General features: G+C 66.9%; 104 protein-coding genes, 1 tRNA gene and 1 pseudogene (1 of these 106 running past the window's edge). 53 read left to right on the top strand and 53 right to left on the bottom strand.

All coding sequences use genetic code 11. The features are described from left to right. From OKA11_RS08135 to OKA11_RS08145, 3 genes are all read right to left on the bottom strand, one after another. Positions 1 to 808, bottom strand: an 808-nt coding sequence (locus tag OKA11_RS08135; RefSeq protein WP_267219737.1) for an MCP four helix bundle domain-containing protein, incomplete at its 3' end; no start/stop codon positions are given. Positions 809 to 1,001: 193 nt separating this feature from the next. Beyond that, positions 1,002 to 1,838 carry a flagellin gene (locus OKA11_RS08140; RefSeq protein WP_267219738.1) on the bottom strand — a complete coding sequence of 279 codons (837 nt, stop codon included), beginning with the start codon at positions 1,836 to 1,838 and terminating at the stop codon, positions 1,002 to 1,004. 372 nt (positions 1,839 to 2,210) lie between these two features. Beyond that, positions 2,211 to 3,161: a zinc-ribbon domain-containing protein gene (locus OKA11_RS08145; protein WP_267219739.1), complete on the bottom strand. Its 951-nt coding sequence runs from the start codon at positions 3,159 to 3,161 to the stop codon at positions 2,211 to 2,213. A gap of 161 nt (positions 3,162 to 3,322) precedes the next feature. Between OKA11_RS08145 and ftsE the strand changes: the two genes are divergently transcribed. The 4 genes from ftsE to OKA11_RS08165 all read left to right on the top strand — a co-directional run bounded on the left by ftsE (position 3,323) and on the right by OKA11_RS08165 (position 6,322). After that, on the top strand, positions 3,323 to 4,036 hold the full coding sequence (gene ftsE, locus OKA11_RS08150; RefSeq protein ID WP_267219740.1) for a cell division ATP-binding protein FtsE: 714 nt from the start codon (positions 3,323 to 3,325) through the stop codon (positions 4,034 to 4,036). Next, positions 4,033 to 4,980 (top strand): cell division FtsX domain-containing protein, encoded by a 948-nt coding sequence (locus tag OKA11_RS08155; RefSeq protein ID WP_379489428.1) that lies wholly within the window; start codon positions 4,033 to 4,035, stop codon positions 4,978 to 4,980. The genes ftsE and OKA11_RS08155 overlap by 4 nt, the downstream gene beginning before the upstream one ends. 29 nt (positions 4,981 to 5,009) lie before the next feature. Continuing rightward, positions 5,010 to 5,561: a YdcF family protein gene (locus OKA11_RS08160; RefSeq protein ID WP_267219741.1), complete on the top strand. Its 552-nt coding sequence runs from the start codon at positions 5,010 to 5,012 to the stop codon at positions 5,559 to 5,561. A 95-nt stretch (positions 5,562 to 5,656) separates the two neighbouring features. After that, positions 5,657 to 6,322: a lysophospholipid acyltransferase family protein gene (locus OKA11_RS08165; protein WP_267219986.1), complete on the top strand. Its 666-nt coding sequence runs from the start codon at positions 5,657 to 5,659 to the stop codon at positions 6,320 to 6,322. Between the two features lie 54 nt (positions 6,323 to 6,376). On the opposite strand, the gene OKA11_RS08170 is transcribed toward OKA11_RS08165, so the two are convergent. Together OKA11_RS08170 and hisC are read right to left on the bottom strand one after the other, a co-directional pair. Continuing rightward, positions 6,377 to 7,294: a prephenate/arogenate dehydrogenase family protein gene (locus OKA11_RS08170; RefSeq protein ID WP_267219742.1), complete on the bottom strand. Its 918-nt coding sequence runs from the start codon at positions 7,292 to 7,294 to the stop codon at positions 6,377 to 6,379. After that, on the bottom strand, positions 7,291 to 8,409 hold the full coding sequence (gene hisC, locus OKA11_RS08175) for a histidinol-phosphate transaminase (protein WP_267219743.1): 1,119 nt from the start codon (positions 8,407 to 8,409) through the stop codon (positions 7,291 to 7,293). The genes OKA11_RS08170 and hisC overlap by 4 nt, the downstream gene beginning before the upstream one ends. 169 nt (positions 8,410 to 8,578) lie before the next feature. Between hisC and metX the strand changes: the two genes are divergently transcribed. From metX to OKA11_RS08200, 5 genes are all read left to right on the top strand, one after another. Then, positions 8,579 to 9,718, top strand: coding sequence for a homoserine O-acetyltransferase MetX (gene metX, locus OKA11_RS08180; protein WP_267219987.1), 1,140 nt, complete (start codon positions 8,579 to 8,581; stop codon positions 9,716 to 9,718). After that, positions 9,711 to 10,148, top strand: a complete 438-nt coding sequence (locus OKA11_RS08185; RefSeq protein ID WP_267219744.1) for a GNAT family N-acetyltransferase — start codon at positions 9,711 to 9,713, stop codon at positions 10,146 to 10,148. Before metX ends, OKA11_RS08185 begins: the two co-directional genes overlap by 8 nt. After that, on the top strand, positions 10,148 to 10,738 hold the full coding sequence (metW, locus tag OKA11_RS08190) for a methionine biosynthesis protein MetW (protein ID WP_267219745.1): 591 nt from the start codon (positions 10,148 to 10,150) through the stop codon (positions 10,736 to 10,738). Before OKA11_RS08185 ends, metW begins: the two co-directional genes overlap by 1 nt. A 448-nt stretch (positions 10,739 to 11,186) precedes the next feature. Further along, positions 11,187 to 12,173, top strand: coding sequence for a sterol desaturase family protein (locus OKA11_RS08195; protein WP_267219746.1), 987 nt, complete (start codon positions 11,187 to 11,189; stop codon positions 12,171 to 12,173). A 120-nt stretch (positions 12,174 to 12,293) separates the two neighbouring features. Then, positions 12,294 to 12,908, top strand: coding sequence for a hypothetical protein (locus OKA11_RS08200; RefSeq protein ID WP_267219747.1), 615 nt, complete (start codon positions 12,294 to 12,296; stop codon positions 12,906 to 12,908). Positions 12,909 to 13,072: 164 nt separating this feature from the next. On the opposite strand, the gene OKA11_RS08205 is transcribed toward OKA11_RS08200, so the two are convergent. Together OKA11_RS08205 and OKA11_RS08210 are read right to left on the bottom strand one after the other, a co-directional pair. Next, positions 13,073 to 13,462 (bottom strand): VOC family protein, encoded by a 390-nt coding sequence (locus tag OKA11_RS08205; RefSeq protein ID WP_267219748.1) that lies wholly within the window; start codon positions 13,460 to 13,462, stop codon positions 13,073 to 13,075. A gap of 56 nt (positions 13,463 to 13,518) precedes the next feature. Beyond that, complete coding sequence (locus OKA11_RS08210; protein WP_267219749.1) at positions 13,519 to 13,902, bottom strand: VOC family protein; 384 nt, start codon at positions 13,900 to 13,902, stop codon at positions 13,519 to 13,521. 294 nt (positions 13,903 to 14,196) lie between these two features. On the opposite strand from OKA11_RS08210, the gene OKA11_RS08215 reads away from it, so the two are divergent. Continuing rightward, on the top strand, positions 14,197 to 14,982 hold the full coding sequence (locus OKA11_RS08215; RefSeq protein ID WP_267219750.1) for a ParA family protein: 786 nt from the start codon (positions 14,197 to 14,199) through the stop codon (positions 14,980 to 14,982). Between the two features lie 141 nt (positions 14,983 to 15,123). After that, positions 15,124 to 15,795, top strand: coding sequence for a glutathione S-transferase family protein (locus OKA11_RS08220; RefSeq protein ID WP_142635589.1), 672 nt, complete (start codon positions 15,124 to 15,126; stop codon positions 15,793 to 15,795). A 76-nt stretch (positions 15,796 to 15,871) separates the two neighbouring features. On the opposite strand, the gene OKA11_RS08225 is transcribed toward OKA11_RS08220, so the two are convergent. Continuing rightward, complete coding sequence (locus OKA11_RS08225) at positions 15,872 to 16,861, bottom strand: complex I NDUFA9 subunit family protein (protein ID WP_267219751.1); 990 nt, start codon at positions 16,859 to 16,861, stop codon at positions 15,872 to 15,874. Positions 16,862 to 17,119: 258 nt separating this feature from the next. Here OKA11_RS08225 and OKA11_RS08230 point away from each other — a divergent pair. Beyond that, positions 17,120 to 17,206 (top strand) — tRNA-Leu (locus tag OKA11_RS08230). 338 nt (positions 17,207 to 17,544) lie between these two features. Here the strand turns inward: OKA11_RS08230 and OKA11_RS08235 are convergent. From OKA11_RS08235 to OKA11_RS08250, 4 genes and pseudogenes are all read right to left on the bottom strand, one after another. Then, a pseudogene (locus OKA11_RS08235) lies at positions 17,545 to 18,909 on the bottom strand (IS3 family transposase). A gap of 790 nt (positions 18,910 to 19,699) precedes the next feature. Continuing rightward, positions 19,700 to 21,631 (bottom strand): ATP-dependent zinc metalloprotease FtsH, encoded by a 1,932-nt coding sequence (ftsH, locus tag OKA11_RS08240; RefSeq protein ID WP_267219752.1) that lies wholly within the window; start codon positions 21,629 to 21,631, stop codon positions 19,700 to 19,702. Between the two features lie 124 nt (positions 21,632 to 21,755). Further along, positions 21,756 to 23,846, bottom strand: a complete 2,091-nt coding sequence (locus OKA11_RS08245; protein ID WP_267219753.1) for a hydantoinase/oxoprolinase family protein — start codon at positions 23,844 to 23,846, stop codon at positions 21,756 to 21,758. A 166-nt stretch (positions 23,847 to 24,012) separates the two neighbouring features. Continuing rightward, positions 24,013 to 25,833: a hydantoinase B/oxoprolinase family protein gene (locus OKA11_RS08250; protein ID WP_267219754.1), complete on the bottom strand. Its 1,821-nt coding sequence runs from the start codon at positions 25,831 to 25,833 to the stop codon at positions 24,013 to 24,015. Between the two features lie 139 nt (positions 25,834 to 25,972). On the opposite strand from OKA11_RS08250, the gene OKA11_RS08255 reads away from it, so the two are divergent. Both OKA11_RS08255 and OKA11_RS08260 read left to right on the top strand, forming a co-directional pair. Beyond that, complete coding sequence (locus OKA11_RS08255; protein WP_267219755.1) at positions 25,973 to 27,163, top strand: aminotransferase; 1,191 nt, start codon at positions 25,973 to 25,975, stop codon at positions 27,161 to 27,163. A gap of 65 nt (positions 27,164 to 27,228) precedes the next feature. After that, complete coding sequence (locus OKA11_RS08260; protein ID WP_267219756.1) at positions 27,229 to 28,698, top strand: NCS1 family nucleobase:cation symporter-1; 1,470 nt, start codon at positions 27,229 to 27,231, stop codon at positions 28,696 to 28,698. Positions 28,699 to 28,929: 231 nt separating this feature from the next. Here OKA11_RS08260 and OKA11_RS08265 read toward each other — a convergent pair whose 3' ends face one another. Then, positions 28,930 to 30,441 (bottom strand): replicative DNA helicase, encoded by a 1,512-nt coding sequence (locus OKA11_RS08265; protein WP_267219757.1) that lies wholly within the window; start codon positions 30,439 to 30,441, stop codon positions 28,930 to 28,932. Positions 30,442 to 30,695: 254 nt separating this feature from the next. On the opposite strand from OKA11_RS08265, the gene OKA11_RS08270 reads away from it, so the two are divergent. From OKA11_RS08270 to OKA11_RS08295, 6 genes are all read left to right on the top strand, one after another. Further along, the gene (locus OKA11_RS08270) at positions 30,696 to 31,178 is read left to right on the top strand and encodes a UPF0262 family protein (RefSeq protein WP_142635571.1); all 483 of its coding nucleotides are present in this window, start codon (positions 30,696 to 30,698) and stop codon (positions 31,176 to 31,178) included. A 13-nt stretch (positions 31,179 to 31,191) separates the two neighbouring features. Beyond that, entirely contained in the window at positions 31,192 to 31,905 is a 714-nt protein-coding gene (locus OKA11_RS08275; RefSeq protein ID WP_267219758.1) for a glycoside hydrolase family 25 protein, read from the top strand. Next, positions 31,902 to 32,357, top strand: a complete 456-nt coding sequence (locus OKA11_RS08280; RefSeq protein WP_267219759.1) for a cytidine deaminase — start codon at positions 31,902 to 31,904, stop codon at positions 32,355 to 32,357. The genes OKA11_RS08275 and OKA11_RS08280 overlap by 4 nt, the downstream gene beginning before the upstream one ends. A 155-nt stretch (positions 32,358 to 32,512) precedes the next feature. Beyond that, complete coding sequence (locus tag OKA11_RS08285) at positions 32,513 to 34,321, top strand: methyl-accepting chemotaxis protein (RefSeq protein WP_267219760.1); 1,809 nt, start codon at positions 32,513 to 32,515, stop codon at positions 34,319 to 34,321. 59 nt (positions 34,322 to 34,380) lie between these two features. Then, positions 34,381 to 35,544 carry a carbohydrate porin gene (locus OKA11_RS08290; protein ID WP_267219761.1) on the top strand — a complete coding sequence of 388 codons (1,164 nt, stop codon included), beginning with the start codon at positions 34,381 to 34,383 and terminating at the stop codon, positions 35,542 to 35,544. Between the two features lie 154 nt (positions 35,545 to 35,698). Then, entirely contained in the window at positions 35,699 to 36,331 is a 633-nt protein-coding gene (locus OKA11_RS08295; protein ID WP_267219762.1) for an RBBP9/YdeN family alpha/beta hydrolase, read from the top strand. 58 nt (positions 36,332 to 36,389) lie between these two features. Here the strand turns inward: OKA11_RS08295 and OKA11_RS08300 are convergent, their stop codons facing one another. The 3 genes from OKA11_RS08300 to OKA11_RS08310 all read right to left on the bottom strand — a co-directional run bounded on the left by OKA11_RS08300 (position 36,390) and on the right by OKA11_RS08310 (position 39,004). Further along, positions 36,390 to 37,538, bottom strand: a complete 1,149-nt coding sequence (locus OKA11_RS08300; RefSeq protein WP_267219763.1) for a M14 family metallopeptidase — start codon at positions 37,536 to 37,538, stop codon at positions 36,390 to 36,392. Beyond that, positions 37,535 to 38,194, bottom strand: a complete 660-nt coding sequence (locus OKA11_RS08305) for a DUF4136 domain-containing protein (protein ID WP_267219764.1) — start codon at positions 38,192 to 38,194, stop codon at positions 37,535 to 37,537. Before OKA11_RS08305 ends, OKA11_RS08300 begins: the two co-directional genes overlap by 4 nt. 69 nt (positions 38,195 to 38,263) lie before the next feature. After that, entirely contained in the window at positions 38,264 to 39,004 is a 741-nt protein-coding gene (locus OKA11_RS08310) for a DUF4136 domain-containing protein (protein WP_267219765.1), read from the bottom strand. A gap of 262 nt (positions 39,005 to 39,266) precedes the next feature. Here OKA11_RS08310 and ykgO point away from each other — a divergent pair, with 262 nt between their 5' ends. The 6 genes from ykgO to OKA11_RS08340 all read left to right on the top strand — a co-directional run bounded on the left by ykgO (position 39,267) and on the right by OKA11_RS08340 (position 44,354). Continuing rightward, a complete protein-coding gene (gene ykgO / locus OKA11_RS08315; protein ID WP_029724010.1) occupies positions 39,267 to 39,392 on the top strand; it encodes a type B 50S ribosomal protein L36 in 126 nt (41 codons plus the stop codon). Between the two features lie 109 nt (positions 39,393 to 39,501). Further along, positions 39,502 to 40,122 carry an HAD family hydrolase gene (locus OKA11_RS08320; RefSeq protein ID WP_267219766.1) on the top strand — a complete coding sequence of 207 codons (621 nt, stop codon included), beginning with the start codon at positions 39,502 to 39,504 and terminating at the stop codon, positions 40,120 to 40,122. 140 nt (positions 40,123 to 40,262) lie between these two features. Next, positions 40,263 to 41,699: a circularly permuted type 2 ATP-grasp protein gene (locus OKA11_RS08325; protein ID WP_142635553.1), complete on the top strand. Its 1,437-nt coding sequence runs from the start codon at positions 40,263 to 40,265 to the stop codon at positions 41,697 to 41,699. After that, complete coding sequence (locus OKA11_RS08330; RefSeq protein WP_267219767.1) at positions 41,699 to 42,646, top strand: alpha-E domain-containing protein; 948 nt, start codon at positions 41,699 to 41,701, stop codon at positions 42,644 to 42,646. Before OKA11_RS08325 ends, OKA11_RS08330 begins: the two co-directional genes overlap by 1 nt. A 12-nt stretch (positions 42,647 to 42,658) precedes the next feature. Beyond that, a complete protein-coding gene (locus OKA11_RS08335; protein ID WP_267219768.1) occupies positions 42,659 to 43,522 on the top strand; it encodes a transglutaminase family protein in 864 nt (287 codons plus the stop codon). Positions 43,523 to 43,580: 58 nt separating this feature from the next. Then, entirely contained in the window at positions 43,581 to 44,354 is a 774-nt protein-coding gene (locus OKA11_RS08340) for a proteasome-type protease (protein WP_267219769.1), read from the top strand. Positions 44,355 to 44,452: 98 nt separating this feature from the next. On the opposite strand, the gene OKA11_RS08345 is transcribed toward OKA11_RS08340, so the two are convergent. From OKA11_RS08345 to OKA11_RS08370, 6 genes are read right to left on the bottom strand one after another with little or no spacing between them, the layout of a single operon-like run. Continuing rightward, entirely contained in the window at positions 44,453 to 44,857 is a 405-nt protein-coding gene (locus OKA11_RS08345) for a reverse transcriptase-like protein (RefSeq protein WP_267219770.1), read from the bottom strand. 14 nt (positions 44,858 to 44,871) lie between these two features. Then, positions 44,872 to 46,266: a mannitol dehydrogenase family protein gene (locus OKA11_RS08350; RefSeq protein ID WP_267219771.1), complete on the bottom strand. Its 1,395-nt coding sequence runs from the start codon at positions 46,264 to 46,266 to the stop codon at positions 44,872 to 44,874. After that, entirely contained in the window at positions 46,263 to 47,693 is a 1,431-nt protein-coding gene (gene uxaC, locus OKA11_RS08355; RefSeq protein WP_267219772.1) for a glucuronate isomerase, read from the bottom strand. The genes OKA11_RS08350 and uxaC overlap by 4 nt, the downstream gene beginning before the upstream one ends. Beyond that, positions 47,693 to 49,345, bottom strand: a complete 1,653-nt coding sequence (locus tag OKA11_RS08360) for a family 43 glycosylhydrolase (protein WP_267219988.1) — start codon at positions 49,343 to 49,345, stop codon at positions 47,693 to 47,695. The genes uxaC and OKA11_RS08360 overlap by 1 nt, the downstream gene beginning before the upstream one ends. Before the next feature lie 18 nt (positions 49,346 to 49,363). Continuing rightward, positions 49,364 to 50,365, bottom strand: a complete 1,002-nt coding sequence (locus OKA11_RS08365; protein WP_267219773.1) for an alpha/beta hydrolase — start codon at positions 50,363 to 50,365, stop codon at positions 49,364 to 49,366. 59 nt (positions 50,366 to 50,424) lie between these two features. Further along, the gene (locus tag OKA11_RS08370; RefSeq protein WP_267219774.1) at positions 50,425 to 53,301 is read right to left on the bottom strand and encodes a TonB-dependent receptor; all 2,877 of its coding nucleotides are present in this window, start codon (positions 53,299 to 53,301) and stop codon (positions 50,425 to 50,427) included. 321 nt (positions 53,302 to 53,622) lie between these two features. Here OKA11_RS08370 and OKA11_RS08375 point away from each other — a divergent pair, with 321 nt between their 5' ends. Together OKA11_RS08375 and OKA11_RS08380 are read left to right on the top strand one after the other, a co-directional pair. Beyond that, entirely contained in the window at positions 53,623 to 54,930 is a 1,308-nt protein-coding gene (locus tag OKA11_RS08375; protein WP_267219989.1) for a pectate lyase family protein, read from the top strand. After that, a complete protein-coding gene (locus OKA11_RS08380; protein WP_267219775.1) occupies positions 54,927 to 55,331 on the top strand; it encodes a cupin domain-containing protein in 405 nt (134 codons plus the stop codon). The genes OKA11_RS08375 and OKA11_RS08380 overlap by 4 nt, the downstream gene beginning before the upstream one ends. A gap of 95 nt (positions 55,332 to 55,426) precedes the next feature. Here the strand turns inward: OKA11_RS08380 and OKA11_RS08385 are convergent, their stop codons facing one another. The 5 genes from OKA11_RS08385 to OKA11_RS08405 form a co-directional block, all read right to left on the bottom strand. Continuing rightward, a complete protein-coding gene (locus OKA11_RS08385; protein WP_267219776.1) occupies positions 55,427 to 57,019 on the bottom strand; it encodes a carboxylesterase/lipase family protein in 1,593 nt (530 codons plus the stop codon). After that, positions 56,982 to 57,992 (bottom strand): sugar kinase, encoded by a 1,011-nt coding sequence (locus tag OKA11_RS08390; RefSeq protein ID WP_267219777.1) that lies wholly within the window; start codon positions 57,990 to 57,992, stop codon positions 56,982 to 56,984. Before OKA11_RS08390 ends, OKA11_RS08385 begins: the two co-directional genes overlap by 38 nt. Positions 57,993 to 58,003: 11 nt before the next feature. After that, positions 58,004 to 58,759, bottom strand: a complete 756-nt coding sequence (gene kduD, locus OKA11_RS08395; protein WP_267219778.1) for a 2-dehydro-3-deoxy-D-gluconate 5-dehydrogenase KduD — start codon at positions 58,757 to 58,759, stop codon at positions 58,004 to 58,006. Positions 58,760 to 58,770: 11 nt separating this feature from the next. Next, positions 58,771 to 59,607 carry a 5-dehydro-4-deoxy-D-glucuronate isomerase gene (kduI, locus tag OKA11_RS08400; RefSeq protein WP_267219779.1) on the bottom strand — a complete coding sequence of 279 codons (837 nt, stop codon included), beginning with the start codon at positions 59,605 to 59,607 and terminating at the stop codon, positions 58,771 to 58,773. A 190-nt stretch (positions 59,608 to 59,797) separates the two neighbouring features. Further along, on the bottom strand, positions 59,798 to 60,850 hold the full coding sequence (locus OKA11_RS08405) for a LacI family DNA-binding transcriptional regulator (protein ID WP_267219780.1): 1,053 nt from the start codon (positions 60,848 to 60,850) through the stop codon (positions 59,798 to 59,800). 130 nt (positions 60,851 to 60,980) lie between these two features. Between OKA11_RS08405 and OKA11_RS08410 the strand changes: the two genes are divergently transcribed. The 3 genes from OKA11_RS08410 to OKA11_RS08420 all read left to right on the top strand — a co-directional run bounded on the left by OKA11_RS08410 (position 60,981) and on the right by OKA11_RS08420 (position 64,743). Then, on the top strand, positions 60,981 to 62,483 hold the full coding sequence (locus OKA11_RS08410) for a UxaA family hydrolase (RefSeq protein WP_267219781.1): 1,503 nt from the start codon (positions 60,981 to 60,983) through the stop codon (positions 62,481 to 62,483). A gap of 84 nt (positions 62,484 to 62,567) precedes the next feature. Continuing rightward, positions 62,568 to 63,371 carry a 2-keto-4-pentenoate hydratase gene (locus OKA11_RS08415; protein WP_379489430.1) on the top strand — a complete coding sequence of 268 codons (804 nt, stop codon included), beginning with the start codon at positions 62,568 to 62,570 and terminating at the stop codon, positions 63,369 to 63,371. A gap of 55 nt (positions 63,372 to 63,426) precedes the next feature. Then, positions 63,427 to 64,743, top strand: a complete 1,317-nt coding sequence (locus OKA11_RS08420) for an MFS transporter (RefSeq protein WP_267219782.1) — start codon at positions 63,427 to 63,429, stop codon at positions 64,741 to 64,743. A gap of 236 nt (positions 64,744 to 64,979) precedes the next feature. Here OKA11_RS08420 and OKA11_RS08425 read toward each other — a convergent pair whose 3' ends face one another. Beyond that, on the bottom strand, positions 64,980 to 66,257 hold the full coding sequence (locus OKA11_RS08425; RefSeq protein WP_267219783.1) for a cytochrome P450: 1,278 nt from the start codon (positions 66,255 to 66,257) through the stop codon (positions 64,980 to 64,982). Between the two features lie 181 nt (positions 66,258 to 66,438). Here OKA11_RS08425 and OKA11_RS08430 point away from each other — a divergent pair, with 181 nt between their 5' ends. After that, positions 66,439 to 67,707, top strand: coding sequence for an amidohydrolase family protein (locus tag OKA11_RS08430; RefSeq protein WP_142635518.1), 1,269 nt, complete (start codon positions 66,439 to 66,441; stop codon positions 67,705 to 67,707). A gap of 68 nt (positions 67,708 to 67,775) precedes the next feature. Here OKA11_RS08430 and OKA11_RS08435 read toward each other — a convergent pair whose 3' ends face one another. Together OKA11_RS08435 and mgtE are read right to left on the bottom strand one after the other, a co-directional pair. Beyond that, complete coding sequence (locus tag OKA11_RS08435) at positions 67,776 to 68,177, bottom strand: DUF1489 family protein (RefSeq protein WP_267219784.1); 402 nt, start codon at positions 68,175 to 68,177, stop codon at positions 67,776 to 67,778. 27 nt (positions 68,178 to 68,204) lie between these two features. After that, positions 68,205 to 69,671, bottom strand: a complete 1,467-nt coding sequence (gene mgtE / locus OKA11_RS08440) for a magnesium transporter (protein ID WP_267219785.1) — start codon at positions 69,669 to 69,671, stop codon at positions 68,205 to 68,207. A 183-nt stretch (positions 69,672 to 69,854) separates the two neighbouring features. Here mgtE and OKA11_RS08445 point away from each other — a divergent pair, with 183 nt between their 5' ends. Next, complete coding sequence (locus OKA11_RS08445) at positions 69,855 to 70,310, top strand: peptidylprolyl isomerase (protein WP_142635512.1); 456 nt, start codon at positions 69,855 to 69,857, stop codon at positions 70,308 to 70,310. A 64-nt stretch (positions 70,311 to 70,374) separates the two neighbouring features. Here the strand turns inward: OKA11_RS08445 and OKA11_RS08450 are convergent, their stop codons facing one another. The 5 genes from OKA11_RS08450 to OKA11_RS08470 all read right to left on the bottom strand — a co-directional run bounded on the left by OKA11_RS08450 (position 70,375) and on the right by OKA11_RS08470 (position 74,437). Further along, positions 70,375 to 70,893 carry a hypothetical protein gene (locus tag OKA11_RS08450; protein WP_267219786.1) on the bottom strand — a complete coding sequence of 173 codons (519 nt, stop codon included), beginning with the start codon at positions 70,891 to 70,893 and terminating at the stop codon, positions 70,375 to 70,377. Between the two features lie 16 nt (positions 70,894 to 70,909). Next, positions 70,910 to 71,794, bottom strand: coding sequence for a LysR substrate-binding domain-containing protein (locus OKA11_RS08455; protein WP_142635507.1), 885 nt, complete (start codon positions 71,792 to 71,794; stop codon positions 70,910 to 70,912). Between the two features lie 56 nt (positions 71,795 to 71,850). Continuing rightward, the gene (locus OKA11_RS08460) at positions 71,851 to 72,774 is read right to left on the bottom strand and encodes a hemolysin family protein (RefSeq protein WP_267219787.1); all 924 of its coding nucleotides are present in this window, start codon (positions 72,772 to 72,774) and stop codon (positions 71,851 to 71,853) included. Between the two features lie 22 nt (positions 72,775 to 72,796). Then, the gene (gene ybeY / locus OKA11_RS08465; protein ID WP_267219788.1) at positions 72,797 to 73,288 is read right to left on the bottom strand and encodes an rRNA maturation RNase YbeY; all 492 of its coding nucleotides are present in this window, start codon (positions 73,286 to 73,288) and stop codon (positions 72,797 to 72,799) included. 120 nt (positions 73,289 to 73,408) lie between these two features. Beyond that, positions 73,409 to 74,437 (bottom strand): PhoH family protein, encoded by a 1,029-nt coding sequence (locus tag OKA11_RS08470; RefSeq protein ID WP_142635501.1) that lies wholly within the window; start codon positions 74,435 to 74,437, stop codon positions 73,409 to 73,411. 306 nt (positions 74,438 to 74,743) lie between these two features. Here OKA11_RS08470 and OKA11_RS08475 point away from each other — a divergent pair, with 306 nt between their 5' ends. Both OKA11_RS08475 and OKA11_RS08480 read left to right on the top strand, forming a co-directional pair. Beyond that, positions 74,744 to 75,220, top strand: a complete 477-nt coding sequence (locus tag OKA11_RS08475; protein WP_267219789.1) for an RcnB family protein — start codon at positions 74,744 to 74,746, stop codon at positions 75,218 to 75,220. A gap of 296 nt (positions 75,221 to 75,516) precedes the next feature. Beyond that, positions 75,517 to 76,107, top strand: coding sequence for a hypothetical protein (locus OKA11_RS08480; protein ID WP_267219790.1), 591 nt, complete (start codon positions 75,517 to 75,519; stop codon positions 76,105 to 76,107). A 39-nt stretch (positions 76,108 to 76,146) separates the two neighbouring features. On the opposite strand, the gene OKA11_RS08485 is transcribed toward OKA11_RS08480, so the two are convergent. Then, positions 76,147 to 76,842 (bottom strand): alpha/beta fold hydrolase, encoded by a 696-nt coding sequence (locus OKA11_RS08485; protein ID WP_267219791.1) that lies wholly within the window; start codon positions 76,840 to 76,842, stop codon positions 76,147 to 76,149. Then, entirely contained in the window at positions 76,839 to 78,185 is a 1,347-nt protein-coding gene (gene miaB / locus OKA11_RS08490) for a tRNA (N6-isopentenyl adenosine(37)-C2)-methylthiotransferase MiaB (RefSeq protein ID WP_267219792.1), read from the bottom strand. Before miaB ends, OKA11_RS08485 begins: the two co-directional genes overlap by 4 nt. A gap of 354 nt (positions 78,186 to 78,539) precedes the next feature. Between miaB and argS the strand changes: the two genes are divergently transcribed. The 8 genes from argS (at position 78,540) to tatC (ending at position 85,381) form a co-directional block, all read left to right on the top strand. Continuing rightward, on the top strand, positions 78,540 to 80,300 hold the full coding sequence (gene argS / locus OKA11_RS08495; protein ID WP_267219793.1) for an arginine--tRNA ligase: 1,761 nt from the start codon (positions 78,540 to 78,542) through the stop codon (positions 80,298 to 80,300). Positions 80,301 to 80,303: 3 nt separating this feature from the next. Further along, a complete protein-coding gene (locus OKA11_RS08500) occupies positions 80,304 to 81,137 on the top strand; it encodes an SPOR domain-containing protein (RefSeq protein WP_267219794.1) in 834 nt (277 codons plus the stop codon). Positions 81,138 to 81,231: 94 nt separating this feature from the next. Continuing rightward, on the top strand, positions 81,232 to 82,242 hold the full coding sequence (gene nagZ, locus OKA11_RS08505) for a beta-N-acetylhexosaminidase (protein ID WP_267219795.1): 1,011 nt from the start codon (positions 81,232 to 81,234) through the stop codon (positions 82,240 to 82,242). Between the two features lie 6 nt (positions 82,243 to 82,248). Further along, positions 82,249 to 83,061 (top strand): segregation and condensation protein A, encoded by an 813-nt coding sequence (locus OKA11_RS08510; RefSeq protein WP_267219796.1) that lies wholly within the window; start codon positions 82,249 to 82,251, stop codon positions 83,059 to 83,061. Then, positions 83,058 to 83,681 (top strand): SMC-Scp complex subunit ScpB, encoded by a 624-nt coding sequence (scpB, locus tag OKA11_RS08515; protein WP_267219797.1) that lies wholly within the window; start codon positions 83,058 to 83,060, stop codon positions 83,679 to 83,681. Before OKA11_RS08510 ends, scpB begins: the two co-directional genes overlap by 4 nt. Before the next feature lie 149 nt (positions 83,682 to 83,830). Beyond that, complete coding sequence (locus OKA11_RS08520; RefSeq protein WP_267219798.1) at positions 83,831 to 84,079, top strand: twin-arginine translocase TatA/TatE family subunit; 249 nt, start codon at positions 83,831 to 83,833, stop codon at positions 84,077 to 84,079. Between the two features lie 23 nt (positions 84,080 to 84,102). Continuing rightward, positions 84,103 to 84,549, top strand: coding sequence for a Sec-independent protein translocase protein TatB (gene tatB, locus OKA11_RS08525; RefSeq protein ID WP_267219799.1), 447 nt, complete (start codon positions 84,103 to 84,105; stop codon positions 84,547 to 84,549). A 19-nt stretch (positions 84,550 to 84,568) separates the two neighbouring features. Then, a complete protein-coding gene (gene tatC / locus OKA11_RS08530) occupies positions 84,569 to 85,381 on the top strand; it encodes a twin-arginine translocase subunit TatC (RefSeq protein ID WP_267219800.1) in 813 nt (270 codons plus the stop codon). Positions 85,382 to 85,689: 308 nt separating this feature from the next. Here tatC and OKA11_RS08535 read toward each other — a convergent pair whose 3' ends face one another. After that, the gene (locus tag OKA11_RS08535; protein WP_379489431.1) at positions 85,690 to 87,405 is read right to left on the bottom strand and encodes an amidohydrolase; all 1,716 of its coding nucleotides are present in this window, start codon (positions 87,403 to 87,405) and stop codon (positions 85,690 to 85,692) included. Beyond that, a complete protein-coding gene (locus OKA11_RS08540; protein ID WP_142635465.1) occupies positions 87,402 to 88,298 on the bottom strand; it encodes an NAD(P)-dependent oxidoreductase in 897 nt (298 codons plus the stop codon). The genes OKA11_RS08535 and OKA11_RS08540 overlap by 4 nt, the downstream gene beginning before the upstream one ends. Before the next feature lie 212 nt (positions 88,299 to 88,510). Here OKA11_RS08540 and OKA11_RS08545 point away from each other — a divergent pair, with 212 nt between their 5' ends. From OKA11_RS08545 to OKA11_RS08555, 3 genes are all read left to right on the top strand, one after another. Continuing rightward, positions 88,511 to 89,764: a threonine ammonia-lyase gene (locus OKA11_RS08545; RefSeq protein ID WP_379489432.1), complete on the top strand. Its 1,254-nt coding sequence runs from the start codon at positions 88,511 to 88,513 to the stop codon at positions 89,762 to 89,764. 278 nt (positions 89,765 to 90,042) lie between these two features. Continuing rightward, positions 90,043 to 90,879: an arginyltransferase gene (locus OKA11_RS08550; protein WP_267219802.1), complete on the top strand. Its 837-nt coding sequence runs from the start codon at positions 90,043 to 90,045 to the stop codon at positions 90,877 to 90,879. Positions 90,880 to 90,955: 76 nt separating this feature from the next. Then, a complete protein-coding gene (locus tag OKA11_RS08555) occupies positions 90,956 to 91,312 on the top strand; it encodes a VOC family protein (RefSeq protein ID WP_267219803.1) in 357 nt (118 codons plus the stop codon). 353 nt (positions 91,313 to 91,665) lie between these two features. On the opposite strand, the gene OKA11_RS08560 is transcribed toward OKA11_RS08555, so the two are convergent. Continuing rightward, positions 91,666 to 92,667, bottom strand: a complete 1,002-nt coding sequence (locus OKA11_RS08560) for a DMT family transporter (protein ID WP_267219804.1) — start codon at positions 92,665 to 92,667, stop codon at positions 91,666 to 91,668. 99 nt (positions 92,668 to 92,766) lie between these two features. Here OKA11_RS08560 and OKA11_RS08565 point away from each other — a divergent pair, with 99 nt between their 5' ends. Together OKA11_RS08565 and OKA11_RS08570 are read left to right on the top strand one after the other, a co-directional pair. After that, positions 92,767 to 93,264, top strand: a complete 498-nt coding sequence (locus OKA11_RS08565; RefSeq protein ID WP_267219805.1) for an Lrp/AsnC family transcriptional regulator — start codon at positions 92,767 to 92,769, stop codon at positions 93,262 to 93,264. A gap of 91 nt (positions 93,265 to 93,355) precedes the next feature. Further along, positions 93,356 to 94,432, top strand: coding sequence for an acyltransferase family protein (locus tag OKA11_RS08570; protein WP_267219806.1), 1,077 nt, complete (start codon positions 93,356 to 93,358; stop codon positions 94,430 to 94,432). Here the strand turns inward: OKA11_RS08570 and OKA11_RS08575 are convergent, their stop codons facing one another. From OKA11_RS08575 to OKA11_RS08605, 7 genes are all read right to left on the bottom strand, one after another. After that, positions 94,433 to 95,038, bottom strand: coding sequence for a lysozyme (locus OKA11_RS08575; protein WP_267219807.1), 606 nt, complete (start codon positions 95,036 to 95,038; stop codon positions 94,433 to 94,435). 78 nt (positions 95,039 to 95,116) lie between these two features. After that, the gene (locus OKA11_RS08580; protein ID WP_267219808.1) at positions 95,117 to 95,722 is read right to left on the bottom strand and encodes a fasciclin domain-containing protein; all 606 of its coding nucleotides are present in this window, start codon (positions 95,720 to 95,722) and stop codon (positions 95,117 to 95,119) included. A gap of 227 nt (positions 95,723 to 95,949) precedes the next feature. Next, positions 95,950 to 97,359: a type I glutamate--ammonia ligase gene (gene glnA / locus OKA11_RS08585; protein ID WP_267219809.1), complete on the bottom strand. Its 1,410-nt coding sequence runs from the start codon at positions 97,357 to 97,359 to the stop codon at positions 95,950 to 95,952. 211 nt (positions 97,360 to 97,570) lie between these two features. After that, positions 97,571 to 97,909, bottom strand: a complete 339-nt coding sequence (locus tag OKA11_RS08590) for a P-II family nitrogen regulator (RefSeq protein ID WP_142635445.1) — start codon at positions 97,907 to 97,909, stop codon at positions 97,571 to 97,573. Positions 97,910 to 98,303: 394 nt separating this feature from the next. Continuing rightward, a complete protein-coding gene (argC, locus tag OKA11_RS08595; protein WP_267219810.1) occupies positions 98,304 to 99,236 on the bottom strand; it encodes an N-acetyl-gamma-glutamyl-phosphate reductase in 933 nt (310 codons plus the stop codon). Next, positions 99,236 to 99,535 (bottom strand): SH3 domain-containing protein, encoded by a 300-nt coding sequence (locus OKA11_RS08600; RefSeq protein ID WP_267219992.1) that lies wholly within the window; start codon positions 99,533 to 99,535, stop codon positions 99,236 to 99,238. Before OKA11_RS08600 ends, argC begins: the two co-directional genes overlap by 1 nt. A gap of 129 nt (positions 99,536 to 99,664) precedes the next feature. Then, a complete protein-coding gene (locus OKA11_RS08605) occupies positions 99,665 to 101,059 on the bottom strand; it encodes a leucyl aminopeptidase family protein (RefSeq protein WP_267219811.1) in 1,395 nt (464 codons plus the stop codon). A gap of 83 nt (positions 101,060 to 101,142) precedes the next feature. On the opposite strand from OKA11_RS08605, the gene OKA11_RS08610 reads away from it, so the two are divergent. The 3 genes from OKA11_RS08610 to OKA11_RS08620 all read left to right on the top strand — a co-directional run bounded on the left by OKA11_RS08610 (position 101,143) and on the right by OKA11_RS08620 (position 104,007). Continuing rightward, positions 101,143 to 101,952, top strand: a complete 810-nt coding sequence (locus OKA11_RS08610; protein WP_267219812.1) for a DUF4163 domain-containing protein — start codon at positions 101,143 to 101,145, stop codon at positions 101,950 to 101,952. Between the two features lie 75 nt (positions 101,953 to 102,027). Continuing rightward, positions 102,028 to 102,858 (top strand): type I methionyl aminopeptidase, encoded by an 831-nt coding sequence (map, locus tag OKA11_RS08615; RefSeq protein ID WP_267219993.1) that lies wholly within the window; start codon positions 102,028 to 102,030, stop codon positions 102,856 to 102,858. A 99-nt stretch (positions 102,859 to 102,957) separates the two neighbouring features. Next, on the top strand, positions 102,958 to 104,007 hold the full coding sequence (locus tag OKA11_RS08620) for a hypothetical protein (RefSeq protein WP_267219813.1): 1,050 nt from the start codon (positions 102,958 to 102,960) through the stop codon (positions 104,005 to 104,007). An 84-nt stretch (positions 104,008 to 104,091) separates the two neighbouring features. On the opposite strand, the gene OKA11_RS08625 is transcribed toward OKA11_RS08620, so the two are convergent. After that, a complete protein-coding gene (locus OKA11_RS08625) occupies positions 104,092 to 104,910 on the bottom strand; it encodes an MmyB family transcriptional regulator (RefSeq protein ID WP_267219814.1) in 819 nt (272 codons plus the stop codon). An 81-nt stretch (positions 104,911 to 104,991) separates the two neighbouring features. Here OKA11_RS08625 and OKA11_RS08630 point away from each other — a divergent pair, with 81 nt between their 5' ends. Beyond that, positions 104,992 to 105,753, top strand: coding sequence for a class I SAM-dependent methyltransferase (locus OKA11_RS08630; RefSeq protein ID WP_267219815.1), 762 nt, complete (start codon positions 104,992 to 104,994; stop codon positions 105,751 to 105,753). Positions 105,754 to 105,820: 67 nt separating this feature from the next. Here OKA11_RS08630 and OKA11_RS08635 read toward each other — a convergent pair whose 3' ends face one another. The 5 genes from OKA11_RS08635 to OKA11_RS08655 are packed head-to-tail and all read right to left on the bottom strand — an operon-like array spanning position 105,821 to position 110,345. Then, positions 105,821 to 107,089 (bottom strand): adenosylmethionine--8-amino-7-oxononanoate transaminase, encoded by a 1,269-nt coding sequence (locus OKA11_RS08635; RefSeq protein ID WP_267219816.1) that lies wholly within the window; start codon positions 107,087 to 107,089, stop codon positions 105,821 to 105,823. Then, complete coding sequence (gene bioD, locus OKA11_RS08640) at positions 107,086 to 107,745, bottom strand: dethiobiotin synthase (protein ID WP_267219817.1); 660 nt, start codon at positions 107,743 to 107,745, stop codon at positions 107,086 to 107,088. Before bioD ends, OKA11_RS08635 begins: the two co-directional genes overlap by 4 nt. 7 nt (positions 107,746 to 107,752) lie before the next feature. Next, the gene (locus OKA11_RS08645) at positions 107,753 to 108,511 is read right to left on the bottom strand and encodes a methyltransferase domain-containing protein (protein ID WP_267219818.1); all 759 of its coding nucleotides are present in this window, start codon (positions 108,509 to 108,511) and stop codon (positions 107,753 to 107,755) included. Continuing rightward, positions 108,508 to 109,185, bottom strand: coding sequence for an alpha/beta fold hydrolase (locus OKA11_RS08650; RefSeq protein WP_267219819.1), 678 nt, complete (start codon positions 109,183 to 109,185; stop codon positions 108,508 to 108,510). Before OKA11_RS08650 ends, OKA11_RS08645 begins: the two co-directional genes overlap by 4 nt. After that, positions 109,182 to 110,345: an aminotransferase class I/II-fold pyridoxal phosphate-dependent enzyme gene (locus tag OKA11_RS08655; protein ID WP_267219820.1), complete on the bottom strand. Its 1,164-nt coding sequence runs from the start codon at positions 110,343 to 110,345 to the stop codon at positions 109,182 to 109,184. Before OKA11_RS08655 ends, OKA11_RS08650 begins: the two co-directional genes overlap by 4 nt. Positions 110,346 to 110,595: 250 nt before the next feature. On the opposite strand from OKA11_RS08655, the gene OKA11_RS08660 reads away from it, so the two are divergent. Beyond that, positions 110,596 to 111,341, top strand: partial view of a helix-turn-helix domain-containing protein gene (locus OKA11_RS08660; protein ID WP_267219821.1) — the 5' portion only. The gene runs 211 nt beyond the window's last position; 746 of the gene's 957 nt are visible here — the first part of the coding sequence; its start codon is at positions 110,596 to 110,598; its stop codon lies off the right edge, out of view.

The raw sequence follows: 111,341 nt of genomic DNA on the forward strand, positions 1-111,341 counted from the left end.
TGCGCGCGTCGATCTCGGCGCGGGCCTGGGCGGCAACGCGGAACTGCTCGACCGCCTCGGCGATCTCGCCGATCTCGTCGCCGCGTTCGCGGTAGGGCACGTCGACATGGCCGCCTTCGGCGAGCGAGGTGGTGACATGGGCGATGCGCGTCATCGGCGCTGCGACCGAGCGGTTGATCAGGAGCCAGATGAAGACGATGCCGGTCATGCTGATGCCGGCGAGAGCGATGGCGAGGAAGGTTGCCTGCTCGGCCGCGGCGTCGCCGTCCTTGGCCTTGGCCGCGGTGCTGTCGCGCAGGGTGCTGATCAGCTTCTCGGTCTGCTCGATGGTGTCGTGCGAGGCGTCCTTGCCTTCCTTCTTGATCATCGCCATGGCGCCGGGGAAGTCGCCGCGGGTGCGCAAGTCGAAGGTGCGCTTGTTGACCTCCTTCAGCGTCTGGGCGTTGCGGCGCAGCAGGGCGATGTCGGAATCGAAGGCGGGATCGGCAACGCCGGCAAAGACCTCGATCGACTTGTCGAGCGCGGCTTCGCCCTTGGCGAGACGCTCGTTCAGCTTGGCGGCGTCCTCGGCGCTGGCGGCGTTGTAGTAGCTATAGACGACGATCCGCAGTTCCTTGACGTCGCTGATGACGTCGACCAGCGCGGACATCCCCCCGATGCCCTTCTCGACGTGGGTCTGCGCGATCGCATTGAGCTCGCGGGTGGCCAGGTAGCCGTTGATGCCGACAGCGGCGATCATGAGATTGATGATGGAGAAGGCAGCCCACAACTTTTTGGGCAAGCTCCAGTTGTCTAGGAAATCAAGCATCTTGGTCCATTTCCGGCTTGAAAACGGCCGCTCCCCCATTGGTGGGCCATGATTATTATAGAAGGGCGCGGCGGGGCAGCCTCGGCGCGGGGGCCGGGAAACGCCCAAAAAAAGAGGCCGGGGCGGCGAACCACCCCGGCCTCCATGACGTTCCGGCCTTTCGCCTGGGGGCTGAAAAGGCCGTCGGTCTTCCTTAACGGAAGAGCGACAGGATCGTCTGCGGCGCCTGGTTGGCGATCGACAGAGCCTGGACGCCCAGCTGCTGCTGGACCTGCAGGGCCTGCAGCTTCGCCGATTCCTTGGCGAGGTCCGCGTCGACGAGGTTACCGATGCCGGTTTCGATCACGTCGCTCAGGTTGCTGGTGAATTCCAGCTGGCCGTCGATCTGACGCGACTTGGCACCCAGCGTCGAGAGCTGCGTGTTGAGAGCGTCCGACAGCGCGTCGAGGTTGTCCACGGTCGACGCTGCGGCGGTGGCCGAAGCGAGGTCCGAGCTGCCCGACAGGCTGCTGAGGGTGGCCGAACCACCCGACAGGCCGCCGATGTTGACGCTGGAGACAGTCAGCAGGTTGCCGGTGTCGAGCGTCTGCAGCGAGCTCACCGAGCCGCCGCTGCTGTCGAGCAGGTTGACGCCGTTGAAGTCCGACGACGAGATGATCGAGTCGATCTGCGACTTGAGACCGTCGTAGTCCTTCTGGAGGGCTTCGAGGGTGCCCGAGTCGGTGGCCGAAGCTGCTTCGTAGGCCTTGGACTTCATGTCGTTGATGAGGTCCGAGATCTGCTCAGCGCCCGAAACCGCGACGTCGACAACCGACTTGGCGTTGTTGAGCGACGAGGTCACCGCGGTGAGACCACCCTGGTCGCCACGCAGGGTCTGGGCGACAGTGTACTTGGCCGAATCGTCCTTGGTCGAAGCAACGTTCAGACCAGTGTTGATGCGGCTCTGGGTGGTTTCCATGGAGCGGTTGGTAGCATTCAGCGACTGCAGAGCAGCCATTGCACCGGCATTGGTGTTGACGGAAAACGCCATTGGTTCATTCCTTCTTGAATGGTGAGGCCGAGTTCTGCGGCCTGAACCGGAGTACGCCGGTCCGCGTGCGATCCTGTTTCTTCAGGTCCGCATGACTCTTCTAGGAAGGGGGCGCGATGGTCGGTGCAGGGCGCGCGAATTATTTGACAGGGGTGTCGCAACATGCGGCAAGATTTGCCGGTCCGGGGGCGGGCTGTGCCGAAATGGGCAGCATTACGCGGGCGTGCGGCAGGGTTCGCAGGGCGCAGGGAAAAACCTGCCGCTATCGAGCGATAGAGTGCCGGGGGCGGCAGGTCAGCGGCGGGAACGGAGGGGCTCGGTGGAGGCTCTGCCCGCCGGGCTACCGCGAGGCCGCCTCCGGCCCGTGTGGGGTCAGTCGGGCTTCCAGCCGATCTCGGCGGCGGCAGCGGACTTGGGAATGTCGGTCAGCGCTTCGTTGACGGTGATCGCCTCGCCCGGCTTCAGCTTGCGCTTGGAGGGGACGAGTTCCTTTTCGTAGACGATGCGGTCGCGCTTGTCGCGCAGCGCCACCAGCAGCGAGGGCACGTAGCGGGTCTCGCTGCCGGTATTGCTGATCGTGCCGGAGACCGAGAAGAACTCGCTGCCATCGGGCAGGGGCTTGCGGTCCTGGCGCTTGCGCGGGAAGTCCAGCTGGAGGTCGGCGGGGGCCTTCGAGAAGGTCTGCGTCGGGATCGGCAGCCAGTCGGGCAGGCCGCCGAAAGCGACCGCGCCGGTCAGTGCCAGCGTCGCCCCGGCAAACACCACCGAGGCGATCGTCGCCAGCTTGGCCCAGTTGCGGCGCGGGCGGAACGGCGGCGCGAAATCGAAGCTCGACGGCCCCTCGTCGGCATAGTGCGGCGCGGTGGTGTCGTCGTAGTAGCCGGCAGCCTTGCGCGCGGCGGATGCGGTGCCGACCGGCGCGGCGACCGGATCGCTTTCCGGTTCCGGCGCGGCTTCCGGTGAGGGCGCTGCCGGTGAGGGCACCCGCACGGCGGGCATTCGCGGCGGGATCGAGAAGCCCGGCGCGGGCTCGGCCGCGTGGGCATAGGCAGGCTGTGCGGAGCCATGCTGCGGGGCGGCAGGCTGAACGGCGGCAGGAGCGGCCTGCGCGGGCGCGGGTTCGGGCCGCGCGGCGACCGGCTGCTGCGATGTTGCCGGGACTGCTGGCGCGGCGCCGGCCGTCTCCATCGCGCTGTCGATGGCGGGGCCTTCCTGGAACCAGCTGTGGCGACACTTGGCGCAGCGCACGGTGCGGCCATCGATACCGACCGCGCTGTCCGGCACGGCATAACGCGTAGAGCAAGCGGGGCAGGCGATAATCATGGTCTCGAAACTATAAGCACGACTGACTCGCCCCCGACAAGCGCCAGACCTGTGGGCACAGGCCGGAGCGCTCTTTTTTCCACACTGAATGCGGGTTAGGTGTGGATAGTCGCCCGTTCGGATCGACTTGTCCCCTGATTAGGCTTTTAGACCAGACGAGCATGACCGCGGACGGCGAAATCATCCATTTTGACAATGTCGGCCTGCGCTATGGCACCGATCGCGAGGTGCTGAGCGACCTGACCTTCACGCTGTTCGCCGGACGTTTCTATTTCCTCACCGGGGCAAGCGGCGCCGGCAAGACCTCGTTGCTGCGCTTGCTCTATCTCTCCCAGCGCCCCTCGCGCGGGGCGATCCGCATGTTCGGCACCGATGCCATTACATTGCCGCGTGCGCGCCTGCCGGTGCTGCGGCGGCGGATCGGCGTGGTGTTCCAGGACTTCCGCCTGATCCCGCACTTGTCCGCCTTCGACAACGTGGCGCTGCCCTTGCGTGTCGCCGGGCATCAGGAGCGCGACATCTTCGGGCCGGTGCGCGACATCCTCGAATGGGTGGGCCTGGCCGATCGGCTGGATGCGCGGCCCGCCACGCTTTCGGGCGGCGAACAGCAGCGCGTCGCCATCGCCCGCGCGGTGATCGCCCGGCCCGCGATGCTGGTGGCCGACGAGCCGACCGGCAACGTCGATCCCGAGATGGCGCAAAAGCTCATGCGTCTGTTCGAGATGCTCAACCGGCAGGGGACGACGGTGGTGGTCGCCACCCACGATCTCGACCTGCTGCGCAAGGTGTCGGACAGCCTGATCATGCGGCTCGATCGCGGGCGGCTCTCCGATCCCACCGGGGCGCTGCGCTATCCGCCGAGGAAACCGGCATGATCTTCGCCAAGGCTCCGGCGGACGGCGCCCCGCGGCTCGGCTGGCGGCGGCTCGGCGTGCGCAGCGCCGAACTGGTGCCGCAGGCGCGCATGGCAGGGCCGATGCCCTGGGTGATCGCGATCATGGTGGCGCTGACCGCCATCGCGCTTGCCGCCGGGCTTGCCATCGGTAATGCGGTAACCTCCGCCCGCGCCGAGATCGAGGGCGGGGTGACCGTCCAGCTGCTCGAACCGCGCGCGGACGTGCGGGCGCGCGAGACCCGCGCGGCGATCGATGCCCTCAAGCGCCAGCCGCGCATCGCCGGGCTCAGGCAGGTTCCTCAGGCCGAGCTCGATGCGCTGATCGAACCCTGGCTGGGTACCGAGATCGCGGCGCCCGGCAGCACCGGCTCGGCCATCCCGGTGCCCGCGCTGATCGACGTGCGGCTGAACGGAGCCGCCACGCCCGAGCGGCTGAAGGCGCTGGAAACGGTGCTGGCCCCGGTCGCCCCCTCGGCCCGCATCGATGCCCAGGCCAGCTGGCTGAAGCCGGTGTTCGACGCGATGGTCTCGCTGCAGGTCCTGGCGATCGCCCTGGTGGCGCTCCTGGCCTTTGCACTGGCGGCGGCGGTCCTGCTGGCGGCGCGCTCGGCGCTGGGCGCCAACCGCGAGGTGATCGAGATCGTCCACTTGCTCGGCGGCACCGATGCCCAGGTCGCGCGGGTATTCCAGCGCTCGATCGGGCTCGACGCGGCGGGCGGCGGCGCGGTCGGGCTGGCACTGGCGATGGTGGTGATCCTCTCGATCGGGCGGCGTTTCGGCGGCCTCGGCGCCGGCATGGTGGACAGCGGCGCGCTGGTCTGGACCGACTGGTTGCTGCTGGCGCTGGTGCCGCTGCTCTCCACTGTGCTGGCGATGCTGACGGCGCGTTTCACAGTGCTGCATGCCTTGCGCAAGATGCTATAGTGCCCACGGATTTGTAACGTAGCTCGCTCATGTTCCGTCGTACCGCTGCCTTCCTGCTGCTGTTCTGGCTGTTCGGCTTCATCTGGTTTGCCGTTGCGCTGCCGGATCCCCTGCCGCTGTCCGAACGTACCGATGCCGTGATCGTGCTCACCGGCAGCCGCGGGCGGATCGAGCGCTCGCTGGCGGTGCTGGCCCACAAGGGCGCGCCGCGCCTGCTGATCTCGGGTGTCGACCGCGAGGTGCGCCCCGGCGAACTGGCGGCCCAGTACCGTATTCCCGATGCGCTGATGAAGTGCTGCATCACGCTGGGGTACGAGGCCTACGACACCCGCTCCAACGCGCTGGAAGCGGAAGACTGGATCATCCGCCACAAGGTCCGCTCGGTCCGGCTGGTCACCGCCGACTGGCACATGCGGCGCGCCGCCTACGAACTGGCGCGCGAACTGCCCAAGGGCGTGGTCATCCGCGCGGATGCGGTGCCCTCGCACCCCAGCCTCGGCATCCTCTTTCTCGAATTCCACAAGTACATCGGGCGCATGGCGCTCGATACCTGGAACAGTCCTCCCTGGAAGAAATCTTGACCCGCAATTCGCCCGAAATCACGCCGGATACGCCTGCCACCCCGCTCGACGTGATCCGCAGCCTGGTGTTCTACCTGGTGTTCTATCCCGGCACGATGGTCTGCGTGATGCTGGTCTGGCTGGCCTCGCTGATCGGCGACGGGCCGATGCGCGCGCGCGTGCGCGGCTGGGCGCATTTCCACCGCCTGTGCTGCCGCTGGATCCTGGGCATCGGGCTGCGGATCGAGGGCGAGGTGCCGGAAGGCGGCGTGCTGGTGGCGCTGCGCCACGAGAGTTTCTTCGAAGCGATCGACCTGCCGATGCTGCTGCGCCTGCCGGTGCCGTTCCCCAAGGCCGAACTGATGGACATTCCCGGCTGGGGCTGGGCGGCAAGCCACTACGGCGCCGTCACCGTCTCGCGCGAGGAAGGGGCCAAGGCGCTCAGGGCGATGGTTTCCTCGGCGCGCGGTTTCGCGGCGCAGGGCCGTCCGCTGGCGATCTTCCCCGAAGGCACCCGCGTGCGCAGCGGTGTCGTGGCGCCGTTGCAATCCGGCTTTGCCGGGATCTACAAGCTGGTGAACCTGCCGGTGGTGCCGGTGGCGGTCGATTCCGGGCGGTTCTACCATCGGCGCTGGAAGAAACCCGGCACCGTGGTGATGCGCTTCGGCGCGCGTATCGAGACCGGACTCCCGCGCGAGGAGATCGAGACGCGCGTGCAAGCGGCGATCAATGCATTGAACCCGCACTACTCGGCGGCCGAGGGGGCTGCGGCGGGAGGCTGAGCGTTTCAGGCGGCGGCACCCGGACGAGTGCCGCGCAGGCCTGCGATTTGCCCGTTACTTCTCGTTTTCGTGATCGTTGCGCCCGAAGTCGGGGCGGGAATCGTCCTGCCCTTCCTCGATGATCGAGCGGCGAATCGCGCGGGTGCGCTTGAACTGGTCGAACAGCATGTCGCCGTCGCCCACGCGGATCGCGCGTTGCAGCGCGGTTAGGTCCTCGGTGAAGCGCTGGAGCATCGTCAGCACCGCATCCTTGTTGGACAGGAACACGTCGCGCCACATCGTCGGGTCGGAAGCGGCGATGCGCGTGAAGTCGCGGAAGCCGCCTGCCGAATACTTGATGACCTCGCTCTGCGTCACGTCCTCGAGGTCGGAGGCGGTGCCGACAATGGTATAGGCGATGAGGTGCGGCAGGTGACTGGTGACGGCGAGTACGAGGTCGTGATGCTCGGGCGTCATGATCTCGACATTGGCGCCGAGGGCCTCCCAGAAGCCGACGAGATCGCTCAGCTTGAGCATGTCGGTGGTGGCAGGCGGGGTGACGATGCACCAGCGGTTGCGGAACAGGTGCGCGAATCCGGCGTCGGGACCGGAGTTCTCGGTGCCGGCAACGGGGTGCGCGGGGATCACCATGTGATCGGGCAGCGCCGCGCCAAGGTCGCGGGCGATCGCCTGCTTGCTGGAACCGACATCGCTGACGAGGCAATGCGCGGGCAGTGCCTCGCGGACTTGCTCGGCGGCCATGCCCATGGCGCCGGGCGGTACGCAGAAGATCACCAGATCGGCATTGCGCACGGCGTCCGCAGGCGTCTCGCAGACTTCGTCCACCAGTCCGCGCTCGGCGGCGCGGGCGCGGTGGGCGGGGCTGACATCGTAGCCGGTGGTGCGGGCGCGGGGCAGGTAGGCCTTGACCGCAAGGCCGATGGAGCCGCCCTGAAGGCCAAGCCCGATGATCGCGATAGTGCTGAAGCTCACTTGGTTGCTTCCGCCATCTCGCGCAAGGCCGCGGCGATCGCGTCCATGTCTTCCGGCTTGCCGATGGTGATGCGCAGCGCTTGCGGCAGGCCCTGACCCGGCAGCCAGCGCACGATGTAGCCGCGGTCCGCCAGGCCGTCGAACGCGGCCTCGGCACTCAGCGCGCCTTCGAACAGCACCAGCACGAAGTTCGCCTGGCTGGGCAGCGGACGCAGCCCGTGGTTGCCGAGCGCGGTCAGCTTGCTGACGAAGCGGGCGCGCTCGTCGCGGTTGTGGACGCGGCTGGCCTCGACGAAGCTATCGTCCCCGAGCGCGGCCAGCGCCATCGCCTGCCCGGTGGCCGAGACGTTGAACGGCCCGCGAATGCGGTTGAGCGTGGCGACCAGTCCCGGCGCGCCGGTGGCCCAGCCGATGCGTTCTCCTGCAAGGCCGAAGATCTTCGAGAAGGTGCGCGTGACCAGCACGTTGTCGTGCGCGGCGGCCAGCGCCAGCGAACCGTCGTCATCCTCGGGCGCGACATATTCGCCGTAAGCCTGGTCGAGCACCAGCAGCACGTCGGCCGGAAGCCCGGCGTGGAGGCGCGCGATCTCGCCCCCCGGCAGGTAGGAGCCGGTCGGGTTGTTGGGATTGGCGACAAAGACCACGCGGGTCTTGTCGGTGACCAGGGCCAGCAGCGCGTCGACATCGGTGCCGTAGTCGGCATCGGGGGCGACAATCGGCGTGGCGCCGCAGCGGCGCGCGGCGATGTCGTAGACCGAGAAGCCATAGCGCACGTAGATCACTTCGTCGCCGAGCCCCGCATAGCCTTGTGCTGCAAGGTTGAGCAGTTCGTCGGAGCCGGTGCCCATCACCACGCGGGCGGCATCGAGCCCGTGCTTCGCCGCGATGGCGGCGCGCAATGCGGTGCTGTCCGGATCGGGATAGAGCGCCGGGGCCTGTGCCCGCGCCTCAAGGGCGCGGGCGCTGGTGCCGAGCGGGTTCTCGTTGGCCGAGAGCTTGATCAGCGGCTTGCCGTCCTTGCCTTTCGACTTGCCGGGCACATAGGCATGGATCGCGTCGATCCACGGCTTGGGCTGCGGGGCTTGGCGAGTGACGATGGTCTGGCTGTCGGTCATGATGGGCGGGCTATTAGCCCAGCAGGCGCGCGATGGACAGAGGGCGAATGGCCCCCGAAACGCGGATTGAGAACTTCGCGCGGTAACGAAAATGCGCACTCACGCACTTTTCAAACCGGCCAGAACAATTGACAGCGGGCAGGCGGTCCCCCACTTGGCTCAGTTCATCATGGCAAGCACGCAGATCACCGACTCCAGTCAGGTTCTTGAACTGACCCAGCCGCTCCCGCTCGATGGCGGGCAGAGCCTTCCCGATGCGCGCATCGCCTACGAGACGCACGGCACGCTGAATGCGGCTAAAGACAACGCGATCCTGATCTGCCACGCGCTGACCGGGGACCACCACGTCGTCTCCAACCACCCCAAGACCGGCAAGCCCGGCTGGTGGGTGCGCATGGTCGGCCCCGGCAAGCCGATCGACACCGACCGTTTCTTCGTGATCTGCGCCAATGTCATCGGCTCCTGCATGGGCTCCACCGGCCCGGCCAGCCTTGCCGAAGACGGCAAGCCCTGGGGCATGCGTTTCCCGGTCATCACCGTGCGCGACATGGTGCGCGGCCACGTCGCCCTGCTGGACGCGCTGGGGATCGAGAGCCTCTATGCCGTCGTCGGCGGATCGATGGGCGGGATGCAGGCGCTGAGCCTTGCCGCCAACTTTGCCGACCGCACCCGCGCGGCGCTGGTAATCGCCTCCACCGCGCGCCACTCGGCCCAGAACATCGCCTTCCACGAAGTGGGCCGCCAGTCGATCATGGCCGATCCCGAATGGCGCGACGGCGCATACTACGATCACGGCAAAGGGCCGGAGAAGGGCCTCTCCGTCGCGCGCATGGCCGCGCATATCACCTACCTGTCGGAAGCGGGCCTCACCGAGAAGTTCGGCCGCCGCCTGCAGGACCGCGAGGAAAAGACTTTCGGCTTCGACGCCGATTTCCAGATCGAGTCCTACCTGCGCTATCAGGGGCTGGCCTTTACCGACCGCTTCGATGCGAACTCGTACCTCTACATCACCCGCGCGATGGACTACTTCGACCTTGCCGAGGAGCATGGGGGCCTGCTCGCCAACGCTTTCGCCAAGTCGAAGGCGCGGTTCTGCCTCGTCAGCTTCGATACCGACTGGCTCTACCCGACGGCGGATTCGCGCAATGTCGTCCACGCGCTCAATGCCGCCGGGCTGCCGGTGAGCTTCGTCGAACTGTCCGCCCCTTACGGGCACGACTCGTTCCTGCTCGACGTGCCGGCGCTGGACCGCGTGGTCGAAGGATTCCTGAGTGAGACCTGCCGGGGAGAAGGCCGCCCAAATGCCTGATATCGAACTCAGCGACGACACCTCGCGGCTGGATATCGCGCGCATCCACGCCTGGCTGGCGTCGAGCTACTGGACGCCGGACATCGCGCGCGCGCAAGTCGAGCGCCAGATTGCCGGTTCGCACTGCCTTGGCGCCTACCTGCCGGATGGTACGATCGTCGCGTTTGCCCGCGTCATTTCCGACCGCGCCAGCTTCGCCTGGCTGGCCGACGTCTGGGTGGACGAGAGCGTGCGCGGGCAGGGCCTCGGCACCAAACTTGCCCGCTGGTTCGTCGAGCATCCCGACTATGCCGGCGTGCGCCGCTTCGGCCTTGCCACGAAGGACGCGCACGGCGTCTACGCAAAGCTCGGCTTCACCCCGCTGGCACGGCCCGACCGGCTGATGGAAAAGCTCTCCGGTCCCTTCGCCGCCATTCTGGAACAGGATTGATGAGCCTGCTGCGCCCCGACCTTGCGGTGATCGCCGCCAATGTTGCGCCGGGATCGCGTGTGCTCGACGTCGGCTGCGGCGACGGCACCTTGATGCAGGCCCTGCGCGACGACAAGCGCTGCGACGCGCGCGGCATGGAACTCGATTCCGCCGACGTCGGCCTCTGTGTCGGCAAGGGCCTGTCGGTGATCCAGGGCGATGCCGACAAGGACCTGGCCTTCTATCCCGACCAGTCGGTCGATTACGCGATCCTCTCGCAGACCTTGCAGACGACCATGCGTCCCGACGTGGTGCTGGAAGAACTGCTGCGCATCGGCCGCCGCGCCTTTGTCAGCTTCCCCAATTTCGCGCACTGGCGCGTGCGGCTCTCGTTGCTGTGGGGCGGGCGGATGCCGGTGACGCGCCTGCTGCCGATCCCCTGGTATGCGACGCCGAACATCCACCACCTCACTGTCGAGGATTTCCGCGAACTGGTGAAGGAGCGCGGGATCAAGGTGGAAGGCGCCTGGTTCCTCTCGGGCGACAAGCAGTGCAGCGCGGCGGCGGCCAACTTCCGCGCCGAACACGCGGTGTTTCTGCTCTCGCGTTAGGGCGTTTCCTAGGCGGCGTGGACTGCTCCAGACGCGGACGGGCCGGGCGGCCCTTCGCGGCCGAATGGCGCAAAATTCCCCCGCATTCCCAAGCTGGTTATGGTGCGTTGTCCCGGTGAAAGCCGGGCGCGCCGCGGGCCGCATTCGGTCCCTGCGGAGCGATTCGTTTCGCATTCGCACATGTGCGATTTTGCGTGCCGGAAACGCCCCCGCGCCAGCACCATGACCTTACAAAACGCCCGGATCATATGGTCAGACTTGCCAAAGGGCGCTCAGAATCTTGCGGAAATCCGCCAGTCTCGAGCGGTGACATGTCGTATCTGGATGTTGCGCGGCAACATCGTCATAATCCAGTAGACCTTGCGGCGAGTCCGTATTACCATACTCTCAATTAGTATTACTGAAGTGGGTAGCCGATTAATACGAAATTGATGCGAAGGGCAGGCGTATGGACGGAGTTCTCGTTGGCAAGAGGCTGATCGGCACGCAATCACCGGTGACGGTGGGATGGGAGAACATCCCGCGCGTCGAAGGCGGGCCCTTCAAGCAGCTGTTTTTCACCTGGTTTCAGCCCACCGTGCTCTTCGGACTGCTTGCCTTCTGGTACTACGCGCCCAATTCCATCGCCAAGGCATCGACCGCGATCGGCATCGGCATCGGCTTCAAGGTGCTGTTGCTGACGATGGAGTACTTCTTTCCCCGCTACGAAAGCTGGCGGCTGACCTGGAAGGAATTCACCACCGACCTGTTCTATGTCGGACTTGGCTATACCGCGCTGCGGCTGGTCGACAACTACATCGGCGACGGCGTGATGATCGAGGCGATCCAGCATGCCTTCAACTGGGAGAAGTTCAGCTGGTTCACCGGCCTGCCGCTGCTGCTCCAGGCGTTCCTGATCGCCTTCATCTTCGATTTCGGGCAGTACTGGATGCACCGGGGCATGCACAACTGGTACCCGCTGTGGTTGACCCATTCGGTGCACCACTACATCACCCAGCTCAACATCAACAAGGGCGCGGTGGGCAACCCCACCGAGTTGTTCCTGATTGGCCTGGGCATTGGCGGCTTCTTTGATTTCCTTCCGCGCGCCGCGATGCTGGCCGGGACCTTCGGCATGGCGATCAGCACCTACCAGCATATCAACGTGCGTTTCAACACGCCGCGCTGGTGGCGCTTCCTGTTCAACACCACCGAGCATCACAGCGTCCATCACTCGCGCGATTACGAGGCGAGCCGCAGCAACTATTCCAATACCTTCGTCTTCATCGACCGCATCTTCGGGACTTGCGTCGATGGTGAGGCCGAACTGCTCGGCATGGAAGGCGGCCGCCGCATGTCGATCCGCGAGCAGATGACTTACACTTTCACGGAAGGCTGGAAGACGCTGAAGGAAAAGGTCCGCCACCAGGAACCTGCCGCCGTTCCTGCCGAATGATCCGCGTGGGCGCGCTCCCGGCGCGCCCGCTTTCCTTTTGTCCATCCCCTGCATCCGCCGGCCCCCACCGGGCCGGCGGACCTCGAACCGGCGCGCCGCAAGGGCGCCAACGGAGATCGCATGCGCGCGCGTTTCATCGACTGGATCTGGCATGTCCGGGGCACTCTTGCCCTTGCCCCGCAGCAATCGGGCGAGGAGGCCTTTGACCGGCTGGAGCCCTTGTTCGGCGAAAGCGGCACCAGTCACCAGCGCAGCGGCGATACCCTGACCTTCAGCAAGAAGGACCAGGCCGCGCAGGACAAGATGTCGGTCTTTGACGGCGGCGTGCTCCGGATCGAGCAGGACGGGACGGGATCGGTGCTGCGCTACAATCTCACCAGCCGGGCGCTGCTGTTCTGCTTCCTCGCCCCGCTGCTGTTCCTCGCCTTCGGGCAGTTGACGGTGGCGCTGGGCAAGCTGGAAAGCCCCGCGGCAGAGGCGGGCAAGGAAGCGGGTGACAAGAAGGACGACAAGAAGCCGCCGGCGGCGATGAACCCGATCGACAAGTTCCTCGGCGCTCCGGAGCCCGAAAAGCCTGATGCTAAAAAGGACAAGGAAAAGGGCGCCGACAAGAAGCATTCGCCGACCTCGGCCTACGTCTTTGCGGCATTCTTCGCGGCGCTTTACATCATTGGCCGCATTCTCGAGGACCGGCTGGTCAGGAAGCTGTTCTGCAGGAAGTTGCGGGGGGTGTAGCGGGGGCTGCTGGCGACAATGACGCGCTTTCCCGGACAACGAGGGCAATTTCGCTGGTTGTCGATATTATGCCGGCATGCGGTGACGGGGAATTGTCACCGTTGCGGATGGACCCTCTCGGCCGGAGGGGGACATGCCTGCCAAGCGCCCTCCAGCCCCCCTTGTCAGCCGACCTTGAGCCCGCAGTAGATTCCCAGCTTGTTGCCGTCGGGATCGCGCATGTAGGCCCCGAAAGCGCCGCGAGCCTGCGGTTTGGCTTCGGGCGCGCCCTCGCAGGTGCCGCCATGGGCAAGGCCAGCCGCATGCCAGGCGCGCACGGTGGCTTCGTCGGGGGCTTCGAACAGCACAGTTCCGCCGTTGGCATGGGGCGCCGGATTGCCGTCGCGGGCCGGGCCGAGCATGAACTTGAAGCCTTCGACATCCCACAGCACGATCGGCCATTCGGGCGTCGACTGGCATGGCCCCACGCCGAGCGCGGCGAACGTCGCGTCGTAGAATTCGCGTGCCTTCTCAAGGTCATTGGTGCCGAGGCGCAGGCTCTTGAGGATCATCATGTCGCTCCCATGAGGCCCGGCCCGCGTCGCTTGCGCGGGCCGGTGCACAAGGCCGGTCAGCCCATGCGGTACATCGCGCAGAGCTTGTTGTTGTCGGGATCGCGCAAGTAGGCGAGGTAGAGCGTGCCGAACGGGAATTCGCGCGGTCCCGGCGCATCCTCGCAGCTCAGTCCGCCCGCCGCGCAGCCCGCAGCGTGCCAGGCGTCGACCGCTTCGGGGCTGTCCATCGAAAAGCCCACGGTGCCGCCATTGGCGAACGTCGCCGCCTTGCCGTCGAGCGGGCTGACGACCATGAAATTGGACCCGTTGTGGCCGTAAGCAAGCCGCCCGCCGGCTGGGTCGGTCATCAGCGGCGTCGCGCCCATGGTGGCGAACACGGCGTCGTAGAAGGTCTTGGCGGCGGCGAGGTCGTTGCTGCCGACGCAGATGTGGCTGAACATGTAAGCTTCCCTTGCGGTTGTCCGGTAAACGGGGGGGGCTGGATTTGCGTGCAGAGATGTCGGCCCGGCGCGCGGCAGGGTCAATCGCGGGCAGGACATTCAGCGGTGAATATCGCACCGGTGCTGGGGCGCCGCGCGGGTGCCGGGCAAGAGATTGATCCGGAATGGATTGCATACCGCCAAGGGCAATTGCATCCCGGCGGGAACGGCGCATGATCCTTTCCCAGTCCATGCGGCGGGTCCGCGTGGATTCCCGGGGATGTCCTTCACGGCATCGTTACCATGGAGACGCGCATGGCAGTCATTGCGGTCTACAGCATCAAGGGCGGCGTCGGCAAAACCACGCTCGCGGTCGATCTCGCCTGGCGCTTTGCCGTGCATGGCGCGCGCGAGACGCTGCTCTGGGATCTCGACATGCAGGGGGGCGCGGGCTGGGTGCTCGGTCATGAACCGGCCAAGGTTGCGCACCTGCCGGCGGGCGCGGCCGCGGTGTTCCAGCGGGATGGCAAGCCGCAGCACCTCGTGCGCCCCACCCATGTCGACCGCCTTTCGCTGATCTGCGCGGATGACAGCTTGCGCAGCCTGCCGCTGCAACTGGCCCGGCTCGGCCAGCGGCGGCGTCTCGCCGCCATGACCACGCGGCTGCGCTGCGAATACGAACGCATCGTGCTCGATTGCCCCGCCGGCATGAACGAGGTGACCGAACAGGTGATCGCCGCCGCCGATCTTGTCATCGTGCCGCTGCCGCCATCGCCGTTGGCCCGCCGCGCGCTCGACATGGTGCGGCGCGAATTGCTGCGGCACCACACACGCCATGCGCCGATCCTGCCGGTCCTCTCGATGACCGACATGCGCCGCCGCCTGCACCGCGACCTTGCCTGCGGAGAGGCGCTGGGCTGGCCGCAAGTGCCGATGGCGAGCGCGATCGAGCGATGCTCCGTTCACCGCCGCCCGCTTGCCGAGTTTGCCGGGGGCACCCCGGCCGATCTTGCCCTGGGGCGGCTCTGGCGCGGGATCGAAGCCAAGCTGGCGGCGATGGCGCCCGTGCTTGGCGGGCAGCCACTGTCGCGCGCGGGATGATCGCGCTGCCCGCCCTCATCCCGCCGCAGCGGCAAGGCGGGCAGTTATCCACGCGATTTCGCGCTCGCAGGCACTCTGCCGAAGGCTTCGTTCGGGCGGCGGGGTGGACGCTGGCGGGCGGGTTTGGCATTCAAAATCGCCATGTGGCACATCTTCCAGTTCCCGCTCTGCCCCTTTAGCCGCAAGGTCCGGCTGCTGATGGCCGAGAAGGGCATCGCCTACGAACTCCAGACCGCACGTCCGTGGGAGGGGGAGGACAGGCTTTTCGCGATGAACCCGGCGGGCCGCACGCCGGTCGTGCGCGAGGCGGAGCGCAATATCGTCCTGTCGGACAGCCGAGCGATCTGCGAATACTTCGAGGAGACCGTGGACCGGAACCCGCAGATCAGCGGAACCGCGCAGCAGCGGGCGGAAATCCGCCGTCTGGTCGCCATGTTCGACGAAAACTTCTTCAACGACGTCTCGGGTCCGCTGCTGCACGAACGCATGAAGAAGCGGCTGGTCCTGCGCCAGTCGCCCGATGCCAAGATCCTGCGCGAATCCATGAAGCTCGCGCACGATTACCTCGATTACATCGACTATTTGATCGACAATCGCCCCTGGCTCGCGGGGTCGACGATGACCCTGGCGGATCTCACCGCGGCGGCGCAGATTTCCGTGGCGGATTATCTCGGCGGCCTCGACTGGTCGAGCCACGAGCAGGCGCGCGGCTGGTACCTGGTGATGAAGTCGCGCCCCTCGTTCCGTCCGCTGCTCAGCGAACGTATGGAAGTGATCCAGCCGCCGAGCCACTACGCCGAAGTCGACGCCTGAGGGGCTCGCTTCCGGTTCATGAGAAAAGGGCCGTCCGTTCGGGCGGCCCTTTCTCGTCTGTGACCCGAGGAGGGGATCAGGTGCGGGCGGGCTTGGCCCCGAAACGGCCGTGCTCGCGGAACTGGGTCATCCAGCGATCGAGGAACAGGCCCAGGGGCCGCGCGGCCACGCCCAGTTCGGCAAGCCCCGGCAGCAAGCCGCTGGCGATGCTGCCAGCCTTGAGCAGCTTCAACTGATCGGTGCTGATCGGCGTGCCGGGCAGGGCGGCGATCAGGCCTGCCAGGGCGTCCGGCATGGGCATCAGCGTGCGTTCGCGGTTCTCGGCAACCATGATTCGCGTGTTGAGATCGAGCATCGAGATCACTTCGGGCCCGGCCAGTTCGAAAGTCTTGCTGCCATGCACCTCGGGGGAGGTCAGGGCGACGGCAATCGCATCGGCGACATCGTCGACAAATACCGGCTGAAGTTTCGCCTCGGGGGCGAACACGGGCAGAACCCGGGCGCGGGCGATGAGACTGCCGAACATCATCACGAAATTGTCGTCAGGCCCGAACAGGATCGAGGGGCGGATTACCGTGGCGTCAGGAAATTCGGAAAGGACGGCCTGTTCGCCTTCGGCCTTGGTGCGGGCATAGGCCACATCCGACCCGGCATCGGCGCCAATTGCCGAGACATGCACGAGGGCCTGCGCTCCGGCTGCCTTGGCGGCTGCCGCGATCCGTCCGGCACCGCGGCCCTGGACTGCATCGAGATCGCCGGTGAAGGCACCCACGAGGTTCACGACGGCATCCGACCCGGCCAGCACCCGCGCCAGCGAATCCAGCTTGGTCACGTCCACCCGGGCGAACTGGATCTGGCCGAGGTTGCCGAGCGGCTTGATTGCCCAGGCCTTGTCCGGGTTGCGGCTGGCGATGCGGACGCGGGCTCCGCGTTCGAACAGTTCCTGCACCAGATGCCTGCCGAGAAATCCAGTGCCGCCCAGCACGGTGACGACTTTACCGGAAAGGGGTTCCGGGCCGGAAAGGGGTTTTGCGCCGGAAACGGATTCGGGGTTGCCTTGGCTCATGGTCTGAACGGCTCCTTCAGCGAGGCGCAGGCGCGGCGAAGAGCGAAAAAATCCGCCTGAGCCGATCATGCGCACGTTGAAAAGGATTGGCACAAGGCAGGGGTGGGGGCAACCGAACGCTCGCTATGACGCGGAATTCCGGCGTTTTTGAAAAGATTTGAAAAAACTTGGCGCTGGGGCGTTGACAGGAATCGGGAAGCCCCTTAGAGGCGCCCTCCTACCCGGCGAGGACGGCAGCAACGGCCCCCTCGCTTCCGTGCCCAGATGGCGGAATTGGTAGACGCACCGTCTTCAGGTGGCGGCGCTCGTAAGGGCGTGGAGGTTCGAGTCCTCTTCTGGGCACCATTCACCTTTTCGAAGGTGGTCGCATGTAGTCAAAAGCCCCGGGAAACCGGGGCTTTTTGCTTATCAGGCGTCCGCATTTGTCCGCCAGTGAAGGCCCCCAGCCGCGATGACGTGGGGGCCTTTTGGGGGCCTCGCCCGAGGCCTCGGATCAGACCTTCCCAGCCTTGAGATCGTCGAGCCAGTCACTCCACCACTGCATCATCTCGACGCGCTCCTTCCAGTAGAACGTCCGGTTGTAGGTGGCGCTGACGGTGTTGCCGACCTTGTCCGTCGTCAGAACATTTGGCGCAGATCGGGGCGTGGATTAGCGGAGAACGAGCCTCGTCTGGGGTTTGATGTTAGGCGGCGAGCTTGCGGTGAAGCAAGCGGCGATGTTCGATGGTCTTTCGCTTAATGGTTTTGCGGCGCTTGATGATGGCGGGAGCCCTGCCGAAGTAGGCGTCTGCTGGCGTCACGTTGTTCAGGCTCTCGTGGTAGCGCTGGTGATTGTAGTGCTCCACGAACGCCTCGATCTGGGCCTCGAGGTCGCCGGGCAGGAAGTAGTTTTCCAGCAGGATGCGGTTCTTCAAGGTCTGGTGCCAGCGCTCGATCTTGCCTTGCGTCTGCGGATGCAACGGGGCGCCACGGACGTGACTCATCTGCTGGGCCTCGATGTACTCGGCGAGTTCGCCCGCGATGTAACTGGGGGCCGTTGTCGGATAGTAGCCGGGGCTTGTGCAGGACCGTGGCGCTGTCGCAGCCCGATGCCTTGAGGGCCAAGTCCAGCGTGTCAGTGACGTCCTCTGCGCGCATGTTGGTGCACAGTTTCCAGGCAATGATGTAGCGCGAGTAGTCGTCGAGCACGGTCGACAGGTACATCCAGCCCCACCCGATGATCTTGAAGTAGGTGAAGTCGGTTTGCCACATCTCGTTCGGCCGGGTGGTCTTCGTGTGGAACTGGTCGGCGGCCTTGATCACGGTGTAGGCCAGACTGGTGATCAGGTCATGGGCCTTCAAGAGGCGGTAAACCGTGGCTTCCGACACGAAGTAGCGCTTCTCGTCGGTGAAGCGCACCGCCAGTTCGCGAGGGGAAAGCTCGGTCGCCTCGAGCGCCATCTCGACGATCTGCGCGCGGATATCCTCGGTGATGCGGTTCCACACCCGGCTCGGCGCCGAGGGGCGATCCTCAAGGGCTTCAGGACCGCCCTCGAGGAAGCGGTCATACCAGCGGTAGAACGTCCGGCGAGGAATACCCAGCTTGTCCAGAGTGTGCTTGGCTGGCAGGTGCGACTGCTCGACGATCCTGATAATCTCCAGCTTTTCTGCGGCGGGCTACCTCATTCGTCGTCGCCCCCATCCGCGGTCATGCTTTTTTTCAGAAGACGGTTCTCGAGCGTCAGGTCGGCCACGCATTCCTTGAGGGCACGGGCTTCGCGGCGCAGATCCTGCACCTCGCTCGTTGTCGCACTGCGGGCGGTGTCACCGGCAAGACGGCGCTTGCCGGCTTCCATGAACTCCTTCGACCAGGTGTAGTAGAGGCTCTGGGCGATGCCTTCACGCCGGCACAGTTCGGCGATGCTGTCCTCGCCGCGCAATCCGTCGAGCACGATACGGATCTTGTCCTCGGCCGAGAAATGCCGCCGCGTCTGTCGGCGAATGTCTTTCACCACGGCTTCGGCAGAGGCCTTCGCTGGCGATTTTCGCAAGGAGGGTTTGGGCTTCATCTTCGTTCCTTCGTCACTACGACGAAGCCCAAACCCTCCTTAATTCTCAACCCCTAATCTGTGCCATGGGTGCTGACGCCGGACAATAGCCGTTCTGATGCCCGTGATTGCTACGGGAAATTGTTACGAGAATTGCCCAAGGGCCTGCGTCGTCGAGGGCGCAATTTCTGTTATCGGCATATGGTTCCGGTCGATGCCGAGCAGTTATCTGCTCCGGTTCCGGTCCTGACTCCGGCAGCGCCGCAAGTTCAAGAGACCGCACCGTCCCTGACACTGGCAGAGGCGTATGAAACGAGCCGGAAACTCGCCATCGGCGTCATTGGCGGAGGCTAGCCGTTGGCGTCGATCTCTCGGACCCATTGCCGCGACTGCCTTGAGGTCCTTCGGTTCTTGCCCGCCAATGCCGCAAAGCTCTTCCCGAAGTTGACGCCTTGCCAAGCGGCAGATCACGCTCGGCCTCGTGAAGGTATCAAGGTTATCGGCGCGGCGAACGCCAACACCCTGATCTCGAACTTGAGCAGTTTCCTGAATTGGACGGTGAATGAGGAAATGCTCACCCGCAATCCCGCGCGAGGTCTCCGCTTGCCCGATCCGGTCAACAAGCGTGACAAGCGCCTGCCGTTTGCACCCGAGCAGCTACATGCAATCTTCAGCGGCCGCGTCGATGGCGAGCGCAGCTACAATAAGGTGGGTGACTGCCGACCGCGCAAGGCTCAAAAAAAAGGGCGAGGACTCCGCCGTCCTCGCCCCTTCCTGCATTCTTCCCGCGAGGGGAAGTCCGATAGCCCCGTCAGACGCCTTGCGGCGTCACGTTGCCCGAGAAGCGGCGGCCGGCCTTGGGGATCGACGAGCCGGTGAGCGGGCGGGGCGTTCCGCTTCCGCGCGGTTCGCTCGGCCGGTCGAGCTTGCCGTCCTTGAGAAGCTGGTTGATCTCTTCGCCAGAGAGCGTCTCGTATTCAAGCAGCGCCTGCGCGAGGGCTTCAAGCTGCTCCGCATTGTCCTTGAGCAGTGTGGTCGCGCGGGCATGGGCGGTGTCGACCAGACCGCGGATTTCACTGTCGATCACCTTGTTGGTCTCGTCCGAGGCCATGGTGCGGTGCGAACCGCCCATGCCGAGGTAGCCTTCCTGGCTTTCCTCGTACTGGAGCGGACCCAGCTTGTCCGACATACCCCATTTGGTGACCATGTTGCGGGCCAGGCTGGTGGCGTACTGGATGTCCGACGAGGCGCCCGAGGAAACCTTGTCGTAGCCGAAGATCAGTTCCTCGGCGACGCGGCCACCCATCGCGACCGAGAGGTTCGCGAGCATCTTGTCGCGGTGGTAGGAATAGCTGTCCCGTTCCGGCAGGCGCATCACCATGCCGAGCGCCCGCCCGCGCGGGATGATGGTGGCCTTGTGGATGGGGTCTGACGCAATTTCGTGCAGCGAGACGATGGCATGACCGGCCTCGTGATAGGCGGTCATCTTTTTCTCGTCGTCGGTCATGACCATCGAGCGGCGTTCCGCGCCCATCATGACCTTGTCCTTGGCGTCCTCGAACTCCTGCATGGCCACGAGGCGCTTGTTGCGGCGCGCGGCCAGCAGGGCGGCCTCGTTGACGAGGTTGGCAAGATCGGCGCCGGAGAAGCCCGGGGTGCCGCGGGCGATCACGCGCGGGTTCACGTCGGGGGCCAGCGGCACCTTCTTCATGTGGACGCTGAGGATCTTCTCGCGGCCCTCGATGTCCGGCACCGGCACCACGACCTGACGGTCGAAGCGGCCGGGGCGCAGCAGCGCGGGGTCCAGCACGTCGGGGCGGTTGGTGGCGGCGATGATGATGATGCCTTCGTTGGCCTCGAAACCGTCCATCTCGACCAGCAGCTGGTTCAGCGTCTGCTCGCGCTCGTCGTTCGAATTGCCCAGGCCGTGGCCGCGATGGCGGCCGACCGCGTCGATTTCGTCGATGAAGACGATGCAGGGGGCGTTCTTCTTGGCCTGTTCGAACATGTCGCGCACGCGGCTGGCGCCGACGCCGACAAACATCTCGACGAAGTCCGAGCCCGAGATCGTGAAGAACGGCACGCCCGCCTCACCGGCGATGGCGCGGGCGAGCAGGGTCTTGCCGGTACCCGGCGAGCCGACCAGCAGCGCGCCCTTGGGGATCTGGCCGCCAAGCTTGGAGAAGCGGGTGGGATCACGCAGGAACTCGACGATTTCCTCCAGTTCCTCGCGCGCTTCGTCGATGCCGGCGACGTCGTCGAAGGTGACGCGGCCCGCCCGTTCGGTCAGCAGCTTGGCCTTGGACTTGCCGAAGCCCATCGCGCCCGAGCCGCCGCCCTTCTGGACCTGGCGCAGCGCAAAGAAGGCAATGCCGACGATCAGCAGGAACGGCAGGGTCTGGGCGAGGATGTAGACCAGCATCGAGCCTTCTTCGGCGTTCTTGCCGGCATAGCGCACGCCATGGTCCTGCAGGAGCTGGGGCAGCGTGGTGTCGTTCGGCACCGGGACGGTTGTGAACGAATCGCCGTTCTTCAGCTTGCCGTCGATGCGCTGCTCGCCGATTTCCACCGAGGCGACGCTGTTTTCGGCCACTTTGCCGCGAAAATCGGAATAGGCGATGCTCGGCCCGCTTTCGGTGCGGGTATTGAACATCTGCACAACCACAAGGAGTGCGAGGAAAATACCGCCCCACACGAGCAGGCTCTTGACCCAGGGATTGCCGCTAGGCTGGTCGTCGTTCATCGTTGGTGAAACCGTCCTTTCGCCCGCCAATGTAGGTGCGGGCGGCTGAATCGCAAGTTAGCAGAGGCATTCACTGTAGTCGCAAAGCGGCCAAGAAGCGACAGCGCATGCGCCGCCGCCCCTTTCAGGCGGATCGAACCAGCTGGTAATCGCCCGCGCTGTCCACTTGCGCGGTCCAGCCGGGGTAGACGACGATCGTGGTGAAGCTCTCCTCGATGATCGCGGGGGAGGGTATTTCCATGCCTGGGGCGAGGTCGGTGCCGCGATGGACCGGCACCGGCGCAAAGCCCTGTCCGAGATTGGCGCGGCGGTGGCGGATGGGCTCGGGAGCCGGGCCGCCGGGCACGAAGGCGCCGCCGGCGGCCGGCGAGGGGGTCTCGACATGGGCGGCGAGGCGCAGGCCCGAGATTTCCGGCACTTCATGCTCGCGAACATGGCCATATTCGGCCATGTGGCGGGCGTTGAACAGTTCGCAGGCGCGGGCCGCAAAGGTTTCGTCGATGAAGCCGAGGTCGCCCAGTGGGGCATCCGCGGCAAAGTCGAACGAGAGCGAGAAGTTCTGCCCCGGATAGCGCATGTTGAGCCGGTAATCGGCGCGGATGTCGCCTGTGCGGAACCGGGCGGCGGTGAAGAACCGGGCGGCACGATCCGATAGGTCGGTCCAGAGCTTGCGGATGCGCGCCAGGTCGAGCGCGGCGGCCGAGGCGATGTAGGAGCGTTCCTCGTCGATGGTTGGGTTCGCCACCAGCGTGCCGAGCGCCGAAAAGGTCGGCGAGGCCTTGGGCACCAGCACGCGGGTGATGCCGAGGTCCTCGGCCTGGATCGCGGCGAAAGCCGGGCCGTTGCCGCCATAGGCCAGCATGACGAGGTCCTTGGGGTCGATGCCCTTGCCCGCCGTGGTGCGGCGCACGCCCTGGCTCATGTGGGCATTGACCACGCGCCAGCAGTCGAAGGCGGCACGTTCCGCCCCGGAGTCGCCGGATTCGTGGCCGAGTCCCTCGGCGATCCTGCCGAAGGCTTCCGCTACGCCCTTGCGGGTGAGGCGGAAGCTGCCGCCGGCAAAACCCTCCTCGGTGGAGAGAATGCCCAGCATGACGAGCGCATCGGTGACGGTCGGCTCGGCGCCGCCGCGTCCGTAGCAGATCGGGCCGGGCTCCGACCCCGCCGAGCGCGGGCCGACCTGCAGCGCGCCCTTGTTGACGTGGCAGATCGAGCCGCCGCCGGCGCCCAGTGTCTCCACTTTCACCATCGGCACGCCGACGAGGTAGCGGTGGTGCATGTTCCAGCCTGCCTCGGCCGGGGCCTCTCCGTTCAGCACCAGCGCCATGTCGTAGCTGGTGCCGCCCATGTCGACGCAGAGCAGGTCCGGGCAGCCCTTGGCGCGGCCCGCATGGGCGGAACCGACGACCCCGCCGGCCGGGCCGGAGGCCAGCACGCGGATCGGGGCACCTTCGATGTAGTCCCGGGTCATGACGCCGCCGGAGGCCTGCATGACCATCAGCTGGCCTGGATACCCGCCTTCGCCGAGGCGCTGCACCAGCTTTTCGAGATAGCCGTTGACGCGCGGGGCGACATAGGCGTTGACCACCGTGGTCGAGGTGCGGTCGTACTCCGGCGCGCGGGGCAGGACTTCGTGGCTGACCGAGACGTGCGCGTTCTGGATTTCCTGCTGGACGATCTCCTTGGCGCGGCGTTCGTGTTCGGGATTGGCGAAGGAGAACAGGAACGAGATCGCCACGGATTCCACGTTCTGCAGCCTGAGCTTGCGGCAGGCCTCGCGCAGTGCAGCCTCGTCGAGCGGCTTGTGGACCGCGCCGTCGTGGAGCACCCGTTCGGGCACGGTCAGGCGGCGGCGGCGCGGGGTGATCTGCTGCGGGGCCTCCAGACGGACGTCCCAGATATCCTCCTTGTAGCCGCGGCGATATTCGATCTCGTCGCGGAAGCCCTCGGTGGTGATAAGGCCGGTGAGGGCGCCGTTCATCTCGATCAGGGTGTTGTCGGCGACGGTGGTGCCGTGGACGATCGCCTCGCAGCGGCTCAGGAACTCGCCCAGCGGCAGGCCCTCCTTCGCGGCGAGCTTGCCCAGCCCCTCCATCACGCCCAGCGAGCGGTCCTGTGGCGTGGAAAGGTTCTTGTGCAGCACCACCTCGTCCCCCTTCAGGAGTGCGAAGTCGGTGAAGGTGCCGCCGATGTCGATGCCTACTCGGTACGTCATTCAGGTCTCCTGTCCTCCCCGGTTAGGGGAGGTGGCAGCCCGCAGGGCTGACGGAGGGGAGTCGCGTCCTCCCGAAACCTCGCGGCAGGCCGCGAATCCCCTCCACCACCCTTCGGGCGGTCCCATTTCCAGACTTTGGCCCCGTTTCGGGGACGACTTGTTTTCGTTATTCCGCCGCCTCGGCCATGCTCGCCATCTCGGCCCGCAGCGCCTCGGTCGCGGCGTGGTCCACCGCCAGCGAATAGTCGCCAAGGCTGCCGGTCAGCACCACGCCGTACTTGGCGCGCGCTGCGGCAAGGCTGACGTACTCATCGAGCACGTCCTCCTTCACCGCTTCGGGATCACGCCGCAGCGGCGGGCCGAAGCCGGCGCCGCCGCCGTGCTGGTAGGCGATCACCGCGCCCTCCGGCAGCAAGTCCTGCGCGGTATGGAGAATGGCGCGCTCGTTCTCGGCTCCCACCTCGAAGCGGTTGGTATAGGGGATCGCATCGTCCCCGCCGCGAAGCCCTCGCAGCGGGTGCTCGGCCGAGACCATCCACGCCATCGCCGAAGTCGGCCGCAGTACCTGCTTGACGTTGAGTGAGCCCGGACAGCCGCGCCACTGGCCGGCGCCGCCGCCATCGGTGGTCATCTCGCGGCTGAGGTTGAGGATCGGGAAGCGGCTTTCCGCATCTTCCGCTTCGGAGAGGATCAGGCTGCCGAGCGCCGACGGGCACGAGCCCCAGCCATCGAGGCCTTGCACCGCCGAGACGTCCATCGAGCGGCAGTCGACCCCCTGGTCCATCCACATCATGCCGTTCTCGTCGAAGCCCATGACCATGTTGGGCATGCCGATCTTGTAGAGCTGCGGCTGCGATCGTTCGGGCGCCACGTTGGAGAGCGCGATGCAGACCGCCTCGGTGATCTCGCAGGCCGGGTGGAACGAGCCCAGCGCCGCGGGCTTGTTGGGCGGCGGCTGGGCGATACAGCCTTCGGGGATCCGGATCTCGACCGCGTCGAAGAAGCCCTCGTTCTTGACGATCGTCGGGTCCATCGCCGCGACCACCTGGCACATCACGTAGCTGCGCGAATTGGCGAAGGTGTTCCACACGCCGACGAGGTTCTGCCGGTCGTCGGTGCCCTCAAGGTCCACGGTCAGCTGCTCGCCGGCGATGGTGCAGGCGACGTGGACCTTGATGTCCCTGGTCCCTGCCGTGTCGTGGTCGATCCACACCGTCGCCTCGTGGCGGCCATCGGGCCACTTCGCCACTTCCTCGCGCACGCGGCGCGTCGTGTGCTCGATCGAGTGGTTGATCGCCGCCTTGATCGTCTCCCCGCCCCATTTGCCGAGCAGCTGCTCCAGCATGCGCACGGCATGCTGGACGCCGCCGATCATCGCCGCGATGTCGCCGGCGAATGTCGCGAAGCGGTTGTTGCGCACCACCATGTCGAAGACGTCGCGGCGCAGCTCGCCCCGATGGACCAGCTTGAGGCAGGGGTAGATCACGCCTTCGGTAAAGACATCGGTGGCATCGAGCGAAAAGCCGCCCGGGTCCTTGCCGCCGGTATCGCCCTGATGCGCCTGCAGCGTCTGGATGCAGATCAGTTCGCCCTTGCCGTCATAGACCGGGCCGTAGATGCAGTAGTCCGGCAGGTGGCCGCCGCCGTGATCGGGATCGTTGCCCAGGAAGACGTCGCCCGGCCCCCAGTCGTAGCGCTCCTGGTTCATCAGCCCCCAGCGCGTTTCCATCTGGTTGACGAAGGTCAGGTGCGGGGTGCCCACCGCGCCCATGGCAAGGCGGCCGTGGGCATCGACGATGGCGGCGTTGCGCTCGTTCGACTGGTTGATGATCGGGCTGGAGGCGGCGCGGCCAAGATAAGTCGCAGCCTCGAAGCAGACCGTCTCGAACGCGCCGCGGATGATGTCCGCCGTTACCGGATCGATCTCCGCCGTGGTCGGCAGGGGGGCGCGCCGCTCGGCGAGCCTGCGGTTCAGCGCGTAGGACACGTCTCTTGCTCTCCCTTGTGGTTTGTCCGAGGTAGGAGGCGAGCGGGCCCGCTTCTCGACAGCGAGCGCATCGGCCCATGCAGATCACGAAACTGTCGCGCCGGGCTTGTCCGTGGGCGCAAAGGGAGCCGTACCGGGAATGAAGACAGCTGGCCGCATCCACCCGGTCTATGCGCAAATGGAACGCACGGTGTTCGATCGCATGTCGGCGCTGGCGCGCGAACATGGGGCGATCAACCTCGGGCAGGGCTTTCCCGATGGCCCGCCGCAGCCCGCGTTGATCGAAGCGGCAAGCCGCGCCTTGCACGAAAAGTCGAACCAGTATCCGCCCGGCGCGGGCCTGATCGAACTGCGCGAGGCGATCTGCGGCTATTACGCGCGGCGGCAGGGGCTTGCGCTTGCGCCTGGGCAGGTGACGGTCACTTCCGGCGCGACGGAGGCGCTGGCCGCTGCCGTCTTCGCTTTCGTGAAGCCGGGCGACGAAGTGATCCTGTTCCAGCCGGCCTATGACGCCTATGCCCCGCTGGTGCGGCGGGCGGGCGGTATTCCCGTCTCGATCCCGCTTTCGCCGCCGGACTTCTGCTATCCGGCAAAGGCGCTGGAGGCGGCCATCACGCCGCAGACGCGCGTGGTGATGCTGAACGATCCGCTCAACCCGGCAGGCACGGTCGCCCGTCACGAGGAACTGGCCGCGATCGCGCAGGCCTGCACGGCGCATGACCTGATCGCGATCTGCGACGAAGTCTGGGAGGATGTCCGCTTCGATGGCGTGCCTCACCACTCGCTGATGCGCTTTCCCGGCATGGCCGAACGCACCGTGAAGATCGGTTCGGCAGGCAAGATCTTCGGACTGACCGGCTGGAAAGTCGGCTGGATGATCGCGGCGGGTGATCTGGCGACGGCGATCTCGCGCGCGCATCAGTTCCTCACCTATGCCACCGCCGTGCCGCTGCAATGGGCGGTGGCGGAGGGATTGTCGCTGCCCGACGCAGTGCTGGACGGCCAGCGCGCCGCATGGGCCGCCGCGCGTGAGCGGTTGAAGGCGGGGCTGACCGAGGGCGGTTTCGTCGTGCTGCCCAATGCGGCGACGTGGTTCCTCAATGTCGATCTCGCCGCTTCGGGCATTTCCTTGTGCGACCGCGAATTCAGCGAGCGCGCGGTGACTGAGGCCGGGGTGGCGAGCGTACCCGTCTCGGCGCTGTATCAGGGCGAGGACGCGCCCGGGCATCTGGTGCGCTTCTGCTTCACCAAGCCCTTGGATGTGCTGGACGAGGCTGTTTCGCGCCTCGCCCGCTTCCGCCAGATGCTGGTCGGCCAAGCCGTTTTATAACCGTCGCTTGACACTTTGCTGCACTGCGGCATCGTGGTTCCCTTAAGCAGCGGGGGACGCGGTAGATGGTTGAAGCTGAAGGCGCGCTCTGGAACGCGGACCTTGCGCCGACGGGCGAGGCGCAGCGCAACTGGCGCTGGTGGCACTTCGCGGCGCTGTGGGTGGGCATGGTCGTTGCCGTGCCAAGCTGGATGCTCTGCGCCGGCCTGATCGACCAGGGCATGTCTGCCTTGCAGGCGATCGCCACGGTGCTGCTGGGCAACCTGATCATCCTCGTGCCGATGCTGCTGATCGGCCATTCGGGCGCGCGCTATGGCGTGCCTTTCGCGGTGCTCGCACGCGCCTCGTTCGGCACGGTGGGCGCGCGCCTGCCCGCCATGGCGCGCGCGCTGGTCGCCTGCGGCTGGTACGGTATCCAGACCTGGATCGGCGGCGAGGCCTTGCTGACGCTGCTCGGCATCTTCCTCGGCGCGGACCTGCGCGGCGCGCCGCTGCCGTTCTTCGGGATCGGCCTCGGCCAGTTGCTGGCTTTCCTGGTATTCTGGGGCGTGCAGCTGTTTTTCGTGCGCAAGGGGCTGACGACGATCCGCAAGCTGGAGACCTGGACCGCGCCGGCCAAGCTCATCGCCTGCCTCGGCCTCGTCTGGTGGGCGGTGGACGCGGCGGGCGGTGTTGGCCCGATCTTCTCGGCGCCTTCGGCCTTTGGGCCCGGTGGGGCGAGGGAAGGGGAGTTCTGGGCGGTCTGGCTGCCGGCGATCACCGCGATGGTCGGCTTCTGGGGCACGCTGGCACTCAACATTGCCGACTTCACCCGCTTCGCGCATAGCCAGCGCGACCAGATGCTGGGCCAGGCGCTGGGCCTGCCGCCGACGATGGGGCTGATCGCCCTGCTGAGCGTGATCACCACTTCGGCCACCGTCGTTATCCACGGCCGGGCGATCTGGGACCCGGTGGAACTGGCCGGAACGCTGTCGGGGCCCTTTGTGCTGCTGGGGCTGATCGTGATCGCGGTGGACACGGTATCGTGCAACATCGCCGCGAACCTCGTCTGTTCGGCCTTCGACTTCGCCTCGCTGAAACCGTCGAGGATCAGCTACCGCACCGGCGCGCTGATCACCGCGACCATCGGCCTTGTCATGATGCCGTGGAAGATCATGGCGAGCACGCAGGGCTACATCTTCACCTGGCTGACAGGCTATGGCGCGCTGCTGGGGCCGATCACCGGTATCCTGATCGCCGACTACTGGCTGCTGCGTGGTGCACGGCTGGATGTGGGCGGGCTCTACCTTGAACAGGGGCCCTACACCTATCGCAGGGGCTGGAATCCGCGCGCGCTGATCGCGCTGGCGCTCGGCATCGTGCCCAACGTGCCGGGCTTCCTCTCGGTTGCCGCACCCGAGGTGTTCGGGGAAGCGGGGGCACTGTTCTCGGGAATCTACACTTACGCGTGGTTCGTCGGTGTCGCGGTAGCGCTGGTCAGCTACACGCTGATGATGCGGGGCAGGGCGGCGGTGCCGGTTGTTGCCGTGGCTTGAAGCAGGGAAGGATAAAAGCAGGGGAGCCCCTCGGTGAAGCTCGGGATAAACTTCGCCCCCCTGTACCCCCAATATCGTCTAGGTCACGCGGGCCAAAAGCCTCGTGCACTCATGGCTGCGTCGGGAGACTAATTGGCTACGCTGCAAGGAGTGCGCGGCGGATAGGCTGAGCACGACGAAGACGTTTTGAGGGTCTGGGGGATCATCCCCCAGGACTTCCCCTTAATTCGCTTAATCGCTCTCGAAAGCCCCACGCATATCGTCGTCCGCCAGATCCGAGAACTTCGTGATCCGCGCTTCGAAGCGCATGCGGACCTTGCCGGTGGCGCCGTGGCGCTGCTTGGCGATGATGAGCTCCGACAGGCCGGTCACTTCTTCCATCTTCGCGCGCCACGATTCCCACTTGTCGCGCACGTCCGGGGTGTCGGTGTCGCTGGGGAACTTCGGCTCCGTGGCCTTCACGTAGTAGTCTTCGCGGAACACGAACCAGACCATGTCCGCGTCCTGCTCGATCGAGCCCGATTCGCGAAGGTCGGAGAGCATCGGGCGCTTGTCTTCGCGCGATTCCACCGCACGGGAGAGCTGCGAGAGCGCGATCACCGGAACGTGGAGTTCCTTGGCCAGCGTCTTCAAACCACGCGAAATCTCGGAAATTTCGTTCACGCGGTTGTCGGTGGCGCGGCCCGAGCCTTGCAGCAGCTGCAGGTAGTCGATGATGACAAGGCCGATGTTGTGGCGGCGCTTCAGGCGGCGCGCGCGGGTGCGCAGGCCGGCGATGGTGAGGCCGGGGGTATCGTCGATGAACAGCGGCAGTTCGGCGAGACGCTGGCTGGCGAAGGACAGCTGCTGGAAGTCCTCGCGGCTGATCTTGCCCATGCGCAGCGCTTCGGAACTGATGCCCGACTGTTCGGCCAGGATACGCGTGGCCAGCTGGTCGGCGCTCATTTCGAGGCTGAAGAACGCGGTCGCCGCGCCGACCGACTTCTCGACCGGGATGCCGTCCGCCAGGTCGCGCTGCAGCCGGTCGGAGGCGTTGAAGGCGATGTTGGTGACGAGCGAGGTCTTGCCCATGCCCGGACGGCCGGCAAGGATGATCAAGTCGGAATCGTGAAGACCACCGATCTTGTTGTTCACCGAGTTGAGGCCGGTGGTCTTGCCCGAGATGTGGCCGCCGGAATTGAACGCCTTTTCGATGGCGCCGATGGCGGTGCGGGTGGCCGCGGCGAAGCTCTTGGCCTCGTTCGCGGTGGAGGCGCCTTCGGCCACCTTGTAGAGCGCGGCTTCGGCGCGTTCCACCTGCTCCATCGGCTCCACCGATTCGGAGGTGTCCATGGCTTCGGCCACGAGATTGCGGCCCACCGAGATCAGTTCGCGCAGCAGGGCGAGGTCGTAGATCTGGTCTGCGAGTTCGCGCGGGGCGAGCAGGCCCTGGCCATCGGCGGTCAGGCGGGCGAGGTAGGAGACGCCGCCCAGCGCCTTCAGCTGTTCGTCGGCCTCGAAATAGGGGCGCAGGGTAACCGGGGTGACCACGGCCTTGCGGTCGAGCAGCTGGAGGATGCGCTCGTAGATGCGGGCGTGGACGGGTTCGAAGAAGTGGGTGGGCGAGAGCTGGGTGGGCAGCTCCTCGATCACGCGGTTGTCGATGAGCACGGCGCCCAGGAACGCGGCTTCCGCCTCGACGTTCGAGGGCAGGCTGCGGGCTTCGGCCGCAGGCTCGCGGGTGATGAGGGCTTCGTCTGACATGAGGGACCGGACAATGCCCCAAGAGCGGGGTGAGCGGCAAGCGCGCCTGTGGAGCATTTGTATGCACAGCCTGTTGATGGCCGGTGGATAATCCTGCTGCTCGCTCCCGCTTTCCCGGCGCCCTGCCGCGCTGCGGTGCCGCTCGCGACATGAGGCCTGCCGGCAACACTGTATCGCAACCGTGTCTTTATGCGGGACTTCGTGCCGGCTGGACTTGCCCGCTCATGCCGCAACCGCGTAAAGGCGCTCAGACCATGGCCGATCCGCGAATCTCGCATATCGAACTCGACGAGGCGACCATCCTGTGGCGCAACGCCGATATCGAGCAGGAACGGCGCATCGCGATATTCGACCTCATCGAGGACAATGTCTTCAGGCCCGTGCGCGCCTTCGAGGCCGGGCATGAGGGGCCTTATCGCCTGCGCCTGTCGGTGCGCGATGGGCGGCTCTCGCTCGACATCGGCAGCGAGGGCGGCGATCCGATCGAGACGATGGTGCTGGGGCTTGCCCGCTTCCGCCGTCCGGTGCGTGAGTACTTCGCGATTTGCGAAAGCTACTACCAGGCGATTCGCAAGGCCTCCGCGCAGGAGATCGAGACGATCGACATGGCCCGCCGCGCTATCCACAACAATGCGGCGGAACTTCTGCTCGAACGCCTCGACGGCAAGGTCGAAACCGACTTCCCGACAGCGCGCAGGCTTTTCACGCTGATCTGCGTCCTGCATATCCGGGGCTGAAGGGGGCTTCACGATGGCAAGGACTGGACCGGGCGCGATTTTGCGCAAACGTTTGCTGTGGCAAGGGCTGGCGGCCTTGCTGCTGATCGGCATCGTTGCCGGCTGCTGGGGCTGGTGGACGGTGCGGCACTGGCAGCCCTCGCGCCAGAAGTTCCCGGTGCAGGGCGTGGAAGTGGGGGCGGCGGACGGCCAGTTCGACTGGAAGTCGCTCAAGGCCATCGGCGTCGACTTCGCCTATGTCGATGCCAGCGCCAGCGCCTTTGCGCGCGATCCCCGCTTCGTCAGCAATTTTGCCGAAGCGCGCAGCGCAGGCGTGCAGGTGGGCGCGGTCCATCGCTATGATCCCTGCCAGCCGGCGCAGGCGCAGTCGGCCAACTTCGTCACCACGGTTCCGCGCGATTCGCGCCTGCTGCCGCCGGCTATCGACCTCGACATGCTGGCCGACAACTGTGCCTCGCCGGTGTCCGAGGCCAGGGTCGAGAGCGAACTGATGACCTTCATCAACCAGATCGAGACTCATACCGGCAAAGCGGTGATCCTCAAGATCAGCCCGGCCTTCCAGTCGCGCTACCGGGTGGCGGCCAAGTTCGACCGCAAGCTGTGGCTGGTGGGGGACCGGATGGAGCCCGACTATGCCGGGCGGCCCTGGACGATGTGGACGGCCAACCAGTCGGCCGCCAACGAGATTGCACAAGGGGGCCTGCGCTGGGTAGTGGTGCAGCCATGACCAAGACGTTCACGACCGACCAGCGCGATGCGCTGCTTGCCGCCGCGCGCGAGGCCGCTGCCCGCGCCTATGCGCCTTATTCGAAGTTCCACGTCGGCGCCGCGCTGCTGATGGCCGACGGCTCGGTGGTGACCGGCGCCAATGTCGAGAATGCCAGCTACGGCCTCTCGCTCTGCGCGGAAACGGTGGCGGTGGCGGGGATCCTCTCCTCGGGCGACCGGGCGGGGGACAAGGGCAGGCTGGAAGCCGTCGCGGTGACCGGCGGCGCCCCCGGCGCGCCGGGCGAGGGCGATGTGGTCAGCCCCTGCGGCCGTTGCCGCCAGGTGCTCAACGAGATCGCGCAGATCGGCGGCAGCGACCCGCTGGTCTGGTGCGATGGCCGGGACGGTCCGGTGGAAATGCGGCTGTCGCAGCTGCTGCCGTACGCATTCGGCCCTGCCAATCTGCTGTAATTCCGGCACCGATGGTGCCGTTTATGAGTTTACGGCCTAGCTGATTTCCCCGAGTTCGCTCTCATCGAGATGGTTACTCCCGTAAGTGCATTACCGCGAGCACGGGGTCGTTGCCGCGCGCCGTGGCGCGGCGGGCCAAGGGGAGTATCCAATCCGTGGACGATCGCAGCGCAAGCATTCTCCACAGGTGCGCCATCGGTTTCGGCGTCTTGGTCGCGGCGGCGGTGATCTGGGCGGGGGTCGGCTGGTTCAGCGCCTCGCGCGTCGACGCTTCGCTGGACGAAGTCCAGAAAGCCACCGGGCTGCTGCGCAACCACATGGAGGCGGACATGGACCACGATGCCATCAACAGCGGCATCCTGGCCCAGCTCGCCGCGCGCGGTGTCGGTGCCGTGGATGGGCGGGCGGCTGGACAGGACACGCTGGAGACCGTGGCCGAGTTTCGCAAGCTGATCGCCCGGGACCAGGCTTTCGAAGGCGCGCCGGCGGTGCACCAGGCGGCGATGGCGGTGACCGATGACGTGCGTGTCTATCTTGAGACCGCTACCGAGATAACCCGGCGCCTCCAGGCGGGAGAACCTGTCAACGACGGCGACGTCGAGCGGTTCCATCGCACTTTCGAGACGCTGGAAGGCAGCCTTGCCAAAGTGTCCGACCAGGTCGAGGCCCATGTCGAGGCCACGCGCGAGCAGGCGGCGGCGGCGATCTTGTTCAACCAGATCGTCGGGCTGGTCTGCCTCGTTTCCATCATGGCGGTGCTCTATGCGGTCTGGCGCCGGATCCGCGGTGACGCGATCGTCCCGGTGATCGCGGTGGGCGAGGCTGTCACCCGGCTCAGCCGCGGCGACTACGCGGTGCTGGTGCCTCATACCGAATCCCGCAGCGAGATCGGTGTCCTTGCCCGTTCGGCCGAGGACTTGCGCGACCGTCTGCTGCGCGCCGAAGCCGAGCGCGCAGAGCAGGAGCAGAGCATCGTCTCCACGCTGGGCGATGCGCTGGCACGGCTGGCGGAAGGCGATCTCACCAAGCGCCTCGAACAGGATCTCGGCGGCGCCTTCGGCAGCCTGCGCAACGACTTCAACCGGGCGGCGGAGGACCTTTCCCGCGTGTTCAGCCAGGTCACCGAAGCCAACGGCGAAACGCTCAACACCAGCCGCGAGATCGCCGCTTCGGTGGGCGATCTGTCGAACCGCAACGAGCAGCAATCGATGTCGGTGCAGTCGATCTCGGGGGCCATTTCCAGCGTCACCGGGCGGGTCATCGAGGCCGCGCACACCGCCGCCTCGGCGCAAAGCGAGGTGAACGAGATCGGCGGCGAGGTCTCGCGCGGGGGGCAGGTGATCCGCGACGCCATCGAGGCGATGGACCGCATCGAATCCTCCTCGCGCGAGATCGGCCAGATCATCGCCGTCATCGACGGCATTTCCTTCCAGACCAACCTGCTGGCGCTCAATGCCGGCGTCGAGGCCGCCAGGGCCGGGGAAGCAGGCAAGGGCTTTGCGGTGGTCGCCACCGAAGTGCGTGCACTGGCGCAGCGTTCGGCCGATGCGGCCAACGACATCAAGAACCTGATTTCGGCCTCCACCGGCGAAGTCGAAAACGGGGTATTGCTGGTGCGCGAGGCGGGGCAAGTGCTGGAGGCGATCATCGGCCGCATGGGGGGGATCTCCGAACTGATGGACAAGCTGAGCGCCGGTGCGGGCGAGCAATCCGCGATGCTCCAGCAGATCGACGGGTCGACGACCTCGCTCGAGCAGATCACCCATTCGAACGCCGCGCTGGCCGAGCAGGTGACCGCGGCCACCCGGCAGGTTGTGGTGGCAACCGAGGATGTCGCGCGCAAGCTGGCCGCGCTGACCTTTGCGCGGGGCGGCGGTCAGGCACGGGAAGGCGGCGTCCGGGCGATCGGGCAGGGGAGGGGCGGGCAAGCGGGCCACGAGGTCGTCGCCTGGCGCGCGGCGTGATCATGCCGCAGGGGCGGCTCCAGGCGGAGCGCGGGTGGAGACGAAGGTCAGCCCGCGCGATGGCATCGATGCTGGTAGCGGCATCGGTACTGGCATCGGAACTGGCGCTGCCGCCTGCGGCACATGCCGAGGCACCGGTCCAGGCGGAGGTGGTCTACACCGCCGATCTTGCCCAGCCGATACGCGGCGGGGCGGATCGCAAGCTGCGTTATCTCGACAATCTCGACCTTGTCGCCGATGCCGACCTCGATGCACTGGTCGGCTGGCATGGCGCCCGCGCACATGGCTACGTGCTGGTCAACAATGGGGCCCATCCCAACACGGCGGCCGGGTCGCTGGAAGGGGTGAACAACATCGAGGTCGGCAAGGCGGGCGTGCGCTTGTTCGAAGCCTGGGCCGAGCAGGACATCGGTTCGCGAGGGGCTCTTCTGGTGGGGCTCTATGATCTCAACAGCGAGTTCTACGCGCTCGATTCGGCAGAGCTGCTGCTGGGGCCGCCGTTCGGCATCGGCACCGAACTGGCGGCAACCGGTCGCAACGGGCCGTCGATCTTTCCGTCCAGCGCGCTGGCGGTGCGGGCGAACCTGCGGCTGGGGGCGGGGGAGAGCTACGTCCGGGTGGCGGCCTTCAACGCCCATGCCGCGACCCTCGGCGATCCGGGTGGCGTCGATGTCGGCTTCCACGACGGACTGCTGCTGATCGGCGAGGCCGGGCTGGGGCGGCCGCATGCGCGCCTATCCCTGGGCCTTTGGACCTATACCAGGGCGCGCGAGGCCTATTACAGCGATCCCGCCGACCCGGACCCGCAGCGCCGTCATGCCCGCGGCGCTTATGTGCAGGGGGAATTCCAGTTGCCGGGCGCCGGGGAAAGCGCATTCCAGGCCTTTGTGCGGGCCGGATTCTCGCGAGGGGGGACGACGCCGTTTGCCTGGAGCGCCAGTGCGGGCCTGTTCCGGGCGCCGGTGCTCGCCGCGCGCCCGGGCAGTTCGGCCTCGCTCGGCGTGCATTACGCGGGCACCAGCCAGTCCTTCCGGCAGGAGGTGCGTGCGCTGGGACAATCTCCCGCATCGTCCGAATATACCCTGGAGGCGACGTACTCCGACCGCCTGGCCGATTGGCACACGGTCCAGCCGGACCTGCAGCTTGTATGCCAACCTGGCGGACTGCGCGGCGCGCCTGCAGCGTTGATCGGAACCGTTCGCCTGACCTTGACCTTGCCCTGAGCGGAAGGGGGGAAGCGGGCATTTCGGTTCGGCAGGCGTGCGGCGCATCTGGCCGCTGGCCTATTGTCAATCAATATGGTTGAGTTATGGTGGGGCGGTCGGGACGTAGACAGAGTCGACCGGCGCTTTTCCCAACCCTCGTTGGAGCAGCCCCATGACCCACTATCGTTATCCCCATGCCCGAGACCATGTCCCGCTGATCCTGCTCGTCCCCGCCGCGCCCCTGCGCGAGGGGCACTGGATGCAGCGCTGGGCGCAGTGGAGCGAACATTGCCGCGTGCTCGAACTGGGCATGTGGGACGAGCCCCACCGCAATACCTGGGTGAACAAGCTCAATCTCGCGATCCGCCGCGCGGACCGGCCGGTGGTGGTCGTCACCGATGATATTGCCGCGCTCGCACTGGCCTGGTGGGTGCAGTTCGAAAGTGTCGGGCCGGAGAACCCGGTGCTCGGCGCGATCGTCGTCAATCCGCCGAACATGGACCTGCCGGGCGCCGATCCGCGGCTTTCGCGCTTCGGCGCCTGCCCGCGCCAGACGCTGCCGTTCCCGACGTTTGTGGTCAGCGATCTCGATGCCTCGGCGGCGCAGCAGCGCGCGGTGATCCGCCTGGCGCGGGACTGGGGTGCCTCGCCGGTCTGCGACCAGACCCGCGGCGACTGGGCTTCCGGCTGGATGCTGCTGCAGACGGTGCTGGAACTGGAGCCTGTCGGTGCGGTGACGCCGCAGTGGTCGCAGGACGAGAATGTCGCCGTGCGCGAGGCCCTGCGCCAGTGGGCGGGGATTTGAAGGTTGCCGCCTGGAAGAAGGCGGGGATGACCGTGCATCCCCGCCGGAAGGCTTGAACTTACCCGGCTTCGCGCTCCACCAGCCATTCGAGCAGGGCGCCCATGCAGTCACGGCCGAGCTGGGCGGAGCGTTCCGGGCTCCATGCCTGTGCCGGATCGGCGGCATCGTCGTGGTCCTTGAACGGCATTTCCAGCGTCATCGACACCGCGCCGAAGCGTTCGGCGACATGGTTGGTCGACATCGTCAGGTTGGCGCGGCCCGGCGCGGAGACGGCATAGCCGAGCTTGCGCTGGAAATCAGGGGTGCGGCGGTCGAGGATCTCGCTGAAACGGTCGTAACCCGCCTGCTGCTCGGCCTTGATCGAGGGGATGCCCTGGAAGCCGGCCATGAACACGGCCGGGATCGCCTCGTCGCCGTGGACGTCCATGGCGAAGTCGACGCCGGTCCCGTCCATGGCATTGCGCACGGCCAGCACTTCGGGTGACTTTTCCGCCGTCGGCGTGGCCCATTCGCGGTTGAGGTTCACGCCCACCGCATTGGTGCGCAAGTGGCCGCGCGCCGAACCGTCCGGGTTCATGTTGGGCACGACGTGGAAGCGGCAGCGCTTGCGCAGTTCACGGCCCACCGAATCGGCGGGATCGGCCAGCACGTCCAGCGCGCCTTCCATCCACCATTCGGCCATCGATTCGCCCGGATGCTGGCGGGCGTAGAGCCAGACCTGCTTCTCGCCCTCGCCCATCTCGACGCAGTCAAGCGGCTGGCCGTCGAGCGTGTGGCCGAGGCAGCGGTAGGTCACGCCCTCGGTGGTGGCGAGGTCGGCGATCAGGTCGTGGTGGCGCTCCATCGAGTAGGGCGCGAAATAGGCGAACCAGGCAAGGTCCGTTTCCGGCACGTAGCGGATGGTCAGGGTGCCGTTGTCCTCACCCGCGTCGAAGGTGCTGGCAGCGAGCGCCCAGTACTGGCGGTCTTCCGAGACGCGGGCGTTGTAGTTCGGCCAGCCGCCCGGATAGGCCGAGCCGTTGAGCCCGGTGATCTTGAGGACAAGTTCCTCTCCGGCGATGTCCGTGCCGCTGACGCGGAAGTGGAACCACTGGAAGAACTCGGAATCCTTGTCGTGCCGGATCGCGAGGCGGGCGGTGGTGCCGTCGGTGGAGAGGACTTCGATGTTGCCGGAATCGAAAGCGGAGGAGATGTGGAGGGTGGTCATTTGACCAGGATAGTTTCGCCCGACTTGCCCGGAAAGCCCTTGAACAGCGCTTCGGCCATTTTTGCAGAGCCGAGCGAGGTCTGCGCCATCGGCGACTTGGCGCTGACGGTGAAGCTGGCGCGGCCTTCCCACAAGGTGCGCCCGCCGGTTCGGTCGCGAATCATCACCTGCATGCGGGTGTCGACCTGGTCGGCGGGCTTGCCGGAAAGGTCGATGCCGATCCCCAGGCCGACGCCCGAGCCGTAGTTGCCGGCATTGCCGCCGACCCCGACCGAGACCGGCCCGCGCTGCGATGCCGGCTTGAGGGTGCGCCGTTCGATCGTGACCACGGCGACTTGCGCGTTGGCAACCTGTTCGCCGGGCAGGGGCTGGCGGTAGCCGATCCTCGCCAGTTCCTGGCCCACCGCCGCCGCATAGGCGCGGAATTCGAGGCTGCTCTCGTCCTGCCCGGGCCCGGCTTCGATGCGGATCACGCCCTGGCCGAGCGCGGGGCCGTCGGGCAGGCTGAAGCGGGTGACTTCCACCGGTCCCACCGGCGCGACGCAGCCGCCGAGCGCGGTAAGGGCCAGAAGCGGGGCCAGCAGCGGGGCCAATCGCGGGGCGGCGAGACGGCGCCGATGGGAAGGGGAGGCCGAAGGATGGATGGCCGTGGTCATGAAACGCTCTCCGCTGGGCAAGTGCCTAGACGATAACCCTATTTATACTGCGGAGCCATGGCCATCCGATCATGCGCCGATCGGGTCGGCCTTGGGGAAGCCGTCGAAGAGCGCGGTCGCCAGCTTGCCGGCGATGCGGTCGTCCGGCCAGTCGTTGTCGCCTTCGCGGGTGGCGATCGTGGCATAGCCTTCCCACAGCACCTTGCCGCTCGCCTTGTCGACGATACGGGTGTCGAGCCGGGTGCTGACGAGGGCGCTGCGCGGCTTGGTGAGGTCGACGTTCACGGCCAGACCATAGGCCGAGCCTTGGTTGCTCACGCCCATGGCGGCAGAACCGCTGACGGGGCTGCGCTTTTCCTCGGCCGGGGAGAGGACCTGGCGGGAGATCTTGAGCTCGACGTCCTGCCCGCCATTGTCGGGCTTGCTCTGGGTGTCGTAGCCGGCACCGACGAGGGCGTCGATGATCGCGGCCTCGTAGCGGGCGCGTTCAGGGCCGGAGATCCACGCGCCGTCGCCCGATTCGGACGTAACGGTCACGGTGCCGTGGCCCAGTTCGGCGACTTCGGGGCCCTGGGCTGCGAATCGGCTCACTTCGACTCGGCCTTCGCGCGGGTCCTTGCTGCTGCGATAGGGCGAGGAGGCCGGGCCGCCCATCAGCGGGTCGTTCCAGCCGCCACCCCAGCCCGAACCGTAGCCGCCGCCCCAGCGCGAGCCCCAGCCGGGCTGGGCCTGAACGGCGGAAGCGACAAGCGTGAGGGCGAGGCCGGAGGCGAGACCAGTGGCGAGAATCGCGGCTTTGAGCGTGTTCATCGGTGTTCTTGTGTCCGAAAGAATCGGTTGGGTCGCACCCTGCGATGGTTTATCGGGGCCTGGCGATTGCCCCATGATGAACGGGGCGATACTACAGACAGAGTACGAAAAACCGGGCAAGATCAGGGCGCGTTCGAGCACAAGGCATGGGCTCTCGCGCTTGACTTTGCAAGCCACTGCCACTAACGGCGCCACTTCAAATTTCTGGCGGCGGCCCAGTTGCTGTTGGAACAACCGCCGAACCACCAAGACGAGACGAACCATGAAGATTGTGAACAGCCTGAAGTCGCTCAAGGGTCGCCACCGGGACAACCGCGTGATCCGTCGTCGCGGCCGCACTTACGTGATCAACAAGACCAACCGTCGCTTCAAGGCTCGCCAGGGCTGATTCGTCTTGCCCGTCCCCGCCTCGGCGGGGCATCGGGCAAGCCGTCATCGCGACGACATTGGACCCCCGCCTCAGGCGGGGGTCTTGTCATGTCCGGAGCACGCGTGAAATGCACAATCCCGATCCCGTCCAGGCCGTCGTTTTTGATGTCGGGCGCGTGCTCGTCCAGTGGGACATGCGCGGCCTGTTCGCGCGGCTGATCGACGATCCCGGCAAGCTCGACTGGTTCTGCACGCACGTGGTCACCGAGGAATGGCATTTCGAGCATGATGCCGGGCGCGATCTCGACGAGATGGTCGCCGCGCGCAAGGCCGAGTTTCCCGGCAACGACGACCTGATCGACGCCTATGCCACGCGTTTCCTAGAGACGATCCCGGGCCCGGTTCCCGGCAGCCACGAGATCGTGCGCGAACTCGCCGCGCGCGCCGTTCCGCTCTATGCCATCACCAATTTCGCCAGCACCTTCTGGCGCGAATTCCGGGCCAGCGAGCCGCTGTTCGACCTGTTCGGCGATGTTGTCGTCTCGGGCGACGAGAAGCTCGTGAAGCCGCACCGCGCGATCTACGACCTCGCTGCCCGCCGGTTTGGCCATGCGCCCGAATCGATGCTGTTCATCGACGACAATCCCGACAATATCGCCGGTGCCGCCGCACTCGGCTGGCAGGTCCACCATTTCCGCGACGCCGAAACCCTGCGGGCCGACCTGACCGGGCGCGGCTTGCTTGGGTGAAGTTGCTTGCGGCGGAATGATATCGTTTGAATAGTTCTCCGTAGCCCCCGGCAGGGTAAATATTTTTCTTTCGCAGTTGCAGCGTAACCGCTTGGCAAGTGCGAATCCTTGTTGCATCACATGGTCAACAGGGAGTCACAATGTCGGCTGCGGGCAAAACCAACTTCGACGAAATGCTTGAAACGGACGGGTCTGTCAGACCCGCCTATGCCGATCTCAGCCAGTGGTATGAATCGCAGGACAAGACCTGGTTCAATCGCCAGCAGGCCGAGGCGGAGCGGTTCTTTCGCCGCATCGGCATCACCTTCAATGTCTATGGCGACGAAGCGGCCGAAGAACGGCTGATCCCCTTCGACCTCATCCCCCGCATCATCACCGCCCGCGAATGGCGCAAGCTGACGCGCGGGATCGAGCAGCGGGTGCGGGCGCTCAATGCCTTCCTGCAGGATCTCTATCACCGCCAGGAAATCGTCCGTTCGGGCCGGCTGCCGATCAGCGCCCTGCGCGACAATGTCGCCTACCTGCCGCAGATGATCGGCATGACCCCGCCCGGCGGCGTCTATACCCACATCGTCGGCATCGACCTCGTGCGCACCGGTCCCGACGAATTCATGGTGCTGGAGGACAATGCCCGCACGCCTTCGGGTGTCTCCTACATGCTGGAGAACCGCGAGACGATGATGGCGATGTTCCCGGAACTGTTCACCAAGGTTCCGGTGCGCCCCGTTTCCGACTATCCGCGCCGCCTTGCCCGCAGCTTGCGCGCCTGCGCGCCGCCGGCCTTCAAGGGATCGGGGCGGCCCACCGTGGCGGTGCTGACGCCGGGTATCTACAATTCGGCCTATTTCGAACATGCCTTCCTGGCCGACCAGATGGGGGCGGAACTGGTCGAGGGCAGCGACCTGCGGGTGGTGGACGGGCGCGTCGCCATGCGCACGACCACCGGCTACAAGGCGATCGACGTGATCTACCGCCGGGTGGACGACGATTATCTCGATCCGCTGAGCTTCCAGCCCGATTCGGTGCTGGGCGTCGCCGGGATCATGGACGTCTACCGGTCGGGGGGCATCACCATCGCCAATGCCCCGGGCACCGGCATCGCCGACGACAAGGCGATCTACAGCTACATGCCCGAGATCGTCGAGTTCTACACCGGCGAGAAGCCGATCCTGCCCAATGTCCCGACCTGGCGCTGTTCGGAACCCGATGCCCTGGCCTATGTGCTCGACAACCTGTCCGACCTTGTCGTCAAGGAAGTGCACGGCTCGGGCGGCTACGGCATGCTGATCGGGCCGACCTCCTCGAAGAAGGAACTGGCCGCCTTCGAGGCCAAGCTGCGGGCCAAGCCGCATAACTACATCGCGCAGCCCACGCTGTCACTTTCCACCGTGCCGATCTTCACCAAGGCCGGCCTTTCGCCGCGCCATGTGGACCTGCGGCCCTATGTGCTGGTCTCGCCCGACGGGATCGACATCACGCCGGGCGGGCTTACCCGCGTGGCGCTCAAGAAGGGCTCGCTGGTGGTCAATTCGTCGCAGGGCGGCGGCACCAAGGATACCTGGGTACTGGACGAATAATGCTCGGACGTGCTGCCAACGGCGTTTACTGGATGAGCCGCTACCTTGAGCGGGCGGAGAATACCGCGCGGCTGATCGACGTGGGGTTCCACCTCGCGCTCACCCGCAGCGACAAGCATGCGCAGGACGAGGAGTGGAAGTCGGTCCTCACCACCACCGGGCAGGTGGACGACTATGCCGCGCGCCATACCGACTTCGGCGGGCCGCAGGTGTTCAATTACCTGCTGCGCGACAAGGATAACCCGGCCTCGGTGCTGCGCATGATGGAGAATGCGCGCACCAACGCCCGCATGGTGCGCACCAGCCTCACCAATTCGGTGTGGGAGGCCACCAACGAAGGCTGGATGAACCTTTCCGAGCTGCTCGCGCGGCCGGTGCGCGAGGCCAACCTCGGCGAAGTGCTCACCGCGATCCGCCGCCAGGGCACGCTGGTGCGCGGCGCGCTGGAAGGCACGATGCTGCGCAACGAGGTGTTCAACTTTGCGCGCATCGGCACGTTCATCGAGCGGGCCGACAGCACCGCGCGCATTCTGGACGTGAAGTATTACGTGCTGCTGCCCTCGGTGGCCTGGGTGGGGTCCAGTCTCGACAACGTGCAATGGGATACCCTGCTGCGCTCGGTGGCGGGCAACCGTGCCTATTCCTGGCTCAATGCCGGGGCGATGGACCCGCGCGGGATCGCCCGTTTCCTCATCCTCGATGGCCAGTTCCCGCGCAGCCTGGTGTTTTGCTACGAGAAGCTGCGCAGCAATCTCGGCGGGCTGGCCAAGGAGTACGGCGAGGAAACGTCGGCGCATGCGATCATGCGCGACACCGGCGAGATGCTCCAGCGCACCACGATCGAGGGCATCTTCGAGACCGGCCTGCACGAATTCCTCCAGGACTTCATCGGCCGCACCAGCCAGCTCGGCAACGCCATCGCCGCCGATTACCGCTTCATCGAGTAGAAGGGACAGCCCATGCTGCTGACCGTGACCCACACCACCCGCTACACCTTCGACAGCCCGGTCATGCACGGTCTTCAGCGGCTGAAACTCCGGCCCAAGACCACGCATGGGCAGGAAGTGGTCGACTGGGCGATGGAGCTGACCGGCGCCACGGCCGAGAGCGACTACGACGACCATCATGACAGCCACACCACGCTGATCGCGATCGAACCGGGGGCGCAGGAGGTTGTCGTGACCTGCCGGGGCACCGTGCGTACGGTCGACAACAACGGCATTACCGGCCAGCACAGCGGGCTGATGCCGCTCTGGATGTTCCTGCGCCCGACCCCGCTGACCCGGGCCGGGGCGCGGGTGCGGGCGCTGGTCGAGGCGGTGGACGCGGACCCGCGCGATCCGCTCGAATTCCTCCACGCGCTCAGCGCCAAGGTCGCGGAGCGGGTCGAATACGTGCCCGGTTCCACCGATACGAAAACCACGGCGGAAGAGGCGCTCGCGGCCGGGCGGGGGGTATGCCAGGACCATGCCCATGTCCTCATCGCGGCTGGGCGGCTGCTCGAGATTCCGATGCGCTACGTCGGCGGCTATCTCAAGATGAACGACCGGGTGGAGCAGGACGCCGGGCACGGCTGGGCCGAGGCGCATATTGCGGGGCTGGGCTGGGTCGGATTCGACGTGTCCAATGCCATGTGCCCCGATGAACGGTATATTCGCGTGGCCACCGGTTGCGATTATAGTGAGGCGGCTCCGGTAACCGGGATTGCGACGGGAGGCGGGGATAGCCGTCTCGAAGTGCGTTTGTCGGTGGGCGAGAAGATGCTAGGCCAGCAGCAACAGCAGCAGTCCTCCCATGGCGGACAGCAGCAGCAAAGCGGCTGAAGCCGGGATCCCCGCGCAGGACAGGCGGGGAAGCGAAATGATCGGGGCTTAGAATTCCATGACCTATTGCGTGGGCATGATGCTGGACCGCGGGCTCGTGCTGATGAGCGACACCCGCACCAATTCCGGGGTCGACAACATCTCGACCTTCCGGAAGATGTACCATTGGCAGGTCCCCGGTGAACGGGTGATCGCGGTGATGACGGCGGGCAATCTGGCCACCACCCAGGCCGTCGTCAGCCAGCTCGAAGAACGCAACAAGGCCCCGGCCGAGCGGCACAATTCGCTGCTCGAAGCGCCGACGATGTTCCAGGTGGCGACGATCGTCGGCAACCTGCTCCAGGACGTGATTGAGGAACGCGCGGCCGACAATGGCCAGACCGCGGCGGCGGGCACCTTCAGCGCGACGATGATCGTGGCGGGCCAGATCAAGGGCATGGAGCCGCGCCTGTTCCTGATCTACCCGGAAGGCAACTTCATCGAGGCCAGCTTCGATACGCCGTTCTTCCAGATCGGCGAGACCAAGTACGGGCGCCCGATCCTGATTCGCGGCTATGAGCGCGACATGAGTTTCGAGGCGGCGGTGAAGCTGATGTGCGTCTCGTTCGATTCGACGCTCAAGGCCAATCTCTCGGTCGGCATGCCGCTCGACCTGCTGGTGCTGGAAACCGACGGCTTCACCCCGCTGCACGAGCGGCGGATCGAGGCCAGCGATCCTTATTTCCAGTCGATCTCGACCAGTTGGGGCGAGGCGCTGCGGCAGGCGCTGGAAGGGTTGCCGGACTATACGCTGGACGCAGCCGCGGGCGGCCGGCTCAAAGGCACCGCGTGACGTAAGCGCCTATGGGCATGCCGCGCTGTCAGCGCGGCCCAACGGAGATGCCGCGCTGCCAGCGCGGTTTAATGGGGATAGCGCGCCGCCAGCGCGGTTTAGCGGGGATGCCGCGCCGCCAGCGCGATTCCGGCGAGGTTCTGCTCGCGCTTGATCCAGCGGATCCGTGCGGGGCGCACGTCGCGGGCCAGCGCGATGACGCGGGAGAGATGGCCGCCGTCCTGGAGACGATCCGCGGCCTCATCCGGACGGGCGAGGGCCTGACTGGCCTGGCCGGTGATCTCCCGGGCATCGCCGATGAATTCGGCCCCGATCAGGCCCTGCGCCTGTGCCAGTTCCAGGGCGCGGATCAGCGCCAGCCATTCGGCATCGCGGTTGGTGCCATGGCCGAGATCGTCCTCGAAATGGACGGTGCCGCGCACCACCACGGCCACCTCGATGCGGCCGGGATTGGGGCGGCAACCACCGTCGAAGAACAGTTTGACGCGGCGGCGCACGACCATCCGGAGGCCTCAGGTCAGGCGGTCGCGCGGGCCAGTCGCTGGGCCAGCGCCGCAAAGTCGGCCTCGCTCGCCTGCCAGGTCTTGGCGAACAGCCCTTGCGCGCCGAACAGCGCCCGCGGGGTGCCGTCCACGCCCTCATCGCGCCAGATGTCGGCAAGGCGCGCGGCCATCGGATCGTCGACCGGCCCCCACTTGGCGGCATTGTCGCCGCGCACGTGGCGCAGCCAGGCGGCCAGCGCGGTGAGGATCGCCGGGCACTGCAGGCCCTTTTCCTGATTGGCGGCGAGCGTTTCCAGCCAGCGCTGGGGAATCTTCTGGCTGCCGTCCATCGCGATCTGGATCAGCCGGTGCTGCAGCGCGGGATTGGCGAAGCGGGCCAGCAGCGCGTCGGCATAGGCCTGAAGGTCCTGCCCCGGCGCGGCCTTGATGGTCGGCTGGGCTTCCTCGTGCATCAGCCGCTCGATCAGCGGGCGGATCGCCGGATCGCCCACCGCCTGATGGACGAAGGCATGCCCGTGTTCGAGGCCGAGATAGGCCAGCGCCGAATGCGCGCCGTTGAGCATGCGCAGCTTCGCCGCCTCGTAAGGCGCGACATCGCCGACCAGTTCGGCGCCGACATTCTCCCACTGCGGGCGAGGGCCGGCGAACTTGTCCTCGATCACCCACTGGCTGAACGGTTCGGTCATCACCGCGCCGTCGTCGTCCAGCCGGGCGAGCGTTGCCACCATCTTGCGGTCGGCGGCGGTGGTGGCGGGCACGATGCGGTCGATCATCGCGCAGGGGAACGTGCATTCCGCCGCCACCCAGGCGCCAAGCTCGGCATCCTTGAGCGCAAGGTATTCGCCCATCAGCCGCTCAAGCTGGCGGCCGTTGAGGGCAAGGTTGTCGCACGAGAGCAGCGTCAGGCCGGGCAGGCCCTGCTCGCGGCGGCGGCGCAGGCCATGTTCGAGGAAGGCGTAGATGCTGCCGTGATGCGCCAGGAACGGGTCGAGCGATCCGTCGGCGGCGCGGCAATAGCCCTTTTCGGTGACGGTGAAGGTCACGATCCGGGTTTCCGGCGCGGCGATCTGGGCGATCACCGCTTCGGGCTCCTCGCTGGCGACGATCACCCGCTGGACCGATCCGATCACGCGCATGCGGTTACGCTCGGCCGAGCATTCGGTGAGCGTGTAGAGCCCGTCCTGCGGATTGAGCTGGCGCGCGACATTGGCCGAACGCAGCGAAACGCCGATGATGCCCCAGTCGCGGTCGCCCCTGGCCATCGCCCGGTCGGTATACCAGGCCTGATGCGCGCGGTGGAACGCGCCGATGCCGAAGTGGACGATGCCCGCCGCCTGTGCGCTGCGGTCATAGCCCGGGCGGGCGACGGATTCGGGCAGGCGGGACAGCGTTTCGCTGGAGAGTCTCACAGACGATAGGCCTTCTTGACGAGATTGTAGGTCAGGTCACGCGCCAGGTCAGCGGCTTCCCAATCCTCGATACGATGCTCCATTACGAGTTCGGCAAGGAACCCGCAATCGATCCTGCGCGCGACATCGTGGCGGGCGGGGATCGACAGGAAGGCGCGGGTATCGTCGTTGAAGCCGACAGTATTGTAGAAACCGGCGGTTTCCGTGGTCATCCGGCGGAAGCGGCGCATGCCTTCGGGGCTATCGTGGAACCACCACGCCGGGCCCAGCTTCAGGCACGGATAGTGCCCGGCCAGCGGCGCCAGTTCGCGGGCGTACGTGCTCTCGTCCAGGGTGAAGAGGATCACCGAGAGGCCGGGCTCGTTGCCGTACTTGTCCAGCAAGGGCTTGAGATTGGCGACGTATTCGGTGCGCGAGGGGATGTCCGCGCCCTTGTCGCGCCCGAAGCGTTCGAACACGCGGGCGTTGTGGTTGCGGAAGGCACCGGGGTGGATCTGCATGACCAGCCCGTCGTCGAGGCTCATGCCCGCCATTTCGGTCAGCATCTGCGCGCGGAACAGTTCGGCGTCCTCGGCCGTGAAGCTGCCCTTGCTGACCTTGGTGAACAGGGCTTCGGCCTCGGCAGCGGAGAGGTCCGCCGTCCGGGGCGTCGGGTGGCCGTGGTCGGTGGAAGTGGCGCCCATTTGCGCGAAGAAGCGGCGGCGCTGGCGGTGCGCGGCGAGGTAGCCATGCCAGGTGAGGCAGTCCTCCCCGGTGACTTCCGAGAACGTCGCCAGATTTTCGCGGAAGCCCCCTTGGTCACTGACAAACTCCGGGTCCACGACGGGATCAGGCCGATAGGCGGTGATGACCTTGCCCTGCCAGCCGCCGGGGCGGGCGTTCTCCGCGCGGATCGCTGCGTGGTGTTCCAGCGTGTCGAGCGGGCTTTCGGTCGTCGCGATTGCCTCGATGCCATAGCGGTCGAACAGCGCGCGCGGGCGGAAGTCGTCAGTCGCCAGCTTCTCGGTGATGGTGTCGAAATAGAGGTCGCTGGTTTCGGCGTTTAATTGCACGCTGATGCCGAAGGCCTCGGCAAAGACCCAGTCCAGCCACATGCGCGACGGGGTGCCGCGGAACAGGAAGTAGTTTTCCGCAAGCAGTCGCCACGCCGCGCGGGGATCGGCGTTGCGGTTGCGCACGCCGAGGTCCTCCATCGCGATCCCTTGCGAATAGAGCATGCGGAACACGTAGTGGTCCGGCACCAGCAGCAGTTCGGTGGCATTGCCGAAAGTCTCGTTGCCGGCGAACCAGCCCGGATCGGTGTGGCCGTGCGGGCTGACGATCGGCAGGTCGGCGACGGAGCGATAGAGTTCGCGCGCCAGCGTGCGGGTGGCGGGATCGGCCGGGAGCAGGCGGTCGGGGTGCAGTTCAAGGGGGCGAATGGGCATCAGTCTTCCAGAGCGGTGAAACGGAAATCGCGGAAAATGGCTTCGCCTTCACCGGCAGCATATAGGCCGGGGCGCAGCATGAGGAACCCCCCACGGACATTGTGGTGGTATCCCGACACCTCCATGCCGCGATCAAATCGCTTCCACGTTTTTCCGCCGTCTGCAGAAGTGTGGTAGGAAACGATGTGGCGGCGGTTGGTGACGCGCATCTTCATGCGGCGGCCGAGCGGGTTGGCGGGGCGGCCGCGTTCCATGCCGTACTGGTGGGTGACGAAGCGGGTCTCGTCGAAGCCCAGCCCGGCGTAGAGCTTGTCGTCATAGAACAGCACGAGGCCGGCGGTGCCGCCGGGCGGAATCTCGATGTCGCATTCGAACCGGTAGCTGGTGTCGCCCGCAATCAGCAGCAGCGGCGATCCGCTCGACGGGGCGAGGCCTTTGCCCGTGAGATGCAGCGTGCCGTCTGCAACCCGCACGCGGCTGGCTTCGTCAGGGGCAGGGCGGAAGAACGACCACTTGGAGCCCATCGCCAGCGGTTTCGAGAAATCGTCCGACAGCGCCATGCCATGGGGCAGCGGTCTGGCGACTTTGGGCACGGGAAGCGGCTGCGAAAGATCGCCGCCGGTCATCTTGAACCAGCCGTCCGGCGTCCATTCGATCGTGTCGAGCAGGCATTGGCGGCCGAGTGTCCAAAAGCCGTTCTCGAACCCGTGGTAGAGCGTGTACCAGCGCTTGTCCGGCCCTTCGACCAGCGAGGCATGGCCGCGCGACCACCACGCTTCGGACTGGTTTTCGGTGCGCACCAGCGGGTTGCCGGGGTGCTGTTCCCATGGGCCGTGGATCGACCTTGCACGGGCGGCGATCACCATGTGGCCGGTGGGCGGGCCGGCGGTGCCGCCCACGGCAGTGAGCATGTAGAACCAGTCGCCGTGGCGGTGGATCTTGGGGCCTTCGGGCGAGAAACCCTCGACATCCCAATCGTCGGGATAGTGCCAGGGATCGTAGACATGCTCGACCTTGCCCGCCAGCGAGAGGCCGTCCTGGGAGAGCCTTACGCGGTCTCCGCCCGAAAGGAACAGCCAGCGCGAGCCGTCCTCGCCCACGGCGTGGCAGGGGTCGATATGGTCGTGCAGGCCGAGCGGCTTCGGATCGCTCCACGGGCCGTCGATGTGATCGGCCCAGATCACGTAGATCTCGTTGGGCTCGGCCTTGACCGGGATGTAGAGGAAATAGCGGCCCTTGTGCTTTTCGAGGCTCACCGCCCAGACCGAGCCGATGTTGCGGGTGAGCGCGGGCTTTCTCGGCTGCCAGTTCACCAGATCGCGGCTGTGCCAGATGGTGAGGCCGGGATAGGAATCGAAGCTGGAGAAAGTGAGGTAATAGTCCTCGCCGTCCTTGAGGATCGCCGGGTCGGGCCGGTCGCCGGAAAGCACGGGGTTGAGCATGAACCCGTTCCCGAGATCGGCAATGCGCTGGTTGTCGAAGCCGCGCCGCCAGCGGACGGGAGCCGGGGCGGGCGGAGGAGGAGAGTTGCCCGCCCCGGGCTCCCTTGCGGCAGCGGCTTCCCCCTGAAGCCCGCCTGCTGCAAGACCTGCGCCGCCGATCAGGGCGGCCTTTAGTGCTTCGCGCCTATCCATGGCTTTACCGTCGCCCATCGTCATCTCGTCGTTTCTCTATCCCAGCCCCTTGGTTCGCGCCCATGCGCGCCAGAGGTCGGGCCATGCCTCCACCGGCTTGCCGATGGCCTTGCGCAGGCCGAAACCGTGGCCGCCGTGTTCGAAGAAATGCGCTTCCACCGGGATACCGCGCGCCTTCAGCGCGGCGCGCAGGCGCACGGTGTTCTCCACCGGCACGGCGTCATCATCCTCGGCATGGAGCAGCCAGTGCGGCGGGGCATCGGCCGGGACGGTGCGCTCGGGCGAATAGGCCGCCTCCAGCGCGGGCGTCGGGGAGGCGCCAAGCAGCAGGCTGCGCGATCCGGCATGGGCGATCGCCGGGTCCATCGAGATCACCGGATAGATCGGCGCGGCGCAGAAGGGCCTGGCGGAAAGCCGGTCGGCCGGGTCCACCGGCGCATAGACCGCAGCGGCGAAGCGGGTGGAAAGACTGGCGCAGACGTGGCCGCCCGCCGAAAAGCCCATCGCGGCGACACGCTCGGGGTCGACCGCGAAGTCCCGCGCGCGGTGGCGGATCAGGCGCATGGCGCGCTGGGCATCGATCAGCGGGGTGTCGGGCCCGCTGGCCCAGCCTTCGCCGGGCAGGCGGTAGAACAGCACGAAGGCGGTAAAGCCGCGCGCGGTCAGCCAGCGCGCCATTTCGTAGCCTTCCTTGTCGACCACCACCCACTTGTAGCCGCCGCCGGGCGTTAGCAGCACGGCCGCGCCATTGGGACGGTCCGGGCGGAACACCGCCATGCGGGGGCGGGTAATGCCGTAGACGGCGCGGTCGGTGACGAGTTCGTCGGCGGAGCGTTCGTCCACCGTTTCGACCGGGGGCTTCACGGGCATGCCCGGTGCGTCCGTGGGCCAGAGGTCGATGGTCTCGGTGGGCTGGGGCAGGCCGGGCGCGCGGGGCTTGCCCGTGGCCACCGGCGGCGCTGTCTGCGCGGCGGCTTCCCCAGCGAGCAGGCCGGAAACGAGAGAGGCCGCCATGAACGATCGACGGTCGAAGGTCATGACGGCACTCTCCAGCAGTTCAGTTCAGGTATTCAAGGCCATCCGGCCGGTGTGCGGGATCAGTACTTGACCCGCGCGCCGAACAGGATGGTACGCCCGAAGTGGTTGTTCTCGTAGTTGCGCTCGGCCGTCACGTCGGTGAAGCGGTAGCGGTAGGTATCGGTCAGGTTGTTGCCGTCGATCGACAGTTCCAGCCATTCGGTCGCCTTGTAGCGGATCGCCGCGTCGACGCTGGTGTAGGAGCCGTACCCTTCGAAGACGTTGCCGGTGGCGCTGGTGCCGTCCACGAAGGGACCGCGATAGCTGACCGAGCCACGGATGCTGAAGGTGCCGTCGTCATAGTAGAGCGTGGCGTTGGCCGCCTTCTTCGACACGCCGAGCAGGGTCTGGGTATAGACCGCCGAGACGCCGGTGAGGGCGCAGGCGCCGGTCGTCGCATTGCGGGTACAGGCCGAAGTGGCGGGCCCGGTGATCGTGTAGTCGGCGTCGCTCTTGATGAAGGTGGCGTTGCCCTGGAAGCCGGTGTGGCTGAGAATGCCCGGCAGGAAGGTGAAGGGCAGTTGCAGCGCCACTTCCACGCCCTTCAGCGTCGCGCCGGTACCGTTGACCTGCGAGGAGACGATGTATTCCTGATTGGGGTCGTAGTTGATGTAGGCCGGCGTGCTCTGGCCCAGCACATCGCGGCCGAGGCCGAGCTGCGGCAGGGTGGCGACATAAGTGCCGGCGACCGGGAAGCTCTCGATCTTCTTGATGAAGCCGGCGACCGAGAACAGCGCGCCGGGGGCGAAGTACCATTCGACCGAGGCATCGAAGTTGGTCGCGCGGTAGGGATCGAGGAACGGGTTGCCGAAGGTCACGCGGTAGTTGAAGCCGTCGACCGAACCGCCCGGATTGAGGTTGCCGAGCGAGGGACGCGTGATGACCTTGGCGATCGCGCCGCGCACGATCACGTCGTGGGCGGGGTAGAACGCGAGGTTCATCGCCGGCAGCCAGTCGTCGTAGGTGCGCGAGACGGTGCCGGCGAGCCCGGCGGTGTAGCCGGTCGACTTCTGCGCGGTATGGGCATAGCGAACGCCCGCGTTGCCCGCATATTCGAGGCCGAACAGGTCGCCCTTGAAGTCGAACTGGAAGTAGCCGCCCGAGGTGGTTTCCTGAACGCGGCGGTTGTTGCCAAGGTCCTCCTTCGCGGTGCGGTCGTAGAGGTTGGTATAGGCGGCCGCCTTGGCGATGTCGGCCACCAGCCACTGGTCGGTGGTGCCGCTCGATTGACCGGCGTCGCCGAGGTTGACGATCTGCGAGATCCCGGAAGTGACCGGCAGGCCGTAGACCGTGCTCGAGCAGGTGACCTGACCCAGGATCAGGTCCTTGGTCCCGTTGGCGCCGCAGGCGGCGGTGTCACGCTGGAACAGCTGGGTGCGGAAGTTGTAGCGCCGCCAGACCGCGCCGACCTTGAAGGTGGCGCCCTCGGTGATGTCCCACTCGGTACGCAGCTGCGCGGTCTTGAAGCGGTTCTTCACGTAGGAGGGACGGTCGCGGATTTCGGCCAGCTGGAAGTTGGCCGGATCGGTCACGTCTAGGCCGTAGCTCAGCACCGGCGACTTCATGTCCGAATAGTCGTAGCTGAAGCCGTTGGCGGTCTTGTTGTCGTAGGCGATCGTGGTCTCGACCGGGATATCCGCGTTGGACTGCGACATGCCGCCCAGCAGGGTGAAGCGGAAGCTGTCCGAAACGTCCTGGTCCCAGGTCGCGCCGATCTGGTAGAATTCGGTTTCCGACTTGCGCAGGTAGCTTTCGGTGCGGACGTAGGCGTTGTTGAACGTGGCGCTGACCATGTTGCCGTTGTCGTCGTAGACCGGATCCACCACGTTGAAACGGCGCTCGTTGGAGCGGGCCAGCACTTCCAGCCACTGTTCGGCGCGCTTTTCCTTGAACGAGGAATAGAGCCCGTCGATCGAGATCTTGGTCCGGTCGGTCGGTTCGAACTGGATCGAGCCGGTCAGGCCGAGGCGCTCGCGGTCATGCTCGACCTTGCCGTAGCGCGGGATGCGCGGGTGGAACGAGAGCGAGGCTTCGTCGCAGGCGGCCGAAGGGCGATAGCTGCCGCCCGAGCTGACCGGGGTGCCGCCGGTGGCACCGGGCACCGAATAGAAGCAGGGCGTGCCGTCCACCGAGTTGAAGTAGGCCTGCGACCAGCGCACCGAGTTGTTGCCGGTCTCCAGCGTATCGGTGTGCGAATAGGCGCCCGACAGCGCGATGCCGAGGGTGCCCGCATCGTTCTTCCATGCGAGCAGGCCGGCAATGCGCGGGCCGACGTTCTTCGACAGGTCGTTGTACGAACCCTGCACGTTGAGCACGGCGGAAATGCCGGTCTTGCCCGAAAGCGGGTTGCCGGTGTTGAGATCGACCACCGCGCCCAGCGAACCCTCGTCGAGGCTGGCTTCGGCGGTCTTGTGGACGACCAGGCTGGAGAACAGTTCGGAGGCGAAGACGTTGAAGTCAAAGGCGCGGTCGCGGTTGGCCGAGGCGCCATCGGAGCTGGTGGCGATCGTTTCGAGGCCGTTCACGCGCACGCGGGTGAACTGGGCACCGAGGCCGCGCACGGTGATCGCGCGGCCTTCGCCGCCGTCACGCTGGATCGAGATGCCGGGGATGCGCTGCAGCGATTCGGCCAGGTTCTGGTCGGGGAACTTGGCCATGTCCTCGGCCACGACGGCATCGACGGCGGAAACCGAATCGCGCTTCACGCTGAGCGCGGCTTCCAGTGACTTGCGGAAGCCGGTGACGATGATGTCCTCGGCGGTGGTGCCCGATTCGGCGCCCACGGTCGCCTGCGCTTCAGCGCCGTCCTGCGCGAATGCGGCCTGCGGCAGCGCCAGCGCGCTGCCGGCCACCAGTGCGATCTTGAACAGCGAAATCCTCGAAACATGCGACGGCATGGTCACTCCCCCTCGCGGCCTTTGTGGCCTGTCTATGATACCGGTGTCATAGGGAGGTGCGGCAAGGCCGCGCACCCTTTCATCCGGCATTCTGCTCCCTGCGCCTTGCGGCGCACTCTCATGCACCGTTCGGTGCCTTTCGGCGAGCCGGCATTTGTCCTTATGGACAATCTGCGGGCTTCACCCAGTTCTTTCTTGCCGGTCTTGGTAACCGGTGTCATGAGTTATGAGCGCAGGGACCCCACCCTGTCAAGAACCAGTGCAAACGGGAGATGCACAGTGAAGAAATCGACGGCGTTCAGCCGCTTGCTCCTCGCCTCCATGCTGGCTTTGGCCGCCCCCCACTCGGCTTTCGCGCAGGCCAAGGATCCCACCTCTGGCGGCGACGGCGGGCGAATCATCCGCGTCACCACACTTGCCAAGGACGGCCCCGGATCGCTCAAAGCGGCGATCGAGGCCAAGGGCAAGCGGACCGTTGTATTCGAAGTGGGCGGGGTGATCGACCTTGGCCGTTCGGTCCTCGAAATCGACGAGCCTTACCTCACCATCGCCGGGCAGACCGCGCCTTCGCCGGGCATCACCATCGTGCGCGGCGGCATCGATCTCAAGGGGCACGACGTCAAGATCAGCCACTTGCGGGTGATGACCGGCGCCGACGGCCAGCCGCATCTCTCCAACTGGGAAGCCGACGCCTTCTCCACCGTCGCCGCGCACAACGTGGTGATCGAGCACTGCTCGTTCCTCTGGGCGATCGACGAGAACATGTCGGCCTCCGGCCCGCGCTTTACCGGCAAGGACGTCAAGGAATGGCGTGCGGGCACCAGCCATGACGTATTGTTCCGCGAGAACCTCGCCGCCGAGGGCCTGGCCAATGCCAGCCATCCCAAGGGCGAGCATTCCAAGGGCTCGCTGGTCCACGACAACACCACCGGCATCGTCTTCTACCGCAATGTCTGGGCGCACAACATGGAGCGCTCGCCGCTGGTGAAGGGCGGGGCCCAGGTCTTGATGATCAACAACATGATCTACGACCCCGGACACCGCGCGGTGCACTACAACCTGATGAACCTCGAATGGGCAGGGCACCCTTACGTCACCGGCGAGATCACCGCCGTGGGCAACGTCATGCGCGCGGGCAATTCCACCGTGCCGGGCCTGCCGTTCCTGACGCTGGGCGGCGACGGCGACCTCGCCTGGTTCTCGAAGGACAACATCAACGTCGACCGCTGGGGCAATCCGGCGCCGATGCTGGGCCGCTACGGCGTGACCAAGGCGAAAGTGATCGAGGCGCCGCAGCCGCTCGCCAGCCTTGACGGCTACCGGATCACCCCCGCTGCCACGCTGGAAACCGACCTGCTCTCCACCGTCGGCGCCCGTCCGTGGGACCGTGCGCCCGACGATATCCGCGTGCTGTTCTTCGTGGCCGAAGGACGCGGCGAGATCATCGACGACGAGAAGCTGGTCGGCGGTTACCCCCACCCGGCGGAAACCCGCGCGGCCTTTGTCGACAAGGACTGGAACCTCGCGACGATGACGCCGAAGTCGGGGGTCTATCCCGGGCAGCATGCCGGGGCGCAGGAAAAGCTCTCCGAACGCGACAAGGCGATGCGCCAGGGCGGCACGCAGTGATCGCGGCGCTGCTGCTCATGGCCGCGTCCGCGCCGCCCATGGCCGTGATCGACGAGCAGGATACCGTGCGCGAGGAGGCTCCTCCGCACGGGGAGATCGGCATGAGCACCGCCTACCGCATCTCCGATTCTGCGCCGGCCCCGCGCGCGATGGAATTCCGCCGCCGCATCCTCCACAAGGGCGCTGCGATCGGCGAACATCCCATCGCGCACGACGAGGTCTACTACGTGCTTTCAGGCGAGGGCGAAGTGGTGTCGGACGGCAAGCGGGCCATGCTGAAGCCGGGGATGACGGCTTATCTCTACAACGGCGCGGTCGTCGGCATCTGGCAGAAGGGGGATGCGCCGCTGTCGCTGATCGTGGCCTATCCCAATCCGCCCAAGGTCGAAGGGCAGAAGTAAGGCGGCGCTGCGCGTCGCCGTCTTCCCTTTGATTGCAACACTTCGTCATCCCCGCGAAGGCGGGGGCGGCGAGGTGTGAGGGACTACAACTGCCGTCAGGTCCCCGGCTGCACGTAAGGCGCGGTGGCCCAAAGCTCCCGCTGCCACCCGCGCGGATCGTTCTCGACGCGCACCTTGTCCCCGAACACCATCGTCGCACGCTGCGGCACCGTATAGGCTGCCCAGTCCGCGATCCCCGGTCGGCCGGTTTTCGCAAGGCCGGTGAACGCCCCCATCATCGCCGTGCTCAGCGCCTGTGCCGCCGCATCTTTGCCGGAAAAACTGCCTTTCGCATCGAGCGTGCCGAACACGTAGGGAATGTCGTCCGTATGCGCCGCGCCGCGCAGCGGATCGAGGGGGGAGGGGCGCTCCAGCTGATAGACCCACGTCGCCGCCGCGCCCGCCTTGGCGCGTTCGTCCGCCTCGATAACCTGCCCGGGCCATGAGCGGCCTGCCGTGGTCGCGGCGTAATAGACCTGCTCCACGCTCCAGCCCGGTTCGCGGGCGCGGTACTGGTCGATCACCCATTGCGGGTCGAGATCGATCTTCACCTCGCGGCCCATGCGCGCGGCCAGGTTGCTCCAGTCGAGGCCCTTGAGCTTGGGCCCACGCGGATCGAGGAAGGCGCGGGTTTCATCGTGCACATTGCCGAGGATCATTGGCACCGAGAGCGACTGCGGCGCGGCGTCGGGCCAGAACGGGTGGCGCGGCAGGTTGGTCATGTCGAGTACCGGGCCGAAGTAGACCGGACCGCTGCCCATGACCGGATCGGTCGTGTCGAGCGCGGCGGTCAGGCGCTCCACGGACAGGGCGTGCAGCCCCTCGACATCGCCGGGCGCGAGTTTAAGCGCCGCCATCAGCGCCTGCGTGCGCGCCCAGGCGTGCATCGGGCCGCTGGCCTGCACTTGCTGCCCGCTCATCGTCGCGGCGGCGTGGAACAGGCCCCTGGCGGCGGGCATGGCCATGAGCGTGGCGATCTTGGCGCCGCCGCCGGACTGGCCGAACACCATGACCCGCGCCGGATCGCCGCCGAACGCGGCGATGTGCGCGCGCACCCATTGCAGCGCGAGGATCAGGTCGAGCTGGCCGAGATTGCCGCTGTCCGCGTACTTGGCGCCAAACGGCCTCAGCCAGGCATAGCCCAGCGCATTGAGCCGGTGGTTGACGGTGACGACCACCACGTCGCCGCCCGCCGCCAGCTTCGCGCCGTGGGTGAGCGGATCGGTTACAGAGCCGGTGGTGTAGGCACCGCCGTGGAAATAGACCATGACCGCGCGCTTCGCGGCGGGGTTCGCCTCGGGCGTCCAGACGTTGAGGAACAGGCAGTCTTCGGACTGCGGCTGGTCGTCCAGGCCGCGCTGCGGGCAGATCGGGCCGAAGCGCAGGGCTTCCAGCTGCGCTCCGCCGAATGGTTCGGCCACGGCGCGCGCGAAGCGTGTCGCGCGGCCATAGCGGATGCCGAGGAACTGGCAGATGCCGTTTTCGACCACCCCGCGATAGCGTCCGGCTGCCGCCATTTGCGGCGGCGTGGCGCGCAGCGGTGCGGCGCTGGTGGCAAGCACGGCGCCGGTGCCCGCAAGCGCGCCTGCCAGCACCGCCCGCCGTGTGGTTTCAGCGCCTGACGTCGCCTCCTGAAGCGGAAAAGGCATCGAGTTCTCCGGGGCCAATCAGGCACATGTCTCCGGGCAGCGAGTGCTTCAGCACCGTGTAGGCCAGCCCGGCCTGCGCCATTTTCTGAATATCCGCGCCGTTCAGCCAGCCGTGCAGCACGCCCGCCGCAAAGGCATCGCCGGTGCCGATGCGGTCGACGATCTGCGTCACTTCGACCTCGTCGGTCTGGTATCCGCCCTCGCGCGCGTCGATCCGCGCGGCGATGCGGTGGTGTGCGGCGTTGATGACCTGCCGCGCGGTCGAGGCGATGATCTGGAGATCGGGGAAGGCGGCAAAGGCCGCTTCGGCCGCCTCGCGCCGGCGGTCCTCGCCGTCGCCGGAGAAAGTCTGGCCGAGCAGCAGCGAGATGTCGCGGTGGTTGCCGATCATCACCGTGGCGGCGGAGACCAGCTCGGTCAGCACTTCGCGCGGATTGCTGTCCCAGCTTTCCCAGAGCAGCGCACGGTAATTGCCGTCAAAGCAGATCGGCACGCCGCGTTCCTGCGCCGCGCGCACCGCCGCCTTGGCGAGCATGACGCCGCCGGGGCCGAGCGCCGGGGTGATGCCGGACAAGTGCAGCAGCCGGGCGCCGTCCAGCGCGGCGGCAAAGTCGAAGTCCTGCGGCGCGCTGGTCGCAAAGGTGCTGCCGGCGCGGTCGTAAGTGATGGCCGAAGGGCGCAGGCCCGCGCCGCTTTCGAGGAAATAGAGCCCCATGCGGCCCGTCCCGCTGCCGACATGGCGCGTGTCTACGCCCGCTGCCGCCAGTGCCGAACGGGCCTTGTCGCCCAGCGGACTGGCGGGCAGCCGCGTGACCATGCGCACGCCGTGGCCCAGCGAGGCAAGGCCGGAGGCGACATTGGCCTCGGCCCCGCCCACCACCATGTCCAATGTGTCGCACTGAACCATCAGGCGGTGGGAAGGGGTGGCGAAGCGCAGCAGCACTTCGCCGAAGCAGGTTACATGTCCGGTCATGGGGCTCGTTTTCAGCGTGCCAGCCAGCCGCCGTCAACCGCCAGCACATGGCCGGTGACGTAGTCGGAAGCGGGCGAGGCGAGGAACACGGCGGCCCCGGCGATGTCCTTGGGGTCGCCCCAGCGGCCGGTCGGGATGCGCTCCAGGATCTGGCGGTTGCGCGTCTCGTCGCCTTGCAGGGCCGCGGTGTTGTTGGTGGAGATGTAGCCCGGGGCGATGGCGTTCACCTGCACGCCCTTGGCGGCAAGCTCGTTGGCCATGGCCTTGGTCACGCCGCCCACGCCCGACTTCGCCGCCGCATAGCTGGGCACGCGGATGCCGCCCTGGAAGGTGAGCAGCGAGGCGATGTTGACGATCTTGCCGCCCCCGCGCTCCACCATGCCCTTCGCCGCCGCCTGGCTGAGGAAGAACAGGGTCTTGAGGTTGGTGTCCATCACCGCGTCCCAGTCCTCTTCGGAGAACTGGAGCAGGTCGTCGCGGCGGATGATCCCGGCATTGTTGACGAGAATGTCCACTTTGCCGAGCCCGGCCACCGCCTCGTCGATCACCCGGCCGACGGGCTCGATCGAGGAGAGGTCGGCCTTGATGTTCACCGCCTTGCGCCCGGTTGCCGCGATCAGGGCGAGGGTTTCGGTCGGTTCGCTGCGGCCTGCGAGGGCCACGTCGGCCCCCGCCTCGGCCAGCGCCACGGCAATGGCCTGCCCGATCCCGGTGTTCGCACCGGTCACGAGCGCGGCCTTGCCTTCGAGGCTGAAGGAAATCGCCATCTGTTCCGGTCCTACTGGAGCTGGCAGATGTCGAGGACGTTCATGTCGGTATAGTCGAGGTTTTCCCCGCCCATGGCCCAGATGAACGCATACTTCTTGGTGCCCGAACCCATGTGGATCGACCAGGGCGGGCTGATCACCGCCTCTTCGTTGGCGATCACGATGTGGCGCATCTGGTCGGGCTCGCCCATGTAGTGGAAGATGCGGTCGTTCTCTTCGGGCAGCTCGAAGTAGAGGTAGATCTCGGAGCGGCGGTCGTGGAGGTGCGGGGGCATGGTGTTCCACACCGAACCTTCTTCCAGCACGGTGAGGCCGAGCAGAAGCTGCGCGCTCTCGCAGACGCCGGGGATGACCAGCTGGTAGATCGTGCGCTGGTTCGAATTGGCAAGGTCGCCGCGGGCCAGCGGGTTGGCTTCGGCCAGGGTGATCAGCTTGATCGGGCAGGCCTTATGCGCGGGGACCGAGGCGATATAGAACCGCGCGGTCTCGCCCTCGAAGATCACCTCGTCCGAACCCATCGGCACGTAGAGGCATTCCTTGTTGCCGACTTCGAAACGCTGGCCGTCGACCGTGATCGCGCCGGGGCCGCCGATGTTGGTGATGCCGGCTTCGCGGCGTTCGAGGAAGGGCTTGCCTTCCGCGCTCTTGGGAACGGTCTGCGCGGGCAGCTTGAGCGGGCCCTGCGAAGGCACCGCGCCGCCGATCACGAAGCGTTCGTTGTGCGAGTAGTTGAGGTTGACCTTGCCGTCCTCGAACATGCCGGTGACGAGGTAGCGATCGCGCAGTTCCTCGTTGGAGACGCACTCCATCATGTCGGGATGGGTGGCGTGGTAGGTCTTGCAGAACACGGGGGGCTCTCTCCCATTGGAATTTGGTCCCGTATAGTGGGACATTATTGCATTTATGGTCAAGTCATATCCGGCTTTGGTAACCGGTGTCAATGGTGGGGCTTTGTTTGGAAAATACGCGAAAGCGCATTTTCGGTGCGGCACCGGCCCACGCCCCCACGAAATCCGGCTGTGCCGGATTTCCGCACAATCAGGCTTCGGGCGGGGCTACCGAGGCGCGGCGGACGAGGTCGGACAGGAACAGCGCCTGGCGCGACAGGGCATCGCTGGGCTCGATCAACTTGTGCGCGGCGGCAGCGGCCATCGGCACGATCGGCCAGCGCACGGTGGTCAGCGGCGGCCAGATATGCGCGGCGATGGCGGTATCGTCGAAGCCGATGATCGAAAGCTGCGCGGGCACGTCGATCCCGCGTTCGCGCGCGGCGTGGAGCAGGCCGGCGGCCATCTCGTCGTTGCTGGAGAACACGGCGGTAGGGCGCGGCAAGGCATCGAGCAGGCGCTGTCCGGCCTCGTAGCCCGATTCGAACTTGTAGTCGCCGCGCGTGGCCAGCGCCGGGTCGGGGGTGAGCCCGGCCTCGGCGAGGCCTTCGGCAAAGCCCTGTTCGCGCTCGTAGGCGGAGCGAAAGCCGGTGGGACCGGCGATGAAGCCGATGCGCTTGTGGCCGAGGCCGGTCAGCCAGGCCACCGCCTCGCGCACCGCCTGCCGGTCGTTCGAGGCAACGAGATGCGCCTCGTCGTCGAGTTCGGCGGAGCCCATGCGCACCAGCGTGCAGCCCAGTTCGCGGCAGAGCGCGGCCAGTTCGTCGTTCTCGGAAATCGGCGGCAGCAGCAGCACGCCGTAGAGTCGCTGCTGTTCGATGAAGTGGCGGATGTCGTCGAGCAGCCGGGGCGAATGGCGGTCCACCGGGCGCACCACCAACGCGAATTCGGTATCCCGGATCGTTTGCAGGATGCCTTCCTGCACCCCCAGCACCATCTGCGCGTTCGGGTTGTCGTGGATCAGGCCGATCAGGAAATTGCGGCGCAGCGCGAGCGCGCGGGCCTGGAGATTGGGCACGAAGCCCAATTCCGCGATCACCGCCTCCACCTTCTCGCGCGTGGCCTGGCCCAGCAGGGGCGACTTGTTGATGACGCGGCTGACGGTTTTCTTCGAGACGCCGGAAATGCGCGCGACATCGTTGATCGTGGGCTTGGCCGTGGGAACGCCGGCGGCAGGGACGTCTGGCTTGGATTCTTTCGGCATTCTCGCCCCTCTGGCCTTTCGCCCGTCTGTTCTCAAGAGGCGCTGTCGGGACCGACTTGCCTTCTCCTTGTCGCAAAGGCAAGATGACACCGGTTTCCAAAACAGGGAAGCCCGGATAAACGGGCCAGCGATGACACAGGCAATTCCTCCCTCCATTCGTATCCACGCCGCCGACGATGTGGCCGTGGCCTTGCGCCCCCTTGCCGCCGGAGAGCAGGCGGAAGGCGTGGTCCTGACCGGCGACGTGGCGCGCGGGCACAAGTTCGCGCTCCGCGATATCGCCGAGGGCGCGCCGGTGGTGAAGTACGGCCAGCCGATCGGCCGGGCGACCCACGCCATCGCCGCGGGCGAGCATGTCCACACGCACAATCTGGCGACGGCATTGGCGGGCGAACTGGCCTATTCGCCGCATCTCGGCGCGGCGCAAGTGCAGGCGGACGATGGCGCCGTCCTGCCCTCATGGCGCGGCTATCGGCGCGCCGACGGGCGCGCGGCGACACGGAACGAGATCTGGATCCTGCCCACGGTCGGCTGCGTCGGCATGACCGCCGAGCAGGTCGCGCGCGAGGCGCAGGCGCGCCATGCCGATCTGATCGCAGCGGGCCGGATCGACGGCATCCACGCCTTTGCTCATCCGCACGGCTGTTCGCAACTGGGTGACGACCTCGACGGCACCCGTGCGGTGCTGGCGGGACTGGCGGCCAGCCCGAATGCGGCGGGCGTGCTGCTGCTGGGGCTCGGCTGCGAATCGAACCAGCTCGATGCCCTGGTCGAGGCCGTGCCGGTATGGGCGCGTGCGAAACTGCGCCTGCTCTCCAGCCAGAGTGCGGGCAACGAGATCGCGGAAGCGGGCAAGCTGGTCGACGAATTGGTGGCGGAAGCGGCCAGGGCCGAGCGGACGGAGCTGCCGCTTTCGGCACTGACCATCGGCCTCAAGTGCGGCGGTTCGGACGGCTTCTCGGGCCTTACGGCCAACCCTTTGCTGGGGCGCCTGTCGGAGACGATGGCGCGCGCCGGCGGCAAGGCGATCCTTACGGAAATCCCGGAGATTTTCGGGGCGGAACAGGCGCTGCTGGACCGCTCCAGCTCGCGCGCGGTGTTCGAGGCGGCCGCGGGGCTGGTGAACCGGTTCAAGCGCTATTATCTCGATCAGGGGCTGCCGGTTTCGGAGAACCCCTCGCCGGGCAACCTGGCGGGCGGCATCACCACGCTGGAGGAAAAGTCGCTCGGCGCGGTGCAGAAGGCGGGCCATGCGCCGCTCTCAGACGTGATCGATTATGGCGGGCAGGCGAGCGTGCCCGGCCTCACCCTGATGGAAGCGCCGGGCAACGATGCGGTGTCCTCCACCGCGCTGGCCGCCTCGGGCGCCACGCTGGTGCTGTTCACCACCGGGCGCGGCACGCCGCTGGGCTTCCCGGTGCCGACGATCAAGGTCGCCTCCAACCGCACCCTGGCCGAAGCGAAGCCGCACTGGATCGACTTTGACGCCTCGATCGCGCTCGACGAGGGGCAGGAGGCCGCCGACGCGGCATTCCTGGCCCGAATCCTGGCTTTCGCCAGCGGTGAACGCACCGCTTCCGAGCGTGGCGGCCAGCGCGCCATTGCCGTCTGGAAAAGGGGCGTAACCCTTTGATCCAGCTGAAATGGCCTAATTGGATTTGCTTATGACACCGGTTTCCTATAGCGATACGAACAACAAGACACGGGGTACAAGGGGATGAGTTTGACCGAACAGGCGAAATCGATCGCAGGGGCATTCGTGGCGGCGCGGCGCGAGAAACGCGCGCTGGCCAGCTATCCCGGCGAGGCGCCTTCCGATCTCGACGCCGCTTATGCGATCCAGAACCTGGCACTGGAACTGGACGGGCGCGAAGTGGCCGGCTGGAAGGTCGGCCGGATCAACGGTCCCGATGATGCGCGGCTTGGCGCCAATCGCCTGTCCGGGCCGATCTTCGCGGACAGCGTGGTGGATGCGCCCTCGGGCGAAGTCCCGGCGATGCCGGTCTTTGCCGAAGGTTTCGCCGCGGCCGAGGCGGAGTTCCTGCTCCATGTCGCGGCGGGCTGGAACGGTGAAGTGCCGGGCGATGACGCGGGCACGCTGGCCGTGCTGGACGCTGTCCACATCGGCATCGAGATCGCCAGTTCGCCTTATCCCGGCATCAATGCCGACGGCCCGCCGGTCACCGTGTCCGACTTCGGCAACAACGCCGGTCTGGTGATCGGCCCGGTGCTGGAAGGCTGGCAGAGCGCGGACTTCAACACGATCACCGTCCGCCTCGATATAGACGGCGAGACGGCGGGCGAGGCGACGACCGCGACGATGCTCGACGGTCCGCTGGGCGCGGTGCGGTTCCTGCTCGCCAACCTCTCGGCGCGCGGCATCGATTGCAGCGCGGGCACATGGGTGTCCACCGGGGCGGTGACGGGTGTCCATCCGGTCTCTCCGGGACAGGCGGTGGCGGCCGCCTTCGCGCAGCACGGCACGGTGTGCTGCACCATCGCGGCGGCGGTGCCCGCCTGAACAGACATGACGATCCGGCAGGCCTAAAAGGGCCGCCGGACAAGGGAGCAGGGAAATGGATGCAGGCACCACAAGCGTGGCGGACGGGATCGGAAACGGGGCCGGGGCCAGCGTGCCCGCCGCGCCGGTAAAGGTCGGGCGATACCGCTGGGTCGTGGTCTCGCTGCTTTTCGCGGCAACCGCGGTCAACTACATCGACCGCCAGATGATTGGCGTGCTGAAGCCCACGCTGGCGGGTGAGTTCGGCTGGACCGAAAGCGATTTTGCCGGCATCGTCTTCTGGTTCCAGCTCGCCTACGCGATCGGTTATCTCTCGTTCGGCAAGATCGTCGACGTGCTGGGGGCGCGGCTGGGCTACACCGTCGCTATCGTCATCTGGACCGTCAGCCACATGGCGCACGGCTTCGCCACCGGCGTCGCCAGCTTTGCGGCGGCGCGCTTCGGCCTCGGCATCGGCGAATCGGGCAACTTCCCGGCCGGCATCCGCGCCGTCACCGACTGGTTCCCCCAGAAGGAACGCGCTTTCGCCATCGGCCTGTTCAACGCCGGGGCCAACGTCGGCGCGATCATCACCCCGCTGCTGGTGCCGCTGCTGGTGCTGTGGTTCGACTGGCGCGCCGCCTTCTTCGTCACCGGCCTGTTTGGCATCGCCTGGCTGGCCGCCTGGTGGGTGATGTACCGCCACCCCCTCAAGCACGGGCGCATCTCGGCGGCGGAACTGGCGTGGATCCAGCAGGACCCGGCCGACTCCGTCGAGAAGATCGGTTGGATGCGGCTGCTGACGGTCAGGGAAACCTGGGCCTACGCGCTGGGCAAGTTCCTGATCGACCCGATCTGGTGGTTCTTCCTGTTCTGGCTGCCCGGCTATCTGTTCGAGCGCTACGACCTCGATCTCAAGACCTTCGGCCTGCCGCTGGCCGCGATCTACCTGATCTCGGACCTCGGCAGCGTGGGCGGCGGCTGGCTTTCGTCCAGGCTGCTCAAGGCGGGCCGCACGCCCAACTTCGCCCGCAAGGTGACGATGCTGATCAGCGCGCTCTGCGTCCTGCCGATCTGGTTTGCGCAGGCCATCGACAGCGTCTGGGCGGCGGTGCTGATCATCGGCCTGGCAACGGCGGCACACCAGGCGTTCTCGGCCAATCTCTACACGCTGCCCTCGGACACTTTCCCGCGCGGGGCGGTGGGCTCGGTGGTCGGCATCGGCGGCACCGTGGGCGCGCTGGGCGGCATGGGGATGGCGTTGTTCGCGGGCTATATCCTCGATGCGACGCACAGCTATCAGCTGCTCTTCGCGATTTGCGCGAGTGCCTATCTGCTGGCGCTGGCGGCCGTGCACCTGCTGAGCCCGAAGCTGGAGCAGGCCAAGATTTGAAGGAAAGGGGAGTTCTGGGGCCCTTCGACACGCTCAGGAGGCCCCCAGACCCTCGGAACGTCTACGTTGCGCCTTGCCTATCCGGGGGGCGCTCCTTGCGGCGCAGCCAATATGTCTCCCGGCGCAGACGTGGGCGCACAACCGATAGGGCAGGGCACAAGGTAGACGGAAATGGGGGTGCAGGGGGGCGAAGTTTATCCCGAGCTTCGCCGAGGGGCTCCCCTGCTTTTTCTTTTCTACTTCACATCCCAGACGATCGGCAGATTGCGGATCGAAAGCAGCCCCGGAAACACCGTGGTATCCGCCCCCGGCTTTACCCGAAACTCCGCAATCCGCTCGAACCACTGCTCCAGCAGCACGCGCAGTTCGCGCCGTGCCAGATGCGCGCCGAGGCAGATGTGCACGCCGCCCACGAAGGTGAAGTGGCGGTTGGCCTTGCGCTCGGGATCGAAGGTGCGCGGGTTTTCGAAGCGGGCGGGGTCGAAGTTGCCGGCGGGGTTGAGGCAGGAGAACGAATCGCCCTTCTTCACCTCGATCCCGTGCCACTCGAAGTCCTTGGTCGCCGTCCGCGAGGAGGACAGGATCGGCTGGGTGCGCAGGAACTCCTCGACCGCCGAATTGATGAGTTGGGGATGGTCGCGCAGCCGTTTCTGCAGGTCCGGCTGGAGCGCGAGGCGGCGGAACATCTGGGCGATGGTGGCCGCCACGGTATCGAGCCCGCCCAGCCAGAGGAACCAGACCATGCCGATCTTCTCGTCATCGGTCAGGGCACGGCCCTCGATCTTGCCATGGACGATGGAGGAGACGAGATGCTCGTCGGGATTCCGCTCCTTCTCGGCGATGAAGGCGCGCAGGAAGTCGAGCACGCCGCGCAGCGCCGCCTGCATCTTGTCGAGGCTGCCGGAGTGGAGGATGTCCCACTCCCAATCGAGGAACTGGTCGAACTTTTCGTCCGGGAAGCCCATCAGGCCCATGAAGATGCGCACTGGATAGACCCGCGCGAAGTCCCAGGCCATGTCGACCTCGCCCTTCGCCTCGATGGCGCCGATCATCTCGTCCACCACTCGGCGAATGCGCGGTTCGAGGTCGCGGGTGATCCGGGCCGGGCTGAAGTAGGGCATCAGGTAAAGCCGGTACTTCTGGTGGTCCGGCGGATCGATGGCGAGCGGGATGGACTTGAAAGTCTCCCCGATCAGGCGCTGGAATTCGGCGGTTCCGGCGTTCGAGAAGTGCTCGTTGTCGGAATAGACGCGCTCGATGTCCTCGTAGTGCGTCACCACCCAGGAACCGCGCCGGTTGCCGCTGATGGCGCCGAGCCCATGCATCGAGGGCGGATTGAACAGCAGCCGGGGAATGTCCTTTCCGGCGAGCCAGCCCATCGGTTCATACGGGTCCGCCAGATCGTTGGGTGCGGTACCCATGGCGAACGACAGATCGACGATCCGGTCCTTCGGGACATTGTCCGGGGCGTCGAATTCCACACGGATGTCGTCGAGCGTCTGCGCTTGTGGCATGATGTTCTCTCCCGAGGACATGGATGCCCGGACAGCCCCTTCGCGGCAAGGCGAAGCGAGACTGCTGGATCCTGGCGGAGAGGGCCGCCGCCCATTCATCGCTTCGGCGTTGGGCTCATCGATTGATTGCAGCCCCCAAGGTTGCGACACGAGTCCCAATTGCATTTTGGGAGATACGGCCATGGCAGATGGCGACACCAAGGAAATGAAGGACTCGGCGCGCAAGTACTGGTCCGCCGAGGGCTACACCAAGGGCGGGGTGATCCGCGAGGTGGACTACGCCACCCAGTCCGGCGGGCTCGACCCGTCGCTGGAAGGCATCAAGATCGTCGATACCGACACCCACATCGTCGAACCGCCGACGCTCTTCACCGACCGCGCGCCGGCCGGCATGAAGGACAAGATGCCTTACGTGAAGCGCGATGCCGACGGGGTCGACCGCTGGTACATCGGTGATCGCAACTGCGGCACGCTGGGCGGCAACGTCATCCGCAAGGACAACAACAAGCTGCTCGGCCGCCTCGCCTTCCCGACGCTGGAAGAGGCCCACGCCGGCGGCCACGAGATCGCCCCGCGCCTTCAGGCGATGGACGACATGGGCGTCTATGCGCAGATCTGCTTCCAGAACTCGGGCATCACCCAGGCGGGCATGCTGATGACGCTGGGCAACAACGATCTCGCCGTGCAGATCATGAAGATCTACAACGATTTCAATGCCGACTGGCAGCGTGAATCGGGCGAGCGGCTGTTCCCGATGGCGCACCTGCCGTTCTGGGACAAGGCGGAGATGGAGAAGGAAGCCCGCCGCTGCATCGACATGGGCCTGCGCGGCTTCGTGCTGCCCGATACGCCCGAACGCGTCGGCGTGCCCAGCTTCAACCATGACTACTGGACGCCGTTCCTGGAGATGATCGATGCCGAGGGCATCTCGCTGAACTTCCACCTCAATGCCGCGATCGACCCGAACACGCTGACCTGGGAAGGCTTCCAGTTCGAGCAGACGCTCTCGGTGGTGGCGACGATGTTCTCGATCGGCAACGCGGCGACGCTGGGCAACTGGATGGTCTCGGGCCGCCTGGACCGCCACCCGAACCTCAAGATCGGCCTGATCGAGAGCGGCATGGGCTGGATTCCCTTCGCGGTGGAAGCGCTGGAACACCAGTTCCAGGAAATGCTGCCCAGCAAGCGCAATGTGCTCAAGAAGCAGCCCTGGGACTACTTCCGCGATCACTTCATGTGCACCTTCTGGTTCGAGAAGATCGCGCCGAAGCAATTGCTGGAAACCATCGGCGTCGACAACGTCATGTTCGAGACCGACTTCCCGCACCCCACCTCGCTCTATCCGGGCGTGCAGGCGCACATCAAGGACGTGCTCGGCGGCTACGACTACGCCATCAAGAAGAAGGTCCTGCAGGACAACGCGGCGCGTTTCTACAAGCTGCCGTTCTGACCTTCGGGCAGGACTTTTCGAGGAACAGGGCCGGGGCGGGCAACCGCTTCCGGCCTTTTCCCCGGGCGCTATACGAGCCCCAGCCTGGCCAGTTCGCGGGCGAGGGCAGGGGGCATCGCCTCCCCGGCGCTTTCGCCTTCGCCCAGATCGCGCGGGGCGTCCTTGTCGGCCAGATAACGCCAGCCCTGATGGGCGCGCTTGGGCTGGGTGACGACCGGGATCAGCGTGGGCGCCAGGCGGATCCACCAGCGCCCGTCCTCGCGCTGCTCGAAGCCGAGAATGGGCGAGCGGCCGATCAGCGCATGCTCGTAGATCCAGAAAAGCGATCCGCCGGCCATCTCCTCCTGCCGCTTGGGCAGATAGCGCGTGGTCAGCCGTGCCTCGCCGAGATCGGCGTGGCTTTCCAGCCATGCGCGCAGGTCCGCCGGGCTTTCGGCGGAGAAGGCGATCTTGGTCATGTGCAGGGGCATACGCGGTAGATAGGATGGGGGCCGGCTTCACGCCAGCCCGGTCAGCACCGCCAGGCCAAGGAACGAGAAGAAGCCCATCGTGTCGGTCGCGGTCGTCACGAACACGGCGGAGGAGACCGCCGGGTCGATGCGGAAGCGGTCGAGCGTGACGGGCACGAGGATGCCGGCAAGGCCTGCGGTCAGGTTGTTCACCACCATGGCGGTGGCGATCACCGCGCCCAGCAGCGGGTTCTGGAACAGCAGCCAGGTGCCGGTGCCGATCAGCGCGCCGAGCGCGAAGCCGTTGGTCAGCGCGATGCGGATCTCGCGCAGGATCATGCGCACGGTGTTGGAATCGGTCAGCTGGTTGGTGGCGATGGCGCGCACCACCACCGCCAGCGTCTGCGTGCCGGCATTGCCGCCCATGCCCGAGACGATCGGCATCAGCACGGCAAGGATCGCGAATTTGGCGATCGCCCCCTGGAACAGCCCGACCACCGAGGAGGCGATCATCGCCGTGCCGAGGTTCACCACCAGCCAGGCAAGGCGGGTGCGCACGGTGACGAGGATCGGCTCGTTGATGTCGCCGTCGCCGGCACCCGACAGGCGCAGGATATCCTCGCTCGCCTCTTCCTGAATGATGTGGACGATGTCGTCGACGGTGATCAGGCCGATCAGCCGCCCCGCCTCGTCCACCACCGCAGCGGAGATCAGCGCGTATTTCTGGAAGCGCAGCGCGACTTCTTCCTGGTCCATGTCGGCCGGGATCAGCGTCTGGTCGCGCGCCATCACGTCGTAGAGCGGGATGTTGCGCGGGGTGCGCAGGATCCACGAGAGCGCGCAAGTGCCGATCGGGCGGTGCATCGGATCGACGATGAACACTTCCCAGAACTCGGTCGGCAATTCGCGGTGTTCGCGCAGGAAATCGATGAGATCGCCCACCGTCATCGTCTCGGGCACCGCGACGAAATCGCGGCTCATCAGACGGCCGGCGGATTCCTCGGGGTAGGACAGCGCCGATTCGATGGCGGCGCGGTCTTCCGGCTCCATCTCGGCGAGGACGGCCTGCTGGTCCTCCTCGTCGAGATCCTCGAGCATCGCGACGGCGTCGTCGGTGTCGAGCTGTTCGGCGATTTCGGCGACGACATCGGCGGGCAGCGCCTCGACCAGCGCCTCGCGCACCCAGTCGTTGAGCTCGGCGATCACCTCGACGCTCATCAGGTCGCGGATGGCGCGGGCGAGGCCCAGGCGTTCGCGCTCGTCGAACAGCTCGAAAAGGTCGGCGATGTCGGCGGGGTGGAGCGGCTCGACAAGGTCGTAGACGCGCTCGAAATCGTCCTCGTGCAGCGCATCCTTGACGCTGCGCACGAAGTCGGACTTCAGGTGGTTGTCCTCGTCGAGGCTCTCAGAGTCCTTGGCCGAATCCTTATGGGCTTCCGGTTCGGGCTCGGGCGGCGCGTCCGGCGCATCGGGGGCGCGATCGTGCAGCTCTTCGTCGAGGTCCGTTTGCGTCATCCTCGCCGGTCTACGCGCCAATTTCGCAATTGCAACAGGGGCAAGCGATACGGCGAAAAATGATGTTCACAGCAGGCGATCGCGCGGGGGGTGCGTGACTTTGCGGGGATCGGCCCTATATCGGGGGCAAGCCAGTCCCGCCCGGTGCGTCGCAGCCCCGCGCGGACAACATGGAGACTATCGATGGCCGACGAATACCTGACCCTTTCCCTCGACACCGGTGACGTGAAGATCAAGCTGCGTCCCGACCTCGCCCCCGGCCACGTCGCGCGCATCAAGGAACTGGTCGGCGAAGGCTTCTACGACGGCATCAAGTTCCACCGCGTGATCCCCGGCTTCATGGCGCAGGGCGGTTGCCCCAACGGCACCGGCATGGGCGGTTCGGACAAGCCGGACCTGCAGGCCGAGTTCAACGCCGAACCGCACGTGCGCGGCGTCTGCTCGATGGCCCGCACCAGCTACCCGCACTCGGCCAACAGCCAGTTCTTCATCTGCTTCGACGACGCCCGCTTCCTCGACAAGCAGTACACCGTCTGGGGCCAGGTGGTCGAAGGCATGGAAAACGTCGACGCATTGCCCAAGGGCGAGCCGCCGCGTGAGCCGGGCAAGATCGTGAAGGCGACCGTTTCGGAAGGCTGAGCATTCCCGGACGCTTGAAATACGAAGGGGCGGCTCCGCGAGGGGCCGCCCCTTTCGTTTGGCGTCACTGGGATGCGCAGGTCGTTTTCGTGAGCATGTAGCTGGCGAAGGGCTTTTCCGCGCCGTCTTTCGACTGCGCGGCGATCTGCCAGTTGAGCTGCGCGCCCTCGATCCGCCAGCGGTTGACGAAGGCATCGGCGCCGTAGTCGTAGGTCATGTCGAAGCCGTCGGGGCGGGGCGAGCCCTTGCCGGTCGCGGCGTAGTCGCCGCCGAAGCTGTCGGCCCAGTAGCCGGTGAGGGTATCGGCCTTGGCCCCGCCGAAAGTCAGGTGCGCGGCATAGCGGTCGGCAGGATCGGCGAGGGCGGTGCTGTCGGCATCGACGGTCATCAGCACGCCGAGCGCGACGGCTCTGGCCGCGAGGGTGATCGACACGGCCTTGCCCATGACTTCGCCCTTGCCGGTCCAGCACCCGGCGAGGGCGCCGACACCGGCGGGAACGGGCGCCGCGCCCGGCTCCGCCGCCGGAGCGGCCGAAGCCATGAAGGCACCGGCGCAGGCGGCGAGAAGCAGGGGCAGGCGCATCCTCGCCCGCGCGGTCTTAGAGACCGGCCTGCAGCAGCCACTCATGGAAGATGCGCACCGGGCGGCTTTCCAGCGCCTTGGGCTTGCACACGAACCAGTAGCGGTAGGGGCTTTCGACATCGACGTCGAACAGCCGGGCCAGACGGTTGTCGTGGCTGCGGCGGAAGTGGTCGTCGTGCATGATGGCGATGCCGAGGCCCTGCGCGGCGGCTTCGAGCACCAGCTGGCCGGAGTCGAAACGGTCGACCGAGGCCGGTTCCAGCTTGCTCATGCCCATCGCCTGCTTCCAGGCGTCGAGGCTGTCGGGCAGGTCCTGGTGGATCAGGAAGGTCTGCTTGGAGAGGATCGCCTCGTCCGGCACGGTGCCGATGTCGGCGGCCATTTCCTTGGAGGTGATGGCGTAGACCTTGTTGTGGTCAAGCTGGATGCGATAGTAGGCCGGGTCCGGCTCCTTGGCGAGGATGATCGCCGCGTCCAGGGTATCGCCCACGCGCGCTTCCAGGTGGGTGCCGGTGTCGATGTCGATGTGCAGGCGCGGGTGCAGCTTGCGCAGTTCCGGCAGGCGCGGGAACAGGCGCTGGCCGCCGAACAGCGAGGGCACGCCGAGGTGCAGACGCAGCACCTGGCCGCGGTCGACCTGCGATTCCACCGCTTCGGCGAGTTCCTCGAGCTTGGGGCCGACGACGTTGTAAAAGGCCATGCCCTCGTCGGTCAGCTTCATCGACTGGTGCTGGCGCGTGAACAGGCGCTTGCCGGTGAAGTCCTCCAGCGCGGCGACGCGGCGCGAGAGGGCGGAAGGGGACAGCGCAAGTTCGTTGGCCGCCGCCTTGGCAGAGCCAAGACGGACGACGCGGACGAAGGCTTCGAGTGCGCGCAGCGGGGGGAGACGGCGAACTGCCAAGGTCCTGGCCTTTTCTTTTTATGGAGTAAGACGTGGCCGGGGGGCTACGCCGGATGCTACTCGGGTTGGTCTGGCGCCTGCTCGGACGGCGGGTGGAGTCGAAGCCGCGTCACGCGCCGTTCGTCGCCGTCGGTGACTTCGATCCGCCAGCCGCTGTCATGCTCGAGAACGGTGCCGACTTCGGGTACGCCACCGGCCAGCACGAAGGCCAGGCCGCCCAGCGTATCCACCGCTTCCTCGACTTCGGCGAGGCGAGGGTCGATCCGTTCCGCCACATCCTCGAGTTCGACACGGGCGTCGGCGTCCCAGATACCCCCCTCTTGCGAATTTAGCAACTCCTCGGGGGCGTCATCATGCTCGTCCTCGATGCTGCCCACGATTTCCTCGACGAGGTCCTCGATGGTGATGATCCCGTCGGTGCCGGAATACTCGTCGATGACCACGGCGAGGTGGGTGCGCTGGGCCCGCATGTCGACCAGCACGTCGAGCGCGCCGCGCGATTGCGGCACGTAGAGCGGCTGGCGCAGCAGGGTGCTCCAGTCCTCGGGCGGCTCTTGGCCGCGGGCGAGGATGGGGAACACGTCCTTGATGTGGATCATGCCCTTGATGGCATCGAGCGAGTCGCCATAGACCGGCATGCGGCTGTGGCCATGCTCGGCAAAGGCCTCGACCACATCGGCCCAGCTGGCGGCGGCGGGAATCGCCACGATCTCGCTGCGCGGCACGGCCACGTCGTCGGCATCGTGCTCGCTGAAATGGAGCAGGTTGCGCAGCATCTGCCGTTCCAGCGGCGAGAGATCGCCGCTCGCGGCGCTGGCCTGCTCGGTATCGCCTTCGTGTTCGTTGATGACGCCTTCGATCTGCGCGCGCAGCGACTGATCGACGTCGTTCTGGAAAAGTCGCCGGATGACACGCCAGAGCGTGCCGGTACTATCCCCATCTCCCGAGCCGGACTCGGTGTGGCGGCCATTGTCGGCCATCGTGTTTAATTACCCCTGCGGTTTACGTGCGGTCCCCATATGGGTCGGGAATGCCGATGAGAGCAAGAGCCTTTGTTTCCAGCGCTTCCATTGCCTCGGCATCGGCGTCGGAAATCTCGTGATCGAGCCCGGCAAGGTGGAGCAACCCGTGGACGATCAGGTGGGCGGCGTGGTCCTCCACCGAAATGCCCTTTTCCGCCGCCTCGCGCGCGCAGGTCTCGGCCGCGAGCGCCAGATCGCCGAGCATTTCCGGGGGGCCATCCTCGGCCAGCGCCAGCAGGTCGGCGCGCTCGATCATTGGGAAGGAAAGCACGTTGGTGGGCTTGTCCTTGGCCCGCCATTCGCGGTTGAGCACGTGGACTTCCGCGTCCGAGGTGAACAGCAGGCTGGTGATGAGCCGCGGATTGCCAAGCTCGGGCGCCACCTCGGTCAGCGCTTCCAGTGCGCGTTCGGCAAGGTCGGCCCAGTCGGTTGCGGCGGGCCAGGGTGCTTCGATGTCGATTTCGAGGTCCATGGGGCTCCCGTTAGGTCGGCAGGCGTCCTTCGACAAGCTCAGGACGAGCGGTGCTGGTGAACTTGCGCTCCATCCGCCCATCCCGAGCCTGTCGAACGCCGATCCGCGGCGGCGGGACTGTCACTCGTACTGGCTGAGCGGCCCTTCGTAAGCCTCGACGATCCGCCCGACGATCGGGTGGCGGACCACGTCGGCCACGGTGAAGCGCGTCACGTCGATGCCTTCCACGCCCTCGAGTCGGTTCACCGCGTCGGCCAGGCCCGAATGGCGGTCGCCGCCCGGGATGTCGACCTGCCGGGGGTCGCCGCAGACGACCATGCGGCTGTTCTGGCCGAAGCGGGTGAGGAACATCTTCATCTGCTCGCGCGTGGTGTTCTGCGCCTCATCGAGGATGACGAAGGCGTCGGCCAGCGTGCGGCCGCGCATGAAGGCGATCGGCGCGATCTCGATCTCGCCCGAGGCCAGACGGCGTTCCACCTGTTCGGGCGGCATGCAGTCATAAAGCGCGTCGTAGAGCGGGCGCAGGTAGGGATCGACCTTGTCCTTCATGTCGCCGGGCAGGAAGCCCAGCTTCTCGCCCGCTTCCACGGCGGGGCGCGAGAGGATCAGGCGCTGGACCGAGCCGGTCATCAGCTGCGAGACCGCCTGCGCCACGGCAAGGTAGGTCTTGCCGGTGCCGGCCGGGCCGAGCGCGAAGATCACGTCGGAACGGGCGAGCGCGCGCATATATTCGATCTGCGTGGCCGAACGCGGCACGATCGTCTTGCGGCGGGTGCGGATCATGATCGGCGGCGCGCCGGCGTCGCCGCTGATGATGCCTTCCAGCGTGGGTTCCGACGACATCGCGATCAGCGATTCGATAGCGCCCGAGTCGAGGTCCTGTCCCATTTCCAACCGGTGATACATGCCTTTGAGAGTGTCGCGCGCGCGGGCGACGGCGTCTTCGGGACCCTCGATCTGGATCCTGTTGCCGCGCGCGGAAATGTAGACGCCGAGCCGGTTTTCGACCTGTACGAGATTGGCATCGAACTGGCCGAACACGGCTCCCAGCAGCGTCTGTTCGTCGAACTCGACTTCGGTACGCGCCCGGCGATGGGTTTCGGGGCGGAACTGCGCCGGATCACCGGCGCGGGCTGCTTTGCGGGCCATGCGCTCCTTTCGGGTGAGGATGCTTTTTCGTTCTGTCTTGAAGATGGCTCGCCGCACCGCGCTGCGCAAGGCGGGGCTATGCGAAAATTGCCGTGAACCTGGTGGATAATCCGGTGTTTCGGCGCGGTTTCAGCGCTTTGTCGCAGGCGTGCGACAGACATTTCGGCTTCCTGAAGGGTTTATTGCAACCGCGTTCAGCCACGCGGGTTCAAACATGAACTCGCCGGATCACACACCGGACCAGATTTCCGGGGGTCGCCCAATCGGTGAGCCTGAACAAGGAGAAACATAATGCGCTAGATCATCATGGCCGCACTGGCTGCCAGCGTCGTTGTTCCGACTCTCGCCGTGCCGACGATGGCATCGGCCCAGAGCGCCCGCGAAGTGCGCGAAAGCGCTCGCGACGTTCGCCACGACGAGCGCAACCTGCGCCAGGCGCAGCGCTACGGCGACCGCCACGACGTGCGCGAGGCGCGCCGCGACCTCAACGATTCGCGCCGCGAGCTGCATGAGGACTGGCGCGACTATCGCAAGTCGCACCGCAACGACTATCGCCGCCCGGCCTATCAGGGCCCGCGCGGCTATCACTATCGCCCGGTCGCCGTGGGCTATCGTTTCCAGCCTGCCTACTACGGCAACCGCTACTGGGTGAACGACTATGCCCGCTACCGCCTGCCCGCGCCGCGCGCCGGCCACCGCTGGGTCCGCTACGGCAACGACGTGGTCATGGTGAACATGCGCAGCGGCCGTGCCGTCACCGTCTATAATGGCTTTTTCTGGTAAGCCGACCGGGGACGCGATCGACGCCCGGCGGGTCGCAGGGGGCTCCGGTGCTTTATGCACCGGGGCCCTTTTTCCGTTTCGGGACGTGTTTGTGAAAATGCCCTTGGGGCATCTTGCTGGCGGCACCGGCCCGTTCCCCCACCCGACCTCCCATCAGGATACTCACGTGGCAGGTCGGGTGGGGGAGCGGGCCGGTGCCGTAAAGTTCGCGGGCCGCGAATTTTGCAAACGGACGTGCAGGACATGCGATGGGCCGAGCTTGCGGGAGGGGCGGGCATGCGGCTAGCCTGCCCGCCATGAACCGGATCGCTCTTGCCGTCACCGCGACGCTCGCCCTTTCCCTCACGCTTGCCGCCTGCAAGAAGGATGCCGCCCCGCCGCCCGACGCGGTCGCCACTTCCGCCGAGACCGAAGCGGCCACCGAGGCGCCCGCTCCGCAGACGGCGGAGGAGTGGATCAAGGCGAATTACCAGGACGCCGTCACCAGCGACCTCGGCAAGCTGCAATATGCGACCGCCGAGGCCGACCTCGACGGCGACGGCACCCCCGAAGTGCTCGCCTACCTCGGCGGCCCGATGTTCTGCGGCACCGGCGGCTGCAACCTCGTGGTCCTGAAGCGGGCCAAACAGGCCGATGGAAGCGAAGGCTTCCGCAAGATGGGCGAGACCAGCGTGGTGCAATTGCCGGTGGGCGTGCTGGCGAGCAGGACCCGCGGCTGGCGCGACATCGGCGTGACCGTTTCCGGCGGCGGCATGGCCGAAGGCATCGCGCGCCTTCGCTTCAACGGCAAGGCCTACCCGCAAAACGCCAGCGACGAAGTCAGCGCCGAGGCGGCCTCGGTCGGCAAGATACTGATTACCGAGGACGCCATGAAGGTGCTTGACTGAAAATTCGCCGCAGGCGGATTTTGCGGCAGCGGCCCGCTCCTAACGCTCCAGCCAGCGCCGGAAGGCGGCATTGACCGCCTCCGGCTGTTCCATCGGCGCCATGTGGCCGGCGTTCGGGATGATCTCGTAAGTCGCGGCGGGCAGCGCCTGCGCCATTTCCTCGGCCAGGTAGGGCGGGGTGAGGGCGTCCCTGTCGCCCACCATGACCATCGCCGGCACCGTGACCGTGGCCAGCGTCTCCAGCGAATCCGCGCGTTCGATGATCGCCGTCTGCTGGTCCATGTAGGTGCCGAAGCCGACCCGCAGGGCCATCTCGACGACGTCCTCGAACAGCGGCTCGGGGCAGTCCGGCGCGACCAGCTGGCGCAGCGATCCGCGCAGAACCGCCTCGAACCCGCGCGAACGGGCGGTAGCGATGGCGGCACGGCGCAGCGCGGCCTGATCCTCGCTGTCGGCACGGGCATTGGTGTCGACCAGCGCGAGGCGGGTGACCCGCTCGGGCGCGCGGCGCCAGATCTCCATCGCGACATAGCCGCCCATCGAGAACCCGGCGATCGCGAAGCGGTCCGGCGCCGCATCGAGCACGCGGCTCGCCATCAGCGCGATCGAATCGTCCTTCAGCGTATCGCCGATGGAGACATCCGCGATGTCCGCCAGGCCGGCGATCTGCGCTTGCCAGACATGGCGGTCGCACGACAGGCCGGGGACGAGCACCAGCGCGTGTGCCCGGCTCATGCGGCGACCGGGCTCAGCAGCCTTGCGGAAACCGCGTTATATCCGCCTTCGGTCAGCTCCACCGTGACCATGTCGCCTACCGCGACATCATCTTCGAAATAGACCGACTGCAACCACGGCGACTTGCCGAGCCATTGCCCCGGCAACTTGCCCTTGCGCTCCACCAGCACCTGGCAGGTCTTGCCGACCGAGGCCTTGTTGAAGGCGGTCTGGTCACGGCCCAGCGCGGCCTGGAGGCGCATGATGCGCTCGGTCATCACTTCGGCGGGAACCTGGCCGTCCATCGTCGCGGCGGGGGTGCCGGGACGCGGGCTGTACTTGAAGCTGAAGCACTGCGCGTAGCGAACCGTGTCGACAAGCGCGAGGGTATCCTCGAACTCGGCATCGCTCTCGCCGGGGAAGCCGACGATGAAGTCGCCCGAAAGCGCGATGTCGGGGCGCGCCGCGCGCACCTTTTCCAGCACCTTCAGATAGCTTTCTGCGGTGTGGCTGCGGTTCATCGCCTTCAGCACGCGGTCGCTGCCCGCCTGCACCGGCAGGTGGAGGAAGGGCATCAGCTTGTCCACTTCGCCGTGGGCCGCGATCAGCCCTTCGGTGAAGTCGTTGGGGTGGCTGGTGGTGTAGCGGATGCGGGCAAGCTCGGGGATTTCGGCCAGTTCGCGGATCAGCCCGTCGAGGCCGATCGTGCGGCCCCGGGCATCCTCGCCGGTCCAGGCGTTGACGTTCTGGCCCAGCAGCGAGATCTCGCGCGCGCCGGCATCGACCAGTCGCTTCGCCTCGTCGATGAGCTCGGCATGGGGACGCGAAACCTCGGCACCGCGCGTATAGGGCACGACGCAATAGGTGCAGAACTTGTCGCAGCCTTCCTGCACGGTGAGGAAGGCGGCCGGGGCGGAGCGGCGGCCATCCCGGTTTCTGGCGGGCAGGGCGCCGAACTTGGTTTGCGCGGGCATGTCGGTATCGGTGACGCGCTTGCCGCCGGTCGCCTCGCGGATCATCTCGGGCAGGCGGTGATAGGCCTGCGGGCCGACCACCATCTGCACGGCGGGGGCGCGCTTCATGATCTCGTCGCCTTCGGCCTGGGCCACGCAGCCAGCCACTGCGATCAGCGGCGAGGAGCCATCCGCACGGCGCAGGCGGCCGATGTCCGAATAGACCTTTTCGGCGGCCTTTTCGCGGATATGGCAGGTGTTGAGCACGACCAGATCGGCTTCTGCGCCATCCGGTGCGGCGGTGATGCCCTGCTCGGCCAGCAGTTCGGCCATGCGCTCGCCGTCATAGACGTTCATCTGGCAGCCGAAGCTCTTGACCCGGTAGGTCTGGGGAATCTGGGTAGGAGGCATCGAGGAACTCATGGCCGCGCCCCTAGCGCAAAGTGGCCGGTTTGGACAGTCGTTGTGCAGGGCCGAACCCATGGCGCTGCCCTCGCTGGTCGGCGCGAGCCCCGCGCAGGCGTAGCTGAGCGGCGGGCGGTCACATCTTCCACGATGACGAGAGCACGCTGACCGCCGAGCGCATGGGGGCGTGGAAGTTCCCCTTCCCGGCCAGGGAGGACTATTACGCCAGCGTGGGCTTGCCCTGCGCTGCAAGGTGACGGTTTTTCCCGGACCGCGTCAACCGCGCCAGCCGGCCCTTGCGGCCAGTGTCACCTCGCAGCCTGTTTCCCTTTTGCCGCACATCGGCTATCCGCGCGCGTCATGAGCAATAACCAGACCCTTTACGCCGCCTTCGCAGGCCACCTCAACGCCGCGCTCGATGCGCTCGAAGCAGCTGGCACGCTGCCCGGCGGGTTGAAGCGAAGCGCGATCACGGTCGAGCCGCCGCGCGATGCCTCGCACGGCGACCTCTCGACCAATGCGGCGATGGTGCTCTCCAAGCCCGCCGGCCTGAAGCCGCGCGATCTGGCCGAAGCGCTGGTGGCGAAGCTGTCGAAGCTCGATTCGGTCACGTCGGCCGAGATCGCCGGGCCCGGCTTCATCAACTTGCGCCTCTCGGCCGCCGCCTGGCTGGCCGAACTGCGCGCCATCGCGGCGCTGGGCGCGGACTACGGCCGCTCGGCCGTGGGCGGCGGCACGACCGTGAACATCGAATATGTCTCGGCCAATCCGACCGGCCCGATGCACATGGGCCACTGCCGCGGCGCGGTGGTCGGCGATGCGCTGGCGACGCTGCTCGAATATGCCGGCCACAAGGTTATCAAGGAATACTACGTCAACGACGCCGGTGCGCAGGTGCAGGTGCTCGCCCGCTCGGCCCACGTGCGTTACCGCGAGGCGCTTGCCAAAAAATCGGGGGGCGAAGACGTGGGGGCGATCCCCGAGGGGCTGTACCCGGGCGAATACCTGATCCCGGTGGGCGAGCAGCTCGCCGCCGAATTCGGCGACAAGTATGCCGCGGCCCCCGAATCGGAATGGCTGACGCTGTTCCGCGAAAAGGCGGTCGCCGCGATGCTGGTGATGATCAAGCAGGACCTCGGCCTGCTCGGCATCCACCACGACCTGTTCTCCTCGGAAGCCGAGCTTCAGGCTTCGGGCAAGCCCGACGAGGCCGAGGCCTGGCTGCGCGCGAAGGGGCTCGTCTATGACGGCGTGCTCGAAGCGCCCAAGGGCAAGACGCCCGAGGACTGGGAGCCGGTGGAGCTGCCGCTGTTCAAGTCGACCGCGTTCGGCGATGATCAGGACCGCCCGATCAAGAAGTCGGACGGCACCTGGACCTACTTCGGCGCCGACCTTGCCTACCACTTCCAGAAGGCCCAGAGCGCCGACGCGCTGGTGGACATCTGGGGCGCGGACCACGCGGGCACCGTCAAGCGCATCAAGGCTGCCGTCGCCGCCATGACCGGTGCCGACGGCGAGCCGACCCCGTTCGAGATCAAGCTGGTGCAGATGGTCCAGCTGCTGCGCGACGGCGAGCCGGTGAAGATGTCCAAGCGTTCGGGCAACTTCGTGACGCTTGCCGAAGTCGTCACCGAAGTGGGCAAGGACGTGGTGCGCTTCACCATGCTGACCCGCAAGCCGGAAGCGCAGATGGACTTCGACTTCGCCAAGGTGGTCGAAGCCTCGAAGGACAACCCGGTGTTCTACGTGCAGTACGCCAATGCCCGCGTCCACTCGACGCTGCGCAAGGCCGCGGCCGAGGGGTTCGCGCCGGGCGGCGCGCACCTGGAAACGCTGGGCGAGGAAGAGCTGGAGCTGGTCAAGCTCGCCGCGCAGTTCCCCCGCATCGTCGAGGCGGCTGCCGCCGCGCGCGAACCGCACCGCATCGCCTTCTTCCTCGGCGACATGGCGGCCGCCTTCCATGGTTACTGGAACCTTGGCAATGACCGCGTGGAAAAGCGGTTTATTAACGCCGAAGATGGTAACCTCACCTCCGCGCGGCTTTTCCTGGCCACGCAGATCGGGCAGATTATCCGCAACGGGCTGGCACTGCTCGGGGTCGAAGCGGTGGAGGAAATGTAATCGATGGCGAGCTGGGGGCCGATTGATGGCGACGAGCGGGGCGAATCGTCGCACATGAACGCATTTGGCGGCGAGGATGCGGGCGAAACCTCATCGGGTTTCGACAAGTCCGCGCAGCTTGCGCTGGGCGACGATGACGTGCGCCTGCCCTGGCTCGAAGGCGAGGACGAGGACTTCGAGCCGCAGCGCGGCGGTGCCAGCGGGCAGACCGCGCTGCTGGTGCTGCTGGCGCTGGTGGCGATCGGCGTGCTGATCGGCGGCGTGTTCTGGTTTACCCGTCACAAGGAAGATCAGCCGCTGGTTGCCGACGGCGGCCTGATCCAGGCGCCGAAGGAGCCCTACAAGACCCGTCCGGACAATCCCGGCGGCGAAGTGGTCTCCGGCACCGGCGATACCAGCTTCGCGGTGGCCGAAGGGCAGAGCCGCACGCCGCAGATCGGCCAGGGCCCTGTGGGGCAGGACCGGCCGGTCGCCCCGGCGCCGGGCTTCGATTCGGCAGCCAAGGCGCCTGCACCTGCGGACAAGCCGTCGGACAAGGCTTCTGTCAGGCCGGGCGGTGCCGCCCCTGCCGCCCCTGCCGCAAAGCCGGAGCCGGTGGTCGCCGGCGTCGGCGTGCAGGTCGGCGCTTATGCCAACAAGGCGGCGGCCGAAGCGGGATGGGCGACGCTCAAGGTCCAGTATCCCGGGCTTTCGGGCGTCAATCACCGGGTGGTCGAAGGGCAGGCCGATATCGGCAAGGTCTTCCGCCTGCAGGCCGTGCCGGGCGATCTGGCGGCGGCAAGGGCGCTGTGCTCGGGCATGAAATCGGCCGGGCTGGGGTGCCAGGTCAAGCAGTGACGCAAGTGCGAAAGGGCGGCCGCAAGGTCGCCCTTTCCACATCTGCGATCGGCCTTTCCTTGCGGTCGGGCCGGAACTTTGCAAGCAATCCGGCATGACACCTGCGATCTTCGGCCTCTCCGGACTGACTCTCAGCGACGACGAGCGCGCCTTCTTCCGCGATGCGGATCCTGCCGGCTACATCCTGTTCGGTCGCAACATCGAAAGCCGTGAACAGGTCCGTGCGCTTACCGATGACTTGCGCACGATCCACGGGCGCGAGCGGCTGCTGATCAGCATCGACCAGGAAGGCGGCCGCGTCGCCCGCATGAAGCCGCCGGTATGGCCGGCCTATCCGCCCGGCGAAGCGTTCGACCGGCTCTACGACCTCGCCCCCGCCAGCGCCATCGAGGCTGCGCGCGACAATGCCGAGGCGCTCGGGCTGGACCTGGCCGAAGTCGGCATCACCGCCGATTGCCACCCCACGCTCGACGTGCGCCAGAAGGGCGCCCACGATGTGGTGGGGGACCGTTCCTTCGGGTTCGAGCCGATGCGTGTCGCCGCTCTCGGCCGCGCGACCCTGCAGGGGCTCGCCCGCGCCGGGGTGGTCGGCTGCATCAAGCACATTCCCGGCCATGGCCGCGCGATGGCGGACAGCCACAAGGAACTGCCCACCGTGACGGCCAGCGCCGAGGAGCTGGAGCTCGACATCGAGCCGTTCCGCACGCTGAACCAGACGCCCGTCGGCATGACCGCGCATGTCCGTTACACCGCTTGGGATGCCGAAAATCCCGGCACGCTTTCGCCTTTCGTGATCGGCGAGGTGATCCGCCGGAAGATCGGCTTCACCGGCCTCTTGATGAGCGACGATCTCGACATGCAGGCGCTGTCGGGCTCGGTGCCCGAGCTTGCCGCCCGCGCCATCGCGGCGGGCTGCGACATCGCGCTCAACTGCTGGGCGAAGATGGACGACATGATCGGCATCGCCAGGGCCGTTCCGGCGCTCAGCGAAGAGGGCGCGGCGCGGCTTGCGCGGGCGCTGGCCTCGGTCGAGGGCATCGCGGGCACCGGCAGCCACGGCGACTTGATCGCCCGGCGCGACGCGCTGCTGGCGCTGGCGGCCTGATCCGCCGTGGAGCTTCCTCCCGATCTTCCCGCATCGCCCGGCGGCGATGACAGCTGGGACGGCGAGGAACGCGCCGAGGCGCGCAAGGAGACGCTCCATCTCGAGATCGACGGCTGGGAAGGCCCGCTCGACCTGCTGCTCGACCTCGCCCGGCGGCAGAAGGTGGACTTGCGCCGCATCTCGATCCTCGAACTGGTCGATGCCTACCTCACCTATGTCGAGGAGGCGGAAGCGCTGCGGCTGGAACTGGCGGCGGACTATCTGGTGATGGCGGCATGGCTCGCCTACCTCAAGTCGGCGCTGCTGCTGCCCAAGGAGGAGCAGCCCGATCCGAGCCCCGAAGAACTGGCGATGCGCCTGCAACTGCGGCTGCAAAGGCTGGGCGCGATGCGCGAGGCGGCGGCGCGGCTGATGGCGCGCGACCGGCTGGGCCGCGACGTGTTCCTGCGCGGCGCGCCCGAGGGCCTCAGGGTCGAGCGCAAGGCGCGCTGGCAATGCTCGTGGTACGATCTGGTGCGCTCCTATGGCGACGTGAAGGTGCGCAGCCAGCCGGTGGTGCACATGGTCCGCGAACGCATGGTGATGACGCTCGACAGCGCTATCGCCCGCGTATCCTCGATGCTGGGCATCACGCTCGAATGGATGGAACTGCGCGATTTCCTGCCGCCTGCGCATGACGCCTGGACCAACGAGCAATTGCGGCGCTCGGCGCTGGCCTCCAGCTTCGTCGCCGCGCTGGAACTGGCGCGCACCGGCAAGGTGGAGCTGGTGCAGGAGTACACGTTCGGCCCCTTGCGGCTCAAGGCGCTGCGTTCATGAGCACGGACATCAAGCCGGCAATCGACGATCTTGTCCGGGCGGTGGAGGCCACGCTGTTCGCGGCCGAGCAGCCGCTCACGGCCGAGCAGATCTCCACGCATCTCGGCAAGGCCGATGTGCGCGCCGCGCTGGAGGAACTCCAGGGCCACTACGAGGGACGCGGGGTCCGCCTCGTCGAGCGCGGCAAGCGCTGGCATTTCGAGACCGCGCCCGACCTTGCCCACCTGCTGCGGCGGGAAAAGGAGGAAGCCCGCCGCTTGTCGCGCGCGGCGACCGAGGTCCTGGCGATCGTTGCCTATCACGAACCCGTCAGCCGCGCCGAGATCGAGGCGATCCGCGGCGTGCAGACCGCCAAGGGCACGCTCGACGTGCTGATGGAGGCGGGCTGGGTACGCGTGGTCGGCCGCCGCGAGGTGCCGGGGCGCCCGGTGATCTATGCGACGACGAGCGAATTCCTCGCCCACTTCGGCCTTTCCTCGCTGAAGGAACTGCCGGGGGTGGATGAACTGCGTGCGGCAGGCCTGCTCGATCCCGTCGATGACGAGATGATCGGTGAAGCGCTGCGGCCGCAACCCGTCGAAACGTCCGACGAGCCGCCGGACACCGAGTACGACGAATAGACGACCGGCGCGGGTCAGGACGATGACAGGCTTTCAAACCGGGGTGAAAGTCCCTAGATGGAACCTGTAGGGTCGGAATCGGCCAACGGCAGGAGCCCCGCAGCGGGGGCCGCAGCCGAAAGCGGCCAACAGTTTTTGGAGTTGAGGTTATGGGTAGCTTCTCGATCTGGCACTGGATGATCGTGCTGGTCATCGTGCTCGTGCTGTTCGGTCGCGGTCGCGTGTCCGAAATCATGGGTGACTTCGGCAAGGGCATCAAGAGCTTCAAGGAAGGCATGAACGAGGACGAGGCCAAGAAGACCTCGACCCCGGCGCCGGCTCCGGCCCCGCAGATCACCGCGGCGCAGGACGCTCCGGCGGCTCCGGCCACCACCGAGAACAAGTCCGAACAGGCCTGAGCGCGCGAAGGTAGGGCGCCGCCATGTTCGACGTCGGTGCATCCGAACTCCTGTTGATCGTCATCGTGGCGGTCGTTGTCATCGGTCCCAAGGACATGCCTCTGGCGATGCGCACGGCGGGTCGCTGGATCGGCAAGATGCGCAAGGTCTCCGGGCATTTCCGGGCCGGCATCGACGCCATGGTGCGCGAGGCCGAACTGGAGGAAATGGAGCGCAAGTGGCGCGAGCAGAACGAGGCCATCATGAAGGCCAATCCGGTTCTGCCCACCGCCGAGGAAATGCTGCCTCCGCCGAGCCCGGCCGCCCCGGCCGAAGCCCTGGGCGGCGAAGGCATCCAGGACATCGAGGGCGGCGTTTCGCCGGCGCCGGACCTGTCGCAGGGCCCGGATGCTGCGCAAGTCACGCCCGCTCCGGCGCTCCCAGCCAAGGCGGAACAGGCGGAGTTCCATCTGCCGCCGCCACCTCCCTGATTTCAGCAAAGCCGCCTGCATGCAGCCTTTCCGCATTTCCGACATCGACGACACCCAGGCGCCGCTGCTCGATCACCTGATCGAGCTGCGCGCCCGTCTGCTGCGGGCCTTCCTGGCATTCGCGGCGGCCTTTGCCGTGTGCTTCTATTTCTCCGGCGACATCTTCTCCTTCCTCGTGCGCCCGCTCACCGAAGCGTTCCCGCCGGGACAGGGCAAGCTGATCTACACCAAGCTCTACGAAGCCTTTTTCGTGGAAGTGAAGATCGCGCTGTTCGCGGCGTTCTTCGTCTCGTTCCCGGTGATCGCCAACCAGATCTGGGCCTTTGTCGCCCCCGGTCTCTACGCCAAGGAAAAGAAGGCGTTCCTGCCGTTCCTGATCGCGACGCCGATCCTGTTCACGATGGGCGCGGCGCTGGCCTACTATGTGGTGATGCCGACCGCGTTCCACTTTTTCCTCGGCTTCGAGGGGCAGAAGGGCGGCCTCAAGCTGGAAGCCCTGCCCGGCACCGGTGACTATCTTGCGCTGGTCATGCAGTTCATCCTCGCCTTCGGCATCTCGTTCCTGCTGCCGGTGTTGCTGATGCTGCTCAACCGCGCGGGGATCATCACCCGCGCCCAGTGCGTCGGCGCCCGCCGCTACGCGATCGTCGGGGTGTTCATCATCGCCGCCGTGGCGACCCCGCCCGACGTGGTCTCGCAGCTGCTGCTCGCGGTGCCGCTGCTGCTGCTCTACGAGGGCACGCTGATCGTGATGTGGTTCACCGAGCGTTCCTCGGCGCGCGAAAAGGCCAAGGCCGAGGCGGAAGCGCCGGCTGAAGTCGTCGCAGAGTAAGAAGAGCTAAAAGCAGGGGGGCAAAACCCCCTGCACCCCCATTATCGTTTAAGGTCACGCGGGCCAACTGCGTTGCGCGCCCATGTCTGTGTCGGGAGACCTAGAGCGTTTTCTAATCAGGTGGAATCACCTGATGACTCGGAAAACGCGTAAAGCCAAAATCTTAGAGCAGTTGATCCGATGCAATCGGATCGGAAACTGCTCTAATTCCTGCGCCGCAAGAGGCGCCGATAGGGCAGGCGCAACGAAGGCATTTCGAGGGTCTGGGGGACCTCCTGAGCTTGTCGAAGGGCCCCCAGCACTTTCTTTTACTTCTCTTCGACCTTCTTCTCCGGGATCACCCGATCCTTGGCCGAAGACCACGCCATCTGCCCCCCGATCCACGTTTCCGAAACCCGTGCCGCGCGCAGCTGCGCCGGGGAGGCGGTCATCGGATCGACATCCACGAACAGGAAGTCCGCGCGGTAGCCCTTGGCGATACGGCCGAGGCGGTCCTCGGCGAACATCGCGTAAGCACCGCCCGTCGTGTAGGCATTGAGCGCGGCCTCGCGCGTGAGGATTTCCTGCGGCTGCCAGCCGCCGGTGGGCTGGCCGTCGGCGCCCTCGCGCGAGATCGCCACGGCAAGGCCGACGAACGGCTCGGAAGGCTCCACCGGGGTGTCGGATCCGAAGGCCAGCTTCGCGCCGGTCGCGGCGATGGATTTCCACGCATAGGCCCCGGTCAGGCGCTGCGGCCCGAGGCGGGCTTCGGCCATCGTGCGGTCCGAGGCTTCGTGCTGCGGCTGCATCGAGGCGATCACGCCGAACTGGCCGAAGCGCGGGATGTCGGTGGGATCGACGATCTGCGCGTGCTCGATGCGCCAGCGCCGGTCGCCCTTGTAGGTGGCGGACAGCTCGGCGATGGAATCGAGCACGGTGGCGTTGGCCTCGTCGCCGATGGCATGGACGGCGATCTGGAAGTTGTCGATCGCCGCGCGGCTCATCAGGTTGCCGAGCTGGGTCTGGTTCATGCGCGGCAGGCCGGTGGAGCCGGGCGCATCGGCATAAGGCGCCTTGAGCCAGGCCCCGCGCGAGCCGAGCGCACCGTCGAGGAACAGCTTCACACCGTTCATCTTGAGCTTGTCGCCATAGAGCCACGGCGTCGGGTGCGGGCCGCCGATCAGCACCATGTTGTCGATGCTGTCGGCGTAGGACACCACGCGGATGCGCAAGTTGCCGAGGTCGGCAGCGCGGCGGAAGGCCTGCCAGTCCTCGATCGAGGTGCCCATGTCGGCAATCGCGGTGACGCCCTCGGCCAGCAGGGCCAGTTGCGCCTCGCCGAAGGCGGTGTCGCGGTCCTCGGGGCGGGGCTTGGGCACGCGGGCTTCGATCAGCGCCATGGCACCGTCGACAAAGACGCCCGCCGGGGCCTTGGAGCCGGCCGTGCGCAGGATCGCGCCGCCCTTGGGATCGGCGGTGGCGGCAGTCACCCCGGCGGCGGCGATGGCGGCGGAGTTGGCCCAGCCGGCATGGCCGTCGACACGGCTCAGCCACGCGGGCTTGCCGCCGGTGGCGCGGTCCAGTTCGGCGGCGGTGGGCATGCGGTCCAGCCCCCACTGCACCTGGTTCCAGCCGGTGCCAAGGATCCACGGCAGGTCGGGATGCGCGGCGGACCATGCCGTCACCAGCGAGAGCGCCTCATCGAGCGTCTTGGCCATCGACAGGTCGAGCGTCATCCTGGCAAAACCCGTCGCCATGACGTGGCCATGGGCATCGATCATGCCCGGCACGACATTGCGGCCCTTGCCGTCGACTTGATACGCGACCTTTTTCGGCCGCTTGTCACCCTTGTGGAACACTTGCGCGATGCGGCCCTGATCGTCGATCAGGAAACCTTCGAAGTGTTCGACGCCGCCCTTGCCGTCGCCGGTGACGCCGTTGACGTTGTCGACGAGCACATCGGCATGAGCCGTGCCGAAAGCAGAGCCGGTCACGGCCGTCGATGCGAGCAGCAGGGCAAGCCCTGCGCCTTTCCTGAAATTCACGAAATACCCTTCTTCGGCAGGCGCTTGATGATCGCGCTCGTATCGAGGCGGCCGCCGCCCTGCGCCTGGATGTCGGCAAAGAACTGGTCGATCAGCGCCGCGACGGGAAGCGAGACGCCGAGCCCGCGCCCTTCGTCGAGGCTGAGGCCGAGGTCCTTGCGCATCCAGTCGATCGCGAAGCCGAAGTCGAACTGGTCGGCGTTCATCGTCTGCCAGCGGTTGTCCATCTGCCACGACTGCGCTGCACCGCCCGAGATCGCCTCGTAGACCTTGTCCATGTCGAGGTGCGAGGCCTGCGCGAAACGCACCGCCTCGGCCAGCGCGGCGACATTGCCGGCGATGCAGATCTGGTTGGCCATCTTGGCGATCTGTCCGGAGCCGGCCTTGCCGACATGGACGATGCGCGCCGAATAGGCCTCCATCACCGGGCGCGCGGCCTCGATCGCCTCGTCGCGGCCGCCGCACATCAGGGTGAGGGTGCCCTGTTCGGCGCCGATCTGCGAGCCGGTCATCGGCGCGTCGACGCAGTGGATGCGCAGGTCCCGCGCCTCGACCGAGATCTGCCGGGCGATGCGCGCCGAGACCGTAGTGTGGTCGATGAAGGTCGCGCCCTTCTTGAGCATGCGGAACACGCCGTTGGGGCCCAGCACGACTTCAGACAAGTCATCGTCGTTGCCCACGCACGTGATCACCACTTCGGCGTCCTGCGCCGCATGGGCCGGATTGGCGGCAATGCGGTGGACAAGGCCGGGATTGTCGTCCGACCACTTCCGCGCCCGCTCGGGCGAGCGGTTGTAGATGGTGAGTTCGTGGCCCGCCAAGGCGATGTGCCGCGCGATGGCGCCGCCCATAACCCCGAGGCCGATGAAGGAAACCTTGCGTCGCTCGCTCATGACATTCTTTCTAGCGCGTTTTGCACGAAAGCAAACTACGGCCTGGCGCTTATCCCGTACCTTGCGACCGGAAATCGTGCCTCCTCGTGCACATGGGAATGCACTGTGCGCAAGCGTGCTTGTGCAATAAAATTGCCATGACGGCATGAATTGCGCTTTTTCATGACGCGAGCCTTTCCATCTCCGGTGCTTTCCGTTAGGCGCGGCCCTCTATGGAACAGCCAATGCTCAAGATCGCCGAGGAGCCCGTCGCGGCCCCCCTCACCGCCGAAGACGTGCGCGCGGCGGCTGGGCGAATTATCGGCAAGGTCGTCCGCACTCCCACGCTCCACTCGACCACCTTGAGTGCGATCACCGGGGCCGACATCTGGCTCAAGTTCGAAAACCTTCAATTCACCGCCGCCTACAAGGAACGCGGCGCGCTCAATGCCCTTCTGCTGCTGGATGAGGAACGCAAGTCGCGCGGCGTCATCGCCGCTTCGGCGGGCAACCATGCCCAGGGCCTGTCCTACCACGGCACCCGTCTTGGCGTGCCCGTGACCATCGTCATGCCGCGCACGACGCCGACCGTGAAGGTCATGCAGACCGAGAGCGTGGGCGGCAAGGTCGTGCTCGAAGGCGAAAGCTTCGACGAGGCCTATGCCCATGCGCGCAAGCTGGAAACCGAACTGGGGCTGACCTTCATCCACCCGTTCGACGATCCTCACGTCGCCGCGGGGCAGGGCACTGTCGCGCTCGAAATGCTGGAAGACGTGCCGGATCTCGACACGCTGGTGTTGCCGATCGGCGGCGGCGGTCTGGCGACCGGCATGGGGACGGCTGCGCGCGCGATCAATCCCGAGATCCGCCTCGTCGGCGTCGAGGCGCAGCTCTATCCCTCGATGTACAACCTGCTGAAGGGCTCCAGCCTGCCGATCGGCGGCGACACGCTGGCGGAGGGCATCGCTGTTTTCGCGCCGGGGCAGATGACCTCGGCCGTGCTGCGCGGCCTGCTCGACGAGTTCCTGCTGGTCAGCGAATCGGGCATCGAGAGCGCTCTCGCGCTGCTTCTCCAGATCGAGAAGACACTGGTGGAAGGCGCCGGGGCCACCGGCCTTGCCGCGGTCATGGCCAACCGCGAGCTGTTTGCCGGTCGCAAGGTCGGCATCGTGCTGTCGGGCGGCAATATCGACACGCGCCTGCTGGCGAACGTGCTGCTGCGCGATCTCGCCCGTTCGGGCCGTCTTGCGCGCTTGAAAATCGGCCTGCAGGACCGTGCCGGCGCCCTGTTCAAGGTCGCCAAGGTGTTCCAGGAGCACAATGTGAACATCATCGAGGTGTTCCACCAGCGCATCTTCACCCACCTGCCGGCCAAGGGCCTCGTCACCGAGATCGAGTGCGAGGCGCGCGACCGGGCGCAGCTCGATGCGCTCGTCGCCGCCCTGCGCCGCGAAGGCTATGAAGTGCGCCAGGTCGAGACCGACTGAGGGTTTCGCTCCGGGCCGTCGCAGCGGATCCATTAATCCGGTTTTTTCAGAGGCCTCGGAGCAATTCCGGGGCCTTTGTCATTTGCCCGTGGATCGCCCCGTTCCGGGACAGGCAGCAGGCGGATGGCGCCGATCGATCCGATTTCGTCGCCGACACCTCCACTTTTGTGGTTAAAAGACTTTCAACGCGGCGAACGCCTATGCATATTCAGGGCAGACACGGATAGAAGGGTTAAGCAACAGCCCGGCTTCCGCCAGCCAGAGGATAGATTTCGCCCGTGACGGCTCCCGTTCGCTTTCCCCGGTTTTTCGTGACCAGCCCGGCGCCGTGCCCCTATCTGCCGGGGCGCAGCGAACGCAAGGTCTTTACCGAGTTGAAGGGCGCCCACGCGGATTCGCTCAACGATGCGCTGGGCCGGATCGGGTTCCGCCGCAGCCAGACGGTGGCCTATCGCCCCTCCTGCCTCGATTGCAGTGCCTGCATCTCGGTGCGGGTCGTCGCCGGCGCGTTCGAACCGTTGGGCACACAGAAGCGGCTGATGAAGCGCAACGGCGATCTTGTCGCCACAGTCTGCCGCCCCTGGTCGACCAGCGAGCAGTTCGAGCTGCTTCAGCGCTATCTCTCGGTGCGCCATCCCGAAGGCGGGATGACCTCGATGGACGAAGTCGATTTTGCCGACATGGTGGAGCATACGCCGGTCACCAGCTACGTGGTCGAATATCGTGAGCCTTCGCCGGACGGGGTAACGCCGGGCCGCCTCGTCGGCGCCTGCCTCACCGACCGCCAGTGCGACGGGCTGTCGATGATCTACAGCTTCTACGATCCGCACCATGACCGGCAGGGGCTGGGCACGTACATCATCCTCGATCACATCCAGCGCGCCACCGAGATGGAACTGCCCTACGTCTATCTCGGCTACTGGGTCGAAGGTTCGCCGCGCATGCAGTACAAGGTGCGCTTCCGGCCAATGGAAAAGCTCGGCCGTTCGGGCTGGGAGCGTTTCGGCGCCGAGGAGCAGGACCGCCTGATCGCCGCGGCCGTTGCCAATCCGCGCAGCCGGGCCGACCTTGGCGAGAATGCCCGCAAGGACGGGGTTCCCTCGATCGCCGGTTGACGGTCAGGATCGTCCTGGCATGTGCTTGCGGGCGGCGCTTCCGGGGTTCGCCTGCGGTTGGTGACGGGAGACGGGTATGCCGGTGACGGGTATTGGCGGGGTGTTTTTCCGGGCCGAGGATCCGCAGGGGCTGATGGCGTGGTATCGCACCCACCTCGGCATCGCGGCGGAGGATCCCTACCGGTGGGATCAGCAGGCCGGGCCGACGGTGTTCATGCCCTTCAGCCGTGACACCGACCATTTTCCGCCCGATCGCCAGTGGATGATCAATCTGCGCGTCAGCGGGCTCGATGCGCTGCTGGCTGCGCTGCGCGCTGCGGGGATCGCGGTCATCACCGATCCTGCATGGGACACGCCCGAGACGGGGCGTTTCGCCCGCATCCACGATCCCGAAGGCAATCCCGTCGAACTGTGGGAGCCGCCGCAGGGCTGATGCCCGCCTGCGAGGCGGGGAGAGGTGGCCACGGCGCGGGTTGTGCCGCTGCGTTTGCAAAATGCTCTAGGCCGTAAGCTCATAAACGGCACCATCGAGGCGCCCAAATGGCGAACATATCGGGCCGAAGCGGCCGCCGGGCGGGCTGGTTGCCCGTCCAAGGCCGCATCGGTTCGAGATGGAAGCCATTTGGACGCCCCTTCGGGGTTTACCTTGCGGTGAGCTTCGCTTGACCAAAATGGTCCATCGCTGCGTCAGGAAGTCTAGAAATATCGACATATTCCGTCGCCTTCCTTCCTCACGCTGAACCATTTTGCCTCAAACCTCGATGGTGCCGTTTATGAGTTTACGGCCTAATGCGCACCGCCTTCGCCAAGCGGAACCAGGTCGTCGGCGGCCGCCGGCTTGCGGTGGGCGGCCAGGCAGGTCAGCACCGCGGTGATCAGCAGCACGAAGGCCGCCACTTCGAACAGCGTCGGCAGGCGGTGTTCCCAGATCAGGGCGTAGATCAGCGCGAACAGCGTTTCGAACAGGATCATCTGGCCCACCAGCGTAAGTGGCAGCAGCCGGCTCATCCGGTTCCACAAGGCGTTGCCGGCGATCGAGGCGAGCAGGGCAACCGCCAGCGAGACGATGAGGAAACTGCTCCACTGGCTGCTCGTGCGCACGGCATCGGCCTGCCACAGCGCAACCGGGATCAGCACTAGGCTCTGCAATCCGGTGACGACGCCGAGCAGAAGGTTCCAGTCATGCGCCGAAACCGCATCCAGCCGCGCCAGCCAGCGGCTGTTGCCGATCGCGAAGGCGCTCCACGAGGCGAGCGCGCCGAACGCGCAGGCAAGGCCGATCACGCGGTTGGCAAGCGACGTCTCGCCGGGCGCGGCGATGGCCTGCCAGCCGATGCATAGCACGCCTGCCGCGCAGAGCAGCAGCGACGGGGCCAGCTTCGCGAGCGGCACCGCTCCGTGGTCGCGGCTGCCGACAACGGTCACCGTCACCGGCAGGAAGCCGACGATGATCGAGGTCATGGCGATGCCGCCGATATGCACGGCATTGGCCAGCAGGATGAAATAGACGGTATTGCCGGCCAACGCGAGCCAGACAAGCGCGATCCACGCCGCGCGCGACATGTGCGCGCGCACCGTTTTCCAGCGCGGTACCAGCAGCACGGCGGACATGGCGCCGTAGCAGGCATAGCGGCCGATGGTCAGTTCGAGCGGGCTGAACGCGCGCACGAGTTCCGGAGCCAGGAACACCAGCCCCCAGAATGCGCCCGCGCCGGCACCGCAGAGCACGCCCAGCCACGTCGAGCGCGAAGCGCCCGTGCCAGCCGCAATGCTTCCCGCCAATGCCATCTACCCGCCTCCGCCTGAATTGCTGCGGCGAGACATATCATCACACGCGTGAGGAATGCGCTCTTGATTTAGGCTTCAAACGCAACAAAAGCTCACCCCGTGGCCAAAAACGCAACATCGCTTCGCCCGCGCCTCGATTCGTTCGACCGGGCGATCCTGCGCATTCTCCAGCAGGACAACCGCACGCCGCAGCGTCGCATTGCCGAGAGGGTGAACCTGTCCGCCGCCGCCGTGCAGCGCCGGATCGCGGCGATGGAGGAGGCCGGCGTGATCGCCCGCAATGTCGCGCTGGTCGATCCGCAGGCGCTGGGGCAGGACATCACCTCGATCGTCCAGGTCACCTTGCGCGACGAGCGCGCCGCCACCGTCGATGCGGCCAAGGCCCTGTTCCAGGCGCGCGGCGAAGTGCAGCAATGCTATTACGTGACCGGCGGGATCAGCTTCGTGCTGGTGATCGTGGCCAGCGACATGCGCGCTTACGAGGCGCTGACACGCGAACTCTTTGCCGAGAACGACTGCGTGGCCGCTTATGCCTCGCTGATCGCGCTGGACCGGGTGAAAGTGGACACCGGTATCGTCATTCCCGCAGGGGTCTGAGCCGCGCCAGGAGCGCGGGACGAACCCGGTGTTAACCTGGTTCTGCCACATTGCCGGCGGATCGGGGCGGGCGCCCATGGACGGATGCGGCATGGCAGAGCGGGACAGCACAGGGCATTTCGGCGGACTGGACGGCCTGCGCGGCGTGGCGGCCATGGCGGTGGCGGCCAACCATGCCTATCGCCTGCTGGGCTTCCAGCTGCTGGCCCATGGCTACATGGCCGTGGACTTCTTCTTCATGCTCAGCGGCTTCGTGATTTCCCATGCCTATCAGGAGCGGCTGGGCAGGGACATGACGCTGGCGCGCTTCGTGCAGGCGAGAGTGGACCGCCTCTATCCCATGGTGATTCTCGGCGTCGGCGCCGGGGCGCTGGCGCTGGGTATGGGATTGGGATGGCAGGCCGTGCTGCCCGCTGCGCTCTTGCAGTTCCTCCTGCTGCCTGCGCCGTTTCTTCATGCCTATGATGACTTCATCTGGCCGCTGAACCCGCCGGCCTGGTCGCTGTTCTGGGAAGTGCTCGCCAGCCTGGCGTTCGGCCTGTTCCTGTTCCGCGCGAGCAATCGGGTGCTGGCGGGAATCTTCGTGGGGTTTGCCCTCTGGCTGGGGGCCGTGGCCCTGCGCTGGTCGACGGTGGAGGTCGGATACGTCGCGGCCAATGCGCTGGAAGGTCTGCCGCGCACGGCCGTGTCCTTCACGCTGGGCATGCTGCTCTGGCGCTGCTGCAAAGCGGGGCTGCTCGGCCGCTTCCGGGATCGCCCCGCGCCCGGCCTGTGGCTGATCGCGGCGCTGCTCACCGCGGTTTTCCTGATCCCCGGGCGGTCGGGCTACGTCGATATGCTGCTGATCCTCGTGATCCTGCCCGGGCTGTTGCTGGCGGGTGTTCTCTCGGGCGCGGCCTCGGGGGTGTGGAGATGGGCAGGCCGCATTTCCTACCCGCTCTATCTCGTGCACTTCCCGATCCTGTTCGCGCTCCAGCCGTTTCTGCGGTCCGAAATGCGCGCGGCGGAGCGCGGCCTGTGGTTTGCAGGCTATCTCGCTGCCGCGCTGCTCGCGGGCTGGCTTGCCGCCGTGTGCTGGGACGAGCCGGTCCGCCGCGCCCTGCGGCGCTGGCGCAAGACGCGGGCTGCGGCGCCCGGCGGAATGGTTCCGGTGCGGCCGGGCCGCTGATCAGGGGGCGGCGTAAAGCGCGGCCTCGTCCGCACGGCGCGACCTGAGGCCGTTCAGCGGTTTGCGGTCGTTGTAGATCCACCTGGCGAACTCGGCCTGCGCTGCGACGAAGCGGCCCTGCTTGTGCAGCTTGCCGAGGGTGGAGGAGGCCAGCGCGCCGGTGTTGTAGTGGAACGAGACCAGGGCATCGAACTGGTTTTGTGTGGTCGGCGCGGCCCCCAGGAACTGCGCGACCGCATCGACGAACCGCTGCACGTCGGCTGTAAAACGCGTGTCGCACTGCTCCTGCGTCCAGACGGTGCCGGGGCCGATGTCCGCGCCGGTCGAGCCCCAGCCGATCGTCCAGGGTTTGCCGTCCGTGCTGCCGGGATCGGGATAGGCCTCGATACGGCCATCGGCGCGCTTGCGGGCGCAGCCCTCCCATTTGCGGATGAGCGCGCTGCCGGCCTGTCCCAGCCTGTATGCGGGAGGTGCGGTGTTCCGGTTCGCTGCCCCGTCGATCGCGGCCCGGTCGATCGCGGCATCCAGGCGGGTCACTTCCTCCCGGCTGAAGCCGCGTCCGAGCAACTGGCGCACTTCATCGAATATGGGCTTGCGATCGAGCATGGCGCCTCTCCGTCACTGTGAGAAAGGCCGATCAAGTAAGCCGGAACGGGGGCTGTAGGAAAACGGTTTTTCGAAGGGCTACAGCTTGCGCAGCACGCCGCTGACCGGAATCGCGATGCTGCCGCCCGCGGCCACGGGCGGGCCGAGCAGGGAGGCCTCAGAGCCGTCGTCTGCGGTCACGGTGATGGAATCGGCCGATGGCGTGCCGGTCTTGCGGAACGTGAGCGTTCCGCCGCCCAGCGTCGGCAGCGAGACCGTGCCGGTCCCGGCAGCGGCAATGGCTGCGGTGATGTCCTCGGGAGTCCGGTATCCGGCAAGCATGTGGCTGCGCACCAGCGCGGTGAGGGCGGCATGGTCCTGCGCTTGCGTCACGGCCTTGGCCTTGTCGCCCAGCGCGTCGAAGGCGTCGTCCTCGGGGGCAAGCAGGGTATAGCTGCCCTTGCCGGCAAACAGGCGTTCGAGCCCGGTGGTCTTGAGCGCCTCGGCCATTGTCTGCTGGCCGTCGGCATCGTCGAGCATTTCCGGCAGGGTCTCATTTGCGGCGGTCGTTTCGGCGGCGTCGCTGGAGGGGCCGGTTGCAGGTGATCCTCCCGAACAGGCGGCAAGCATCAGGGCAGCGGCGAGGACCGGAGCGGCAAGGATCGGAGCGGCAAGGACCGGAGCGGCAAGGAGGGCTTTGCGCATGGGGCGAAACCTCGAGAGGAACGGTTCGGGCGAGCGGTGCCACGGCGCCCGCAGCCGGGCCTGTGACGAGCCCGGTCGGTAGTTGGCCTTGCCTGAATAGCGGCCGAACGCGGCGGAGCCGGGACGGCAGGCACAAAGGAATAGGGCGCCCGGACAAAGTCCGGACGCCCCGCTCGGTGAACCGATTTCCCCCTCGCCGCCCCTGGAAGAGCGGCGAGGCAGTGCGATCAGGCGCTGTAGTACATGTCGAACTCGACGGCCGACGGCGTGGTTTCCCAGCGCAGCACTTCGGGCCACTTGAGTTCGAGGTAGGCTTCGATCTGGTCCTTGGTGAACACGCCGCCTTCGAGAAGGAAGTCGTGGTCGGCGGCCAGCGAGTCGAGCGCTTCACGGAGCGAACCGCAGACGGTCGGCACTTCGGCGAGTTCGGCCGGCGGCAGATCGTAGAGGTTCTTGTCCATGGCGTCGCCAGGGTGGATCTTGTTCTTGATGCCGTCGAGGCCAGCCATCAGCAGCGAGGCATAGCACAGGTACGGGTTGGCCATCGCGTCGGGGAAGCGGAATTCCACGCGCTTTGCCTTGTCGCCCGCACCGTAGGGGATGCGGCACGAGGCCGAACGGTTGCGCGCCGAGTAGGCGAGCAGCACGGGGGCTTCGTAGCCCGGCACCAGGCGCTTGTAGCTGTTGGTGGTCGGGTTGGTGAAGGCGTTGAGGGCCTTGGCGTGCTTGATGACGCCGCCGATGAAGTACAGGCACATGTCGGAGAGACCGGCATAGCCGTTACCGGCGAACAGCGGGTTGCCCTTGTCCCAGATCGAGATGTGGGTGTGCATGCCCGAGCCGTTGTCCTTCATGATCGGCTTCGGCATGAACGTGGCGGTCTTGCCGTAGGCCTGTGCGACCATGTGCACGACGTACTTGTAGATCTGCATGCGGTCGGCGGTCTGGACCAGCGTGCCGAAGGTCAGGCCGAGTTCGTGCTGGGCAGCCGCCACTTCGTGGTGGTGCTTGTCGCAGGGCAGGCCCATTTCGAGCATGGTCGAGACCATCTCGGCGCGGATGTCGACAGCCGAGTCGACCGGCGCGACCGGGAAGTAGCCGCCCTTGGCGCGCGGACGGTGGGCGAGGTTGCCCTGCTCGTACGACTTGTCCGAGTTGCCGGGCAGCTCGATGTCGTCGATCTTGAAGCCGTTGCCTTCGTAGCCGTCGTAGAACTTCACGTCGTCGAACATGAAGAATTCGGCTTCGGGGCCGACGTAGACGGTGTCGCCGAAGCCGGCCGACTTGACGAACGATTCAGCGCGCTTCGCGGTCGAGCGCGGGTCGCGGGCATAGAGTTCGCCGGTCGAGGGTTCCACGATGTCGCAGAACAGGATCAGCATCGGGGTGGCCGAGAACGGATCGACGTAGACGGCGTCGAGGTCGGGCTTGAGGATCATGTCCGACTCGTTGATGGCCTTCCAGCCCTCGATCGACGAACCGTCGAACATCAGGCCGTCTTCCAGCTCGTCCTCGCCCAGGACCGACGAAACCATCGTGAGGTGCTGCCACTTGCCCTTGGGGTCGGTGAAACGCAGGTCAACCCACTCGATTTCCTCGTCCTTGATCTTCTTGAGGACGTCCTTTGCACTAGCCATTATCGTGGTTCTCCAGTGATGCTCTTCCGATCCCGAAAGAGACTTTTGGGTTTTGGCATTCGGTATGGCGGGAATGGGCGGCCCCCCGACCACCCATTCCCGGTCCGGCCCGTCCTTGTTCAGTCAGGGGCCGGAAAAAGCTCTTGGCGGGAAGCCGTGTCCACCAGGTCGCGGACGATCCCCTTCCCGGGCATTCGAGGCGGCGGCGCGCTTAGAGCGCGTCGTCGTCCCGCTCGCCGGTGCGGATGCGCACGGCGGTTTCGATCGGCACCACGAAAATCTTGCCGTCGCCGATGCGGCCGGTCTGCGCGGCGTCGGCAATCGCCTCGACCACGCGGTCGGCCAGAGCGTCGGGAACGACCACTTCAAGCTTCACCTTGGGCAGGAAGTCGACGACGTATTCGGCGCCGCGGTAGAGTTCGGTATGGCCCTTCTGGCGGCCGAAACCCTTCGCTTCGGTGACGGTGATGCCCGAGACGCCGACTTCGTGCAGCGCTTCCTTCACTTCATCGAGTTTGAACGGCTTGATGATCGCTTCGATTTTCTTCACGCCTGCCTAGACCCCTGCGGTTGTTTCCCGGCTTCTTCCGATGAGGAGTCCGGTCCCGGGAACCAGCTGCCTCGCGCGCGATTCCCAACTCAAGAATCGTGCCAATGCGGATGGGAAAGTCCTAGGCGAACTGTGCAGGCGCGAAAAGCCCGGATTTGCACCTTTTCGATAGCCGTTAAGCAGTCTTGTGTGGGTGAATCCCCATTCAGGCACAATATCTGTTCAAGAAATGGGCAGGGCCTGCCTGAAAATTGTGCATGTGCTGCCTGCTGGCAAGGCGTTGCGGCACGGCAACCGGCGGCGTGGTCAACACCGCCCTGGTGCGTCAACGAAAAACGCCGCAGGACCGGATCGGACCTGCGGCGCTCATGTTCGTATATGAAAAGACGTTTGTCTAGGCCGCCTGGAGGCGGAGGCCTGCCGTCTCGGGAAGACCGGCCATCAGGTTGAGGTTCTGCACCGCAGCACCGCTCGCGCCCTTGCCCAGATTGTCGAGCATGGCGACCATGCGCGCCTGCGATCCGTCCTGCGAACCCAGCACGCGCAGCGTCAGCGTGTCGACCGGGGCCATCGAGGCGCGCAGCAGCAGTTCGCCCGGCTGGTCGTCGACCACGGTGACGATCTCGCTGCCCGCATAGAACGCGGCGAGGGCGGCACGCAGTTCGGCAGGGCTTCCCGCCTTGGCCATCATCGAGAGATGCAGCGGCACTTCGACCAGCATGCCGCGATGCGCGGGCACCACGGCGGGGGCGAAGATCGGCGCATGGGCGAGGCCGACATGCGCGGTCATTTCCGGCACATGCTTGTGGCCGAGGGCCAGGCCATAGGCGCGGAAGGCGATGTCGCGATCGTCCTCGAAGTGCGCGATCAGGGCCTTGCCGCCGCCCGAATAGCCCGAGACGGCGTGGCACACGTAAGACCAGTCGGCGGGCAGCAGCCCGGCGCGCACCAGCGGCGCGACCAGCGCGATGAAGCCGGTGGGATAGCAACCCGGATTGCTGACGAAACGCGCGGCGGCGACGGTCTCGCGGCCGACCACTTCGGGGAAGCCGTAAGTCCACTCCGGCGAAACCCGGTGCGCCGAGGAGGCGTCGATCACGCGCGTGGTGTCGTTGCGGATCATGCCGACGGCGGCCTTGGCGGCATCGTCGGGCAGGCACAGGATCACGAAATCGGCGGCATTGAGCGCCTCGGCGCGGGCGCCGTCGTCCTTGCGGCGCGCCTCGTCCAGCACGATCAGTTCGAATTCGCTGCGACCGGCAAGCCGTTCGGCGATCTCGAGCCCGGTGGTGCCTGCGGCCCCGTCGATGAAGACGCTCTTTGCCATTACTTTACGGCCTCGATCTGCGCGAGCGAAACATAGCCGACCTGGCCGTCCTCGCCCAGCTGGCCCCAGGCCCATTGTCCGGCAATGTCGAGCACGTTGAAAGTCTCGCCCACGGGCAGGTCGCGAATCGCCTCTGCCTCGTCACGTCCGAACGTGCGCAGGACCGCGCCGTCCAGAACCGTGTGCGGCATCGGCACCGCATAGTGCGGCACGAAGTAGCGGCCTGCGAGCTTGATATGCGCAAGGTCGCCGCGCACGGGCAGGCAGCCGGGATCCGCGGTCACGCTCGGCCCCGTCATGGCAAGCTGCTTTTCGGCAAGCGAGCCGTCGATCAGGGGGCGGGTATAGGAATCCTCAGTGGCCAACGCGGGGGAATCTCCAAAAGCAAAGATGCGCGCGCTTAGCGATGCTTCGCCGATTTCGCAACATCAGCGGCCAGCCGGGGTGTAGCGCTGCTGCAACAGGTGCCATGCCGCGCGCAGGCCCAGCGCCTCGCCGCCCTTGGGACGGCCCGGCTTGGCGGCGGGGCGCCACGCGAAGGTATCGAAGTGAATCCAGTCGGTTCCGGCGGGCACGAAACGGTCGAGGAACAGCGCCGCGGTGCTGGAACCGGCAAATCCGCTCGACCCGGCATTGTTGATATCGGCGATGTCGGACTTCAGGTATTCGCGGTAACCCTCGTAGAGCGGCAGGCGCCAGCAGGGATCGTCGACGGCAAGTCCGGCGTCGAGGACCTCCTGTGCGGTGCGGTCCTCGCGGGTGAACAGCGCGGGAAGGTCGGGCCCCACGGCCACGCGGGCGGCGCCGGTCAGGGTGGCGAAGTCGATCACCAGTTCGGGCTCCTTCTCGCCCGCGCGGGCCAGCGCATCGCCCAGGATCAGGCGGCCTTCGGCATCGGTGTTGCCGATCTCGACCGAGATCCCGGCGCGGCTTTTCAGCACGTCGCCGGGGCGGAAAGCATTGCCGGCGATGGCGTTCTCCACCGCCGGGATCAGCAGGTGCAGGCGCACCGGCAGCTTGGCGCCCATGATCAGGCGGGCGAGGGCGAGGGCGTGGGCGGCGCCGCCCATGTCCTTCTTCATCAGCAGCATGCCTGCGCCCGGCTTGATGTCGAGCCCGCCCGAATCGAAGCAGACACCCTTGCCGACGACGGCGATCTTCGGATGGCTGGGATCGCCCCATTCCAGTTCGATCAGGCGCGGCGCGTGGGAGCGGCCCGCCGCGCGGCCGACGGCATGGACCATCGGATATTCGCGTTCGAGCATTTCGCCGCGTGTCACGTGAATTTCCGCGCGGAACGCCTTGGCCAGCCCTTCGGCTTCGGCTTCGAGCTGGCCGGGCCCCATGTCCTCTGCGGGGGTATTGACGAGATCGCGGACCAGTTCGGTCGCTTCGGCTGCGGCAGTCACCGCGTCGATCGCCCTGACCTCGGTGGTGAGGAGAATGCGCGGGCCTTCATCCGAGGCGTCGGAGCGGTAGCGGTCGAACCGGTACTGCCCGGTGATCCAGCCGAGCAGCGCCTTGCCAGCCTCACCCCCCGAGCAGCGATAGGTGCCTTCGGGCAGCACCTCGGCAAGCTTGCCAAGGCACCACGAAGTGAGCGCGGCGGGGGCGGCGACACCGGCGGCGACCGCCCAGCTGTCGCCGTCCGCGAAGATCGCGTGGCTGCCGGCCTCGCCGGTGAATTTCTGCGCGTCGAGCGCGGCGCGCTGGGGCACCGAGAGGCCCTTGAGGAACGGCTCCAGGCCATCCTTGTTCAGAAGGTGGATGGTCACGGCCTTCTGGCCGCGATCGGGCTGAATCAATGCGTTCTTGTCGCTCATGGCGAGATTCTCTAGCCTTCCCGGGGGCGGTAGCCGAGAGGAAAATGATGCGAATTCGTAGTTGGTTGGCGGCGTCTGCTGCAATGGGCCTGATTTTGCTGGCGGGTTGCAAGGGCGATCCGGCGCCGGCCACCACCGCTACGGCGTCCGAGGCGCCGGTCGCGGCGGCCAGCGAGGATGCCGGTACGCCCAGCGATGATGCCAGCGCCGTACCCGTCGGCGGCGGCCGCTCGGAAAAGGACGAGAACGATCTTTACGAATTCACCTACGCCTATCCCGACGCGGCAGGCGCGATCCCCGGCCTCAAGGCTGCGCTCGACAAGCAGCTCGAGGAGCAGCGCGCCGAACTGATCGGCTCCGCCAGGGAGGACCGCGCCGAGGCGAAGAAGGACGGGTTCCCCTATCACGCGCACAGCTTCGGCGAGGACTGGAAGGTCGTGGCCAGCCTGCCCGGCTGGCTGTCGATCTCCTCCGAGTTCTATACCTTCTCCGGTGGTGCGCACGGGATGAGCGGTTCCGATACGCTGCTGTGGGATCGCCATGCGGAGACGGTGCGTGCGCCCGTCGATCTTTTCACCAGCAATGCGGCGTTGACCAAGGCGCTGCAGGGGCCGTTCTGCGATGCGCTCGACAAGGAGCGCGGCAAGCGCCGCGGCGCGCCGGTGGTGCGCGGCGAGGACGAGATGTTCAGCGACTGCATCGATCCGCTCGACCAGGTGGTGATCTTGGGCTCCACCAACGGGCAGACTTTCGATCGCATCGGCGTGCTGGTGCCGCCGTACAACGCGGGGCCTTATGCCGAGGGCAACTACGAGATCACCCTGCCGGTGACGGGCGCGGTGATGGCGGCGCTGAAACCGCAGTACCGGGCCAGTTTCTCGCTCGGAAAGTGAACTCTCCCCCAAACGCAACCGGGACTGCACAGTCCTGATTCGCAATTTCGGTTCATGCCCGCTATCTTGGCGGGCATGACCGAATACCAGATCGTAGAGCCCGGAAGCGAAACCGTCCTGCGCGACGGCACCATCAAGTTGCACGGACCCGAAGGGTTCGAGGGCATGCGCAAGGCCGGCCGCCTTGCCGCCATGATTCTCGACGAGATCGCGCCGATGGTGCAGCCCGGCGTCACCACTGCCGCCATCGACGACAAGGTCCGCGAACTGACGCTGGACGGCGGCGCGGTGCCCGCCACGCTTGGCTATCGCGGTTATGCGCATTCGTGCTGCATCTCGATCAACCACGTGGTCTGCCACGGCATCCCGTCGGAAAAGACGATCAAGGACGGCGATATCGTCAATATCGACGTGACCCCGCTGCTGGACGGCTGGCACGGCGATACCAGCCGCATGTACCTGGCCGGCGACGTTTCGCTGAAGGCCCGCCGCCTGGTCGACGTGACCTACGAATGCCTGATGATCGGCATCGAGCAGGCCAAGCCCGGCAACCGCGTGGGCGACATCGGCGCGGCCATCCAGGCCTATGCCGAATCGTTCCGCTACGGCGTCGTGCGCGAATTCTGCGGCCACGGCCTCGGCCGCCTGTTCCACGATGCGCCCGAAGTGGTTCATGCCGGTCGCCCCGGCACCGGTCCGGTGCTCAAGCCCGGCATGTTCATGACCATCGAGCCGATGATCAATCTCGGCAAGCCGCCGGTGAAGCTGCTGTCGGACGGCTGGACGGCGGTGACGCGCGACAAGTCGCTCTCGGCGCAGTTCGAACATTCGATCGGCATCACCGAGACCGGCTGCGAGATCTTCACGACCAGCCCCAAGGGTCTGCACAAGCCGCCTTACGCCTGATTGCCTGAGGCGCGATATCGCCCCGGCGCACGGGCCGGGGCGTGACCGCACGCCTCGGCCATGACAGCCTTCCGCCCGGACAAGAGGGAAGAGAAAGCCATGGCCACCACCGCGACGGACCTGACCGGCGGGGTTCCCGAAGACCGTGAATTTGTCGTGGCGACACGACCCGAGGACGGGTTGCGCGATGCCGTGAACGTGTGGATCGAGGAGGAAAACGGCCTCTTCGCCATGCGCATCGGAGTGGAGGCGGTGGGCGCGCACTGGGATCGCCACGAGTTCTGGCTCGACGTCGCCTTCGCCGATGGCCGCCTGCTTTCCAGGCGCGGTGATGGGGAGGCGCACGCACCCTTCGGTGCCGATGGCCGCCCCACCGTGCGCGGCACCGGCCCGGTCCGCTTCGAATGCGTGGAACCGTTCCGGCGCTGGAACGCGGCGTACAAGGGCGAGGTCGCCGAAACCACGGCGCAAGCGATCATCGACAATCCCGCCTTCGAGGAGGCGGTATGGGCCGATCTCGAAATCGCCGTCGACATGGACATGGCCGCGCCGCCGTGGGTGCCGGGCTCGCTTCTCCCCGAAGCCGCCGAGGCGCTGGGCGGCGAACAGGGCAGCTTCATGAGCCCGCGCTACGAACAGCTTTTCCGTTGCACCGGCATGCTCACCGTCAATGGCCAGAGCCGCCCGTTCAAGGCCAATGGCCTGCGCATCCGCCGCACCGGTTTCCGCGCCTTCGCCGGGTTCTGGGGGCATTGCTGGCAGAGCGCGGTCTTCCCCAGCGGCCGTGCCTTCGGGTTCAATATCTACCCCCCGCGCGACGACGGCGGCCTCAATTATGCCGAAGGCTGGATCATCGATGCGGATGGCACCCGCACCCCGGCGCGTCCGGTACGGGTGCCTTGGCTGCGGCGTTTCCTGACCGGGGGCGAGGACGTGTCCTTCGTGCTGGAAACGATCGACGGCCGCCGCGTGGAGATCGCGGGTGAGACCTTTACAAACACCCGCTCTCGCGGCGGCCATGTGCTGCCCCCGGACTGGCCGAAGGACTTCCCGCTCGTGCAGCAGAGCCATGCCTTCTACACCTGGGATGGCGAGCGGACGACCGGCATGATCGAGCGGTCGAGCAAGCCCAGTGTGATGGCGCGTTAGGGAAGCAGTCCCGCGCTCCTTGCGGCGCAGCCAATCGGTCTCCGGACGCCGCCATGGGCGCGCGGCGCAGTTGGCCCACGTGACCTAGACGGTCATGGGGGTGCAGGGGGTGTTGACCCCCTGCTTTTTCGTTTTTTCCTCTTCCAGAAACACCAGGCGAAAATCCTCCCGTTCCACATCCGCCAGCGTGTGTTGGGTGAAGCGCAGCAGTCCGTCCTGCGGGTGCAGGAAGTCCCGCGCCCCGCCTTCGCGGGCGAGTACCGACTGGCTGTCCCATCCTGCGCGGAACTCCGGGCTGTGGTTCTGCAGCCACTCCACCACGGCGGCAACGCGCGGGTCGTTCATCACGCGGCCATAGTCGCGGCGGAACTCGGCGAGCAGGCGCATGGCGCGGCTGTGCCAGTCGGGCAGCAGCGTGCGCGCGGCGGGGTGGGTGAACACGTATCGTAGCAGGTTCGGCGCGCGCTCGGCATCGAACAGCCCGGCAAACAGGCGGCGCGCGGCGGCGTTGGCGGCGCAGACCGACCACGCGGGATCGAGCGCATAGGCCGGGAAGGGCAGGGCGGCCACCGCCGCGGTGATCGCGGGCGGTGCCGCCTCGGGCGATCCGGCAAAGGGGTCGGCGGGATCGCGGCGCGCGGCGAGAGAAAACAGGTAGTCGCGCTCGGCGGGTGAGAGCGCCAGCGCCCCGGCCAGCCGTGCCAGCGTTTCCGCCGAAGGGCGCACGTCGCGCCCCTGTTCGATCCACGCGACCCAGGTGGTGCCGATGGCGGCGCGTGCGGCCAGTTCCTCGCGCCGGAGACCCGGGGTGCGGCGGCGTCGGGCATGGCCTTCGGGAGCCAGGCCTTCGCGGCGGGCGCGGACAAAGGCGCCCAGCAGGCGGCGTTGTGCTTCGGTGGACATGGCAGCACTTATAACAGGATAATTATATCCATTGTAACAGGCTAAATCGGGTTCATGAGGGACGCCGAAAGGAGATCGACCATGACCGATCACAACCAACATGCATTGGCGCAAAGCCAGTTCGGCGAAATGTCCGCCGCTTACGTGGAAAGCGCCGTCCACGCCGCGGGCGCCGACCTTCAGACCATTGCCGCCCGCGCGCTTGTCGCGGCGCCGCGCCATGCGCTCGATCTCGGCGCCGGCGGCGGGCATGTCGCCTATGCGATGGCGCCCCATGCCGCGCAGGTCATCGCCTGCGACCTGTCGCCCGAGATGCTGGAGGCGGTGGCAAGCGAGGCGGCGCGGCGGGGTCTTGCCAATATCGCCGTGCAGGCCGCCCCTGCCGAAGCGCTGCCGTTTGCAGAGGGCACGTTCGATTTCCTCGCCTGCCGTTTTTCCCCCCACCACTGGCGTGATGCCGAGGCCGGTCTGCGCGAGGCGCGGCGGGTGCTCAAGGCGGGCTCGCCGGCGATCTTCGTCGACGTGGTGGCCCCGGCCGATGCGGCGGCGGACACCCATCTGCAGGCCGTGGAACTGCTGCGCGATGTCAGCCATGTGCGCGATTACACGGCGGCGCAGTGGACCGCGATGCTCGGCCGTGCCGGGTTCACCGCGCGGGAGGTCCGCACCGCGCGGCTGCGCATGGACTTTGCCACCTGGACGGCGCGGATGCGCACGCCGCCCGAACGGGTGGCGGCGATCCGCGCGCTTCAGGCCGTGGCCCCGGCGGAAGTGGCGGCGTGGTTCGGGATCGAGGCGGACGGCTCGTTCACCATCGATACGGTGCTGATCGAGGCGGTCTGAAACGCGAGCGGCGACGAGCGGGCCAGCGCCGCGAAATGCGCGTTTCGCGAATTTCGCGGCGGGGCTCTCAGAACGAGATCACCGCCTCGCCGATGGCATCCCAGACTTGCGCCAGTTCGTCGTCGCCGATGCAGTAGGGCGGCATGACGTAGACGGTGTTGCCGAGCGGACGCAGCAGCACGTCGCGTTCGCGGAAGAACGCCATCAGGCGGGGGGCGAGATCGCTCATGTAGCCGGTCTCGCCGCTGGTCTTGAAGTCCAGCGCGGCGATCGTGCCCAAGCTGCGCGGATTGTCGAAGTGGCAGAACCGTCCGAGTTTATCGAGCCAGGCCGCCTGCTTTTGAGCCAGCGCGCTGACCCGTTCCAGCACCGGTTCCTCGCGCCAGATGGCGAGGTTGGCCGCCGCCGCCGCGCAGGCGATCGGGTTGGCGGTGTAGCTGGACGAGTGGAAGAACATCCGCGCCCGGTCGGCCGCGTAATGGGCCTCGAAGATCGCCTCGCTGGCCATGGTCACGGCAAGCGGCACGGCGCCGCCGGTGAGCCCCTTCGACAGGCAGAGGATGTCGGGCACCACCCCGGCCTGCTCGCAGGCGGTCAGCGTGCCGGTGCGCCCCCATGCGGTCATCACTTCGTCGGCGATGAACAGGACGCCGTGCCGGGCGCAGATCTCGTACATCGCCTTCAGCGTGCCTGCCCCGTAGAACAGCATGCCGCCCGAACCGAGCACCAGCGGCTCGACGATCAGCGCGGCGGTATCCGGCAGGCGGCAGAGCGCCTCGAGGGCATCGAGGGTTGCCTGCTCGGCCCCGGCGGCGGGGAAGGGAATCCGGCCCACGTCGAACAGCAGCGGGTCGTAGGGCCGGTTGAACACCCCGCGCGCGCCCACCGACATCGCGCCAATGGTGTCGCCGTGGTAGGAATGGTCCATCACCACGATGCGGTGGCGCCTTGCGCCCTTGCCGTCCTCGGCGCGCCAGTGCCAGTAGCCGAGCGCCATCTTGAGCGCCACTTCGACGCTGGTGGAGCCCGAATCCGAGAAGAACACCCGCGTCAGGCTTGGCGGCATCAGCGCGCGCAAGGCTTCGGCGACCTGCTCGGCCGGTTCGTGCGTCCAGCCGGCGAAGATCAACTGGTCGAGCTTGCCCGCCTGCTCGGCGATGGCGGCCATGATGCGCGGGTGGCAGTGGCCGTGCGTTGTCACCCACCAGGACGAGATCGCGTCGATCACCGCGCGGCCGTCCGCCGTGTGCAGCCTTGCCCCTTCGGCGCGCGTCACCAGCGGCACCGGCTCCTGCAGGCCGTGCTGGGTGAAGGGATGCCAGATCGAAGAGGTCATGCTGCCCCCGTCTCTGCCGTGAAATCGGCAAGGTTGAACTGTGCGGCAAAGGCCTCGCGCAGCGCTTCGGGCGTCAGCGGCGAGAGATGCGGCAGGCGGCCGAGGCGGCGGACCTTGCCCATTGCGCAGATCGTTGCCTCGCTGTCGTCCTGCGCTTCGCCGACAAAGGCAACGCCCAGCACTTCGACGCCGCGCGCGCGCAGCGCCTCGATGGTCAGCAGCGTGTGGTTGATCGTGCCCAGCACGGTGCGGGCGACGACGATCACCGGCGCCTGCCAGCGCGCGAACTGGTCGGCATAAGTCATGCTGCGCGAGAGCGGCACCAGCGCACCGCCTGCGCCTTCGACCACCAGCGGGCCATCGATGCGGGGCAGGGCGAGCCGGGCGGGATCGATCTCGACCCCGTCGATCTCGGCGGCGCGGTGGGGGGAGCAGGGGGTGGTGAGCCGGTAGGCTTCGGCCAGCACCTTGTCGCGCGGCAGGCCCGAGAGGCGGGCGACACGGTCGGCATCGCCGCCGTCCGCTTCCAGCCCGGCCTGCACCGGCTTCCAGTAATGCGCGCCAAGCGCGCCCGCGAGGGCCGCGGCGAGCACGGTCTTGCCGATTTCGGTATCGGTGCCGGTGACGATCAGGGGCTTTGCGATGAATGTGCTCATGGGCGGCTCACCTAGCGCGGTGTAGGTGACAGGTCACGACTTCGTAAGTCACTTCGCATCCGCTTTGGGCAAATCGGCCCAGCGTGCGGCGCAACTGCGGCGGGGTGAGCGGGCGGTGTCCGGCCTGAGCCGCCTGCGCGCCGATGGCTTTCAGGCCGCGCAGGAAGGCCAGCGGGTGCTCGTGGCGTTCCACGTGGTTGCGGACCGTGACGGTGCAATCCCGGAAGGCCTCGACCGGCGCGAAAGCGGGGGTTCCGGCGCGGAGGCCCTCGGCGGCATGGGCGGCGCGCCATTCGGCGAAGCTGCCGGGCCCCAGCGTGGTGACCATCAGGTGGCCCCCCGGCGCCAGCCAGCCTGCCATGCGGGCGAGCGCTGCGGGGGCATCGTCGAACCACTGCACCGCCAGGCTGGAGCAGATGAGGTCGAACGGGCCGCCTTCGGGGACGCCATATTCGCCGTCGAGCAAGGCGAAGCGATGATGCGCGCGCGCGCCAAGACGGGTGCGGCAGCGCTCCAGCATTTCGGTCGCGAGATCGGTGATCAGCCAGTCGCCGCCGATGCCGGTGCTGCCGAGTGCCTCGGTCAGGAACCCGGTGCCGCAGCCGATCTCCAGCACGCGTGGGCCTGCATGGGGCGCGCCGGGCAGGTCGAGCGCGGCAATCCGCGCCGCCAGCGCCGCGGCCACCTCGCGCTGGACGCGGGCATGGCCGTCATAGTCGGGGGCGGCCGCGAAGGCGCGGCGCACGGTCTCGCGCGGGACGTTCATGCCGGCGGCGTCGTGCCCGATGCCGGCGCCGCTGCCGCTGCCGCTGCCGCTGCCGGTGCCAGCATCGCTGCCAGCCCGCGCACGGCTTCGGCGCAGAGTTCGGGGTCCTCGAGCGGGAGCAGGTGGCCGCCCGCCTCGCTCTCGATCCGGCGCACGTCGCCGCCCTCGAAAGTGCCTGCGCGCATGGCGCCTGGCATCAGCGGATCCTGCCCGCCCTGCAGCGAGATCACCGGGACCCCGGGTAGCGGCGCCCGGGCATCGCGCAGGCGCAGCAGGTCGCGGCGCAGCAGGTCGGCGTCGGGCTTGCCTGCGGGCACGGTGCCTCCGATCTGCTGGTGGAAACTGGCCAGCACGCCCGCCGGGCTCTGCCCGAAGCGGCGGATCATGTGCTCGACCACCCGCACCGGCACGCCCGGCTGGCCAAGCGGCGCGGTGAAGCGGGCAAAGCCGTTGATGGCGACCACGCCGAGCAGCCCCGGCGGCGGATCGGCCAGCACGCGGACGGTGCCGAAGCTGTGCGTCACCGCGATGCAGGGGCCGTCCAGCGAGGGCGCATGGGGCGCGCCGAAGTAGCCGGCGTCATCGATCGCATGGTCAAAATCGGCAAGCCGCGCGGCGAGCGGTGTCCAGAAATGCCGGTCGAAACCCCAGCCATGGGCAAACAGCAGTTTCACCGCAGGGCCTCGATGGCGGCGAGCAGGGCGGCGATGTCGTCCGGCGCATGGGTCGCGCGCAGGGCCAGGCGCAGGCGGCTGGTGCCGGGCGGCACGGTCGGCGGTCGGATCGCGGCGGCGAGGAAGCCCGCCTCCTCCAGCTTGCGCGAAAGCGCCATGGCATCGGCCTCGGCGCCGATCACCGCGGGCACGATCTGGGTGGAGGACTGGGCGTAGTCCAGTCCCAGCCGCGCCAGTCCCGCGCGCAGCTGCTCGCCCAGCGCCGCAAGGTGCGCGCGCTCGGCCGCCATCGTCGGCACCAGGTCCAGCGCGGCATCGACCGCGCCGAGCACGGCGGGCGGCGGCGCGGTGGTGAAGATCATCCCGCTCGCCGCGTTGAGGAGGTAATCCACCAGCACTTGCGAGCCGGCGATATAGGCGCCGAACCCGCCCAGTGCCTTGCTGAAGGTGCCCATGATCACGTCCACCCGCCCCGGAGCGAGCGCCGAAAGCCCGGCGCCGCCGGGGCCGAGCACGCCGGTGGCATGGGCCTCGTCGATGTAGAGCACGGCGTCGTGGCGCTCGGCGATCTCGGCCAGGCGCAGCACGTCGGCGCGGTTGCCGTCCATCGAGAACACGCTTTCGGTGAGGATCAGCCGCGCGGGGGCCTCGGCGCCCTTGCTCGCGAGAAGCTGTTCGAGATGGTCCAGGTCATTGTGGCGAAACCGGTGCTGGCGCGCGCCGGACACCGCGATCCCGGCATGCATCGAGGCATGGATCAACCGGTCGGCAAAGACGGCGACGCCGGGCATCGCCGCGATCAGCGCCGGGATCACCGCGGCATTGGCCTGCCAGCCGCTGGCAAAGACCAGCGCTGCTTCGGCATGCTTGAATTGGGCGATCCGGGCCTCGAGCGCGAGGTGCGCCGCGCTGGTGCCGGTCACCAGCCGCGACGCGCCCGAGCCGGTGCCATGCGCGTGCGTCCAGGCGGCGGCGCGCTCGGCGAGCAGCGGGTGGCGGGCAAGGCCGAGATAGTCGTTGCTGGAAAAATCGACGAGGTCGCGCCCCTCGCGCCGGATGCGCCCGGCGGGGAGCAGGGCGGCGGGGCGCAGGCTGCGGCGCTGTCCGGCACTGTCGATCCGCGCCAGCGCGGCCTCGAGGAAGGAATCGAGCCTCTTCATCGCGCTCGCCGGTATGGCATGCGGCACGCCGAGACAATGGCTGTTTGCGGCTGTTTGCGGCCGTTACGCGCCACCCGGGCCGCGCTTGCGGCCAATCGCGGCGGTTTGCGGCGGATCGCCGGGGCGTCATCGCGCTGGCGTGACTGGTGGCGGGACTGGGGGCGGGGCCGGCGGCGGGACCGCGCCGGACAGAACGGTCGACCTCGCGCGGGAATCAAGGTAAATTACTGTAAAACCATGAGGGGATTCGATGGCGGAAGAGCATTCCCGTCATTGCGGACTTGTCCTGCGGACCGTGGAATCCGGCGCTGCGGCCGTGCAGTCGCCGGTCGCGGCTTCGTGGTGCCGCTCGGCGCTGCGTTATGGCCTGCGGCCCGATGACCGGCCGTTCGTGGAACGGTTGGACGAGAGCGCCTTGCGCGCGGTGCGCGAGGCGGCGGGCGGCCTGCCGGACCTCGCGCAGGCGACGCTCGATGCCCTGTTCGCCAGTGTCGGGCGCAGCGGTGCCTGCCTGCTGCTCGCCAATGGCGATGGTATCGTGCTCGACATGCGGACCACCGAGGCCGAACGCGAGACGTTTGCCGGGCACGGGCTGGCGCCGGGGGCGAACTGGTCGGAAATGCGCGAGGGCACCAATGGCATCGGTACCAGCCTGATCGAGCAGCGGGCGGTGACGATCCTGCGCGACGAGCACTTTGCCTGCCGCAACACCGGGGTCTCGTGCATGGCGTCGCCGATCTTCGATCCCGACGGCCATGTGATCGCCGCGCTCAACGTCTCCAGCGCCCGCGCCGACCTGGGCGATACCGCGCTGCTGGTGGCCGCGCTGGTGCAGGACGCGGCCCGCGCTATCGAGCGTGACATGTTCTGCGAGCGCTTCGGCGCGGCGCGGATCATGCTCGCACCGGCGGAGCGGCAGGGCGGCGGCCCGGCCTTGCTGGCGGTCGACCGCGATGACCTGGTGATCGGCGCAACCCGCGCGGCGCGCCGGCAACT

Source organism: Novosphingobium clariflavum (assembly GCF_026420865.1).
GTDB classification, from domain to species: Bacteria; Pseudomonadota; Alphaproteobacteria; order Sphingomonadales; family Sphingomonadaceae; genus Novosphingobium; species Novosphingobium clariflavum.

What these genes read in the sequence shown, in the direction of transcription:
- OKA11_RS08140 (WP_267219738.1), bottom strand. Translation starts at nt 1,838, where the DNA reads ATGGCGTTTTCCGTCAACACCAATGCCGGTGCAATGGCTGCTCTGCAG.
- OKA11_RS08145 (WP_267219739.1), bottom strand. Translation starts at nt 3,161, where the DNA reads ATGATTATCGCCTGCCCCGCTTGCTCTACGCGTTATGCCGTGCCGGAC.
- ftsE (WP_267219740.1), top strand. Translation starts at nt 3,323, where the DNA reads ATGACCGCGGACGGCGAAATCATCCATTTTGACAATGTCGGCCTGCGC.
- OKA11_RS08155 (WP_379489428.1), top strand. Translation starts at nt 4,033, where the DNA reads ATGATCTTCGCCAAGGCTCCGGCGGACGGCGCCCCGCGGCTCGGCTGG.
- OKA11_RS08160 (WP_267219741.1), top strand. Translation starts at nt 5,010, where the DNA reads ATGTTCCGTCGTACCGCTGCCTTCCTGCTGCTGTTCTGGCTGTTCGGC.
- OKA11_RS08165 (WP_267219986.1), top strand. Translation starts at nt 5,657, where the DNA reads ATGGTCTGCGTGATGCTGGTCTGGCTGGCCTCGCTGATCGGCGACGGG.
- hisC (WP_267219743.1), bottom strand. Translation starts at nt 8,409, where the DNA reads ATGACCGACAGCCAGACCATCGTCACTCGCCAAGCCCCGCAGCCCAAG.
- metX (WP_267219987.1), top strand. Translation starts at nt 8,579, where the DNA reads ATGGCAAGCACGCAGATCACCGACTCCAGTCAGGTTCTTGAACTGACC.
- OKA11_RS08185 (WP_267219744.1), top strand. Translation starts at nt 9,711, where the DNA reads ATGCCTGATATCGAACTCAGCGACGACACCTCGCGGCTGGATATCGCG.
- metW (WP_267219745.1), top strand. Translation starts at nt 10,148, where the DNA reads ATGAGCCTGCTGCGCCCCGACCTTGCGGTGATCGCCGCCAATGTTGCG.
- OKA11_RS08195 (WP_267219746.1), top strand. Translation starts at nt 11,187, where the DNA reads ATGGACGGAGTTCTCGTTGGCAAGAGGCTGATCGGCACGCAATCACCG.
- OKA11_RS08200 (WP_267219747.1), top strand. Translation starts at nt 12,294, where the DNA reads ATGCGCGCGCGTTTCATCGACTGGATCTGGCATGTCCGGGGCACTCTT.
- OKA11_RS08205 (WP_267219748.1), bottom strand. Translation starts at nt 13,462, where the DNA reads ATGATGATCCTCAAGAGCCTGCGCCTCGGCACCAATGACCTTGAGAAG.
- OKA11_RS08210 (WP_267219749.1), bottom strand. Translation starts at nt 13,902, where the DNA reads ATGTTCAGCCACATCTGCGTCGGCAGCAACGACCTCGCCGCCGCCAAG.
- OKA11_RS08215 (WP_267219750.1), top strand. Translation starts at nt 14,197, where the DNA reads ATGGCAGTCATTGCGGTCTACAGCATCAAGGGCGGCGTCGGCAAAACC.
- OKA11_RS08220 (WP_142635589.1), top strand. Translation starts at nt 15,124, where the DNA reads ATGTGGCACATCTTCCAGTTCCCGCTCTGCCCCTTTAGCCGCAAGGTC.
- OKA11_RS08225 (WP_267219751.1), bottom strand. Translation starts at nt 16,861, where the DNA reads ATGAGCCAAGGCAACCCCGAATCCGTTTCCGGCGCAAAACCCCTTTCC.
- ftsH (WP_267219752.1), bottom strand. Translation starts at nt 21,631, where the DNA reads ATGAACGACGACCAGCCTAGCGGCAATCCCTGGGTCAAGAGCCTGCTC.
- OKA11_RS08245 (WP_267219753.1), bottom strand. Translation starts at nt 23,846, where the DNA reads ATGACGTACCGAGTAGGCATCGACATCGGCGGCACCTTCACCGACTTC.
- OKA11_RS08255 (WP_267219755.1), top strand. Translation starts at nt 25,973, where the DNA reads ATGAAGACAGCTGGCCGCATCCACCCGGTCTATGCGCAAATGGAACGC.
- OKA11_RS08260 (WP_267219756.1), top strand. Translation starts at nt 27,229, where the DNA reads ATGGTTGAAGCTGAAGGCGCGCTCTGGAACGCGGACCTTGCGCCGACG.
- OKA11_RS08265 (WP_267219757.1), bottom strand. Translation starts at nt 30,441, where the DNA reads ATGTCAGACGAAGCCCTCATCACCCGCGAGCCTGCGGCCGAAGCCCGC.
- OKA11_RS08270 (WP_142635571.1), top strand. Translation starts at nt 30,696, where the DNA reads ATGGCCGATCCGCGAATCTCGCATATCGAACTCGACGAGGCGACCATC.
- OKA11_RS08275 (WP_267219758.1), top strand. Translation starts at nt 31,192, where the DNA reads ATGGCAAGGACTGGACCGGGCGCGATTTTGCGCAAACGTTTGCTGTGG.
- OKA11_RS08280 (WP_267219759.1), top strand. Translation starts at nt 31,902, where the DNA reads ATGACCAAGACGTTCACGACCGACCAGCGCGATGCGCTGCTTGCCGCC.
- OKA11_RS08290 (WP_267219761.1), top strand. Translation starts at nt 34,381, where the DNA reads ATGGCATCGATGCTGGTAGCGGCATCGGTACTGGCATCGGAACTGGCG.
- OKA11_RS08295 (WP_267219762.1), top strand. Translation starts at nt 35,699, where the DNA reads ATGACCCACTATCGTTATCCCCATGCCCGAGACCATGTCCCGCTGATC.
- OKA11_RS08300 (WP_267219763.1), bottom strand. Translation starts at nt 37,538, where the DNA reads ATGACCACCCTCCACATCTCCTCCGCTTTCGATTCCGGCAACATCGAA.
- OKA11_RS08305 (WP_267219764.1), bottom strand. Translation starts at nt 38,194, where the DNA reads ATGACCACGGCCATCCATCCTTCGGCCTCCCCTTCCCATCGGCGCCGT.
- OKA11_RS08310 (WP_267219765.1), bottom strand. Translation starts at nt 39,004, where the DNA reads ATGAACACGCTCAAAGCCGCGATTCTCGCCACTGGTCTCGCCTCCGGC.
- ykgO (WP_029724010.1), top strand. Translation starts at nt 39,267, where the DNA reads ATGAAGATTGTGAACAGCCTGAAGTCGCTCAAGGGTCGCCACCGGGAC.
- OKA11_RS08320 (WP_267219766.1), top strand. Translation starts at nt 39,502, where the DNA reads ATGCACAATCCCGATCCCGTCCAGGCCGTCGTTTTTGATGTCGGGCGC.
- OKA11_RS08325 (WP_142635553.1), top strand. Translation starts at nt 40,263, where the DNA reads ATGTCGGCTGCGGGCAAAACCAACTTCGACGAAATGCTTGAAACGGAC.
- OKA11_RS08330 (WP_267219767.1), top strand. Translation starts at nt 41,699, where the DNA reads ATGCTCGGACGTGCTGCCAACGGCGTTTACTGGATGAGCCGCTACCTT.
- OKA11_RS08335 (WP_267219768.1), top strand. Translation starts at nt 42,659, where the DNA reads ATGCTGCTGACCGTGACCCACACCACCCGCTACACCTTCGACAGCCCG.
- OKA11_RS08340 (WP_267219769.1), top strand. Translation starts at nt 43,581, where the DNA reads ATGACCTATTGCGTGGGCATGATGCTGGACCGCGGGCTCGTGCTGATG.
- OKA11_RS08345 (WP_267219770.1), bottom strand. Translation starts at nt 44,857, where the DNA reads ATGGTCGTGCGCCGCCGCGTCAAACTGTTCTTCGACGGTGGTTGCCGC.
- uxaC (WP_267219772.1), bottom strand. Translation starts at nt 47,693, where the DNA reads ATGCCCATTCGCCCCCTTGAACTGCACCCCGACCGCCTGCTCCCGGCC.
- OKA11_RS08360 (WP_267219988.1), bottom strand. Translation starts at nt 49,345, where the DNA reads ATGGGCGACGGTAAAGCCATGGATAGGCGCGAAGCACTAAAGGCCGCC.
- OKA11_RS08365 (WP_267219773.1), bottom strand. Translation starts at nt 50,365, where the DNA reads ATGACCTTCGACCGTCGATCGTTCATGGCGGCCTCTCTCGTTTCCGGC.
- OKA11_RS08370 (WP_267219774.1), bottom strand. Translation starts at nt 53,301, where the DNA reads ATGCCGTCGCATGTTTCGAGGATTTCGCTGTTCAAGATCGCACTGGTG.
- OKA11_RS08375 (WP_267219989.1), top strand. Translation starts at nt 53,623, where the DNA reads ATGCTGGCTTTGGCCGCCCCCCACTCGGCTTTCGCGCAGGCCAAGGAT.
- OKA11_RS08385 (WP_267219776.1), bottom strand. Translation starts at nt 57,019, where the DNA reads ATGCCTTTTCCGCTTCAGGAGGCGACGTCAGGCGCTGAAACCACACGG.
- OKA11_RS08390 (WP_267219777.1), bottom strand. Translation starts at nt 57,992, where the DNA reads ATGACCGGACATGTAACCTGCTTCGGCGAAGTGCTGCTGCGCTTCGCC.
- kduD (WP_267219778.1), bottom strand. Translation starts at nt 58,759, where the DNA reads ATGGCGATTTCCTTCAGCCTCGAAGGCAAGGCCGCGCTCGTGACCGGT.
- OKA11_RS08405 (WP_267219780.1), bottom strand. Translation starts at nt 60,850, where the DNA reads ATGCCGAAAGAATCCAAGCCAGACGTCCCTGCCGCCGGCGTTCCCACG.
- OKA11_RS08410 (WP_267219781.1), top strand. Translation starts at nt 60,981, where the DNA reads ATGACACAGGCAATTCCTCCCTCCATTCGTATCCACGCCGCCGACGAT.
- OKA11_RS08415 (WP_379489430.1), top strand. Translation starts at nt 62,568, where the DNA reads ATGAGTTTGACCGAACAGGCGAAATCGATCGCAGGGGCATTCGTGGCG.
- OKA11_RS08420 (WP_267219782.1), top strand. Translation starts at nt 63,427, where the DNA reads ATGGATGCAGGCACCACAAGCGTGGCGGACGGGATCGGAAACGGGGCC.
- OKA11_RS08425 (WP_267219783.1), bottom strand. Translation starts at nt 66,257, where the DNA reads ATGCCACAAGCGCAGACGCTCGACGACATCCGTGTGGAATTCGACGCC.
- OKA11_RS08430 (WP_142635518.1), top strand. Translation starts at nt 66,439, where the DNA reads ATGGCAGATGGCGACACCAAGGAAATGAAGGACTCGGCGCGCAAGTAC.
- OKA11_RS08435 (WP_267219784.1), bottom strand. Translation starts at nt 68,177, where the DNA reads ATGCCCCTGCACATGACCAAGATCGCCTTCTCCGCCGAAAGCCCGGCG.
- mgtE (WP_267219785.1), bottom strand. Translation starts at nt 69,671, where the DNA reads ATGACGCAAACGGACCTCGACGAAGAGCTGCACGATCGCGCCCCCGAT.
- OKA11_RS08445 (WP_142635512.1), top strand. Translation starts at nt 69,855, where the DNA reads ATGGCCGACGAATACCTGACCCTTTCCCTCGACACCGGTGACGTGAAG.
- OKA11_RS08450 (WP_267219786.1), bottom strand. Translation starts at nt 70,893, where the DNA reads ATGCGCCTGCCCCTGCTTCTCGCCGCCTGCGCCGGTGCCTTCATGGCT.
- OKA11_RS08460 (WP_267219787.1), bottom strand. Translation starts at nt 72,774, where the DNA reads ATGGCCGACAATGGCCGCCACACCGAGTCCGGCTCGGGAGATGGGGAT.
- ybeY (WP_267219788.1), bottom strand. Translation starts at nt 73,288, where the DNA reads ATGGACCTCGAAATCGACATCGAAGCACCCTGGCCCGCCGCAACCGAC.
- OKA11_RS08470 (WP_142635501.1), bottom strand. Translation starts at nt 74,437, where the DNA reads ATGGCCCGCAAAGCAGCCCGCGCCGGTGATCCGGCGCAGTTCCGCCCC.
- OKA11_RS08475 (WP_267219789.1), top strand. Translation starts at nt 74,744, where the DNA reads ATGGCCGCACTGGCTGCCAGCGTCGTTGTTCCGACTCTCGCCGTGCCG.
- OKA11_RS08480 (WP_267219790.1), top strand. Translation starts at nt 75,517, where the DNA reads ATGAACCGGATCGCTCTTGCCGTCACCGCGACGCTCGCCCTTTCCCTC.
- OKA11_RS08485 (WP_267219791.1), bottom strand. Translation starts at nt 76,842, where the DNA reads ATGAGCCGGGCACACGCGCTGGTGCTCGTCCCCGGCCTGTCGTGCGAC.
- miaB (WP_267219792.1), bottom strand. Translation starts at nt 78,185, where the DNA reads ATGCCTCCTACCCAGATTCCCCAGACCTACCGGGTCAAGAGCTTCGGC.
- argS (WP_267219793.1), top strand. Translation starts at nt 78,540, where the DNA reads ATGAGCAATAACCAGACCCTTTACGCCGCCTTCGCAGGCCACCTCAAC.
- OKA11_RS08500 (WP_267219794.1), top strand. Translation starts at nt 80,304, where the DNA reads ATGGCGAGCTGGGGGCCGATTGATGGCGACGAGCGGGGCGAATCGTCG.
- nagZ (WP_267219795.1), top strand. Translation starts at nt 81,232, where the DNA reads ATGACACCTGCGATCTTCGGCCTCTCCGGACTGACTCTCAGCGACGAC.
- scpB (WP_267219797.1), top strand. Translation starts at nt 83,058, where the DNA reads ATGAGCACGGACATCAAGCCGGCAATCGACGATCTTGTCCGGGCGGTG.
- OKA11_RS08520 (WP_267219798.1), top strand. Translation starts at nt 83,831, where the DNA reads ATGGGTAGCTTCTCGATCTGGCACTGGATGATCGTGCTGGTCATCGTG.
- tatB (WP_267219799.1), top strand. Translation starts at nt 84,103, where the DNA reads ATGTTCGACGTCGGTGCATCCGAACTCCTGTTGATCGTCATCGTGGCG.
- tatC (WP_267219800.1), top strand. Translation starts at nt 84,569, where the DNA reads ATGCAGCCTTTCCGCATTTCCGACATCGACGACACCCAGGCGCCGCTG.
- OKA11_RS08540 (WP_142635465.1), bottom strand. Translation starts at nt 88,298, where the DNA reads ATGAGCGAGCGACGCAAGGTTTCCTTCATCGGCCTCGGGGTTATGGGC.
- OKA11_RS08545 (WP_379489432.1), top strand. Translation starts at nt 88,511, where the DNA reads ATGGAACAGCCAATGCTCAAGATCGCCGAGGAGCCCGTCGCGGCCCCC.
- OKA11_RS08555 (WP_267219803.1), top strand. Translation starts at nt 90,956, where the DNA reads ATGCCGGTGACGGGTATTGGCGGGGTGTTTTTCCGGGCCGAGGATCCG.
- OKA11_RS08560 (WP_267219804.1), bottom strand. Translation starts at nt 92,667, where the DNA reads ATGGCATTGGCGGGAAGCATTGCGGCTGGCACGGGCGCTTCGCGCTCG.
- OKA11_RS08570 (WP_267219806.1), top strand. Translation starts at nt 93,356, where the DNA reads ATGGCAGAGCGGGACAGCACAGGGCATTTCGGCGGACTGGACGGCCTG.
- OKA11_RS08575 (WP_267219807.1), bottom strand. Translation starts at nt 95,038, where the DNA reads ATGCTCGATCGCAAGCCCATATTCGATGAAGTGCGCCAGTTGCTCGGA.
- OKA11_RS08580 (WP_267219808.1), bottom strand. Translation starts at nt 95,722, where the DNA reads ATGCGCAAAGCCCTCCTTGCCGCTCCGGTCCTTGCCGCTCCGATCCTT.
- glnA (WP_267219809.1), bottom strand. Translation starts at nt 97,359, where the DNA reads ATGGCTAGTGCAAAGGACGTCCTCAAGAAGATCAAGGACGAGGAAATC.
- argC (WP_267219810.1), bottom strand. Translation starts at nt 99,236, where the DNA reads ATGGCAAAGAGCGTCTTCATCGACGGGGCCGCAGGCACCACCGGGCTC.
- OKA11_RS08600 (WP_267219992.1), bottom strand. Translation starts at nt 99,535, where the DNA reads ATGACGGGGCCGAGCGTGACCGCGGATCCCGGCTGCCTGCCCGTGCGC.
- OKA11_RS08605 (WP_267219811.1), bottom strand. Translation starts at nt 101,059, where the DNA reads ATGAGCGACAAGAACGCATTGATTCAGCCCGATCGCGGCCAGAAGGCC.
- OKA11_RS08610 (WP_267219812.1), top strand. Translation starts at nt 101,143, where the DNA reads ATGGGCCTGATTTTGCTGGCGGGTTGCAAGGGCGATCCGGCGCCGGCC.
- map (WP_267219993.1), top strand. Translation starts at nt 102,028, where the DNA reads ATGACCGAATACCAGATCGTAGAGCCCGGAAGCGAAACCGTCCTGCGC.
- OKA11_RS08620 (WP_267219813.1), top strand. Translation starts at nt 102,958, where the DNA reads ATGGCCACCACCGCGACGGACCTGACCGGCGGGGTTCCCGAAGACCGT.
- OKA11_RS08625 (WP_267219814.1), bottom strand. Translation starts at nt 104,910, where the DNA reads ATGTCCACCGAAGCACAACGCCGCCTGCTGGGCGCCTTTGTCCGCGCC.
- OKA11_RS08630 (WP_267219815.1), top strand. Translation starts at nt 104,992, where the DNA reads ATGACCGATCACAACCAACATGCATTGGCGCAAAGCCAGTTCGGCGAA.
- OKA11_RS08635 (WP_267219816.1), bottom strand. Translation starts at nt 107,089, where the DNA reads ATGACCTCTTCGATCTGGCATCCCTTCACCCAGCACGGCCTGCAGGAG.
- bioD (WP_267219817.1), bottom strand. Translation starts at nt 107,745, where the DNA reads ATGAGCACATTCATCGCAAAGCCCCTGATCGTCACCGGCACCGATACC.
- OKA11_RS08645 (WP_267219818.1), bottom strand. Translation starts at nt 108,511, where the DNA reads ATGAACGTCCCGCGCGAGACCGTGCGCCGCGCCTTCGCGGCCGCCCCC.
- OKA11_RS08655 (WP_267219820.1), bottom strand. Translation starts at nt 110,345, where the DNA reads ATGAAGAGGCTCGATTCCTTCCTCGAGGCCGCGCTGGCGCGGATCGAC.